The sequence below is a fragment of the Flavobacterium sp. C3NV genome, assembly GCF_046825355.2.
Classification (GTDB): Bacteria; Bacteroidota; Bacteroidia; order Flavobacteriales; family Flavobacteriaceae; genus Flavobacterium.
Genome location: NZ_JBKQBJ020000003.1, coordinates 1 through 115,343 on the forward strand (window position 1 = coordinate 1; position 115,343 = coordinate 115,343).

General features: G+C 32.6%; 110 protein-coding genes and 1 tRNA gene (1 of these 111 running past the window's edge). 51 read left to right on the plus strand and 60 right to left on the minus strand.

Annotation, left to right across the window (positions count from 1 at the left end; translation table 11 throughout):
* Positions 1 to 7: 7 nt before the first annotated feature.
* Positions 8 to 93: transfer RNA gene (locus ACIDC4_RS05095), tRNA-Leu, on the plus strand.
* Positions 94 to 395: 302 nt separating this feature from the next.
* Entirely contained in the window at positions 396 to 830 is a 435-nt protein-coding gene (locus ACIDC4_RS05100; protein ID WP_412042024.1) for a Cif family virulence factor, read from the plus strand.
* A 4-nt stretch (positions 831 to 834) separates the two neighbouring features.
* Here ACIDC4_RS05100 and ACIDC4_RS05105 read toward each other — a convergent pair whose 3' ends face one another.
* Both ACIDC4_RS05105 and ACIDC4_RS05110 read right to left on the minus strand, forming a co-directional pair.
* On the minus strand, positions 835 to 1,479 hold the full coding sequence (locus ACIDC4_RS05105; RefSeq protein WP_412042025.1) for an endonuclease III domain-containing protein: 645 nt from the start codon (positions 1,477 to 1,479) through the stop codon (positions 835 to 837).
* 38 nt (positions 1,480 to 1,517) lie between these two features.
* Positions 1,518 to 2,384: an alpha/beta fold hydrolase gene (locus ACIDC4_RS05110; protein ID WP_412042026.1), complete on the minus strand. Its 867-nt coding sequence runs from the start codon at positions 2,382 to 2,384 to the stop codon at positions 1,518 to 1,520.
* A gap of 125 nt (positions 2,385 to 2,509) precedes the next feature.
* On the opposite strand from ACIDC4_RS05110, the gene ACIDC4_RS05115 reads away from it, so the two are divergent.
* The 6 genes from ACIDC4_RS05115 to ACIDC4_RS05140 all read left to right on the plus strand — a co-directional run bounded on the left by ACIDC4_RS05115 (position 2,510) and on the right by ACIDC4_RS05140 (position 12,181).
* A complete protein-coding gene (locus ACIDC4_RS05115) occupies positions 2,510 to 3,937 on the plus strand; it encodes a glycogen synthase (protein WP_412042027.1) in 1,428 nt (475 codons plus the stop codon).
* Complete coding sequence (locus ACIDC4_RS05120) at positions 3,927 to 5,207, plus strand: glucose-1-phosphate adenylyltransferase (RefSeq protein WP_412042028.1); 1,281 nt, start codon at positions 3,927 to 3,929, stop codon at positions 5,205 to 5,207. Before ACIDC4_RS05115 ends, ACIDC4_RS05120 begins: the two co-directional genes overlap by 11 nt.
* Before the next feature lie 77 nt (positions 5,208 to 5,284).
* Positions 5,285 to 7,189: a 1,4-alpha-glucan branching protein GlgB gene (glgB, locus tag ACIDC4_RS05125; RefSeq protein ID WP_412042029.1), complete on the plus strand. Its 1,905-nt coding sequence runs from the start codon at positions 5,285 to 5,287 to the stop codon at positions 7,187 to 7,189.
* Between the two features lie 203 nt (positions 7,190 to 7,392).
* Complete coding sequence (locus ACIDC4_RS05130) at positions 7,393 to 9,792, plus strand: glycoside hydrolase family 31 protein (protein WP_412042030.1); 2,400 nt, start codon at positions 7,393 to 7,395, stop codon at positions 9,790 to 9,792.
* 86 nt (positions 9,793 to 9,878) lie between these two features.
* Positions 9,879 to 10,691: a M48 family metallopeptidase gene (locus ACIDC4_RS05135; protein ID WP_412042031.1), complete on the plus strand. Its 813-nt coding sequence runs from the start codon at positions 9,879 to 9,881 to the stop codon at positions 10,689 to 10,691.
* Positions 10,692 to 10,861: 170 nt separating this feature from the next.
* Positions 10,862 to 12,181: an MFS transporter gene (locus ACIDC4_RS05140; RefSeq protein WP_412042032.1), complete on the plus strand. Its 1,320-nt coding sequence runs from the start codon at positions 10,862 to 10,864 to the stop codon at positions 12,179 to 12,181.
* A 91-nt stretch (positions 12,182 to 12,272) separates the two neighbouring features.
* Here the strand turns inward: ACIDC4_RS05140 and ACIDC4_RS05145 are convergent, their stop codons facing one another.
* The 4 genes from ACIDC4_RS05145 to ACIDC4_RS05160 all read right to left on the minus strand — a co-directional run bounded on the left by ACIDC4_RS05145 (position 12,273) and on the right by ACIDC4_RS05160 (position 15,270).
* The gene (locus tag ACIDC4_RS05145; RefSeq protein ID WP_412042033.1) at positions 12,273 to 13,007 is read right to left on the minus strand and encodes a head GIN domain-containing protein; all 735 of its coding nucleotides are present in this window, start codon (positions 13,005 to 13,007) and stop codon (positions 12,273 to 12,275) included.
* A 45-nt stretch (positions 13,008 to 13,052) separates the two neighbouring features.
* Complete coding sequence (locus ACIDC4_RS05150; protein ID WP_412042034.1) at positions 13,053 to 14,111, minus strand: DUF4097 family beta strand repeat-containing protein; 1,059 nt, start codon at positions 14,109 to 14,111, stop codon at positions 13,053 to 13,055.
* Positions 14,095 to 14,631 (minus strand): anti-sigma factor, encoded by a 537-nt coding sequence (locus ACIDC4_RS05155; protein WP_412042035.1) that lies wholly within the window; start codon positions 14,629 to 14,631, stop codon positions 14,095 to 14,097. Before ACIDC4_RS05155 ends, ACIDC4_RS05150 begins: the two co-directional genes overlap by 17 nt.
* Positions 14,632 to 14,715: 84 nt before the next feature.
* Positions 14,716 to 15,270, minus strand: coding sequence for an RNA polymerase sigma factor (locus ACIDC4_RS05160; protein WP_412042036.1), 555 nt, complete (start codon positions 15,268 to 15,270; stop codon positions 14,716 to 14,718).
* A gap of 197 nt (positions 15,271 to 15,467) precedes the next feature.
* Between ACIDC4_RS05160 and ACIDC4_RS05165 the strand changes: the two genes are divergently transcribed.
* The 7 genes from ACIDC4_RS05165 (at position 15,468) to ACIDC4_RS05195 (ending at position 24,262) form a co-directional block, all read left to right on the plus strand.
* Positions 15,468 to 16,475 (plus strand): DUF6252 domain-containing protein, encoded by a 1,008-nt coding sequence (locus ACIDC4_RS05165; RefSeq protein WP_412042037.1) that lies wholly within the window; start codon positions 15,468 to 15,470, stop codon positions 16,473 to 16,475.
* Positions 16,476 to 16,723: 248 nt separating this feature from the next.
* Positions 16,724 to 19,177 carry an endopeptidase La gene (lon, locus tag ACIDC4_RS05170; RefSeq protein WP_412042038.1) on the plus strand — a complete coding sequence of 818 codons (2,454 nt, stop codon included), beginning with the start codon at positions 16,724 to 16,726 and terminating at the stop codon, positions 19,175 to 19,177.
* Positions 19,178 to 19,446: 269 nt separating this feature from the next.
* A complete protein-coding gene (gene porQ / locus ACIDC4_RS05175) occupies positions 19,447 to 20,466 on the plus strand; it encodes a type IX secretion system protein PorQ (RefSeq protein WP_412042039.1) in 1,020 nt (339 codons plus the stop codon).
* Between the two features lie 4 nt (positions 20,467 to 20,470).
* On the plus strand, positions 20,471 to 21,070 hold the full coding sequence (locus tag ACIDC4_RS05180; protein WP_412042040.1) for a murein L,D-transpeptidase catalytic domain-containing protein: 600 nt from the start codon (positions 20,471 to 20,473) through the stop codon (positions 21,068 to 21,070).
* A 264-nt stretch (positions 21,071 to 21,334) separates the two neighbouring features.
* Positions 21,335 to 22,027: a (d)CMP kinase gene (gene cmk / locus ACIDC4_RS05185; protein ID WP_412042041.1), complete on the plus strand. Its 693-nt coding sequence runs from the start codon at positions 21,335 to 21,337 to the stop codon at positions 22,025 to 22,027.
* A gap of 70 nt (positions 22,028 to 22,097) precedes the next feature.
* The gene (locus ACIDC4_RS05190; protein WP_412042042.1) at positions 22,098 to 23,474 is read left to right on the plus strand and encodes a nucleoside permease; all 1,377 of its coding nucleotides are present in this window, start codon (positions 22,098 to 22,100) and stop codon (positions 23,472 to 23,474) included.
* Between the two features lie 350 nt (positions 23,475 to 23,824).
* Entirely contained in the window at positions 23,825 to 24,262 is a 438-nt protein-coding gene (locus ACIDC4_RS05195; RefSeq protein ID WP_412042043.1) for a hypothetical protein, read from the plus strand.
* 43 nt (positions 24,263 to 24,305) lie between these two features.
* On the opposite strand, the gene ACIDC4_RS05200 is transcribed toward ACIDC4_RS05195, so the two are convergent.
* Positions 24,306 to 24,815, minus strand: coding sequence for a hypothetical protein (locus ACIDC4_RS05200; RefSeq protein ID WP_488381130.1), 510 nt, complete (start codon positions 24,813 to 24,815; stop codon positions 24,306 to 24,308).
* A gap of 159 nt (positions 24,816 to 24,974) precedes the next feature.
* Here ACIDC4_RS05200 and ACIDC4_RS05205 point away from each other — a divergent pair, with 159 nt between their 5' ends.
* Both ACIDC4_RS05205 and rpsA read left to right on the plus strand, forming a co-directional pair.
* Positions 24,975 to 25,811 (plus strand): hypothetical protein, encoded by an 837-nt coding sequence (locus ACIDC4_RS05205; protein ID WP_412042045.1) that lies wholly within the window; start codon positions 24,975 to 24,977, stop codon positions 25,809 to 25,811.
* Positions 25,812 to 26,293: 482 nt separating this feature from the next.
* Positions 26,294 to 28,072: a 30S ribosomal protein S1 gene (rpsA, locus tag ACIDC4_RS05210; protein WP_056253708.1), complete on the plus strand. Its 1,779-nt coding sequence runs from the start codon at positions 26,294 to 26,296 to the stop codon at positions 28,070 to 28,072.
* 272 nt (positions 28,073 to 28,344) lie between these two features.
* Here rpsA and ACIDC4_RS05215 read toward each other — a convergent pair whose 3' ends face one another.
* From ACIDC4_RS05215 to ACIDC4_RS05225, 3 genes are read right to left on the minus strand one after another with little or no spacing between them, the layout of a single operon-like run.
* On the minus strand, positions 28,345 to 28,875 hold the full coding sequence (locus ACIDC4_RS05215) for an ExbD/TolR family protein (protein WP_412042046.1): 531 nt from the start codon (positions 28,873 to 28,875) through the stop codon (positions 28,345 to 28,347).
* A gap of 12 nt (positions 28,876 to 28,887) precedes the next feature.
* The gene (locus tag ACIDC4_RS05220; RefSeq protein WP_412042047.1) at positions 28,888 to 29,412 is read right to left on the minus strand and encodes an ExbD/TolR family protein; all 525 of its coding nucleotides are present in this window, start codon (positions 29,410 to 29,412) and stop codon (positions 28,888 to 28,890) included.
* 32 nt (positions 29,413 to 29,444) lie between these two features.
* Positions 29,445 to 29,984: an ExbD/TolR family protein gene (locus ACIDC4_RS05225; RefSeq protein WP_412042048.1), complete on the minus strand. Its 540-nt coding sequence runs from the start codon at positions 29,982 to 29,984 to the stop codon at positions 29,445 to 29,447.
* A 211-nt stretch (positions 29,985 to 30,195) separates the two neighbouring features.
* Between ACIDC4_RS05225 and ACIDC4_RS05230 the strand changes: the two genes are divergently transcribed.
* A complete protein-coding gene (locus ACIDC4_RS05230) occupies positions 30,196 to 30,750 on the plus strand; it encodes a fasciclin domain-containing protein (RefSeq protein ID WP_412042049.1) in 555 nt (184 codons plus the stop codon).
* Between the two features lie 91 nt (positions 30,751 to 30,841).
* Here the strand turns inward: ACIDC4_RS05230 and ACIDC4_RS05235 are convergent, their stop codons facing one another.
* From ACIDC4_RS05235 to ACIDC4_RS05275, 9 genes are all read right to left on the minus strand, one after another.
* Positions 30,842 to 31,687: an EamA family transporter gene (locus ACIDC4_RS05235; RefSeq protein ID WP_412042050.1), complete on the minus strand. Its 846-nt coding sequence runs from the start codon at positions 31,685 to 31,687 to the stop codon at positions 30,842 to 30,844.
* 117 nt (positions 31,688 to 31,804) lie between these two features.
* Positions 31,805 to 31,945, minus strand: coding sequence for an SsrA-binding protein (locus ACIDC4_RS05240; RefSeq protein WP_412042051.1), 141 nt, complete (start codon positions 31,943 to 31,945; stop codon positions 31,805 to 31,807).
* An 84-nt stretch (positions 31,946 to 32,029) separates the two neighbouring features.
* Positions 32,030 to 33,478: a serine hydrolase gene (locus tag ACIDC4_RS05245; RefSeq protein ID WP_412042052.1), complete on the minus strand. Its 1,449-nt coding sequence runs from the start codon at positions 33,476 to 33,478 to the stop codon at positions 32,030 to 32,032.
* Positions 33,479 to 33,501: 23 nt separating this feature from the next.
* Complete coding sequence (locus ACIDC4_RS05250) at positions 33,502 to 35,331, minus strand: M56 family metallopeptidase (protein ID WP_412042053.1); 1,830 nt, start codon at positions 35,329 to 35,331, stop codon at positions 33,502 to 33,504.
* A gap of 5 nt (positions 35,332 to 35,336) precedes the next feature.
* Positions 35,337 to 35,705: a BlaI/MecI/CopY family transcriptional regulator gene (locus ACIDC4_RS05255; protein WP_194618171.1), complete on the minus strand. Its 369-nt coding sequence runs from the start codon at positions 35,703 to 35,705 to the stop codon at positions 35,337 to 35,339.
* Positions 35,706 to 35,733: 28 nt separating this feature from the next.
* A complete protein-coding gene (locus ACIDC4_RS05260; RefSeq protein WP_412042054.1) occupies positions 35,734 to 37,323 on the minus strand; it encodes a M56 family metallopeptidase in 1,590 nt (529 codons plus the stop codon).
* A gap of 50 nt (positions 37,324 to 37,373) precedes the next feature.
* Complete coding sequence (locus tag ACIDC4_RS05265) at positions 37,374 to 39,383, minus strand: TonB-dependent receptor plug domain-containing protein (protein WP_412042055.1); 2,010 nt, start codon at positions 39,381 to 39,383, stop codon at positions 37,374 to 37,376.
* A gap of 5 nt (positions 39,384 to 39,388) precedes the next feature.
* A complete protein-coding gene (locus ACIDC4_RS05270) occupies positions 39,389 to 39,757 on the minus strand; it encodes a BlaI/MecI/CopY family transcriptional regulator (protein ID WP_412042056.1) in 369 nt (122 codons plus the stop codon).
* Between the two features lie 330 nt (positions 39,758 to 40,087).
* A complete protein-coding gene (locus tag ACIDC4_RS05275; protein WP_412042057.1) occupies positions 40,088 to 41,302 on the minus strand; it encodes an MDR family MFS transporter in 1,215 nt (404 codons plus the stop codon).
* A 97-nt stretch (positions 41,303 to 41,399) separates the two neighbouring features.
* Between ACIDC4_RS05275 and ACIDC4_RS05280 the strand changes: the two genes are divergently transcribed.
* The 7 genes from ACIDC4_RS05280 to ACIDC4_RS05310 all read left to right on the plus strand — a co-directional run bounded on the left by ACIDC4_RS05280 (position 41,400) and on the right by ACIDC4_RS05310 (position 46,384).
* The gene (locus tag ACIDC4_RS05280) at positions 41,400 to 41,999 is read left to right on the plus strand and encodes a DUF1684 domain-containing protein (RefSeq protein ID WP_412042058.1); all 600 of its coding nucleotides are present in this window, start codon (positions 41,400 to 41,402) and stop codon (positions 41,997 to 41,999) included.
* Positions 41,999 to 42,661: a TatD family hydrolase gene (locus ACIDC4_RS05285; RefSeq protein WP_412042059.1), complete on the plus strand. Its 663-nt coding sequence runs from the start codon at positions 41,999 to 42,001 to the stop codon at positions 42,659 to 42,661. Before ACIDC4_RS05280 ends, ACIDC4_RS05285 begins: the two co-directional genes overlap by 1 nt.
* 34 nt (positions 42,662 to 42,695) lie before the next feature.
* Positions 42,696 to 43,412 carry a tRNA threonylcarbamoyladenosine dehydratase gene (locus ACIDC4_RS05290; RefSeq protein ID WP_412042060.1) on the plus strand — a complete coding sequence of 239 codons (717 nt, stop codon included), beginning with the start codon at positions 42,696 to 42,698 and terminating at the stop codon, positions 43,410 to 43,412.
* Between the two features lie 118 nt (positions 43,413 to 43,530).
* Entirely contained in the window at positions 43,531 to 44,193 is a 663-nt protein-coding gene (locus ACIDC4_RS05295) for an HAD family hydrolase (RefSeq protein WP_412042061.1), read from the plus strand.
* A 71-nt stretch (positions 44,194 to 44,264) separates the two neighbouring features.
* Positions 44,265 to 45,107 (plus strand): DUF2911 domain-containing protein, encoded by an 843-nt coding sequence (locus ACIDC4_RS05300; RefSeq protein ID WP_412042062.1) that lies wholly within the window; start codon positions 44,265 to 44,267, stop codon positions 45,105 to 45,107.
* Positions 45,108 to 45,442: 335 nt separating this feature from the next.
* Complete coding sequence (locus ACIDC4_RS05305) at positions 45,443 to 45,967, plus strand: TetR/AcrR family transcriptional regulator (protein ID WP_412042063.1); 525 nt, start codon at positions 45,443 to 45,445, stop codon at positions 45,965 to 45,967.
* A 3-nt stretch (positions 45,968 to 45,970) separates the two neighbouring features.
* Positions 45,971 to 46,384, plus strand: a complete 414-nt coding sequence (locus tag ACIDC4_RS05310) for a DUF1348 family protein (RefSeq protein ID WP_412042064.1) — start codon at positions 45,971 to 45,973, stop codon at positions 46,382 to 46,384.
* Between the two features lie 6 nt (positions 46,385 to 46,390).
* Here ACIDC4_RS05310 and ACIDC4_RS05315 read toward each other — a convergent pair whose 3' ends face one another.
* The 16 genes from ACIDC4_RS05315 to ACIDC4_RS05390 all read right to left on the minus strand — a co-directional run bounded on the left by ACIDC4_RS05315 (position 46,391) and on the right by ACIDC4_RS05390 (position 62,342).
* Positions 46,391 to 47,020: an MCP four helix bundle domain-containing protein gene (locus ACIDC4_RS05315; RefSeq protein WP_412042065.1), complete on the minus strand. Its 630-nt coding sequence runs from the start codon at positions 47,018 to 47,020 to the stop codon at positions 46,391 to 46,393.
* Between the two features lie 356 nt (positions 47,021 to 47,376).
* Positions 47,377 to 47,865, minus strand: a complete 489-nt coding sequence (locus tag ACIDC4_RS05320; protein WP_412042066.1) for a hypothetical protein — start codon at positions 47,863 to 47,865, stop codon at positions 47,377 to 47,379.
* A 17-nt stretch (positions 47,866 to 47,882) separates the two neighbouring features.
* Entirely contained in the window at positions 47,883 to 48,569 is a 687-nt protein-coding gene (locus ACIDC4_RS05325) for an SH3 domain-containing protein (RefSeq protein WP_412042067.1), read from the minus strand.
* 60 nt (positions 48,570 to 48,629) lie between these two features.
* Entirely contained in the window at positions 48,630 to 48,941 is a 312-nt protein-coding gene (locus ACIDC4_RS05330) for a hypothetical protein (RefSeq protein ID WP_412042068.1), read from the minus strand.
* 229 nt (positions 48,942 to 49,170) lie between these two features.
* Positions 49,171 to 49,428, minus strand: coding sequence for a hypothetical protein (locus ACIDC4_RS05335; RefSeq protein WP_412042069.1), 258 nt, complete (start codon positions 49,426 to 49,428; stop codon positions 49,171 to 49,173).
* A gap of 32 nt (positions 49,429 to 49,460) precedes the next feature.
* Positions 49,461 to 49,799 carry a DUF805 domain-containing protein gene (locus ACIDC4_RS05340; RefSeq protein ID WP_412042070.1) on the minus strand — a complete coding sequence of 113 codons (339 nt, stop codon included), beginning with the start codon at positions 49,797 to 49,799 and terminating at the stop codon, positions 49,461 to 49,463.
* 22 nt (positions 49,800 to 49,821) lie between these two features.
* The gene (locus ACIDC4_RS05345; protein ID WP_412042071.1) at positions 49,822 to 51,558 is read right to left on the minus strand and encodes a sodium:solute symporter family protein; all 1,737 of its coding nucleotides are present in this window, start codon (positions 51,556 to 51,558) and stop codon (positions 49,822 to 49,824) included.
* 122 nt (positions 51,559 to 51,680) lie between these two features.
* Positions 51,681 to 54,212: a PIG-L family deacetylase gene (locus ACIDC4_RS05350; RefSeq protein WP_412042072.1), complete on the minus strand. Its 2,532-nt coding sequence runs from the start codon at positions 54,210 to 54,212 to the stop codon at positions 51,681 to 51,683.
* A gap of 177 nt (positions 54,213 to 54,389) precedes the next feature.
* Positions 54,390 to 54,920 (minus strand): hypothetical protein, encoded by a 531-nt coding sequence (locus ACIDC4_RS05355; protein WP_230038872.1) that lies wholly within the window; start codon positions 54,918 to 54,920, stop codon positions 54,390 to 54,392.
* 198 nt (positions 54,921 to 55,118) lie between these two features.
* Entirely contained in the window at positions 55,119 to 56,948 is a 1,830-nt protein-coding gene (locus tag ACIDC4_RS05360) for a BamA/TamA family outer membrane protein (RefSeq protein ID WP_412042073.1), read from the minus strand.
* Between the two features lie 84 nt (positions 56,949 to 57,032).
* The gene (locus tag ACIDC4_RS05365) at positions 57,033 to 58,133 is read right to left on the minus strand and encodes an AI-2E family transporter (protein WP_412042074.1); all 1,101 of its coding nucleotides are present in this window, start codon (positions 58,131 to 58,133) and stop codon (positions 57,033 to 57,035) included.
* Between the two features lie 650 nt (positions 58,134 to 58,783).
* Positions 58,784 to 59,314 carry a mechanosensitive ion channel family protein gene (locus ACIDC4_RS05370; protein ID WP_194618195.1) on the minus strand — a complete coding sequence of 177 codons (531 nt, stop codon included), beginning with the start codon at positions 59,312 to 59,314 and terminating at the stop codon, positions 58,784 to 58,786.
* An 11-nt stretch (positions 59,315 to 59,325) separates the two neighbouring features.
* A complete protein-coding gene (locus ACIDC4_RS05375; RefSeq protein WP_412042075.1) occupies positions 59,326 to 59,910 on the minus strand; it encodes a Maf-like protein in 585 nt (194 codons plus the stop codon).
* Positions 59,903 to 60,829, minus strand: a complete 927-nt coding sequence (locus ACIDC4_RS05380; RefSeq protein ID WP_412042076.1) for a geranylgeranylglycerol-phosphate geranylgeranyltransferase — start codon at positions 60,827 to 60,829, stop codon at positions 59,903 to 59,905. The genes ACIDC4_RS05375 and ACIDC4_RS05380 overlap by 8 nt, the downstream gene beginning before the upstream one ends.
* 240 nt (positions 60,830 to 61,069) lie before the next feature.
* On the minus strand, positions 61,070 to 61,597 hold the full coding sequence (locus ACIDC4_RS05385; RefSeq protein WP_412042371.1) for a KdsC family phosphatase: 528 nt from the start codon (positions 61,595 to 61,597) through the stop codon (positions 61,070 to 61,072).
* On the minus strand, positions 61,581 to 62,342 hold the full coding sequence (locus tag ACIDC4_RS05390; protein ID WP_412042077.1) for a Rossmann-like and DUF2520 domain-containing protein: 762 nt from the start codon (positions 62,340 to 62,342) through the stop codon (positions 61,581 to 61,583). The genes ACIDC4_RS05385 and ACIDC4_RS05390 overlap by 17 nt, the downstream gene beginning before the upstream one ends.
* A 129-nt stretch (positions 62,343 to 62,471) precedes the next feature.
* On the opposite strand from ACIDC4_RS05390, the gene ACIDC4_RS05395 reads away from it, so the two are divergent.
* The 6 genes from ACIDC4_RS05395 to ACIDC4_RS05420 all read left to right on the plus strand — a co-directional run bounded on the left by ACIDC4_RS05395 (position 62,472) and on the right by ACIDC4_RS05420 (position 70,603).
* A complete protein-coding gene (locus tag ACIDC4_RS05395) occupies positions 62,472 to 63,134 on the plus strand; it encodes a hypothetical protein (protein ID WP_412042078.1) in 663 nt (220 codons plus the stop codon).
* Positions 63,134 to 64,072: a hypothetical protein gene (locus tag ACIDC4_RS05400; protein WP_412042079.1), complete on the plus strand. Its 939-nt coding sequence runs from the start codon at positions 63,134 to 63,136 to the stop codon at positions 64,070 to 64,072. Before ACIDC4_RS05395 ends, ACIDC4_RS05400 begins: the two co-directional genes overlap by 1 nt.
* Positions 64,073 to 64,123: 51 nt before the next feature.
* Positions 64,124 to 65,023, plus strand: coding sequence for a hypothetical protein (locus ACIDC4_RS05405; RefSeq protein ID WP_412042080.1), 900 nt, complete (start codon positions 64,124 to 64,126; stop codon positions 65,021 to 65,023).
* A gap of 4 nt (positions 65,024 to 65,027) precedes the next feature.
* Complete coding sequence (locus ACIDC4_RS05410; RefSeq protein WP_412042081.1) at positions 65,028 to 66,059, plus strand: hypothetical protein; 1,032 nt, start codon at positions 65,028 to 65,030, stop codon at positions 66,057 to 66,059.
* The gene (locus ACIDC4_RS05415) at positions 66,059 to 67,009 is read left to right on the plus strand and encodes a hypothetical protein (RefSeq protein WP_412042082.1); all 951 of its coding nucleotides are present in this window, start codon (positions 66,059 to 66,061) and stop codon (positions 67,007 to 67,009) included. The genes ACIDC4_RS05410 and ACIDC4_RS05415 overlap by 1 nt, the downstream gene beginning before the upstream one ends.
* Positions 67,010 to 67,390: 381 nt before the next feature.
* Complete coding sequence (locus tag ACIDC4_RS05420) at positions 67,391 to 70,603, plus strand: cytochrome c biogenesis protein CcsA (RefSeq protein ID WP_412042083.1); 3,213 nt, start codon at positions 67,391 to 67,393, stop codon at positions 70,601 to 70,603.
* A gap of 583 nt (positions 70,604 to 71,186) precedes the next feature.
* On the opposite strand, the gene arsB is transcribed toward ACIDC4_RS05420, so the two are convergent.
* The 9 genes from arsB to ACIDC4_RS05465 all read right to left on the minus strand — a co-directional run bounded on the left by arsB (position 71,187) and on the right by ACIDC4_RS05465 (position 77,453).
* Positions 71,187 to 72,245, minus strand: a complete 1,059-nt coding sequence (gene arsB / locus ACIDC4_RS05425) for an ACR3 family arsenite efflux transporter (protein ID WP_412042084.1) — start codon at positions 72,243 to 72,245, stop codon at positions 71,187 to 71,189.
* Between the two features lies 1 nt (position 72,246).
* Positions 72,247 to 72,876, minus strand: a complete 630-nt coding sequence (locus ACIDC4_RS05430) for an arsenate-mycothiol transferase ArsC (protein ID WP_412042085.1) — start codon at positions 72,874 to 72,876, stop codon at positions 72,247 to 72,249.
* A 17-nt stretch (positions 72,877 to 72,893) separates the two neighbouring features.
* Positions 72,894 to 73,367, minus strand: a complete 474-nt coding sequence (locus ACIDC4_RS05435; RefSeq protein WP_412042086.1) for a DUF6428 family protein — start codon at positions 73,365 to 73,367, stop codon at positions 72,894 to 72,896.
* 19 nt (positions 73,368 to 73,386) lie between these two features.
* The gene (locus tag ACIDC4_RS05440) at positions 73,387 to 73,719 is read right to left on the minus strand and encodes an ArsR/SmtB family transcription factor (protein WP_412042087.1); all 333 of its coding nucleotides are present in this window, start codon (positions 73,717 to 73,719) and stop codon (positions 73,387 to 73,389) included.
* An 87-nt stretch (positions 73,720 to 73,806) separates the two neighbouring features.
* Complete coding sequence (locus ACIDC4_RS05445; RefSeq protein WP_412042088.1) at positions 73,807 to 74,532, minus strand: DUF3667 domain-containing protein; 726 nt, start codon at positions 74,530 to 74,532, stop codon at positions 73,807 to 73,809.
* Between the two features lie 20 nt (positions 74,533 to 74,552).
* Positions 74,553 to 75,617, minus strand: coding sequence for a hypothetical protein (locus ACIDC4_RS05450; protein WP_412042089.1), 1,065 nt, complete (start codon positions 75,615 to 75,617; stop codon positions 74,553 to 74,555).
* Between the two features lie 32 nt (positions 75,618 to 75,649).
* Positions 75,650 to 76,027 (minus strand): DoxX family protein, encoded by a 378-nt coding sequence (locus ACIDC4_RS05455; RefSeq protein ID WP_412042090.1) that lies wholly within the window; start codon positions 76,025 to 76,027, stop codon positions 75,650 to 75,652.
* 107 nt (positions 76,028 to 76,134) lie between these two features.
* A complete protein-coding gene (locus ACIDC4_RS05460) occupies positions 76,135 to 76,923 on the minus strand; it encodes an anti-sigma factor (protein ID WP_412042091.1) in 789 nt (262 codons plus the stop codon).
* On the minus strand, positions 76,923 to 77,453 hold the full coding sequence (locus ACIDC4_RS05465) for an RNA polymerase sigma factor (protein ID WP_078007051.1): 531 nt from the start codon (positions 77,451 to 77,453) through the stop codon (positions 76,923 to 76,925). Before ACIDC4_RS05465 ends, ACIDC4_RS05460 begins: the two co-directional genes overlap by 1 nt.
* An 882-nt stretch (positions 77,454 to 78,335) precedes the next feature.
* Between ACIDC4_RS05465 and ACIDC4_RS05470 the strand changes: the two genes are divergently transcribed.
* Positions 78,336 to 78,923 carry a glutathione peroxidase gene (locus ACIDC4_RS05470; protein ID WP_412042092.1) on the plus strand — a complete coding sequence of 196 codons (588 nt, stop codon included), beginning with the start codon at positions 78,336 to 78,338 and terminating at the stop codon, positions 78,921 to 78,923.
* A gap of 281 nt (positions 78,924 to 79,204) precedes the next feature.
* On the opposite strand, the gene ACIDC4_RS05475 is transcribed toward ACIDC4_RS05470, so the two are convergent.
* Both ACIDC4_RS05475 and ACIDC4_RS05480 read right to left on the minus strand, forming a co-directional pair.
* The gene (locus ACIDC4_RS05475) at positions 79,205 to 79,702 is read right to left on the minus strand and encodes a GNAT family N-acetyltransferase (RefSeq protein ID WP_412042093.1); all 498 of its coding nucleotides are present in this window, start codon (positions 79,700 to 79,702) and stop codon (positions 79,205 to 79,207) included.
* A 156-nt stretch (positions 79,703 to 79,858) separates the two neighbouring features.
* Complete coding sequence (locus tag ACIDC4_RS05480) at positions 79,859 to 81,037, minus strand: thioredoxin family protein (RefSeq protein WP_412042094.1); 1,179 nt, start codon at positions 81,035 to 81,037, stop codon at positions 79,859 to 79,861.
* A gap of 174 nt (positions 81,038 to 81,211) precedes the next feature.
* On the opposite strand from ACIDC4_RS05480, the gene menD reads away from it, so the two are divergent.
* Positions 81,212 to 82,879, plus strand: a complete 1,668-nt coding sequence (gene menD / locus ACIDC4_RS05485; protein WP_412042095.1) for a 2-succinyl-5-enolpyruvyl-6-hydroxy-3-cyclohexene-1-carboxylic-acid synthase — start codon at positions 81,212 to 81,214, stop codon at positions 82,877 to 82,879.
* A 93-nt stretch (positions 82,880 to 82,972) separates the two neighbouring features.
* The gene (locus tag ACIDC4_RS05490; RefSeq protein WP_412042096.1) at positions 82,973 to 83,314 is read left to right on the plus strand and encodes a DUF2853 family protein; all 342 of its coding nucleotides are present in this window, start codon (positions 82,973 to 82,975) and stop codon (positions 83,312 to 83,314) included.
* A 55-nt stretch (positions 83,315 to 83,369) separates the two neighbouring features.
* On the opposite strand, the gene ACIDC4_RS05495 is transcribed toward ACIDC4_RS05490, so the two are convergent.
* Entirely contained in the window at positions 83,370 to 84,719 is a 1,350-nt protein-coding gene (locus ACIDC4_RS05495; protein ID WP_412042097.1) for a M20/M25/M40 family metallo-hydrolase, read from the minus strand.
* 167 nt (positions 84,720 to 84,886) lie between these two features.
* On the opposite strand from ACIDC4_RS05495, the gene ACIDC4_RS05500 reads away from it, so the two are divergent.
* The 9 genes from ACIDC4_RS05500 (at position 84,887) to ACIDC4_RS05540 (ending at position 94,913) form a co-directional block, all read left to right on the plus strand.
* Positions 84,887 to 85,741, plus strand: coding sequence for a CvfB family protein (locus ACIDC4_RS05500; protein WP_230038825.1), 855 nt, complete (start codon positions 84,887 to 84,889; stop codon positions 85,739 to 85,741).
* Positions 85,742 to 86,149: 408 nt separating this feature from the next.
* Positions 86,150 to 86,923 (plus strand): hypothetical protein, encoded by a 774-nt coding sequence (locus ACIDC4_RS05505; protein WP_412042098.1) that lies wholly within the window; start codon positions 86,150 to 86,152, stop codon positions 86,921 to 86,923.
* Positions 86,924 to 87,619: 696 nt separating this feature from the next.
* Positions 87,620 to 88,453, plus strand: a complete 834-nt coding sequence (locus ACIDC4_RS05510) for a 1,4-dihydroxy-2-naphthoyl-CoA synthase (RefSeq protein WP_035681238.1) — start codon at positions 87,620 to 87,622, stop codon at positions 88,451 to 88,453.
* Between the two features lie 93 nt (positions 88,454 to 88,546).
* A complete protein-coding gene (gene menA / locus ACIDC4_RS05515; protein WP_412042099.1) occupies positions 88,547 to 89,509 on the plus strand; it encodes a 1,4-dihydroxy-2-naphthoate octaprenyltransferase in 963 nt (320 codons plus the stop codon).
* Positions 89,510 to 89,539: 30 nt separating this feature from the next.
* On the plus strand, positions 89,540 to 90,217 hold the full coding sequence (locus ACIDC4_RS05520; RefSeq protein WP_412042100.1) for a metal-dependent hydrolase: 678 nt from the start codon (positions 89,540 to 89,542) through the stop codon (positions 90,215 to 90,217).
* A 269-nt stretch (positions 90,218 to 90,486) separates the two neighbouring features.
* Positions 90,487 to 90,996 (plus strand): DUF2199 domain-containing protein, encoded by a 510-nt coding sequence (locus ACIDC4_RS05525; protein ID WP_412042101.1) that lies wholly within the window; start codon positions 90,487 to 90,489, stop codon positions 90,994 to 90,996.
* A 42-nt stretch (positions 90,997 to 91,038) separates the two neighbouring features.
* Positions 91,039 to 92,490 carry a S41 family peptidase gene (locus ACIDC4_RS05530; RefSeq protein WP_412042102.1) on the plus strand — a complete coding sequence of 484 codons (1,452 nt, stop codon included), beginning with the start codon at positions 91,039 to 91,041 and terminating at the stop codon, positions 92,488 to 92,490.
* Positions 92,491 to 92,515: 25 nt separating this feature from the next.
* Positions 92,516 to 93,718: a tetratricopeptide repeat protein gene (locus ACIDC4_RS05535; protein WP_412042103.1), complete on the plus strand. Its 1,203-nt coding sequence runs from the start codon at positions 92,516 to 92,518 to the stop codon at positions 93,716 to 93,718.
* Between the two features lie 160 nt (positions 93,719 to 93,878).
* Positions 93,879 to 94,913, plus strand: a complete 1,035-nt coding sequence (locus ACIDC4_RS05540) for an o-succinylbenzoate synthase (protein WP_412042104.1) — start codon at positions 93,879 to 93,881, stop codon at positions 94,911 to 94,913.
* A gap of 143 nt (positions 94,914 to 95,056) precedes the next feature.
* On the opposite strand, the gene ACIDC4_RS05545 is transcribed toward ACIDC4_RS05540, so the two are convergent.
* Both ACIDC4_RS05545 and ACIDC4_RS05550 read right to left on the minus strand, forming a co-directional pair.
* Positions 95,057 to 95,608, minus strand: coding sequence for a hypothetical protein (locus tag ACIDC4_RS05545; protein ID WP_412042105.1), 552 nt, complete (start codon positions 95,606 to 95,608; stop codon positions 95,057 to 95,059).
* A 20-nt stretch (positions 95,609 to 95,628) separates the two neighbouring features.
* Entirely contained in the window at positions 95,629 to 96,540 is a 912-nt protein-coding gene (locus tag ACIDC4_RS05550; protein ID WP_412042106.1) for an OmpA family protein, read from the minus strand.
* Positions 96,541 to 96,739: 199 nt separating this feature from the next.
* Here ACIDC4_RS05550 and ACIDC4_RS05555 point away from each other — a divergent pair, with 199 nt between their 5' ends.
* Entirely contained in the window at positions 96,740 to 97,216 is a 477-nt protein-coding gene (locus ACIDC4_RS05555; RefSeq protein WP_412042107.1) for a CYTH domain-containing protein, read from the plus strand.
* A 4-nt stretch (positions 97,217 to 97,220) separates the two neighbouring features.
* On the plus strand, positions 97,221 to 98,189 hold the full coding sequence (locus ACIDC4_RS05560) for a YpdA family putative bacillithiol disulfide reductase (protein ID WP_412042108.1): 969 nt from the start codon (positions 97,221 to 97,223) through the stop codon (positions 98,187 to 98,189).
* A gap of 87 nt (positions 98,190 to 98,276) precedes the next feature.
* On the opposite strand, the gene ACIDC4_RS05565 is transcribed toward ACIDC4_RS05560, so the two are convergent.
* The 4 genes from ACIDC4_RS05565 to msrA form a co-directional block, all read right to left on the minus strand.
* Complete coding sequence (locus ACIDC4_RS05565) at positions 98,277 to 98,876, minus strand: hypothetical protein (protein WP_412042109.1); 600 nt, start codon at positions 98,874 to 98,876, stop codon at positions 98,277 to 98,279.
* A 15-nt stretch (positions 98,877 to 98,891) separates the two neighbouring features.
* A complete protein-coding gene (locus ACIDC4_RS05570) occupies positions 98,892 to 99,794 on the minus strand; it encodes an OmpA family protein (protein ID WP_412042110.1) in 903 nt (300 codons plus the stop codon).
* A gap of 124 nt (positions 99,795 to 99,918) precedes the next feature.
* Positions 99,919 to 101,487, minus strand: coding sequence for a protein adenylyltransferase SelO (locus ACIDC4_RS05575; RefSeq protein ID WP_412042111.1), 1,569 nt, complete (start codon positions 101,485 to 101,487; stop codon positions 99,919 to 99,921).
* Between the two features lie 111 nt (positions 101,488 to 101,598).
* The gene (msrA, locus tag ACIDC4_RS05580; RefSeq protein ID WP_412042112.1) at positions 101,599 to 102,132 is read right to left on the minus strand and encodes a peptide-methionine (S)-S-oxide reductase MsrA; all 534 of its coding nucleotides are present in this window, start codon (positions 102,130 to 102,132) and stop codon (positions 101,599 to 101,601) included.
* Between the two features lie 179 nt (positions 102,133 to 102,311).
* Between msrA and ACIDC4_RS05585 the strand changes: the two genes are divergently transcribed.
* Positions 102,312 to 103,799 (plus strand): aminotransferase class V-fold PLP-dependent enzyme, encoded by a 1,488-nt coding sequence (locus ACIDC4_RS05585; protein ID WP_412042113.1) that lies wholly within the window; start codon positions 102,312 to 102,314, stop codon positions 103,797 to 103,799.
* Positions 103,800 to 104,428: 629 nt separating this feature from the next.
* Here the strand turns inward: ACIDC4_RS05585 and ACIDC4_RS05590 are convergent.
* The 5 genes from ACIDC4_RS05590 to ACIDC4_RS05610 are packed head-to-tail and all read right to left on the minus strand — an operon-like array spanning position 104,429 to position 107,324.
* Entirely contained in the window at positions 104,429 to 104,899 is a 471-nt protein-coding gene (locus ACIDC4_RS05590) for a nuclear transport factor 2 family protein (RefSeq protein WP_412042114.1), read from the minus strand.
* A 52-nt stretch (positions 104,900 to 104,951) separates the two neighbouring features.
* Complete coding sequence (locus ACIDC4_RS05595) at positions 104,952 to 105,476, minus strand: hypothetical protein (RefSeq protein WP_412042115.1); 525 nt, start codon at positions 105,474 to 105,476, stop codon at positions 104,952 to 104,954.
* Between the two features lie 9 nt (positions 105,477 to 105,485).
* Entirely contained in the window at positions 105,486 to 105,962 is a 477-nt protein-coding gene (locus ACIDC4_RS05600; protein ID WP_412042116.1) for a hypothetical protein, read from the minus strand.
* 6 nt (positions 105,963 to 105,968) lie between these two features.
* A complete protein-coding gene (locus ACIDC4_RS05605) occupies positions 105,969 to 106,646 on the minus strand; it encodes a peptidoglycan DD-metalloendopeptidase family protein (protein WP_412042117.1) in 678 nt (225 codons plus the stop codon).
* A 12-nt stretch (positions 106,647 to 106,658) separates the two neighbouring features.
* A complete protein-coding gene (locus tag ACIDC4_RS05610) occupies positions 106,659 to 107,324 on the minus strand; it encodes a spermidine synthase (RefSeq protein WP_230038783.1) in 666 nt (221 codons plus the stop codon).
* A gap of 65 nt (positions 107,325 to 107,389) precedes the next feature.
* Here ACIDC4_RS05610 and ACIDC4_RS05615 point away from each other — a divergent pair, with 65 nt between their 5' ends.
* Positions 107,390 to 107,941 carry a 1-acyl-sn-glycerol-3-phosphate acyltransferase gene (locus tag ACIDC4_RS05615; protein WP_412042118.1) on the plus strand — a complete coding sequence of 184 codons (552 nt, stop codon included), beginning with the start codon at positions 107,390 to 107,392 and terminating at the stop codon, positions 107,939 to 107,941.
* An 83-nt stretch (positions 107,942 to 108,024) separates the two neighbouring features.
* Here the strand turns inward: ACIDC4_RS05615 and ACIDC4_RS05620 are convergent, their stop codons facing one another.
* Positions 108,025 to 108,477 (minus strand): helix-turn-helix transcriptional regulator, encoded by a 453-nt coding sequence (locus ACIDC4_RS05620; RefSeq protein ID WP_412042119.1) that lies wholly within the window; start codon positions 108,475 to 108,477, stop codon positions 108,025 to 108,027.
* 312 nt (positions 108,478 to 108,789) lie between these two features.
* On the opposite strand from ACIDC4_RS05620, the gene ACIDC4_RS05625 reads away from it, so the two are divergent.
* From ACIDC4_RS05625 to ACIDC4_RS05640, 4 genes are all read left to right on the plus strand, one after another.
* A complete protein-coding gene (locus ACIDC4_RS05625; protein ID WP_412042120.1) occupies positions 108,790 to 109,944 on the plus strand; it encodes a M14 family metallopeptidase in 1,155 nt (384 codons plus the stop codon).
* A gap of 77 nt (positions 109,945 to 110,021) precedes the next feature.
* Complete coding sequence (locus tag ACIDC4_RS05630; RefSeq protein ID WP_008468989.1) at positions 110,022 to 110,501, plus strand: Lrp/AsnC family transcriptional regulator; 480 nt, start codon at positions 110,022 to 110,024, stop codon at positions 110,499 to 110,501.
* 87 nt (positions 110,502 to 110,588) lie between these two features.
* On the plus strand, positions 110,589 to 113,174 hold the full coding sequence (locus ACIDC4_RS05635) for a phosphoenolpyruvate carboxylase (RefSeq protein ID WP_412042121.1): 2,586 nt from the start codon (positions 110,589 to 110,591) through the stop codon (positions 113,172 to 113,174).
* Positions 113,175 to 113,205: 31 nt separating this feature from the next.
* The gene (locus tag ACIDC4_RS05640; protein ID WP_412042122.1) at positions 113,206 to 113,721 is read left to right on the plus strand and encodes a DinB family protein; all 516 of its coding nucleotides are present in this window, start codon (positions 113,206 to 113,208) and stop codon (positions 113,719 to 113,721) included.
* 238 nt (positions 113,722 to 113,959) lie between these two features.
* Here ACIDC4_RS05640 and recQ read toward each other — a convergent pair whose 3' ends face one another.
* Positions 113,960 to 115,343: the 3' portion of a DNA helicase RecQ gene (gene recQ / locus ACIDC4_RS05645; RefSeq protein ID WP_412042123.1), read on the minus strand. 725 nt of this gene lie beyond the right edge of the window; only the last 1,384 of its 2,109 coding nucleotides appear in the window; its start codon lies beyond the right edge, outside the window — the gene reads right to left on this strand; it ends in the stop codon at positions 113,960 to 113,962.

Genomic DNA, 115,343 nt, shown 5'->3' on the forward strand with positions numbered 1-115,343 from the left:
ACATCATGCTCGGATGGTGAAATTGGTAGACACGCTGGACTTAAAATCCAGTGAACAGCAATGTTCGTGCGGGTTCAAGTCCCGCTCTGAGTACTAAAACTTCAATTGGCTTATGCTAATTGAAGTTTTTTTTTGGAGTAAAATCATTTTTTTTACTGCAAAGTTTTTTATCCAGGATACTTCTAAAAGTGTAAAGTTTGCAAAGCTTGTGAGCTTTGTCTTTTTTATAAAAGTAAAAAAAACACTTAGCATTCAGTGCGATATTTTTTCTCTCTCAAAGGTTTTAGATTGATCCTTTGTACGTCAAAAGGAAAAGCCTATAGATCTCGTATTTGAAAAAAAATATTTTAATTTTGAAATAAAGGCTTATTTTTAAAACTCAAAATATTTTAATCATGAAAAAGGTATTGCTATTTGTCTTTTTATTTTCTGTATCACTTTGTCACGCACAAAAACAAGATGTTCAGAGAGCAATAGAGATTTTTTTTGAAGGATTTCATCAAAAAGATACTGTGAAAATGCAATCTGTTTGTTCTTCTAAAATTATTTTACAGTCAATTAGCGACAGTACAGTTAAGGGAAATAAATTATCTGATGAAACTGCTAAAGAATTGTATAGATCGATTGCCTCAATTCCGTCAACAATGAAGTTTCGTGAAAAAATAATAAACTATGATATTCAGATTGATGGAACAATGGCTCACGTATGGGCTCCATATGAGTTTTTTGTCAATGACAAATTAAGTCATAGTGGGGTGAACACTTTTACTTTGTTTAAAGAAAAGGATATTTGGAAAATTATTTACTTAATAGATACCAGAATAAAATAATTTTTTAGATTACTTCTGTTAGATAATAATAACAAATATCGGCTAATAAACATTCTTCGCATTTTGGTTTTGGCCTGCAAATTTCTCTTCCTAAAAAAGAAATTGCCATTCCTATTTCTGACCAGATTGATTTCGGTAATACTTGCATAAGGTCTTTTTCCACTTTATTTCCGTCCTTACTTTCTTTTATGATGCCAATTCTTGGCGCTACTCGTATTACGTGCAAATCTGCAATAATGCCTTCTGCGGGTTTACCGGTTTCTCTTAAAATAACGTTTGCAGATTTTCTGCCAATTCCTTTTAATGCTGTTAATCCTTGCATCGTAGTCGGAATGTCTTCGTCATTTTTAATTGTTTGAGCAATATCTAACAGCCAGCCTGCTTTTGTGGGATAATTTCGAACTTTATTGATGTAAGGTATAAAAGTTTCAGTATCAGTTTTTGATAAACTTTTAAGTGTTGGGAATTTTTCAAATAAAGCTGGTGCAATTTTGTTGATATTAGCATCGGAATCCTGAGCAGATAAAACTACCATGACTAATAATTGGTAGGTGTTTTGATACTCTAGTGGATGCCTTTTTCCTTTATATTTTTTTAAAATAGGTTTTAGTTTAGTTTCCCAATTTGATGTTTCTCCAAATAAATCCATTTCCGTTTCTTTTAAATTAAAATATAACTATCACAAAATTAAGTAGTTTTGATGAAATCTATGATTTTTTTTATAACATTTTGATTTCCAAGTATTTTTCTGTGACCTAAACCTTCGGTAAGAAATAAAGTGCCATTTTGTAAATATTCATGAATATGAATTCCTGCTTGTGCCGGAACTTCAGGATCATCTTTATCATGTATTACCAAAACGGGAATTTGAATTTTTTGTGCTGCTCTGTAAGCTGAAAAATCATCCATCTTTACCTGATACCGCTCTTCAAAATGATCACGTAATCTATTACTGATTTCGGTTTTTAAACCCAATTTAGAAACAAATTCTTCCAGAATATCATGTACAATATCTCCACTACCAATAACAACAGCTTTTTTTACCTGTAAACCATCTTTAATTGCGTTTAAAACCGACATTCCTCCTAATGAATGCCCGATTGCAATTTCAAAAGGACCGTATTGTTTTTCGATCTCTAAAATCGAAGCGATAAACTCAGACATTATTGTTGTTTTTCCTTCAGATTTTCCATGTGCCGGAGCATCAAAACTTATGGTTGAATATCCATTTTGTAAAAGTTCGTCGGCTATTTTGAATAGTTGCGTTCCACGACCTGACCAGCCATGAACTAATAATACTTTATGTTCACTTTTTCCGTATTCGTAAGTGGTGATATTTTTATGAAGTGCAGGAACAAAAAAAGTATTCTTAGTGCTTTTTTGATCCATTTCAAGCTCGCGTTTTGGAACCTTATGTTTTACTGGTGTTGTAAAAAGCTTTGCCGCAAATTTGGTTACCAATTTAGGAGATATAAAAGCGAGTAATTTGCCGGATAGTATGATAACCTGCGGAATTTTTAAAGATTGAGTAGGATTTGTCGCCTTTTTTGCCATTTCAATAAATTTTTTCTGAAGCCTTAATTTTACTTATTTTTTCCTAAATTTAGGAAACATAAAAGTAGCATTTTAATAAATGCTTATTCAAAAAAATAATTGACAATTAGTTTATAAATTTTTACATGGAAATATTTCATATCAGTGCTGAGTGCTATCCTATGGCAAAAGTAGGCGGTTTGGCTGATGTTGTTGGTGCGTTACCAAAATATCAAATGAATGCCGGTCATGAGGTTCGCGTTGTTGTTCCTTGTTACGATACGAAGTTCAAAAATGAAAATAATTTTGAATGTGTTCATTGGGGAACCCTAAAATTGGGAAGTTTAGATTTCCCATTTAGCGTTTTAAAAGAAACAACGAATAAGCTTGGTTACGAATTATATCTCATAGAAATTAAGGAATTATTTGACCGGCCAAATATTTATGGATATGAGGATGATATAGAACGTTTTTTTTCTTTTCAGATTGCAACTCTGGATTGGATTGCTGCCCGTAAAAATGTTCCGGATATTATTAATTGTCATGACCATCATACGGGACTTATTCCGTTTTTGGTGAAATATGGTTATAAATATCAAAGTTTAAGGACTGTAAAAACAGTGATTACGATTCATAATGGCTTGTACCAAGGTTGGTTTGGCTTTGATCAATTGCATTATTTACCGGAGTTTGATTTAATTCATGTTGGATTTTTAGAATGGAATAATTCTCTTAATTCTTTGGCGGTAGGAGTAAAGTGTGCACATGCAGTTACGACTGTTTCACCAAGTTATCTGGATGAAATTAATGTCTCAGCAAATGGTCTGGAATCCTTATTTAATTCGGTTAGGGATAAATCAAAAGGTATTTTGAACGGAATTGATTTTGAAGTCTGGAATCCGGCAAAAGACCAAATGATTGCAGAAAATTATTCGATTGAAGCTCTGGAAACCGGTAAACAAAAAAATAAGGAAAAGTTATGTGAGCAATTTGATCTCGATCCTACGAAACCTTTATTTAGTTTTATTGGTCGTTTATTCGAAGAAAAAGGCGGGGATTTATTACCTCAGGCGTCGGCTTTGGCTTTATCTGAAAATTTTGAAAATATCAATATACTGATTTTAGGATCAGGAAATGCACAAATAGAAGAACAATTACTTCAGTTAAGAAATGATTACAATGGCAATTACAATGTTTTTATTGGTTATAATGAAGAATTAGCCCACTTAATTTATGCAGGCTCTGATTATATTTTAATGCCATCAAGAGTTGAGCCTTGTGGATTAAACCAAATGTATGCCTTGCGTTACGGAACTGTGCCCATTGTAAGAAGAACAGGCGGACTGCGTGATACTGTAATTGATTTTGGTGATAACGGAAACGGGATTTGTCACGATCAGGCTTCGGTTGGGGATATTTGCTATTCTATAAATCGTGCGGTGAAATTGTACGATGATAAATTAAATTTTAACACAATAAGAAAAAAAGGAATGACGATTGACCATTCGTGGGAAAGAGTTTGCCAAGAATATATTGAAATATACAACCTAATAATTGAGAAAAATGAAGTTTAAAAAGAAAAATGTAGTTGCTATTATTTTAGGAGGAGGACAAGGATCACGTTTGTTTCCGTTAACAGAAACCAGATCAAAACCAGCAGTTCCAATTGGTGGAAAATACCGATTAGTTGATATTCCTATTTCAAATTGTATCAATTCGGATATTTTTAAAATATTTGTTTTGACACAGTTTAACTCAGCATCTCTAAATGCACATATTAAGAACACTTTCAATTTTAGTATTTTCAGTCAGTCATTTGTAGATATTTTAGCAGCAGAGCAAACTCCGGATAATCCAACATGGTTTCAGGGAACTGCAGATGCTGTTCGCCAATGTATGTCACATTTTTTGAAACACGATTTTGATCATGCTTTGATTCTTTCAGGAGATCAGTTGTATCAAATGGATTTTAATGAAATGCTGGAAGCTCACATTGCAGCAGATGCTGAAATTTCTATTGCTACTTTACCGGTAAATGCCAAAGACGCACCTGAATTTGGGATTTTAAAAACATGTCATGAAAGTTATGTGGAGGCTTTTATTGAGAAACCTGATGCGTCACTTTTACCTGAATGGGAATCTGAAGTAAGTGATCACATGAAGGAAAAGGGTAAAAAGTACCTGGCTTCGATGGGAATCTATATTTTTAACCGTCAGTTATTAGAAGATTTAATGGCCGATCCTGAAACAAAGGACTTTGGTAAAGAAATTATTCCGCAAGCTGTTGGTAAACATAAAATTTTGAGTTACCAATACGAAGGATATTGGACAGATATTGGAAATATTGAATCGTTTTTTGAAGCCAATATTGGTTTAACGGCAGATATTCCTGAGTTTAATTTATTTGACAACGATAATAAAATTTTTACCAGACCAAGATTATTACCGCCATCAAAATTTAGAAATTCGGTTATCAATCAATCTTTAATTTCTGAAGGCTGTATTATTAATGCCAAAGAGATTAAAAGTTCTGTAATTGGTATTCGATCCAGAATTGGTGTTGGAACTGTGCTTGAAAATTGCTATGTAATGGGGAACGATTTTTATCAGGATCTCGACGAGATGAATCACGAAAGCAGTATCAATAAAATTCACGTAGGGATAGGAGAAAATTGTTTTATAAAAAATGTTTTGGTAGATAAAAACGTTCGTATAGGAAACAACGTTCATATTAACGGAGGCAAACATTTGGATAATTTTACAAACGAATTGTACAGTATAAAAGATGGTATTGTAGTGATAAAAAAAGGAGTTGTACTGTCGGATAATTTTAGAATTGAATAACAATTTTACAAAATAAATTTCAATACAAAAGTTTCAAATTCCAATAAAAATCAGCATTCCAATTATAAAAAACAAATATGAATAAAGTTATCACGCATTCTCTGTTTACTGATTTTGATATTGATTTATTCAAAGCGGGGAAACACTTCAAATTATATGAAAAATTAGGAGCACATTTAGTTGAAGTTAACGGAGTAAAAGGCGTTTACTTTGCAGTTTGGGCGCCAACGGCTCAATCTGTTTCGGTTGTTGGTGATTTTAATTACTGGACACAAGGAGAGCATTTATTGCAGGTACGTTGGGATTCTTCGGGAATTTGGGAAGGTTTTATTCCGGGTATCGAGAAAGGTACGCTTTATAAATATAAAATTCAATCCAACATAAATGGAGTTGTAACAGAAAAAGCCGATCCTTTTTCTTTATACTGCGAAAAACCGCCTCATACAGCCTCGGTTGTCTGGGATTTAGATTACAATTGGAAAGATGAAAACTGGATGCAATCCCGTAAGGAAAACAATGCTTTAGATAAACCTTATTCTGTTTATGAAGTACATTTAGGTTCTTGGAAACGTGGCGAAAACAATCGTTTTCTAACCTATTTAGAACTTGCAGATGATTTGGTAAATTATGTAAAGGAAACAGGTTTTACTCACGTAGAATTTATGCCAATAATGGAATATCCTTATGATCCGTCTTGGGGATATCAACTGACAGGGTATTTTGCGCCAACTTCAAGATTCGGGAAACCTCAGGATTTTATGGTTTTGGTTGATAAATTACATCAGGCTGGTATTGGAGTAATTTTAGACTGGGTTCCATCACATTTTCCTGATGATGCGCATGGTTTGGGCTTTTTTGATGGTTCGCATTTATACGAACATCCCGATCGCAGAAAAGGCTATCATCCGGATTGGAAAAGTTTGGTTTTTAATTACGGCCGCAATGAAGTCCGTGCTTTTTTAATTAGTAATGCCGTTTTTTGGCTGCAGCATTATCATGCTGATGGTTTGCGCGTTGATGCTGTTGCCTCGATGTTGTATCTTGATTATTCAAGAAATGACGGCGAGTGGGAACCTAATATTTATGGTGGAAGGGAAAATCTGGACACGATTAGTTTTCTTAAAGAGTTTAATGAGGTCATCTACGCTAATTTTGATGGAGTTCAAACTATTGCCGAAGAAAGTACTTCTTTCCCAATGGTATCGAGACCAACTTTTACAGGTGGTTTAGGATTTGGTATGAAATGGATGATGGGCTGGATGCATGATACTTTAAAATACTTCCAGAAAGAAACAGTTTATAGAAAATACCATCAGAATGATTTGACATTTTCGATGACGTATGCTTTTACCGAAAATTTTATGCTTCCGTTTTCGCACGATGAAGTAGTGTACGGAAAAAAATCTATTGCCAATAAAATGCCTGGCGATGAATGGCAGAAATTTGCCAATTTAAGGTTGTTGTACGGTTATATGTTTACACATCCCGGAACCAAATTACTTTTTATGGGTTCGGAATTTGGACAAAGTGATGAATGGAATTTTGAAAAAAGCCTCGATTGGCATTTACTTCAGTACGATTATCATTCCGGCATTAAAAAAGTGATTACAGATTTGAATAATTTGTACAAAACACAACCTGCTTTATATGAAAAGCAATTTACAGGAGAAGGTTTTGAATGGATTAATTATTCGGATCATCAAAATGCGGTGTTATCTTATATTCGAAAAGGAAATAATCCTGATGAAAATTTAATTGTGGTTTGTAATTTCACGCAAGTGGTTCGGGAAAATTATAGAATCGGGATTCCGAAAAAAGGCAAATTAGAAGAAATTTTCAATAGTGATGCTGCTATTTATGGCGGAAGCGGATTGGGTAATACAAATACTTTAAAAATTGAAAAAATCGCTTATGATGGAAGAGATTTTTCTGTTGAATTACTTTTACCTCCGCTAAGCGTTACCGTTTATTCTTTAGTATAAAAAACAGCTATGATTTTTCATAGTATCAATTTATCAATTTAACGTTTTAAAATTAGCGAATCGTTTGTTTTTTGGTGTCTAATTTAACACTCATTCAGAAAAAACGTTTTCGTGAATAAACCTTATATTGATATACGTTTATGTGCTTTTTTTGTATGTTTGAAAGAGAGATAAGCGTTATTATAATTAATTCATTTAGCGATATGATTACAAATACATCATTAGAATATAAAGGCGATTTATATCCGTCAAAAATCGTTTCATTTGAACATGAAGGCGATTCGATTTTTTTTAATACAGATAACAAAGTAATCTTAAAAGTCACTATTCTTAGAGACAGTTTAATTCGGTTTCGCTTTACAACAAAAGGATATTTCAGTAATGATTTTTCCTATGCAATTGATAAAACCCAGCTGCACGGTTATAATTTTTTAGAACTTACAGAAGAGGATACATATTTCCAGATTAGAACCAGTAAGGTAAAATGTAAAATTCAAAAAGCAGATCTTCGTTTGTCTATTTATGATTTAAACGATCTTTTGATTCTTGAGGATGAACTTGGTTTTCATTGGGAAGAAAGTTATGAATATGGTGGAAATATCGTAAAAATGAGTAAATCATCGAAAGATGGGGAATGTTTTTACGGACTAGGAGACAAAGCGACTCAAATGAATTTAAAAGGCAAAAGATTAGAAAATTTTGCTACAGATCAATATGCTTACCAGAAAGATCAGGAACCTTTATATAAAGTAGTTCCGTTTTATATAGGTTTACACAACAAACAATCTTACGGTATTTTCTTTGATAATACTTTTAGAACCTTCTTTGATTTTTGTCAGGAAAGAAGAAACGTTTCCAGCTTTTGGGCAGAAGGCGGTGAAATGAATTACTACTTTATATATGGACCACAAATGCAGGATGTAGTTACGACTTATACTGATTTGACTGGTAAGCCGGAATTACCGCCACTTTGGGTTTTAGGATATCATCAATGTAAATGGAGTTATTATCCGGAAAGTAAAGTAAAAGAAATTACATCTAAATTCAGAGAGCTTAAAATTCCTTGCGATGCCATTTATCTGGATATTGACTATATGGAAGGATTTCGATGTTTTACCTGGAATAAAAATTATTTTCCAGATCCAAAACGTATGGTTGCAGAACTGGCAGAAGATGGTTTTAAAACGATCGTCATAATTGATCCGGGAATTAAAATAGATAAAGATTACTGGGTTTATCAGGAAGCTTTAGAAAAAGATTATTTCTGCAAAAGAGCCGATGGACCGTATATGAAAGGTAAGGTCTGGCCAGGCGAATGTAATTTTCCTGACTATACAAATCCCGTAGTTAGAGAATGGTGGGCGGGATTATTTAAAGAATTAATTTCAGATATAGGTGTAAAAGGTGTTTGGAACGATATGAACGAACCCGCTGTTATGGAGGTTCCGAATAAAACATTCCCAATGGATGTTCGTCACGTTTATGACGGAAATCCTTGCAGTCATAGAAAAGCGCATAATATTTACGGCACACAAATGGCCAGAGCAACTTATCATGGTGTAAAACGATTTACATATCCTAAACGTCCATTTGTAATTACCAGATCAGCGTATTCAGGAGCACAACGTTATACTTCATCCTGGACAGGTGATAATGTAGCAACGTGGGAACATTTATGGCTCGCCAATATTCAGGTACAAAGAATGAGTATTTCCGGAATGGGATTTACCGGTTCTGATATTGGAGGTTTTGCAGAACAACCTACAGGAGAACTTTACGCACGTTGGATACAATTAGGTGTTTTTCACCCGTTTTGCAGAACGCATTCATCCGGAGATCATGGTAATCAGGAACCTTGGGCTTTTGATGAAGAAGTGATTAATATTACTAGAAAATTTGTGAGTTTGCGTTATCAGTTATTGCCGTACTTGTACACCATGTTTTGGCAATATATTGAAGAAGGAATTCCGATGCTAAAACCATTGGTTTATTACGATCAGGAAGATACGCAGACACATTATAGAAACGATGAATTCATCTTTGGAAATCAAATATTAGTATGTCCAATACTTGAACCTAATGCTGTAGGTAGACGCATGTATATACCAAGAGGTGAGTGGTATAACTATTGGACAAATGAGTTCTCAACAGGTGGAAGAGAAGTCTGGATTGATACTAAATTTGATGAAATTCCTGTTTTTATAAAAGCGGGTGCTATCATCCCAAAATATCCGGTTCAGCAATATGTGGGTGAACTTGAATTTGATGAATTAACACTTGATCTTTACTTTAAAAACGGAAAAGAAAAATCAGTAGTTTATGAAGATGCTCAGGACGGCTATGATTATAAAAAAGGCCGCTATAGCTTTTTATCTTTTAGAACAATAGGTAAAGAAAAAGAATTAATAGTTCAGCTTCATAAAGAAGGAAAATACGATACACCTTATTCAAAATATAAAATTAACTTAATTGGATTGCCATTTAAAGTAACAGAAATAGAAATTGATAATGAAATAATCGCTTTCGACAAAATTGCATTCGAAGAAAATCATTTCTTAATTGTTGATAAAGAGTTCAGTGAACTTCATATTAGTGGTGAATAAGTAAATTCTGATAAAAATTTACGTAATTATATAAAATAACAAATAATTATAATTGTATTTTTGTGTGTGTTAAAAATTTAAATATCATGAAAAAACATTTATTATCAGGAATTTTTGCAGCTGTTTTAGTTGTAGGATGTGCAACCAATCCTGTTACAGGAAAGAAAAATTTAAATTTCGTTTCGAACAGTGAATTATTTCCTTCTTCATTTCAGCAGTATAGCCAGTTCATATCTGAAAACAAGGTAATAACTGGAACAGCAGATGCTAAATTAGTAGAAGCTGTTGGGCTTAAAATAAAAAAAGCGGCAGAAAAATATTTAACTTATTTGGGACAAGCTCAATATTTAACTGACTATCGTTGGGAATACAAACTTGTAGACAATAAAGAAGTTAATGCCTGGTGTATGCCAGGAGGTAAAATTGTAGTTTATTCGGGAATTTTGCCGGTAACACAAAACGAATCTGGTCTTGCTACCGTTATGGGACATGAAGTTTCTCACGCATTAGCGAATCACGGTGCACAAAGAATGAGTGCGGCACAATTACAGCAAATTGGTGGTGCAGCCTTAGGGGCAGCAACAAGTGGAAAATCGGAAACAACTCAGCAAATTTTTGCTCAGGCTTATGGCCTGGGTTCTGAAGTAGGAGTTATGCTTCCGTTTAGCAGAAGCAATGAAACTGAAGCTGATAAAATAGGTTTAACGCTTATGGCCATTGCAGGTTATAATCCGGATGATGCAATTGCATTCTGGACCAGAATGTCTGCAAAATCAGGAGCATCAGGAACTCCGGAATTTATGAGTACTCACCCTGCTGATGCTACCAGAATTGCGAACTTGAAATCATTGATTCCAGAAGCAAGAGCTACGGCATTAAAAGTTGGTGTCATTAGATAACAAAACAGTTTACATAAGATAATTCAAAAGCTATTCTTTTCAGGGTGGCTTTTTTTATGTAAAAGATTAGTTTAAATTGTTTATAATTTATTAATACACGATTTATCAAATTTCTATTTGATTATAATAAAAAAAAGATAAATTCGTAGCCTGTTAACAAAACCATTTTTATGAAAGATTTACAAAAAGGAGATAAAAAATTATTAAACGCATGGGCTTTTTATGATTGGGCAAATTCTGTCTATACGCTTACAATCGCATCAGCAGTATTTCCTATTTTTTATGAAGCTTTATTTGCAGAACGTGACCATTATATTGATGTTTTTGGTATGCACTTAAAAAATTCAGCTTTAATTAGTTTTATTACAGCTACGGCATTTTTAGTAGTTTCTTTTATATCGCCTTTATTGTCCGGAATTGCGGATTATGTAGGGAATAAAAAAGCATTCATGAAATTTTTCTGTTATCTGGGAGCTTTATCCTGTATGGGTTTGTATTGGTTTGATTTAGATAATATTTATATTGGATTAGGTTTTTATTTTTTAGGACTGCTGGGATATTGGGGAAGTTTAGTTTTCTATAATTCATATTTGCCGGATATCGCGTTTGAAGAACAACAGGATAAAATTAGTGCCAAAGGATATTCGTTAGGATATATTGGTAGCGTTATTTTGTTGATTATCAATTTAGCAATGGTTATGAAACCAAAGCTTTTTGGAATCTCCGGTACAGATGGTGAAGCAGCTATGAAGGCAATGCGATATTCATTTATAATGGTTGGTGTATGGTGGATTTTATTCAGTCAATATACCTATTATTATTTACCAAAAGGAAGAAAAGAAAATGGACAAAAACTAACAAAATCTGTAGTGTTTAACGGATTTAAGGAATTGAAGAAGGTTTGGAGTTTACTACAGCAAAATATTCCTTTAAAACGTTATTTAGGAGGTTTTTTTGTTTCAAGTATGGCTGTACAGACCGTTATGCTTGTAGCAACTTATTTTGGGGCTCAGGAAATTCTGTGGTCATCTAAAGAAGAGGGAACTATTGGATTGATTATTTGTATTTTAATAATACAATTAGTGGCAGTTATTGGAGCTATTTTAACTTCAAAAGCTTCTGCAAAATTTGGAAATATCCCTACGCTTATCGGTATTAATTGTATTTGGGCTGCCTGTTGTGTTTTGGCATTTGTAGTTACTTTACCAATACATTTTTACGTGATGGCAACAGTTGCAGGATTTGTGATGGGAGGAATTCAGGCTTTATCGCGTTCAACTTATTCGAAATTATTGCCGGAAACAGAAGATACAGCATCATTCTTTAGCTTTTATGACGTTGCAGAAAAAATAGGAATTGTAATCGGAATGTGTCTGTATGGTATTATTGACCAAATAACAGGAAGTCCGCGTATAGCTTTCGAGATTTTAGGCGTTTTCTTTGTAATAGCAATTTTCTTATTGAGAAGAGTACCAAAAAAGGCACTTTAAATTAATAAAGTGCCTTTCGGGGGATTTAATTTGTCATAAATTAAGACAAATTGATTTGATTGATGATTGTAATTCTTATAACGTTTTACAATTAAGCTTTTGTTATACTTCCAGAACCAGAAACTTTTACATCTCGTTTTTCAGGATTTCCTGTGTATTTAATATCACCCGAACCTGCGATTCTTGCTGTTAAGTTTTCTGCACAGTTAACTCGGCTGTTACCAGATCCTGAAACATTTGCATCAACATTTTTAGCTTTCAAATTTGTAGCTTCAATATTTCCTGATCCTGCAAGTTTGGTGGTTAAACTATCTGAGCTTCCTTTTAAATTGATATTTCCGGAACCACTTAAATTTAATTCTAAATTAGTTGAGTTTACTTCAAGGTTAAAGTTTCCTGAACCCGCTAATTTTGCTGTAAATTTATCGCTTTTAATAGCATTTTTAGACTGAATATTTCCTGAACCTGCCAGACTTACTTCTGATATTTTTTCGAAAGGAACAGTAACTTCAATTTTTTTACCCATGCTTGGTCTGATATTAATGCCTTTTTCAACGTAAATTTTTAAGACATTATCTTCGACTTCCACTTTTATAGCCGAAACTAGATTTTCCTCTCCTTTAATAATAATTTTACCTTCTTTTCCAGCTACCAAATCTACATCAAATGAACCGGCTACTTTTATTGCATCATAATCTGATGTTGTTCTTGTTTCAGAAACAACTTTTCCGTTTCCTTTGATTTTATTATTTGATGACCACTGTGCATTTCCAATAGAGCTTATTAATAATGCGCTAAATACGAATAGTTTAAAAGTTTTTTTCATTGTTTCGATTGTTTAATTGTTGTTTTTGATTGATTTATGATTCGATTATCTTTTAGTTAGAATTATGTTTCCGTAACTAGAATTAATGATGACTTTATTTTGTCCTTTTTTCTTATTATATCCACTTATTCTTTTTGTATTGCTTTTAATTTCGCTAACCAAAACCTCCAAAGAGCTGTCATTTTTGATGCTTCCGTATCGTGTATTAATATCAAAGTCAAAAGAATAGTTGGCATCGTAGCCCAGAGCAATATTGGTATATCCTGTATTAATATTTACATTCTTTGACTTTTCGCTCATTGATTCTACATTTATCTTAGAGTAGGTAGCATCGATATTCAGGTTGTTTAAAACTTCTGCAATAGATATTGTCACATAATTACTGCTGCCCACAAGTGAATTTATTTTTTGAAACTTAAAACTCCCGTAATTTCCTTTACATTTAATGTTCTGACCTTCCAGTAATGATACGTCGGTATAATTTGCATCAACATTCAAATTTCCTGACTCATTTATTTTTATTCCTGAATAACGCGCTTCAATATTTCCGTTTTTAATGTAATCGATACTTGAGTTCTGACTGTATCCAATTTCGATTCTATTGCTGTCACCATTAAGTTTTCCTAATATAATTTTACCATATTTGCACGCAATATCAGTAGTAGATTCTAAATTGAGAGTCGTAATATTCCCGTATTTATTATTGAGTTTTACAGTTCCGTTTTTTGGAATTTTTATCACATAGTTAATTTCAAAACTATTACTGCTTCCTCTGCTTTTTAGTGAAGAATTTCCAATGTTGGTGATAGCTGTAACCATAGATTTCAGCGCATTAATATTGACATCGATACTGCTTAATCTCTCGTTTACCCAATTTTCATTTCCGCCAGAAACTTTGATAGTAATATCCAGGTCAATTTTGTTTTCATCCCAGGTGCTTACAGTGATGTTACCGTATTTGTTCTCAATATCAATTCCTGCATTTGAATTAACAATAAAGGTTTTTTTGATGTTTTTTTCTTTAGAAATAAAAGTATCATCATTTGAGAATCCTAAAAAAGGAATCAAAATGAATAGAATAAGTATGTTATAATGTTTTTTCATCAGTTGTATTTTTAAATTTTTCGTTTTCTTCAATTCTCTGTAAAACCGTTTGTAAAAAAGAGATTCGGGTTTGCAGATTGCTGATCATAGCGTAAATGATTTGTTTGTTTTCACCATTTTTTTGCACTTCCTTTATGATCTTTGAATAATCTGCATCAAAAACTTTCATTTGTTTTAAGGCATCATTAATGATTTGCTCGTTTTCCGGCGAACTTTTTTCTTTTAATTTAACTAGCTCATTATCAATTAAAATACTAAAAATCGAATCTGTTCGCTGGGTTTCTCTGGAGGCAAATTTGAACTCTTTAGGCTTTTCGTTGTTATTAAAGAATAGAGATACTCCTAACAATACTACAATTGATGCAGCGATTGCCCAGACAGCGTAATTCTTTTTCTTAGGTTGTTTTTTATTTAATTTGTTTAAGAAGTCAACCTGATGGTCAGCGTTCATTCTTTTTACATCCCACTGATTTTCAAATTTTTCAAATAATTGATCTAAATCGTCATTTTCCTTTTTCATATATCTAATATTTATTTTTTAGTGGTGAGTCTGTTATCGCTTTTTTCATAATTTGTGCGCACAAATTTTTTGTTATAGGCAATCTCATATCTCCTCTAATTTTTTTCGTAAACTCTCTTTTGCTCTGCTTAAAGTTGTTCTGCAATTGGCATAACTTATATTTAAAATTTCGCAAATTTCTTCCTGATCATAACCTTCAATATAAAAAAGTGTCAAAACCATGCGGTAGTTGTCTTTTAAACTTAAGATGGTATCTAAAACTTGTTTCACTTTAAGTGAATTCAAATCTATATTTTCAGAAAAAAAGCTGTCGTTCTCTTCTATTTTATATAATGTCTTGCTCAAATCTTCGACCTGAAAAGCATTATTCTTTTTATAAAAGTCAATACTGTAATTGACAATTATTTTCTTTAACCATGCCCCAAAAGCCACTTCTTGTTTATAGTCATTTATTTTTGTAAAAGCTTTAAGGAAACCTTCTTGCATGACGTCTTGTGCAAAATGTTCATCTTTTACAATACGGTAGGCCACATTGTACATGGCTTTACTGTAGCGATTGTAAACTTCGAATTGTGCTTTTTGATTGTTTTCTTTACAAAGCGCGATTAATTCTTCGATATTTTGGTTAGTTATACTCAAGTAATGATTGCTAGTTTTTAATAAGGACAGTATCTTTTTTGGTTTGTTACAGTTTTGCTAAAAATAATTTTATTTTTTTTTGAAATTAACTGTAATAATCTAATTATATCAAAAATTATAGTTGAAAGTAATGCTTTGTGTAAGATTTTTTATTTAGTTTTAGCAAAAATTAAATTTTTGTATTAAATTAAGAATTCATGAAAAAAAATTACGTTTTATTTCTTTTGCTTTTTGCTTTAGGGATATCTTTTACATCTTGTACTAAAGACTTTGAGGATGGGCTAAATTATAATAATGGCAATCAGGAGGCTGGTAACGGAAACGGAAATAATCCGGCCGGAACAGGAGTTTTTAAAGCAACTGTAGGAGGAAATGCTTTTGTTGCTAATAGTTCAAGCGCCATTGTAACAGATAATTTTGTACTTATAGCAGGAATTAGAACATCGAATAAAGATGTAATTCAAATAACTTTGCCAAGTAATAAAGTAGGAACTTATACATGGGCAAATAGTGAAGATGATGGCGAAAAATTTGTGTTGTCTTATGGTTTAGCGACTGATGAAAATCCATTTATAAGTGCATCAAACGAAGTTGCGGAATTTTTTGGAGTAAAAAATTACACTGATACGGCAATTGTTACCATTACAGCAGTAGATAAAACTAAAAAAACAATTTCGGGAACATTTCAATTTACAGGTTTTAGAGATATAGGTGATGATAAAACCGAAACCAAGATCATTACAAATGGTTCTTTTACAAATATACTTTATACAGAAGCTTTACCTGTAGAAGAGTCTGACGGTTTTTTAAATGCAAAAATAGATGGCGTTGACTTTGAAGAGAGCAATATTGATGTAGCGAGTGTAAGCTCAAGTGGTGTTCATCCTTATTTTAGTATAGTAGGAGTAAAGAACGGAGGCACTGATGACAGTGTCCTTATAAGTATTAGTCAATCATACGGTGTTGGTACTTATCAGGCTTCGAGTGTTACATTGAATGGAGGTGGAGAGGAACTTGTAAATGTTGCGAATGCATCTTGTATTTTAGATGACCTTTTGTATACTACCGAATCAGGTTCGCTAACCATTACTTCAAAAACAGCAACAAAAATAGAAGGTACTTTTAATTTCGTTGTTAGTAATTTTACTACCGGTAAGAAAAAAACAATCACAGGTTCTTTTGGTATAAATACTGACGATCTGTAATAATAAAAATAGTAAAGACATTAAATCCACCTTTGTGTGGATTTTTTTTTGGTAGTACAGTTTGATTTTACTAGATTGGCTACTTAAAATAGATCAATCATAGCTCATTTTGGCATAGTGATTGTCTATTTTAACGATCTATCTTGTAAATGAAGCGCTTAGAATATTTTTATTACAAATTAATGAATCTAACACTACATTTGCAGTTAGTATTAAAATTTTAATGACAAAACGACTTATATACTATTATGTCAAACCATAAAATACTCACAATTGACAATCTGTCACTTCAAGAATTTGATTCAGAAGCAGAATTGATTCCATTATTAACTCCAGAAGACGAAGAGGAAATGAACAATGAGGAGCTTCCTCTTTCATTACCTATTTTACCTTTACGTAATACTGTTTTATTTCCGGGAGTTGTTATTCCTATTTCTGCAGGAAGAGACAAATCGATTAAATTAATAAACGATGCGAATGCCGGCGGAAAAATCATTGGAGTAGTTTCTCAAATTAATGAAGAAGACGAAGATCCATCCAAAGATGATATTCATAAAATAGGAACTGTAGCCAGAATTCTGCGCGTTTTAAAAATGCCTGACGGAAATGTTACTGTTATTCTACAAGGAAAAAAACGTTTTGAAATTGATGAAGTTGTTTCAGAAGATCCTTATATTACTGCAACAATCAAAGAAGTTTCGGAAGAACGTCCTGAAGAAAACGATACTGAGTTTACAGCTATTTTAGATTCTGTTAAAGAATTGGCTATTCAAATTATAAAAGAAAGTCCAAACATTCCTTCAGAAGCTACTTTTGCGATTAAAAACATTGAAAGCCAATCGTTTTTGATCAATTTCGTTTCTTCGAATATGAATTTGTCGGTAAAAGAAAAACAAGGCTTATTATCGATAAACGGATTAAAAGACAGAGCGCTTGAAACTTTACGTTATATGAACGTTGAGCTGCAAAAGTTAGAATTGAAGAATGACATTCAGTCAAAAGTTCGTTTTGATTTAGACCAGCAGCAACGTGAATATTTCCTTCATCAGCAAATGAAAACCATTCAGGAAGAATTGGGAGGCGTTTCGCAAGAGGAGGAAATGGACGAAATGGGACTGAAAGCGAAAACCAAAAAATGGGACGAAAAAACGCAGAAACATTTCGAAAAAGAATTGTCTAAAATGCGTCGTATGAACCCACAATCTCCAGATTTTGGAATTCAGCGTAATTACTTAGAGTTGTTTTTAGAATTGCCTTGGGGCGAATATTCTAAAGATAAATTCGACTTGAAACATGCTCAAAAAATATTAGATAAAGATCATTTTGGACTTGAAGAAGTTAAGAAAAGAATGATCGAACATTTGGCTGTATTGAAACTTCGTAACGATATGAAATCGCCAATTATATGTTTAACAGGGCCTCCGGGAGTTGGTAAAACATCTATTGGTCGCTCAGTTGCAGAAGCTTTAGGTCGTGAATACGTGCGTATTTCGTTAGGAGGTTTACGTGACGAAGCAGAGATTCGCGGACATAGAAAAACGTATATCGGTGCAATGCCGGGAAGAATTATTCAAAGTTTAAAGAAAGCCGGAACATCAAATCCAGTTTTTATTTTAGATGAAATTGATAAACTTTCGAGCGGAAACAGCGGAGATCCGTCTTCAGCTTTATTAGAAGTTTTAGATCCGGAACAAAACAATGCTTTTTATGATAATTTCCTTGAAATGGGTTATGATTTATCTAAAGTAATGTTTATCGCGACATCTAACAATATGGCGACTATTCAGCCCGCTTTGCGTGACAGAATGGAAGTAATTAAGATGTCAGGTTATACAATTGAAGAAAAAGTAGAAATTGCAAAAAGACACCTTTTTCCTAAACAACTGGAAGCACACGGATTAACAGCGAAAGATTTAACGATTGGTAAAAAACAATTAGAAAAAATCGTAGAAGGTTATACACGTGAATCGGGCGTTCGTAACTTAGAAACTAAAATTGCTCAGGTGATTCGTAATGCAGCAAAATCTGTTGCAATGGAAGAGGAGTATAATAAAAAAGTAACTGACGAAGATATCGTAAAAGTTTTGGGTGTACCAAGATTAGAACGTGATAAATACGAAAACAATGATATTGCAGGAGTTGTGACAGGATTAGCCTGGACAAGTGTTGGTGGAGATATTTTGTTTATAGAATCCTTAATTTCTGAAGGTAAAGGTTCATTGACCATTACAGGAAATTTAGGTACCGTAATGAAAGAATCTGCCACAATTGCTTTAGAATATATTAAAGCAAATGCTAAGAAATTAGGATTGGATGTTGCGTTGTTTCAAAAATACAACATTCACTTACACGTTCCTGAAGGTGCTACACCAAAAGACGGACCAAGTGCTGGTATTGCAATGTTGACTTCTTTGGTTTCTTTATTGACTCAAAAGAAAGTAAAGAAAAGCTTGGCTATGACAGGTGAAATCACACTTCGTGGAAAAGTTTTACCAGTTGGCGGAATCAAAGAAAAAATCTTAGCAGCAAAAAGAGCCAATATTAAAGAAATCATTTTATGTCACGAAAACAAAAGCGACATTGATGAAATCAAAGCAGAATATTTAGAAGGTCTGACTTTTCATTATGTAAAAGAAATGAGCGAAGTATTAGCTTTGGCTTTGACAGATCAAAGTGTGAAAAACGCAAAACAATTGAAATAAATTTCAATATAAAATTCCAATAAAAAAATCCAATTTTCAATATTTTAAATTCCAAATTCCAATCTGAGAACTTCAGCATTTGGAATTTGGAATTTTTTTATAGTCTTTATGTAATTGGAATTTATATTTAATTAGAATTTGGCATTTAAAATATTGAATTTCTACTTCATTTTGGAATTTGGATTTTTTTTATTGGAATTTTATTTTAATCGTTATATAATTTTATCTTCGCAGTTGCGTTATTCCCATATAGGATTCGCCCCAAAAGCATGTTGAAACGATTCGTTTTACTTTTATTTATGTTAATTTCTTCCGTTTCGTTCGGACAAATTGGAGGGCGTTACACTTATCAGTTTCTTAATTTAACGACGTCACCAAGGCAGGCAGCGTTAGGCGGAAAAAATATAACGATTTATGATGAAGATGTCAATCAGGCGATGTCTAATCCAGCAGCTTTAAACGAAGATATGGACAACCACCTTGCAATGAATTATGGTAATTACTACGGAGAAGCTTCTTACGGAACAGCTTCTTACGCTTACACTTACGATCGGCATGTGCAAACATTTTACGCCGGAATAAGTTATGTAAACTATGGTTCGTTTGAAGGTTATGACGAAAATGGTCAGGCAACATCAGATTTTACAGGGAGTGAAGGCGCTCTTTCCCTGGGTTACGCTTATAATATTCCTTTTACAGACTTGCATATTGGAGCTAATGCTAAGTTAATAACTTCGACCTTAGAAAGTTATAATTCGATTGGCGGTGCAATTGATGTGGGAATTATGTATGAAATTCAAAAAAATAATGTAAATTTGGCCCTAGTATTTCGAAATATAGGAACACAGTTTACTACTTATTCAGGAATACAAGAGAATTTGCCCTTTGAAATCATTGCTGGTGTTTCGCAAGAATTAGAACATGTACCTATTCGTTGGCATCTTACTTTAGAGAATTTGCAACAATGGAACATCTCTTTTTCGAATCCCGTTCGTGGCGAAACCAATATTGATGGATCAACTAGTAACGAGAAAGTTTCGTTTGTAAATAATGCTTTGCGACATGTTGTTTTTGGATTGGAACTTTTCCCCAAGAAAGCATTTAATTTGCGTTTAGGATATAATTTTAGAAGAGGAGAAGAATTAAGAATTGATGAACAACGTAATTTTTCAGGAATCTCATTAGGGTTTGGTTTAAAAATGAATAAGTTAAAGTTTAATTATTCGTATTCAAGATATACATTGGCAGCTAATACAAGTCTTTTTGGTCTAATTTTAAATTTTCAATAGTTATATGAAAATATTCAGTTTGTTTTTGTTCATGACTGTAGGGTTTTTTACGGGTACAAAGCACTACTATAAAAAGGAAGTTATGTCTACTCTTGAAGTAGAGAGAATGAATACCAGAATAGGTGAGATAAAAAACATGATTAGTATTGATCCTAAATACAATACTAAAATTGCTTTTTTTGTAGACATGAGAATACCATCAGGTAAAAATCGCTTTTTTGTTTATGATCTTGTAAACAATAAAATTATAGATCAGGGTTTGGTAGCTCATGGTTCAGGATCTGAAACCGGAGTAAAAGGAAGTTTAAGATTTAGCAATACACCAAATTCAAACTGCACTGCATTAGGTAGATATTCTATCGAAAACTGTTATAAAGGCGGATTCGGAAAATCTTATAAATTAAACGGTCTTGACGAAACAAATAATAATGCATTAAAAAGAGCTATCGTTTTGCATTATTACTCAGCAGTTCCTTATGAAGAGCAGGATTATTATATCAGCAATAGTCATGGATGCCCAATGGTTAACGAACAATTTTTTAAAAGAATTGAAAAGATAATCGATACTTCAAAATCTAAAATTATTTTGGATGTTTACTATTAAAAACGGATTTAACCACTAATAAAAAACAAACTTTACATTGAATAATATTATTATCAGTAAATATTTTTTTACTGATAATTTTTTTTGCGCTTGTTTTAAATCTTCTCTCATTAAAATTTCATGAAATACTATATTTTATTTTTACTTCTACTCAATAGTGTTTTATATTCGCAGAATGTTTTAGAAGGTACAATGAAATGGTAGGCTGAGAAGGATTGAATTTGTACAGCAAAAGCACAAAATGAATTAAATTAAAAAATAAAAATGAAAAAAATTACCATTGCTATTGATGGATTCTCATCAACAGGAAAAAGCACTTTGGCAAAACAATTAGCAAAAGAGCTTGAATATGTTTATGTAGATACCGGAGCGATGTACCGTGCAGTTGCCTACTTTGCAATGCAAAATAAGTTTATTGGAGCTGATTTTTTTGATAAAAATGCTTTAAAAGAAGCGTTGCCTAAAATTCAGTTAGAATTTAAGTTTAATGCTGATTTAGGTTTTGGAGAAATGTTCCTGAATGGTGAGAACGTCGAAAAACAGATTAGAACTATTGAAGTTTCTAATTTTGTAAGTAAAGTAGCAGAAGTTTCTGAGGTACGTTCTAAATTAGTAGAACAACAACAGGAAATGGGAAAAAATGCAGCAATTGTAATGGACGGAAGAGATATAGGAACAGTTGTTTTCCCGAATGCCGAACTTAAAATATTCATGACTGCAAGTGCTGAAACCCGCGCTCAAAGACGTTTTGATGAATTACAGCAAAAAGGGGATAACGTATCTTATGAAGATGTTTTGAAAAACGTAGTCGAAAGAGATCATATCGATACACATCGTGAAGATTCTCCTTTGGTGATTGCAGATGACGCTATAGAAATAGATAATTCTTACTTAAGCAGAGAAGAACAGTTCGCTGCTGTTTTAGAATTAGTAAATGATGTTGTAAAAACGAATTAAATTTTTGTAGATATTTATTTTAATGGTAGTTTTACCGCTTCATTTATTATTTTAAAGACAATTTCATCATATGGGAATTAAAAACAGGTTGATTATAATGAGCTTTCTTCAATTTTTTGTTTGGGGAGCCTGGCTTATAACAATTGGAAATTATTGGTTTGGAACTAAAAATTGGGAAGGAACCCAGTTTGGTCTTGTTTTCGGAACCATGGGAATTGCTTCTTTATTCATGCCCACACTTACCGGAATCATTGCCGACAGGTGGGTAAATGCTGAAAAGTTATATGGTTTTTTGCATATAATTTACGCTTTAGTTTTATTTGGTATTGCACAGGTAACCACACCGGATAATTTTATATATGTAATGTTTGCTGCAATGTGTTGTTATATGCCAACAATTGCCTTGAGTAATTCTATTTCATACACTTCGCTTAAGTTAAATAATAAAAACATCGTAAAAGATTTCCCGCCTATTCGTGTTTGGGGAACTATTGGTTTTATCGCTGCAATGTGGATCACTAATTTAAGTGGAAGTAAAGCAACTGAATATCAATTTTATATTGCTGGGGTTGGAGCCTTAATTCTTGGGATTTATGCGTTTACATTGCCTAAATGTAAGCCACAGCGCCTTACTAAAGAAGATGCTACATTAACGGAAACTTTAGGTTTAGAAGCTTTTAAACTTTTCGGAAATTATAAAATGGCTTTGTTTTTTGTGTTTTCTATGTTTTTAGGAGGTGCATTACAATTAACAAATGCTTACGGAGATGTATTTTTGGATGAATTCAAACATTTTCCTAAATACGCCGATTCTTTCGTAATTAAATATTCGACTATCATTATGTCGATCTCTCAGGTATCGGAAACTTTATTTATTTTGGCGATTCCGTTTTTCTTAAGACGTTTTGGAATCAAACAGGTAATGTTGATTAGTATGTTGGCTTGGGTATTACGTTTCGGATTATTTGCTTTTGGAGATCCTGTAGGCGGTTTATGGATGATCATTATGTCTTGTATTGTTTACGGAATGGCATTTGATTTCTTTAATATTTCTGGTTCATTATTCGTAGAAAGTAATACCGATTCTAAAATACGTTCATCAGCTCAAGGATTGTTTATGATGATGACCAATGGAGTAGGAGCTGTTTTAGGAAGTTTGACTTCAGGCTGGGCGATTGATCGTTTCTTTACAAAATCATTCAGTAACACAAGTGAATTAGCCGGATTTTTACAAACTGATGCAACAAATTCTAAAATGTTAGATTTTGTAAAAAGTCAAGGGAATTCAGTTTCAACAGATGGAATTTTTACCAATCCAATTTTGATGAAAGACTGGCATACGATCTGGTTGTCGTTTGCGGCTTATGCATTGGTTATCGCGATTGCTTTTGCTGTTTTATTCAAACATAAACACGATCCAAAAGAAATTGAGAATTTGAGTCATTAATGATTCTTTATATAATTTAAAAGCCCGCTTTCTATTTGTAGAAAGCGGGTTTTTCTTTTCAGTTTATATGTATATTTGATTATTCATCTTTAGATTAAAATATGCTAAGTCAACAAAAGTCTATTCCGCCTTTTATAGCCGTCAGTTCAAAACCAATACTGTTGCTGAATTTTATTTTTGGTTTATTTTGGGTGTGTTTTGTTCTTTTTTTCGTTGCAGGAATTGTCTTTTTACTTTTTAGCTCCCAAGAAGAAATCGGTTTAGATGTAATATCTTCTGTTTTTTTGTTTTTAATCTTTTTTATCGGTTTAGGTGGCATAGCACTATTACTGATTTATTCCAGAAAAAAAATGTCTACCACTATTATAATCGACGAGAAAGGAATTCATTATTTGAATAAATTTAATAACAGAGTGGTTAAAGATTTACCTTGGAGTAGTTTTACCAAAAGAGAAAAACTTGCACATGTATTTGAAGCTCCTAAGTATGATGTTACATCGATAAGACCAATGAAATCATTTTATGATCAGTTTTATTGGCCTGTTTTGATTGATAGTACGGTAACCGTACATAATGATGCTTTTTTAGGAAAACATTTTTTGGCTATGTTTTATGCAAATCGATTAGAATTGATAAGAGCGTTTTTATTAGGAGTTGCTCATTATCGACCTGACATTACTGTAGATCCGATTATTTTCTCAAATCATTATATAGATCCTGAAAACTATAATATTGATTATAGGCAACAGCAACGTATCAGGATTTTGTCTGCTGTATTTTGCATTTGATTTTAGGGCTTATTTATTACTTTGTAGATTAATAAAAGTAAAGTTATTTTAAAGTGGCGATCAAATCCTCGACTTGCTTTTTTTGATCTGCATACTTTTGTTGAAGTTCAGAACCTTCTCCCATGCGGTTGTAATATTCAAGTCCTTTGTTGGCAAAGAATTTTTTATAAAAGTTTGATATTTTAGGAATTTGAGGAAACTGAGTATGAAAATTCATTTCGTAATAAGCCTGCCATTCTCTTTCATTTTTATCTAAAATATAAGGTTTTTGAGCTTTTTGATTGACGTGTACCATTTCATGTGCAATTAAAACAAGCATTAATTCTAATGGAAATTCGAAAGTGTTTTCAGGAATTCGTATGATTTGCAGATGTCCGAAATCGCCTTCGGTTGTCATTAAGATAAAATCAGGCTTTGCCTTTTCTCTGAATTCGAATCTTTTTAGGTTTTTGTTCTTAAGATTGTACTTTTTCAAAAGCCAGTAAACAGCATTAATAACTTGTCCGTTTTGATGGAAAGTGTTTATTTTTAGTTTTATTTCGTCGAGTGTCATGGTCATAATATAAAAATAAGAAATTAAGTTATTTCAATAAGTATAAGATGTAAGCAAATTTAATTTCAGATAAATCTACATTTATATTTACAAATCTATATTTTTTATAGGTTTTTATTTACAGATTAAACATTGTACATTTGTTTCTAAAATTACAATATGCTATCCCTTAATAAGAATTATCTTCCTCCGTTTCGTGCTGTTCGTTCGATTTCTAATACATTTTGGGATTTTACAACTGGTGTTTTGATTATAGCACTTGCATTAGGAGGAGCTGGCCTGATTATTTATTTAATAGCAGAATTATTCAAAGAACCTTTTATGTCCGGAAAAGAGATTTTAGGTTTAATTGTTTTGGCATTATCAATTGCCGTTGCGATTGGCTTTTTTATATATAAGGTAGTTTATGAAAGAAGTAAACGATACACCACTACTATAATTGATGAAAAAGGAGTTCGTTATTTTAATAGGTTCACTAATACAATTGTTAATGAGTTACTCTGGAATCAATTTACGGAAAGAGATTTAGGGAAAAAAAAAGGCATTTACGCAGCAAAATTTGATATTGATTGTTTGTCTTACAACTCCAGAGGGGCAAGATCAGAAGGAGGCAGCATAACAAAGCTTTTTTGGAGAGTTAAAGTAGATGAAAAAGAGATTATACATAGCGAATATTTTACTTCCAGCCATCTTTTTGGCGGTTACTATGTTAATCGAAAAGATTTGATTCGGACATTTTTATTGGGTTTAGCTCATTACAGGCCAGACCTTACTATTAACCCCTGGATTTTTATTGCAAACTCAATCAATATCGAGGATTATACTTTTTATCGGAAGTCGTTATTTATTAATGTACTTATGGTGCTGTTCTTTATATTATTAATGTTGTTTATTCTGTTTTTATTGTATGAAGGTTCAACTCCTTTAGAGCAGGAAAACGTTCAGAGAATGATTCATGATTTGTTTGTAAAGCTTAAAAGCGGAATAGAATTTTAAAGATTATAATTTTCTTTTTACTGATCAAATTTTTGTCAAATTTTTAAACTTAAACAAAAGGTAGTTGTGCATCGTAAGCTTTAGAGCTTTCCTTTAAATTATTGTTTGCTGATCGAATTTAATGGTTTGTTTAGCAATAAAGAGCTTCGACTTCGCTCAGCCTGACAAATAGTTTTTGAAAATCTAAAAACCTCTAATATAGCCCCGATAGAGTGGATATCCTTTTATGGTGGGGTTCACCATAAAAGATAGGAGTGAAAGCGGGACTTGAGGTCTTGAAAACCCTTAAATTTGCTGCTCCTGAACAATACACTGATAATCATATAGAATTGTTTTGCTATTACAAATAAATGTATTAATTTTGCAAACCTTTTGGCAGAGAAGAGTTTCCATTAGGTATCAACTATTTATGTAAAACAACTTCTGTTTTTTCTATCGCTTTATGAAACTCAAGAAAAGCAGAATACAAATTTTTTATCAGCATGTCTGAACAATTAAAATCACAAGAAGAGTTTTTAGCAAATTTTAACTGGCATAACTTCGAAGAAGGTATCGATGCAGTAGATGAGAAAAACTTACAAGAATTCGAAGACTTAGTATCAAAAACTTTCATCGCTACAGATCAAGAAGAAGTAGTTGAAGGTGTAGTTGTTAGAATTACAGATAGAGACGTTATCGTTGATATCAATGCAAAATCGGAAGGTGTTATTTCTTTAAACGAATTCCGTTACAACCCAAACTTAAAAGTTGGTGACAAAGTAGAAGTATTAATCGACATCCGTGAGGATAAAACAGGTCAATTAGTATTATCTCACAGAAAAGCACGTACTATTAAATCATGGGATAGAGTTATTTCTGCAAATGAAACAGGAGAAATCGTTAATGGTTTTGTAAAATGCAGAACTAAAGGTGGTATGATCGTTGACGTTTTCGGAATTGAAGCTTTCTTACCTGGTTCTCAAATTGATGTTAAGCCAATTAGAGACTACGATGTATATGTAAACAAAATGATGGAATTCAAAGTGGTAAAAATTAATCACGAATTCAAAAACGTTGTTGTATCTCATAAAGCGCTTATCGAAGCTGATATCGAAGTACAGAAAAAAGAAATCATCGGTCAATTACAAAAAGGACAAGTATTAGAAGGTGTTGTTAAAAACATTACTTCTTATGGTGTGTTTATTGACTTAGGTGGTGTTGATGGATTAATTCACATTACTGACCTTTCTTGGAGCAGAATCAACCACCCAAGTGAAGTTCTTGAATTAGACCAAAAATTAAACGTTGTAATCCTTGATTTCGATGATGAGAAAACAAGAATTCAATTAGGATTGAAACAATTAAACGCTCACCCATGGGATGCTTTAGATGCTAATTTAACTATTGGTGATAAAGTAAAAGGTAAAGTAGTTGTAATCGCTGATTACGGTGCATTTATCGAAGTTGCTGAAGGTGTTGAAGGTTTAATCCACGTTTCTGAAATGTCATGGTCTACTCATTTACGTTCTGCACAGGATTTCGTAAAAGTTGGAGATGTTGTTGAGGCTGTTATCTTAACTTTAGATAGAGATGACCGTAAAATGTCATTAGGTATCAAACAATTGACTCAAGATCCATGGACTGACATTACTTCTAAGTACCCAGTAGGTTCTAAACATACAGGTATCGTTAGAAACTTTACAAACTTTGGTATTTTCGTAGAATTAGAAGAAGGAATTGATGGATTAATTTACATCTCTGACTTATCTTGGACTAAGAAAATCAAACACCCATCTGAATTTGTAAATGTTGGTGAAAAACTTGATGTAGTTGTATTAGAATTAGATGTTGAAGGACGTAAATTATCTTTAGGTCACAAACAAACTACTGCTAATCCTTGGGATCAATACGAAGATTCTTTCGCTGTAGGAACTATCCACAATGGTGAAATTTCTGAAATCGTTGACAAAGGAGCTACTGTAGAATTCGGAGATGATATCGTTGCTTTCATTCCTACTCGTCACCTTGAAAAAGAAGACGGAAAGAAATTGAAAAAAGGTGATACTGCTGATTTCAAAGTAATCGAATTTAACAAAGAATTCAAAAGAGTAGTTGCTTCTCACACTGCTATCTTCCGTGAAGAAGAAGAGAAAAATGTGAAAGCTGCAACTGAAAATACTTCATCTAACTCTTCTACAAATGCACCAGCTGCAACTTTAGGAGATAACAATGATGTATTAGCTGCATTGAAAGCTAAAATGGAAAAAACTGAGAAAAAATAATTCTTAAGTTTTTCTAAATATAGAAAGTCCCACAGCAATGTGGGACTTTTTTTTTAAAGCAATTTTTTGTTTCAAGTTTTCTTTGTTTCAAGTTGTCACGCTGAGCGAAGTCGAAGCGCGTTTCTATTGAAATTTGGAATTTAATAATTTAAAGTTCTTCTTTAGGAGCTATTTCCAGCTATCATTCCAATCTTTTATGTCCGTCGCGGCGGACACAAAAGGATTTTCCCTTCTATCTGGGCTAAGGCATTAATTTTCAAAAGAAGTTTGGATTATTTTTCAGCTAATAATTTTGTTTCTTCAGGAGTATAATAATCAACAACTGCATAAGATTTTATCCCTGTTATTTTCATTTCATCAAGAATCTCTACCAAGTTACCATAATTAGATTTTTTACTTGGTTTAATAATTACAGTTATACCTCTTCCTCGTTTGCCTCTTTCTGCTGAATATTCGTAAACTTTTTTGCTTCTTTCTAACAATTTCTGACGAATTCCATTTTTACCATATTTTACTTCTTTGGGTGCGTCAATTGGATATGATAACAAACCGCAATATGTAATCATTTTATTATTACCATCAAGGAGTATTGTCATTGATCGATTTTCATCAGGCATGTTACAACCATATCTCTCACCGCAATCATCACAATCAGGTGTTCCGTATTCTAAAACTTTAGGTTTTGATAATTCAATCGTAACCATAAAAAATATAATTAACAAGAACGAAACGCTAACCATTGCAGTTAAATCAACTTGTGTACTTAACTTTTTACTTCTTATTTTTTCAGGCAGATTTTGCATGTTTGAAATGTTTTAATTTGAAGCTAATAATTTTGATTCTTCCGGTGTAAATTCAGGTACTATTGCATAAGTACTAATATTTGCAATTTTCATTTCATCTAAAATATCAACAAGATTTCCATAATTCGATTTTTTGCTTGGCTTGATAATTACTGTTATGCTTTCTAGTTTTGTACCTTTAGAAGCATATCGGAGCAAACTATTTTTTCTTTTTAGCAGTTCTTTTCGAATTCCGTCTTTACCATAATTAATTTCTTTTGGAGCAATCATTGGAGATTCTAAAATACCCATATAATATATCAATTTATTATTTTCACCTAACATTACAGTTATTGATCTATTTTCTCCTTCACGTGTTATTGGACCACAAACAATCGTTCTATTATCAGGTAAACTTAAATCAACTGCTTTAGGTTTAGCCAACTCAATGGTAACCATAAAAAAGATAATCAACAAGAAAGAAACACTTACCATTGCGGTTAAATCGACTCTCGTACTTAATTTTTTACTTCTTACTTTTTTTGGTAGATTTTGCATGGCAGATGAAATTAATTGGATTAACTAGAACTTTATTTTGCTGCTAATAAGTTTGATTCTTCTGGCGTAAAATCATTTACAATTGCATAAGTATCAATTTTAGCAATTGCCATTTCGTCCAGAATATCAACCAGATTTTTAAAGTTTGATTTTTTACCCGGTTTTATAATTACAATTGCTCCCCGATTCGCTCTTCCAAATTTGGCAGAATACTCCAAAATAGTTTTATTTTTTTTAAATAATTCCTGACGTATACCTTTTTTGCCATATTTTATTTCCTTTGGATTTTCTGATTCTACTCCCAAAAGCCCATCATAAAGGATTATTTTATCATTTTCATCTAATAAAACTGTTATAATACGATCACTCATTCCAACTCCACAAGTTATAACTCCATTCCAGTCCTCATCAGAATATTTTTGAGGCAAACTTAAATCAACAACTTTTGGCTTAGCCAACTCAATGGTGACCATAAAAAAGATAATCAACAAGAAAGAAACACTCACCATTGCAGTTAGGTCAACTCTTGTATTTAACTTTTTACTTCTAATTTTTTTAGGTAGATTTTCCATAAAAGCTGAATTTATTTACTAAAGTTAACAATAAAATTAACATATTGATCACGTCGAATTTAAAAATAATAAAAAATATTTTTAGGTATTAAAAGCTTGTTTTACAGCCTTTTTTAAGGATGTTTCAATGTTTTTTAAACTTTTTTGAAGATTTAATAAAACCAAAACAATTATTACCGCGTAAATGAGCTTATAACTTAAAATATTAATTATGAAAACTAGAAAAATTTTAGCCGTAGCAATCTTAGCATTAGGATTTGGATTTACATCATTTGCGCAAAAAACTGTAATGGTTGGTGGAGCCGCAATGTACCCAAATAAAAATATTATTGAAAATGCAGTAAACTCAAAAGATCACACTACACTTGTAGCTGCTGTAAAAGCTGCTGATTTAGTAGAAACATTACAAAGTAAAGGACCATTCACCGTTTTTGCCCCAACAAATGCCGCGTTTGACAAGTTGCCAGCAGGAACCGTAACAACATTATTGAAACCTGAAAACAAAAAAATGTTGCAAACGATCTTGACCTATCATGTTGTTGCAGGAAAAATGAATTCTTCTGACATTGCTAAAGCTATAAAAGCAGGAAAAGGAAAAGCAACTCTTAAAACGGTTAGCGGTGGAACTCTTACTGCATGGATGAAAGGTAAAGATTTATACATCACGGACGAAAGCGGAAACGATTCTAAAGTTACTATTGCAGATGTGAATCAATCTAATGGTGTAATTCATGTGGTAGATACAGTTTTATTACCTAAAAAATAATAACTGCTTTATTAAAACCCAAAAATTAAAAATTCCAAATCCCAACTTTTAAATTGGAATTTGGAATTTTAATTATTAGAAGTTTAATAACTTATCTTTTAGCGGTTAATGTAGATCCGGCAGAAGCAATGACAACGCAAAACACAGCCACAATTTCATAAATATTAAGTTTTTCCTGCAAGAATATAAAAGCACAGATGGAAGCTGCAGCAGGCTCTAAGCTCATTAAGATACTAAAAGTTCGGGGAGGAAGCTGTCCTAAAGCTTTCATCTCAAGTGTAAACGGAATTGCGCTAGACAAAAGGGCCAACGCAACACCCATACTCAAAAGTTTTGGAGTAAGATGCGATAATCCGTTTTCGTAAAAACCAAAAGGCAGGATCAAAATTGCCGCAAATAACATTCCGGTTGAAACCGCCTGACCACCATTCATGATTTGAGAAATCTTTCCGCCTAAAACAATATAGGTTGCCCACAAAGCACCGGCCAACAGCGCAAAGAAAACTCCTAAAAGGTCTATACCTTCATTTGTCCACGGAGCGATCAAAGCGATTCCAATCGCTGCTAATATCACCCAGCAATAATCAACTAATCTTTTTGACCCAATTATAGCTACTAATAAAGGCCCAATAAATTCGAGCGTAACGGCTAGTCCTATAGAGATTCTTTCTATTGCTAAATAAAAAATTAAATTCATTGCACCCAAACACAATCCATAAGGTACAACTATTTTCCATTGTTTTGGTGTAATTGCTTTTAGATTTGGCCTGTAAGCCAATAGTAAAATTATAGCCGACACGCCAATTCTGATAGAAGCTGTTCCGGCTGCTCCAATTGCGGGAAATAAACTTTTGGCAATTGCTGCTCCGCATTGTACACTTACGATAGCTAATAGAACGGCGTAAATAGGAGGGATATTAAAATCTTTGTTTTTCATTAGAAATAATTGATGAAATAAGAAGTATTTACGATGTAAATATTTCTATCTCAAGAGGCATTGTTGAAATTAAGTTCAACTCTTTAATACAAGGATGATAGTGAAGGGATATTTTGATTATTCTACAGCACGTTTTGTAACAAAAGCGCGATAACCAATAATAGCCATTTGCCATTTTTTTGCTTTCGAAATGTCTAAACCTTGTTTGGTAAAACTAGGTAAAAGGACTTTATTGATTTTGGCTAAAAGTTTATACATGGCATTTTAATTTTTGCAAAGATATAAAAAAAGACCTTGCGGTTGGGCAAAGTCTTTTTTGAGTGATTTCTGTTATTATAAGGTTTATGATTTCTTTTCCAGAAGCTTATCGATTTTCGCAAGCATTTCTTTTGCGTTAGCATTATCAGATTGTAGTTCGAGTGACTTTTTATAATTTTCTTTTGAAATTTCGAACTGATTATTTCTAAAATAGCCATCAGCCAAACTATCAAATGCATTTCCGGATTTTGGATTTTCTATTGTGTTTAATTCTAAAACTTTGATGCCGTCATTTATTCTTCCGTGATCTATTAATGTATAACCAATAATGTTTAATCGGTACTCAAAATCCCAATCAGGATGACTTTTCTTTGTATCTAGATAATTTTGCTTTGCTTCTTCGATATTTAATTTTAAAAAGTTCTGATTGATTTTTTCACCGGCGAGATAATATTCATCGGTTAAGGATTTATCTACAATTGATGCCACATGATTGATTACCTGACTTTGAACATATAAATTAGAATATTTATGCCCGTTTGCTAAAAATATAATCGTCAATTTATTATCAGGAAATTTTCTAAATGCCGTTTCGTTTCCTCCTGTAAAACCATACGAAAGAATTTTATTTACCGGAACGATTTCCCAGCCGTAAGCAAAACGATCTGTATTGTTCGCAAATGTAAAAGGCTTCCACATCGAATATTTAGTTTCTTTATTAAGATAAACATCTTTATCGAGGTTTTCGTTCCATCGTAGAAAGTTTTGTAAAGTAATGTTTAAACCATTGGCAGAATGGGCATCATATCCAAAGTTTGAAGTGCTTCTTACATATTTCTTAGTTTCGATATTATAATTATATCTGGGAACACTATTAGGTCTGTTTTCTCCAAAATCCGAAGAAAAATAAATACCCGATTGTATTGCCGGAAACTGATTTTGCAAAATGTAATCCTCAAAAGTTAAACCGGTAATTTTCTCCATGATTTTGGTTAGAAATAAATAATTGGTTTGGTTATAACTGTATTCATTTCCAGTAACGAATTCCATTGGTTTTTTAGCTAAAATCGACATTTTTTCATCAAAAGGCATCGTAATCTTTATGTCTTCGAACCTAATAATATTAGGCAAACCAGAAGAATGTGACAAAAGGTTTTTGACTTGTATCTTTTGCCATTGATTAGGAAGATTGTCAATGTATTTAGAAATAGGATCTTCTAATGATAATTTCCCTTTTTCAATAAGTTGAAAAACACCAATATTAGTAATAAGCTTAGTGGTTGAGAAGAGTTTAAAAGCAGTGTTTTTATCCACTGCTTTATTTTCTTCCAGAACGGCTTTCCCAAAATATTTCTCATAAATAACTTTGCCGTCTTTTACAACGCCCAATGCAACTCCGGGAATTTCATTGATTGCTATTACTTCTTTAATATAATTGTCAATTTTTTGTTCGGTTAATTGATCTTCACTTTTTTGACTAAACGTTAAATTAAAAACGAGTAGGAGTGACAGAATAAAAAATGAGTTTTTCATGTATATTTTTTGGGCTTGATGAATTAAGATCTTTTATTCTCTTTTTCTATTCTTTTTAGTTCTCTTTCATGAAGCTTCATATCTTTCTCTTGCAGTTTCATGTCTCTTTCCTGCAGTTTTATATCTCTCTCCTTTTGTTTAATGTCTTTTTCGCGTTGTCTCATGTCAATTTCATGTTGTTTCATGTTAATTTCAAATTGTTCCATGTTCGCTTCGTATGTTTTAGAATCTTTTCCATACTTCTTTTCAATGTCGAGATTAAATTTATCCATAGCAAGTTCATATTTAGCCATTTCTTTCTCGTAAATAGCTTCTCTTTGCGACATCAATTTTTCTACTTGCTTTTCGTACTCTGCCATTTGTGGCTCAATAACGGCCATTTTTTTCTCAAATTCAGCCATTTCTTTTTCAAACTTGGCCATTGCAGCTTTATCTTTATAATTTGCCGGAGCTACAGGAGCTTTGGGCATTTTAAAATTAGCGTTAGGCGCTTGCGGCATTGGTCCGGCAGGAAACGCAGGAGGAGATGGAGGCGTAGGAGGGGTTACAGCTCCCGCAGAAACATTTGAGTTATTCTTTTCATTTACTTCTGCAACGTGATTTCCGGCAACCATTGGTTTTTCAATAGAATCACCGGAAACAATACCTATTTTTTTAGAGCCATTGTTTTCTGTTGTAATTGCTATTCCACTGTCATGTATAGGTTCATCACCGTCGATTTCTAAAGTTTGCACATTTTCTGTACCTTTTGCAATCTCAACTTTAATGGCGATTAACTCATTTTTAGTGTTTCTTTTTACATTAGAAACTACAACATCAATATTGTGTTGTTGTTTAAAGTCCTCAGCCATTTCTTTTAATTGCTGATCAGTTGTATTTTTTTGAATTTTAAAAACATAAGACGGGTCTTGTTTCTCAGTAACTTTCTTAACTTCTTTTCGTTCTTTTTCCTGTGCGATTGTATTAATTTGAAATAAAAGCACAAAAGCCACAAGTGCCGGAATTATAGCGTAATACTTCCAGTAATTTCTCTTTTTTGATTGATTTTTGTTTAACATGACAATTCGTTTTTTGATTAATGATTGATAAAAATGATTGGTAATGGCAACACAACTTTCATGTGTTGTAATTTTTAAAAGCGTGTATTGGTACGCTTTTTTGTCGGATATTTTTTTGGCCGCTTCGCTATCTGCAATGAATTCAAGATTTTGCAGAATTGCTTTTTTATACAGCCAGATTATTGGATTGAACCAAAAGAGTACACAAAAAACTCTCGATATAAGGACATCTACAGTATGATTTTGATCGCTGTGTACTTTTTCGTGTTCAATTATATTTTCTAATTCTGATGGCGTAAACATTGATGAGTTGTAAACGATATAATCAAAATAAGAAAACGGAGCAATGTCTTCGTTAATATCTACAAATTTAAAATCAGCTTGTTGTTGTACTTTCTTACCCTTTAAAACAGTATTTAAACTATAAAAGTCAATGGCGAACTTTATTACTAAAGCTATAAAACCAATGATGTAAATAGCCAGCAGTATATAATTCCAATTAAGATCAAAAGATTCATTTTCAATATGATGAGAAATTGGAAATTGAGAATACTTTAAATCCGAAACAGCGCTAAAATTTTCATTTGCTACCGAAACTTCAACAGGAGCAGGCTCGATCCAGACAACTTTAGTGTAGACCAAAAAAGGTAAAGCTACTGAAGTGATTAGTCCAGCCAATAAAAACCATCTGCTGCTGGTAAAAAAGGTTTCTTTGCGCAATAAAAAATAATAAGCGCAATAAAATAGTATTAGTAACCCGCTGGATTTTGCGATAAAGGTGAAAAGTACTTCCATAACGATTATTTTACTTCTTGTGGAGTTTCGATCATAGCTAAGATCTCGCGTAATTCTGCAGCCGAAATTTTTTCTTCTTTAGCAAAAAATGAAACCATGTTTTTATACGAACTATTAAAATAGTTGTCAATTGCCGTATTCATATACTTTTTGCTATAAGCTTCGAGCGTAATTACAGGATGATATTGATGTGTGTTTCCAAAAGCATTGTGACCTACAAAACCTTTTTCTTCAAGATTGCGAACAATTGTCGAAAGCGTGTTATAATGTGGCTGGTCTTCAGTAATCTCTGCTTGTATTTCTTTTACGAATGCTTTTTTAAGCTTCCATAAAATATGCATGATTTCTTCTTCTTTATTGGTTAACTTTTGCATGATTTTTAGTTTTTTACGCAATTAGAAACTATTCTTTTTTAGTTTCTATTACAATTACTCCGTTTTTACCTTCTTCACCATATTTTTTTGAAGCCTCAGGACCTTTAAAAACATTCATTGACTGGATATTAAGTTTCTGAAGATCTTCTGTACTTTTATTTGAGGTAATTACAATACCATCGACAATTATTAATGGTTCTGATTTTTGTGCATTTTCTGAAGACACTGTTATGACAGTTCCGTTTTTAACGTCACTATTTATAGTGTAGTTATAAGAATTAGCTGCATCAGCGCTTAGAATATTTGTACTAGTACCTGAACTAGTATTTTTATCATTAATATGATTAGTTTTAGCATTTTTGTCAGTATTAGTATTGCTGTTGGTATTTTGATTTATTGTAATTGATTTACTGGTTCTTTGCTCTTTATTTGTTTCGTCTCCAGTTTGAAAACCTACTTTTTTCTTTCCATCTTTGTCTGTTGTAACAATTATTCCGAAATCTTTGATAGGTTTAGTTCCTCCCGTTTGAATAGATTTTGATTGTTGATCACCACTTTTGACATCAATTATAATTGAAGTCAGATCACTCTGGGCATTTCTTTTTATATCAGAGACTTCAAAGTCAATATTGTGTATTGATTTTAATTTCTCTTTTATATCCTTTAATTCTGCATCTGTACTATTCTTTTTAATTTTATATACATCTACAGAATTGATTTCTCCCGAAAGATCTTTTATAACCTGTTGTTTTTCTTTTGCAATTACTTCAACCTGAAATAAAAGTACAAAAGCTGCAAGTGCCGGAAGTATCACATAGAACTTCCAGGAATTTCTCTTTTTTGATTGTTTTTTGTTTAACATAATGATTCGTTTTTTGATTAATGATTGATAAAAATGATTGGTAATGGCAACACAATTTTCATGTGTTGTTATTTTTAAAAGTGTGTATTGATACACTTTTTTGTCGGATATTTTTTGCGCAGCTTCGTTATCTGCAATAAATTCAAGATTTTGCAAAATGGCTTTTTTGTACAGCCAAATAACAGGGTTGAACCAAAATAAAACACAAAATACTCTTGATACTAAAACATCTATTGTATGATTTTGCTCGCTGTGTACTTTTTCATGTTCCAGGATACTTTCTAACTCTGATTCGCTGTACAGTGATGAGTTGTACACGATATAATCAAAGTAGGAGAAAGGAGCAATATTTTCGTTGATGTCTACAAATTTAAAATCAGCTTGTTGCTTTACTTTTTTGCCTTTTAGTACCGTATTTAAACTATAAAAATCAAAGGCAAATTTTATTACTAAGGCCAGAAAACCAAGGACATAAACAGCTAGTAAAGTCAAATTCCAATCGACTGTGAAAGATGTGGCTTCGTTAATTTGTGGTGCATTAATTTGAAAATTATCAGCCAAAAGTGGACTAGGATTAACCCAAACTGTTTTTGTATAAACTATAAAAGGCAAGACAATAGAAGTAACTAATCCAGCCAATAAAAACCATCTGTTGCTGCTAAAAAAAGTTTCTTTGCGCAGTAAAAAATAATAAGCACAATAAAACAATACTATCAATCCGCTTGATTTTGCGATAAATGTGAAAAGTGTTTCCATAATATTTATTTATCTTTTTTTGGAGTTTCAGTAACGGACCAGGGTTTTAATTATTTTCTCGTGGTAATAACAATAACGCCATTTTTTCCTTTTTCTCCATATTTTGCAATTGCTTCAGCGCCTTTATAGATTTCCATTTTTTTGATGTCTAATGAATCTAAATCACTCATACTTTTGTCGGTCACGATTACTCCGTCAACAATTATTAATTGTTTCGCCTTACCATCTGATTTTATAGTGGTTGATATTTCGCTAGTACTTTTGATAGTTGGATGTCCTCTGTAAACTCTTTTTTCGTTTCCATCTTTGTCTGTTGGAGTTTTGGTAGTGATTTCTATCACGCCGTTTTTTCCGTCCGACCCATATTTTTCCGTTGCTTTTTGTCCTTTCAAAACATTCATACTGCTTATTTTGTTAGGATCAATATCATTCATATCAAAATCAGGACTGGTAAGTTTACCGTTAATATAAACAATAGGCTTTTCCTGTTGGCCTGAAATTGTTACAACGTTTGTTGTTGTTTTAGAGTCATTACTATTGGTTACCGTTTTTGTCGTAATTTCAACTGTATTTCCTTTGGTATTTACATCAACACTCTCAATTGTGTTTTGATCCAGATCTGATACTTCTTTTTGGTTTGATTTTACACCGTTAATATAAACTTCTTTGTCACTAATTTTAATTGGTTTCGTAAGATGTTTAGTAATGATTTTGATGGTTGTTTTGCCTGATTTTTTCGAAACATCCATACTCTCGATTTCTTTAGAATCTAAATTATTTAGTTCCGCCTCAGTCGCTTTTTCGCCATTAATAAAGATCTCTTTTTCTCCGGTTAATGCCGAATTGTTTAAAGCTTTTATATTGTTATTGGTAATGGCAGTTTCATCAGTTTTAAAATCAACTGTTAGTTTTCCGTTTTCAAGTGTAGAGATAACGATAGCAAAAGCTTTGATGGCATTATTTCCTTCTACCTCCATTTGCCTGGCAATTTCATTTCCTTTTTTTAATTCTACTTTTATAGCGATTAGTTCGTTTTTTGAATTTCTTTCTAAATCTGAAAAAGAAGCTGTAATGTCAAAATTTTCCTTCAGCGTTTTTACTTTTTGATTGAATTCCTCGTCTGTAGTTGTTTTCGTGATTTTAAAAACATCAATTCCTTCTGTATTGCTTTTTACAGTTACCAACTGAGGTTTTTCATGCGCAACAGTCTCAATTTGAAATAAAAGAACAAACGCAACAAGTGCCGGAACTACAACACAAAACTTCCAGGAATTTCGTTTTTTTGATTGATTTTTGTTTAACATAACGATTCGTTTTTTGATTAATGATTGATAAAAATGATTGGTGATGGCAACACAATTTTCATGTGTTGTTATTTTTAAAAGGGTGTATTGATATGATCTTCTATCAGTTATTCTTTGTGCAGCAACTTTATCTGCAATAAATTCAAGATTTTGGGTAATTGCTTTTTTGTAAAGCCACACAAACGGATTGAACCAGAAAAGAATACAGAATACTCTTGAAATAAGTACATCGAAAGTATGATTTTGCTCGCTATGCACTTTTTCGTGCTCAATGATATTCTCTAATTCTACAGTAGTATACATTGATGAATTGTAAACGATATAATCGAAATAAGAGAATGGCGCAATATTTTCTGTAGTATCAATGAATTTAAAGTCAGCTTGTTGTGATAATTTTTTTCCTTTTAAAACGGAATTTAAGCTTCTAAAATCCATTAAAAATTTGAATACAAAAATCATGAAACCTATACTGTATAGAACAAGGAATACATAGTTCCAATTTATTTGAAAAGATTCCTCTATAGGCTGAGTGACATTGATTTGGGAAAGATTCAAATTTATCATTGGAGTAGGGTCAACCCATACCTCTTTGGTGTAAACCAAAAATGGCAATACAATAGAAGTAATTAGCCCAGCCAATAAAAACCATCTGTTACTAGTAAAAAAAGTCTCTTTGCGCAGTAAAAAATAATACGCACAATAAAACAAAACTAATAGTCCACAGGATTTTGCGATAAATATGAAAAATGCCTCCATAATAATTATTTTTCTTCTTTTGGATTTTCGATCATAGCTAAGATTTCACGTAATTCTGCTGCCGAAATTTTTTCTTCTTTGGCAAAAAACGAAACCATATTTTTATACGAACTATTAAAATAGTTGTCGATTGCAGTCTTCATATACTTTTTGCTATAAGCTTCTAAAGTAACTATTGGATAATATTGATGCGTATTTCCAAATGCATTATGGCCCACAAAACCTTTTTCTTCAAGATTGCGCACAATCGTAGAAAGCGTGTTGTAATGTGGTTGATCTTCAGTAATCTCTGCTTGTATTTCTTTTACGAATGCTTTTTTAAGTTTCCATAAAATTTGCATGATTTCCTCTTCCTTGTTGGTTAACTTTTGCATGTTTTTTAATTTTAATTCAAACCTACAACTATTTTTCTAGTTACACAACTATAAAAATAGTTATTTAACTAAAAAAGAAGTTTAATTGTTTTTAAATAATATAAGCGTATCCATAATTGTATGATTTTTAGATTAAAATGGAGGATGAAAATTTTACCGCAAAGAGCGCAAAGTTTTTTATATCTAAAGTGTGATTTTATTAAATAAAAAAGTTCGCAAAGCTTTGTGTTGAAAAAGCTTTGCGAACTTTATGTTTATAAAAATATCACCTTAAAATAACTTAGCGAACTTTGCGTAAATCTTAGCGCCCTTTGCGGTAAAATTATTGAATCAGACTTTCTCGTCGATTAAAGCATTCCTAATCCAGAAACAACAAAGCGTTGCAAAAACTCCTATACAAGCCATAAAAAGCCAGTTGATTTGATAGCCTAATCTGGAAATAATTTCAAAACCAACTTTTGAGCTAATAATATGTGCCAAACTAAAACTCATGGTATATAATGCCATATAGCGGCCTTCCTGACCTTTTGGAGCTCTGCTTAAAGCAAAAGCATTCGAAAACGGAAACGTTAGAATTTCGCCAATCGAAATACAAATCATGCTGATAACGAGAATTCCGGCCCAGACATTTATTAATAATAAAAAGAAACTGAGTGACATTATAAAAGATCCAAGAATGATAATCCTGATTTTGGGAAACCCTTTTCTCTCCATAAAACCAACTGTTGGCATTTCCAGCGCAAAGATTAAAAGTCCGTTTAAGGTCATTAATAATCCGGTTTGAAACTCGCTTAAGCCAAATTTTTCATTATGATATAAAGGCAAAGTGGTAAAAAGCTGAAAGAAAATCATAGCCGTAACAAAGCTTACAAACAAGAAAACCCAAAAGATTTTATCATGAAAAACCGATTTTATTGCTGCTGCACTTTCAGCTTTGTCTTCATGAATCACTTTTTTCTTTTCTTTAACCAATAAAGCAAAAATCGAAATTGATATAATACACGAAGCTCCATCAATCCAGAACAAACCTGAATATCCAATTCCCATAATAATCAAACCTCCTAACGCAGGACCGGCAGCAAAACCAAGATTTACTGCTAAACGAACTAAAGTCAAGGCTCTTGTTCTGTTTTCTGGTTTGGCATAAGCGCCCAACGAAACAAACATTGCCGGACGAAACATATCTGCAATGGTCATTAAAACAAACATGGCAATGCATAAAGTCCAAAATGTGGTGATATATTGTATAAAGAAAAGTGAGACTCCGCTCGTAAATAAACTAAAAATCATGATTTTGTAAAAACCAATTTTATCTGATAATTTTCCGCCCAGCCAGGATCCTAACATCGATCCTAAACCAAATGCCACCATAATCCATCCCACTTGATTGTAAGTAAACTGAAGATCTTCTTTTAAATATTTTGATAAAAAAGGAAGCACCATCGTTCCCGCACGATTGATAAAAGTGACAATTGTAAGTATCCAAATTTCTCTTGAAAATCCTTTAAAATTATTGATGTAGTGACTAAAAGCGGTCTTGAGCATTATAAATAAGTTATTTGCAACAAAGTTACGAAACTTTGTAGGGATCACAGGTTGCTGCTTTGTTACTTTTAAACTATTTTTGCTCAAAATTTCAAAGATGAAAAACGGTATTGCTTTTTTAATATTACTGATTGTGAATTTCTGTTTTGGCCAAAATAAATTTGATCAAAAAGAAGCTGAAAAATTTCATAAGACGATTAATGGCGAATACGCTGATCCTAAAACTAGTCCGTTGATGGCAGAAGATTTAAAGACTTTTAAAACTTTAGATTTTTATCCTATAAACAGTAAGTATTTTGTGAATGCGAAATTCGAAAAAGCACAAAACGAAAAAGTTTTCGAAATGAAAACCACAGGAACAAGAACGCCAAAATACATTAAATACGGAACTTTATATTTTACTATAGACGGAGTTGCGCTTAAACTAAATGTTTATAGAAATATAGAACTTTCGAAAACCAAAGAATACAAAGATCATTTGTTTCTGCCTTTTTCAGATTTGACTTCCGGAAAAGAAAGTTATATAGGAGGAAGATATATCGATTTGAAAATTCCGAAAGGAAATACAATCGCGGTCGATTTTAATCAGGCTTATAATCCGTATTGTGCTTATAATCATAAATATTCTTGTCCGCTTGTTCCTTTAGAAAATGATTTGAATGTCGAAATAAAAGCGGGAGTTAAAACATTTCATTAATGGAATTCTTTAATTTTCATACCCATCAATTTACGAATCAATCGAATGTATTGGAGTTGGTCAATCAGTATCCGAATGAATTTGATGACTCGATCCCGTTTTATTCCATCGGGATTCATCCGTGGTATATTAAGGAAGATCAAATTGAGGAATATTTGAAAATTATCGAAGAAAAATTACAGACTCAAAATTGCCTGGCGATTGGTGAATGTGGTTTAGACAAACGCATTGAAATTCCGTTTGAGCAGCAAATTATAGTTTTTGAAAAACAATTGGCTTTGGCCGAAAAATATAAAAAACCGGTTGTGATACATTGCGTAGCTGCTTTTCAGGAAGTAATTGCGATTAAAAAGAAAATGAAAATATCGGTTCCGATGATTATTCATGGTTTTTCGAAAAATAACCAAATCGCCACTCAGTTGATTGCAGCAGGATTTTATCTTTCATTTGGAAAATATCTATTGAGAAATCCAGATTTAAAGACTGTTTTTGAAAAGATTCCGAATGATCGCTTTTTTCTGGAAACAGATACAATCGAAGAAGGAATTCAGCAGGTTTATAATGTAGCATCAGAATATAAAAACATAACAATCAAAGAATTGCAAGGGATTATCTCAAGTAATTTTTATAATGTTTTTCAGGACAAGAACCTGAAAACATAAAACAATTTAAACTAAAAAAACAATAATTTAAGATATGGCAGAGTGGACAGAAAGAGCCGAGCTTTTATTTACAAAAGAAGGATTACAAAATTTACAAAACTCAAATGTTTTGGTAGTGGGTTTAGGTGGAGTAGGATCATTTGCAGCTGAGTTTTTGGCGAGAGCAGGAGTGGGGAATATGACAATTGTAGACGGAGATGTAGTAGATATTACAAACATCAACAGACAATTACCAGCTTTGCATTCTACTGTTGGACAACCTAAAATTACAATCGTAGGAGATCGTTTAATGGATATTAATCCGGAATTGAAACTTACGCGTGTGCAGGAATTTTTATCTCCTGAAAGAGCTTTTGAGATCGTTTCTCCAGAGTTTGATTATGTTTTGGATTGTATCGACAGCATTACGCCAAAATTGAACCTAATTATTGCAGCCAAACGCAAAAGAGTAAAAATCATTAGTAGTATGGGCGCTGGAGGAAAAATGCTGGCTGCTAAAGTAAAAGTGACAGATATTTCTAAAACCATTAACTGCTACTTTTCTAAAACGATCAGAAAACGCCTGAAAGCAGAAAAAATAAACAAACTAAAAGTAGTTTTCTCCTCTGAAATTCAAGACGAAAAAAGCTTAAAATTAACCGACGGAAAAAACTTTAAAAAGTCATTTTACGGAACCAACAGTTATATGCCGGGTTTATTCGGTTTATACGTAGCTGAAACCGTGATCAGACATTTGCTTAAGAAAGAGTAACGAAGATACTAAGAGACTAAGGTTCTAAGTTGCTAAGTTTTAAAATCAAAAAAAACTTAGAGCCTTAGTATCTCAGAACCTTAGTACCTTAAAAAAAAACCTTAGTAACTTTAAAAGAATGATAAAAACAGTAATTTTCGATATGGATGGTGTAATTGTAGACACAGAACCCGTTCATCGTTATGCCTACTACAAGCAATTTTCAGAATTAGATATTACAGTAACCGAAGAAATGTATACTTCGTTTACCGGATTTTCGACTAGAAATACGTTTCAGACTCTAAAAGGATTTTTTCCAACAATAGAGCATGAAGTCGAAGATTTAATACAAAGAAAAAGAAGTATCTTTAATGATGCTTTTGATACCAAAGAAGATTTGTATCTTTTAGAAGGTGTAGAGGATCTTATTAAAGATTTATATGCCAGCGGAATACAATTGATTTTGGCTTCATCGGCTTCAAAAGTTACGATTGATCGCGTTTTTACCAGATTCAGTCTGCACCAGTATTTTACGGATATTGTTAGCGGAGAAGATTTTCCGCAATCAAAACCAAATCCAGCTATTTTTATTCATGCGGCTTCGTTATCGAAAGCCCCAAAAGAAGAATGTATTATTATCGAAGACAGTACAAATGGTGTAAAGGCAGCAAAAGCGGCCGGAATATATTGTGTAGGATATAACAGTCATCATTCTAAATTACAGGATTTGTCAGATGCTGATATCATTATCAACCATTTTAATGAATTAAACGCTCAAAAAATATCACAGTTAAAGGGCTGAATTATAGAAAATTTAACATTTGTTCGGTAATTGAATTTGTAAATTTGAACAAAACAAAATAAACTCAAACAATGAAAAAACTACTTATTGCATTGGCCATAGTTTTGGCTCCTTTTGCTACAGAGGCACAAATAAAAACTCCGCAAGCGAGTCCTAAAGGATATATCAAACAAACAGTTGGATTAACTGATGTTGAAGTTACTTATTCAAGACCAGGTGCCAGAGGCAGAGCGGTTTTTGGAAATTTAGTTCCGTTTGGTAAATTATGGAGAACCGGTGCAAACGAAAATACGATCATTAATTTTAGTGATGATGTAGTAATTGATGGTAAAACATTAAAAAAAGGAAAATATGCAATATATACCATTCCTAAAATCGAAAGCTGGGAAGTGATTTTTTACCTTTCTACAGACAACTGGGGATTGCCAGAAAACTGGAACGATGCTTATGTTGCTTTAAGAACTACTGTAAAAGAAGACGCTTTACCAACTTCGCTTGAGACGTTTACAATTGGAATCAATGGTCTTGATCCTAATTTTGGATACCTTGATATGGCTTGGGAAAACTCTCATGTAGCGTTAAAATTTGAAGTTCCTACAGCTAAAATTGCTACAGCAAGTATCGAAAAAACTTTAGGCGGACCAAGTGCAAATGATTATTTTGCTGCTGCAACTTATTTATTCCAATCAAACGGAAACATAGAAACAGCACGAACTTATATCGATAAGTCATTAGATATGAGTAACGAAAAACCATATTTTATCTTAAGATTAAAATCACAAATCCAGGCTAAACAAGGAGATAAAAAAGGAGCGGTAGAAACTGCAAAAGCTTCTCTTGCTGCTGCTGAAGCTGCTAACAATCAGGATTACGTAAAATTAAACAAAGATAGTATCGCAGAGTGGAGCAGATAATACTTTAAATTCCAAGATCTTAAAAAATTCAAATTCCAAAGCTTTTATAAGTTTTAGAATTTGGATTTTTTTTTGAGTTTAATTATTGCAGATCTTGAAACTTTGGCAAAGATAAAAACGCAACATACTCCGCAAAGAAACCCCAATCTTGTGAATTTCGACGAAGGAGAAATCTTCGCAAGAAACTCTACAAAGATTAGTTGTTTAGTATCCAGAAATTCTTCTTCGTAAAGAGGGCAAAATTGTAGTAATAAATAGAAATAATAATTAAATAGACAGACTTGTCTGTTTGTAAAAATAATTATTTACATTTGCATATCTTAAATGATTATCAAATGCTGCCAAAAGAACGAATTTTAGATACCGTTTCAGTTTTATTCCATAAACAGGGATACAATGCCACGGGTATCAATCAGATTATTGAAGAAGCAAAAGTGGCGAAAGCGAGTTTTTACCAGCACTTTAAGTCAAAAGAAGATTTATGTGTGGCTTTTTTGAATGAAAGGCATTCTTTTTGGTTCAATGCCTTAGAAAACTTCACTTTAGCAGAAAAAGAAATGAAGTCAAAAGTTTTGGCTTCGTTCGATTTTTTAATTGATATGAATCAGAAAGAGCATTTTAGAGGTTGTAGTTTTCTGAATATACTTTCAGAAATCCCTTCAGATAATGTAAAAATTCTCAGTGTAATTCAAAGCCATAAATTCGATCTCCGGAATTATTTTAAAAGTATGATCAATGACGAGATTCTCGCAGATCATATTTATTTACTTTTTGAAAGCTGTATTATCGAAAGTCAGTTATTCAAATCCAATCAATTGATCGAGCAATCAAAAAAAATCATTCAAACCTTAATTGCATAAAAAATGGAACAAAAATTACCGTTGCCACCTTTCACATATGAAACAGCAATACAAAAAATTCAGTTAGCAGAAGATGCCTGGAACAGTCAGGATTCCGAAAGAGTTTCAAAAGCGTATACGCTAGACAGCGAATGGAGAAACAGAGATCAGTTTGTAAACGGAAGGGAAGAAATAGTACGTTTTCTAACTCAAAAATGGCAAAAAGAACAAAACTATAAACTTAAAAAAGAATATTGGGCGCATACCGAAAACCGAATAGCCGTTCGATTTGAATATGAATATCAAAATCTTCAGGGAGAATGGTTTAGAGCTTACGGAAATGAAAATTGGGAATTTGATGCAAATGGTCTTATGCAAAAAAGATTTGCGAGTATAAACGATCTCGCGATTAACGAAGAAGACAGAAAGCTGAAATAAAATGAGTTAGTTCATACTTGGCGGTTCAGGAATTTTGATGCTTCGCTTGATTTTCTTTACAATTAAAAGATAAAAAGTGATGCCGCCCAAAATAATAAGTAAAGCAATCTGCAGCTGCCCAAGGCTATTATTTTTGCTATACATAGCATTTGCGCTCGCCAATTTAGCTTTTCCTTCCTGAATCTGGATATTCGATAATGATTCTAAAGTCAATAAGGCGTCATGGCTTAAACTGGCAATTTTACTCCAATTTTTGCTTGCAACCTGTTTGTTTATTTCCTTGCATGAAATCAAAAAAGTATCAAAATACTGTTTTTCTTTATTCGTTAAAACGGTTTTAGCATACAAATCATCAATATTATGAATCACATCTAACGTGTGAATGATTTCATCTTTTTTAGTAGTATCGCTTAAGTCGAGTTTTTCAGCCTCGGCTTTTATAAAGTGAAGTTCTTTAGAATATTGAAAAATATAATGCGCCACCACCAATCGATCCTTATAAATCGCATTAATGTTTTCGTTTACATTTTTGGAATTTTGAAGTGTATTAAAATTCCCTAACAAAATGATCAGCATCACAATAAGTAAAATAAAAGCAGCTTTTGTTTTATTGCTATATTTTTTTAAATCCTTCATGATTGTGAGTTTTGGTTTCTCAAAGATATAGTTTTTGAGGTAGAATCAAAATATTTGAGTTTTTGCTCAAAGTTTGTCATTTCGACGAAGGAGAAATCTCCGCCAGTAACTCCGTAACGAAAATCCAATCTTCGTCGAGCTTCTTACGAAGATTTCTCCTTCGTCGAAATGACAAAAATACGTATACTGGGATTATAATTAGGCTGTTATAAATATATTCCGAGCAGAATATTCACTTTAATTAGAATTTTCAGGAGCTATTTCCAGCTATCCGCTTGTATCTTTTCCTTGCTAAAGGAGCAAGAAAAAGGATACCGCTTCTATCTGGGCTAGGGAATTCGGTTTTACAAGAAAAATTATCTAAGAGAGTTTTGTTTTATCAATTGCATTGTTTGTGCATTTACAATATCAGCACTTCGTCTTAAAAATTCAGGACTAGTACATTCAGCATAACTAATGTAAACAATATGATGATCATCTTCAAGATTTTTATTTTTTTCCTGTGCTGTTAAGAAACTATCCATGCCGGAAATTAAATATACAGGATTTCCTTCCTGAAAAAGCTGTGTTGCAATTCCTTGCAATCTTTGTTCAGCAACAAGTTTTATTTCCTCATCTTTGTAAGATAATAGCATCATACAATACGCAAGAGAACAGGGTTTCGTTTCTTTAAAAGCAGGATACTTTTCTAAAATTTCAGCTCCTTGATTCAAATTTTCAAAACACTTTGTGTAAAGCTGAGCAGAAATTGAATGATCTTCAGTTTCTATACTCTCGTCAACGTTTTGACTTTTAGCATTCAAACTTAAAAGTAGCATTATGAGAGATAGAATTTTTTGAACCATAGTTTTAAAAGTTAATTTTAGAAAGGAGTAGCTTCAACCCTTTTTTTATACTTATTGCCTTCGATAATCCATAATATTACATATCCTCCGGCGCCATCACTATTTAATGCCTGAATGTATAAAATATTATTTGCTTCATCGTAATTCGCTTCTGATAGCTCCAGATTGGGCTCAAATAAGTTTTTTAGTGCACTCGCAGGAATTTCTATTTTCTCGTTTTTTATTTGTACTTCAATAGCTTTATATTCTCTCTTCGGGATGCCGCCATCAGTTCCAAATGCATCCAGATTGTCAACTTTAATAATAATATCTGAATTTTGATCAAGGAACTTAAATTTATGATTTGCTTTGATAAATTTGGTTTCGGTAAATTCAATTTTAATATTTTTATCTGCCAGAATTGCTTTTCCGTTACTATTGGATTTTAAAGGAATCTTTTTGAAATTGCTTATTTCTTTTATCTTATCCTTGTAGATATAACCATGTAAATATTTTCCATTTTTTTGATAATCTACATTGGCCCAATTTCCTTGAGGCTCATAATAATAGACCACAAAACCATTATCAAGTTTATCTGTAATATTATTGGCTATTTTGGCTGAACTTCGAACATTTACATATCCGTCTTTATCATTTACTAGTGCAAATTGAGAGAAGCAAAAGTTGCAATTTAATATTAAAAATAAGTAGAAAGCTTTTTTCATTTTTTGTCTCTATATTGAATTCATCAGGTAATATTTATATAGCAAAACATCATAATTTTACTACTTATTCTGATTTCTTTTCCGAATGAAAAAAAGCATCAGGGTAAAAAATAAAGCAACCAGAAAAACATAAAACCTAAGATTGATACTCGTTGTTCCGCCTTCATTATCCCAGGGCGCACCTAATGTAATTGTAGTTAGAATTGCTTCAACAAAACCAATAAGTATTCTGCCAAAAATTCCACTTATTCCTTCTCCACAATCTTTACAAATAGAGAATCCATAAATAAATCCGGTTACTGGAAACGAAAGCAAAACACCTATAATAGCAGAAGTAAATAAATTTCTTTTATCTGTTATCTTCTTTTCCATGAATTGAATTTTGCTTTAATTTTTGTAAAATAAATAATTGAAGTAAATTGCTTTTTTTTAAGCCAAAATTTTTCGCCCTCTTTATAACCTATTGGGAATGTAGGACCTTTAATACCAAAAGGGCCGCCTAATTGATTATCATTATAATAAAACTCTTCTTCATTATCACTATATCTTCCAGCGCAAAGAAGATTAAAAGTTGTACTTTTTTTACTTGATTTAAGGACACTTATATCGATCCAACGGGAATTTTATTCTTTCGATAGAGTAGATCAACAACCTCATTATCAGTTAAATTTAGTTTTATAATTCCTTCATCTTCAGGATAAAAATCAAACTGATCAGCATTTCCGTAAATATTGGGTGGAGTAAAAATAACATTGTATTTGAAATCAGAAGTTAATTTATCCTTGACATAACGCTCTGCAAATTTTAGGGAAACCAAAGTGGCTCCTTGTAAACGAGATAGAAATTCTTGTTTTGTCATATGTAGATTTATACTTTAATTATTTGCCTAAATCATTTTGAAACTATTGCTTTTTTTACCAGTAATAAGAAAATTATAAAAGCTATATTAAGTACAGGAATGAAATTAAAAATAACAAAAGAGGGATTTGCATTTAAATCTCTCAATCTTCGTGTGGTAACTGCCTGCATGGGAACAAATGTAATTAGGATAATAAGACAGCTATAAAAAATGTTAAGAATTTTTCCATTATCTAGATTTACGTTCCGGTATAAATCTAATGCTAAAAGAGATAATAAAATATTCGCTAAGCAATAAACTCCATATTCAACTCTTCCTGATTTGGTTGTAAAGGATGAATAAAAAAATAGAATATTTCTTAAATTTTTCAAAGATTATCTCGTTTAATTTAAATTACTCCAAAACCACTTCATCAGATTCTTTTTCTCCTCTAAAAAAAGCAATCTGCATAAACAGCGCTAATATTATAGTCAAAATAGCTCCAATAAAATTCAGCCATAAATAGCCTAATTTTTCCTGACCGCTTGGGTGTATTGCAATCATAAAATAGTAGATCACAAAAATGGTAATCTGACTAATAATGGCACTAATAAACATCGCTTTTGCTTTTACACGACGCAGATAAAATCCAACTAAAAAGATTCCTAAAACAGTTCCGTAGAAAATAGAACCAATAATGTTAACCAGCTGAATTAAATTTTCGAACAAGGTTCCTACACAGGCAAATAATATCGCAACAACTCCCCAGAATAAAGTAAAAAATTTGGTCGCATTTAGATAATGTTTTTCAGATTTTACGGTTCTTAAATTTCGTTTATAAATATCAATTGCCGTTGTAGAAGCCAGAGCATTTAGTCCCGAAGCTGTTGATGACATTGCAGCGGAAAGAATTACAGCCAATAATAAACCAATAAGTCCTTTAGGCAAATAATTGAGGATAAAGTGGAAAAACACATAATCCTTATCGTTGGTTTCACTGGCAGGATCGGCTCTTGAAATGATTTCTTTGGCCCGATCACGCAAATCTTTTTCTTTGTTGGATAAAGTTACCAGTTCTTTTCGTAAAATTGGATTATCAAAATCCTGATTCAACTGGTCGATATACAATAAATTAATTACTTTTTTATCTTCTGAAAGTGTGACTAATTTTTTTTCTAAAGCATGATATTCTTCTTTATAAGCCGATTTTTCAATAACAATTTTATTATTCGGATTAAAATTTAACGGAACAGGATTGAATTGAAAAAATACAAAAACCATAACTCCCGTCAGCAGAATAAAAAACTGCATTGGCACTTTAAGAAGCCCGTTCATGATTAATCCCATTTGGCTTTCGCGAACTGATTTTCCGGATAAATAACGTCCAACCTGAGACTGGTCAGTTCCAAAATAGGCGAGGGCCAGAAAAAAACCACCGGTGATTCCGCTCCAGAAAGTATATTTTTCTTCAGGGTTAAAAGAGAAATCAACAATATTCATTTTATCATTGGCACCCGCAATATGCAGTGCGCTTGTAAAAGTCATATCGTTTGGCAAGTAATGCAAAATAAGGAAAAACGTAATAAACATTCCCGACATAATCACGAACATTTGCTGTTTCTGTGTTACGTTTACCGCTTTTGTTCCGCCTGAGAATGTATAAATGATTACGAGAACACCAATAATAATATTCATTAAAGTCAAATTCCAACCCAAAAGTGCAGACAGAATAATAGCAGGAGCATAAATCGTTAATCCGGTTCCTAAACCTCTCTGAACCAGAAATAATATAGCAGCAAGTGAACGTGTTTTAAGGTCAAATCGTTTTTCTAAAAATTCATAAGCCGTAAAGACTTTATTTTTATGGTATAAGGGAATAAAAGTGACACAAATTACGATCATGGCAATTGGCAATCCAAAATAGAATTGCACAAAACCCATTCCGTCATGATACGCTTGCCCCGGAGTGGATAAAAAGGTAATAGCGCTGGCTTGAGTTGCCATAACTGATAATCCAACGGTATACCAGGGAGTTTCGTTGTTGCCCAGAATAAAATCCTCTACGGTTTTACTTCCTCTGGTTTTCCAGGAGCCATAACCAACAATAAATAAAAGCGTTACAATAAGTACGATCCAATCAAATAGTTGCATAGGTTATGAGTATAATTGCATGATTAAGAAAAAAATCACAATGTAAATAGCATTGGCCACCAAAACATAGGTGTAGCTTTTTTTCCATTTTTTAGTTTTTTTAGCTTCCATATTTTGAATGTTTATTTCTTTATTTCTTGTTTAGGAGCTTCTACAGGCTGTTTTAGCGAAATCATGTTCGATAATAATCTATAGGCACCGGCAACACCTTCCGGTAATTCTCTAAAAAAGCTTAGACCGGTGTAAATATAGTATCCTTTTCCATAAGGCGCTACGAGTAAGGCACCGTTTTTAGGAGATTCGCCTTTATCATGCGACGATATAATGGGAGTAAAGGCAGGATCATACTGATCAGGATAATACAAACCTTGTTCTTGTGTCCAGCCTTCAAAATCTTTTGAACTGATTTTGTTAGGTGTATTCAAAATAGGATGATTTGGTGCCAGAAAAGTAACTTTAGCATTTTCTTCGGTCACACGATCATTTGAAATTTTTAGCGGATAAGGTGCAATCTGATCGGTTACGGTTTTGCCATACGTATTGTATTGTACGATCATATTTTTACCGCTTTTTACAAAATTGAAAAGTATATTTTGTTTGTTGGCCAAAGCATTTACAGTATTGTATGCACGAACTCCGGTAATAACGACATTAAACGAATCCAGTTTTTCAGGCGTGATTTCTTCCGGTTTAATAATCGTTACTTTATACCCCATCTGAGCCAGACTTTCAGGAACTTCGTCACCAGCACCCATGATATAAGCAATGGCGTCACCGTTTGTTTTTAAATCAATTCGAATACATTTCGATTCGGCCGGTTTTAAAACCATTTGTTTGGTTATATGGCTGTAATCAATAATAGTAAGATCCTTGTCAAAACGTTTATTATCAACAGTTGCAATACTTTTTGCAACGGCTTCTTCTGGATTTACCGGCGGGGTAACTTCAAAATAAAAAATCTGTTCGTTTCCTTTTTTCTCTAAAGCAAAAGGAATTTCTTTTGGAGAAATATTCCAGCTTTTAGGCAATTCTAATTGCAATTTTCCTTTAATGCCATCTTTTCCTGCACGTACTTTTACAGGAATCATTTTACTTTTTACAGATCCAAAAATTAGAACTTTCTCTAAAACCGAAGTAGTCACTTCCGGAACAATATCAAGAAAATTATACATTTCGCCTTTTACACCATCGTTGTATTTATACACAACGGTACGCTCAAACGGAATTTCGACACCATTTATCTTAACATTAAAAACAATTTTTACTTGTCTGATAATATCCGGAATACCAATGTTTTCCTGATTCGAAACCGTATACATTCCTACAGTTGCTTTTTCTTTTAGCCAGTAAGGTTGTGTATATTCGATATTGTTTGGAACCTGAATTTGTAAATTTATCTTTTGATCGTTATTATTTTTTAATGGAATATTCTGAGCTGTATTTTTATTATCCGGTAATGAAGTTACACTAACCAATTGCATATCAATAGGGGATCTGTTTATGGCTTCAAGACTTAATCTAATGGTACTTCCCGGAGTCGCTTCCTGTTCGCTGGCAACAGCTTCAAGATACAATCCTGAACAAGATGCGATTATGTTTTTGATTGCGGCAGATTTTAAAGATTTCCAGTGATCATCTTCTAAAGCTTCGATCATATTGTAAGCCTTAACTAAATCCGGAATACTGGCAGAAGGATTGCTGAAATCATATTTACTAATAATATTGGTAATCAAATCACCAACTGGTTTTCCGTTTTTAACACGATTCCATGAAGTATCAATTCCATCAAATAAATTGTCACGGTCTTTTGCATTATCACCGTTTATCAATTCTAAATATTCTGTTTCCTGACCACGTGCGCCAGTGCTTCCAAAACCTTGAGATTGGTGTCGGCTTCGGCTCAAAGCGGCAATTTCCTGATTCGATTTCCCGATTCCGTTATAATAAACTCCCGTTTCTAATTTGGTAAATTTTGATTTATTAGCAGCATCAAATTTTTCCTGACTGCCGTAAAACCACCACGACGGATTAAAAAACTGACGTTTTACCTGCCAGGGTTTTACATATTTTAATTGTTCAGGATATATTTTTGGATCGTTTGTAAGTTTAAAACTTTCGACACTTAACATTGCCGATGAAGTATGATGTCCGTGGGTTGTACCAGGAGATCGATGATCAAATCGATTGATGATTACGTCCGGTTGAAATTTTCGAATAGTCCAGACTACATCAGCCAGGACTTTATCTTTGTCCCAGATTTCTAAAGTTTCATCAGGATTTTTTGAGTAACCAAAATCATTGGCACGGGAGAAAAACTGTTCTCCACCGTCTATTTTTCTGGCTTCTATTAATTCCTGAGTTCTTATAACGCCAAGTAATTCGCGCAATTGCGGTCCAATTAAATTCTGACCTCCATCGCCGCGTGTTAATGATAAATAACCGGTTCTGGCATTCATTTCGTTTGCCATATAAGAAATTAAACGGGTATTTTCGTCGTCAGGATGGGCAGCCAAATACAAAACAGAACCTAAAAAATTCAGTTTTTTGATTTGATTGTAAATTTCGACAGAACTTGGTTTTTGTGGTTGTTGTGCAAAAGAAATGGAAATCCCTGTTAAAAAAATAAGAAGAATTTGGATCTGAATTTTTCGCATAGCGTAGTTAAATGGTTTGAAAGAGCTTCAAAAATACTAATTATATTTTTGAACAGTATTTAAATGAAATGTTAATGTTTGGTTATTGATTTCCTTTTTTAAGAAAATTGATCCAAAAAAAAGAGAGTATCATTAGTTTGATACTCTCTTAATATTTAAAATTGACTATTTAGTAAATTATCTTCTTCCGTGACCGCCGCCATGTCCGTGATCATCATCATCTCTGTCGTGTCTATCATGGTGTTTGTCGTGCTTGTCGTGGTTTCTGTTATCGTGACGTCTGTAATCTCTACGATCGTTACGACGATCATTATAACCATAAACCTCTCTTGGTCTGTAAGGTCTTTGTGGAGCACCGTGATATCCTTTATAGTATTTTACTCTGTGACGATCAAAATAAGTGTAAGGAGTTCTTCCGTGATAGTCGGTTAAAACTACTTTATAACCTCCGTATAAATCATAATTTCTGTATTGTCTTGGCAAGTAAGTGGTTCTCATCCATCTTCCTCCTCCAAAATAAATAAACTGCGAAGCTCTTACATCATAATACGCTTCAATATCCGGCAAGTAATAATATTCCATTTCGGCATATCCTGCAGGACCCCATGCAGGAGGCGATCCTATATTAACATTTATTGATACCTGAGCTTGTGTGGCGCTTGCAACCATCAGAAATAAACCTACGATTGCTATTTTTATTGTTTTCATTTTTTTTAGTTTTAATGTTAATGTTATTCCTGTTTAGGGATATTCATATACTGTGCCAAAAATGAAAACAAAATGTATTTGGTCGAATAAAAACAGCATTTTAACGAGTAATATTTCCTTAGTTATTTCGTAACGTTTTGATTTTTAAAATGTTTTATAAAATTTAAAATTTCAAAAAAAATAGCAAGAGAATTTCAATTATCGGTATTCAACAGCTCTTGGTTTGGCAAGCTCAAAGTTTTGCAGGCCATAATCAGTGGTTTCAAAAGTATTTGTTTTAAATACATTATCTCCCTGATAAGGAATAGTGGGGTAGTATGAAATTGAAAGCTGAAACGAACTAAATACTAAATAGTCATTACTGATCAATAATCCCAAAGTAATTTTTTGATATGCTTTATTTCTTCCCATTGCATCATTCGGACTTCCTAATACCGCAATCGAATAATTAAAAAACGGATTCATACGAAATCCCCAAAGCGCATAAGGAGAATAGGTTTGCGTCTGAATAGACAAAACCATTTTGTTTGTTCCGTATATAGCACTATTAAATCCTGCTAAACCATTTTGTTCATTGATATTCAATTGATCGCCAATAATATCTTCACGGTTTGCACCTATAACAAACTTAGGATTAACAAATTGTCTTAGTTTCCAATTGCCAATTTTATAAAGCTTTGTAAAATAATTGCTTTCGATCAAAAATGCCGTTTGATAGGTTTTAGATTGATGAAAGAAGGTTCCGGCTTCAAAATTCATACTCATAAATCCCCATTTGTAATAATTTCCAAACGAAAATTGCCCGCCAACATAAGGTCTCCAAAAGGTATTTTTATATTGATATCCAAAAGTAACTCCGTAAATCCTGCCTATAGGAACATCTTCGACCTGTCCGTTTCTAAAGAGATAGGTTTCTTTTATAAATTTACGTCTGTTAAGTCCAATTCCGGCAAAGATGAATTTTTCATCTGAATAAAAATTAGTCGGGTCATAAAGTAGAGAAGGACTTTCTTTATAGTTTAGATTAAGAAAGCGAGCGGAAGCTACCAAATTTGTTATTCCGTTTTCGTCTTCAAATACTTTAGAAGCATGTCCGACCCATAAATCCTGAAAATTATTCTTAAACGGCTGAAAAGCATACGAACTATCCGGTGCCTGCAATGAATCTCTTCTAAAATTTTGCCCTACATACACACCACCGGCCCATTTGGTAAGCGGAGAATAGAAAAGTCTTTCGATATTGATACTTTTAGTGTAATTATTGTCCAGATCCATGTTATAATGGAGTACTGCACCAATGTAGGTATTCTTGATATTTGGTACGGTATACGTAACATCATTACCGTTACTACCGTCATCAAAACGATTTGTAAAACGGTATTCGAGTTGTTGTCCGGATCCAAAAAAGTCTTTTTCTTTTACCCCGACAGAAACACGACTACTGGATATTGAAAATTTTGGAATTGTACTCCAGGAATCCAGAACACGAATCGTAACATCTACAGAATCAGATGCCACACCCGCTACTTTGTTCGTTACTCTTACCGCAGAAACATATCTTTGAGAACGTATTAAACGTTCCGATTCCTGTACTTTATAAGTGTCGTAAGGAGTATTTCTTTTGAATAATAATAAGTTATAAATCGCTATTTTCTTTGTTTTAAGATGCAATTTGTTACCGGTTCTTTCTCCCCAATTTCTCGGCATTTGAGTGGTATCGGTAATAGACTGCCCAAAAGGATCTAAAGTTACAATATTGATTTTTCTAATAATTTTACCATTAAAATTGGTCGTGTCATTTTGTACCAATATTGGTTCTTTCTTTTTGGTTTTAGCTGACCTGAATAATAATTTATGAAGTGTCTGTGTAAATTTATTTCTCTTAGAATAATTTTTAATTTTAGTATAAACCTCTGTACTGTCCTTTTTGCCGTTTGTATTTTTCTTTGTCTTATCAACCTGACCATAGGCACTTTGTAAACAAAAGCACAAGAGAATAAAAACTATTATTTTAGAGTTTATGGACATTAGATAATTAGACGGGCTTAAAAGTTATTTTTTGATATGAATATACTAAATTAATAAGAGTTTTTTGTAAAAACGAGATACTATTTAATTTTCTGCTTTTACTTTTCGAATTCTCCAGGTGAATTTTCTGGGCATATGATTGCCCATTAAATAACCCCAAGGTTCTAACGAATCGATTCTGTCGAATATAATCTTTAAAATTGCCAAAAGAGGAATCGCTAAAAACATGCCCGATATTCCTGCTGCGGCTCCCCCCACAATGATTCCCATGATCGAAACAAAAGCATTAATTTCGACTTTAGAATTAATAATTAAAGGAACCAATAAGTTATTGTCTATCAGTTGAACAATTATATTGACAATTAAGATTCCTAAGATTATTGAAGTATCTGCAGATCCTGTTAAAGAGGCCAAAACGGTGATAATACCTGCAATTAAGATACCTATATATGGAATAAGATTAAGAATTCCGGTGATCAGTCCCAATAAAATAAAATATTTGATCCCGATGATCCAAAGTCCTAAAGCGGTTAATACTGATACGACTATCATCTCTAAAATCAGGCTCACAATGTAGTTATTAATAGAAACTTTAATTTGCGATAAAATATCTTTTAATCTCGAATGATCTTCTTTATTTACGAGTTTTGCTAAGAACAAAATAAAATGATCTTTATATAATAAGAATAAAAACGTATAAATAGGGATAATGGTGCAATCTACAAGAAGATCAGTTATCGATACTAATGCAGAACCTATAGTTGCTTTTCCGTTTTGTACGGAATCTTTTGCAACAGTATCAATATATTTTTTTTGCTCTCCAATGCTTACATGAAAATTGTCTTTTACAAATTTATGAATGTCAGTTATAAAAGCGTTTGCATTCTTTTTTATCGTGTCAAAATCATTCGCAATATCGCTTACCTGATAAGATATAAAGATCAATATCCCTACAATAAAGGCAGCAAAAATTAAAATACAGCATGCTGCGGCAAGATGCCTTGGAAATTTTAATCTTGTATGCAAAAAGGTAAAAACAGGAACTAATAATACGGAGAATAAAAAGGCCATTAAGACTGGGGTAATAATGTCTTTTCCGGCGCAAAAAATAAAAGCAAAAGATATAAAGCTAACTAATATAAAAGCAAGTTTAGCATAAAACGGTAATTTTATGGTGCGAATCATTGTATTTTGGTGATTTAGTAAAAAACTAGAATTTGGTAAAACAAATATTATATTTTAATTCAAAAATATCGTTTTAGCTTTTCCCTAATAGTTTATAAAATTCCCATTATGAATATTTTTTTACCACCACAAATTGCACGAATTAGTTCTTATTTTCTTTTGCCATTGATTACAATGATTTTAAGGATTTTTGAAAAATTTGATCTAAAAGTTTTTTTGCCACGAATTACACAAATTAGCACAAATTTTCTTTTTTTACTTTCGATAGCAATAGGGATAAAATGATTTGAAGGATAGCTTTGCGGACTTCTCCTGAAATTTTCAGCTCAAATAACTTTGTGAACTTTGTGAAAAAACTTTGCGGGCTCTGCGGTAAAAATTTAGCAAGGATTAAAATGATTTGAAGCATTTTTTAAAATCTGCACTATCTGCTAAATCTGCGAGAACTTTTTTACCACAAATTACACAAATTAGCACAAATTTTATTTTGATTATTCCGACAGCTATTGGAATAAAATGATTTGAAGGATAGCTTTTCGAACTTCATCTAAATTTCAGCTCAAATAACATTGCGAACCTTGCGAAAAAACTTTGCGGACTCTGCGGTAAAATTTTAGCAAATATTTAAAAAGTTATCTGACTAAATCTCTTTAATCAAAAAACTCTTTTTCTTCGTAATGTGCCGGCATGATTGAGATACCTTTTTGAAGTAATAAATTGTTTGGGAAGATAATTTTCTCGCCTTCCTTTGTTTTTAGGTTCACATGAAAAGCGCTAATATCTTCAATTTCAGCTTCTATAGGGAAATCTTTATCGTGAATTTTGATTGTATCTCCAATTCTGAAAGGAAATGAGAAGAATAAAATCATTCCCGAAGTTATATTACTCAAAATCGACCATTGCGCAAACATAGCCACTCCAATTACGGTTGCAATTGAAGAAACAGTTATAAAAATGTCTTTGGTCTCAACTCCCCAAATTACAATCAAGCTAATCGTAACCAATATATTCATCAGAATATGAATGTATTTGATTACCAGATTAGTTCGGTGTTCTAATAGGTGACTTGTACTGGCGTAACGACGAATTAATTTTGCAATAATTACCCTTAACGCTACTAAAGCGAAAAGGATAATTATGGTACTGAAAATTTCCTGACTATATTCTTTAAAAGAAAACATAAATATTTTTTTTACACTAAAGTACTCAAATATTCGTAAACTTTAGCTGTTGGTAAGCCCATAACATTGGTATAAGAACCTTCTACTTTTGCAACTGCCATAAAACCAAACCATTCCTGAATACCATAAGCTCCTGCTTTATCATAAGGTTTGTAGTTTTCGATATAATATAAAATCGCTTCGTCTGACAAATCTTTGAAAGTTACTTTCGTTACGTCATTTATTACAGTAGAAGTAAAGCTGGTTCTAAAACATACCGATGTAAAAACTTCATGAGTGTCGTTTGACATCGATTTGATCATTTCAAAAGCTTCCTGAGCATTTTTTGGTTTCCCTAAAGCTTTATCCTTATGCCAGACAATGGTATCGCTGGTGATCAGGATTTCATTTTCATTTAGTTCTCCATCAAATGCACTTGCTTTTAATGCCGCCAAATAATCTGTGATTTCAACTGCTTTTAATTCAGGAGGATAAATTTCTTCAATTTCTTTTAATCTTATTTCGAAATCAAGATCCAGATCCTTAAAAAACTGTTGTCTGCGTGGTGAGCCTGAAGCCAGGATTAAAGTATATTTTTTTAGTTTTTCTTTAAGCATTGTACTTGATATTTAAGGTAATAATTAGAATGGATAAAATTCCGAAGAATAAAATGAGTTTTAAAACTGTACTCAAATGGTGATAATCTTTCTTAGATTTTGCTGAAACTATTTTTACAATAAAGTATAAAAGCGGCGCCAGAACAAAAGCAAAAGCATAAAATGTCGCGATTAAAAGATTATTCTGAAAAAAATAAATATTGATATAAAGCAAACATAATATAAAAGCTATTACAGCAAAACCAACAGCAATTTTTGCAGCACGACTAATTCCTATTGCAATAGGTAAGGTATTCATTCCTTGATTGTAATCGCCATTTACATCTTCGATATCTTTAACGATTTCCCTAATAAAATTAATCATAAAAGCAAACAAAGCATAATCTGTCAGTATCGAAAAAAAGCTAGCCATTTGCGCCTGATTCTCACCATTAGTTGCTGGAAAAAGATCAAAAACGCCAATGATTAAGACACTTGCCGAAAGCAATAATGCTACAACAAAATTGCCTAAAATCATGATTTGTTTTAAGGTTGTAGCATAGAAGTAAAGCAACGACGCAATTAAAATAAACAGCGAAGCAAAACCAGGTCTCAAAATGATATTTGATAAAATAAAACCAAGAGCAACACCTGTAATATTAAGCGCTACATAAATATTATAGCCAGCGGTTTCTGAGATTCCTTTACCAATAACAACATCCTCAGGTTTATTGATAGTGTCTGTAGCAACATCATATATGTTATTAATCACATAACCAGCTGCAGCCAATAAAACGGTACTCAAAACCAATAATCCGTATTGCCAATCATTCAGGGCTAATGGAATATCCTGCTGTTTTAAAAAAGCATAACGGAATAACACCTGCATAAAAGCAAGCAGCAGTAGGTTCTTATATCGAATGAGTTTGAGGAATTTCATTTTTTTTAAGGTTCTGAGTGGCTAAGGTTCTAAGGGACTAAGTTTTTTTTTAAAAGTTGCAAAGGTTCAAAGGGGCAGAGGGGCAAAGGTTTTTTTAGGTTTTCTTTGTTTCAGGTTAATTACGATGCTTTTCGTCATTTCAAACCTGAAACCTGAAACAATTGTTACTGAGACTGTGACTGAGACTGTTACTGAGACTGTTACTGAGACTGTGACTGAGACTGTGACTGAGACTGAAAACTAATCATGTTGCCCATTAAAATATTCCATCCATTTTCCCTGCACTTTCATTACCTGTTCGATAACATCTCTTGCAGCGCCTTTTCCGCCTTTTACGTGCGACACATAACGGCAAATATTCTTGATTTCAGGACTTGCATCCTGAGGACAGGTTGGCAAACCTACTAATTTCATAACATGAAAATCAGGAATATCGTCACCCATGTACAATACTTGTTCAGGTTTAATGTTATAGGTTTCAGTATATTCTTTAAAAGTGGCTACTTTATCAGGAGCTCCTAAATGAATGTCTTTGATGCCAAGATTACGTAAACGAACACGAACGCCTTCATTGCTTCCGCCAGAAATAATACAAACGTTATAACCACTTTCTACAGCTGCTTTCATAGCATAACCGTCACGAATATTCATCGTGCGGAGTATTTCTCCTTCATTGGTTACAAAAACCGAACTGTCTGTAAGTACGCCATCAACATCAAAAACAAAAGTAGTGATGTCGTTCATTATTTCTTTAAAGTGCTTGTCTATCATCTTGAATAGATTGTGTTATAAGTTTATAGATGTTTTTTTGATTTTCACTGGTTAAATACGCCAAATGCGCATCAATTGTAACCAAATCATTTCGTTTTGCCGGTCCTGTTTGCGCGTCGCCAGGATTTAGAGTATTAATTTTTTCTGCAGTTTCCTGTATCAATGGTTTTAAAATTTCGAAAGGAACCTGATGTTCCTCACAAATTTCCTGCCCCATATGATATAAATGATTCGTGAAATTATTGACAAAAACAGCCGCAACATGCAATGCTTTTCTTTGGTCTGAATTAATGGCAAAAACAGCATTCGAAATACTTTTGGCAACGGTTTCTAAAACACGAAAGTCGAAAGTATTTTCAGCTTCTAGACAAAGCGGAATGATAGAAAAATCAATCTCTTTGTTTTTAGAAAATGTCTGAAGCGGGTAGAAAACACCTTTTCTGTTTTTTGTATCCAGAACATCAAGAGAAGCCGCACCGGAAGTATGAACAACGATTCGGTTTTGAAAAGGCAATTGTTTAGAAACATCAGCAATAGCCTTGTCTGAAACGGCAATAATATACAAATCGCTTTCCTGCAATTCTTCGAAATCGCTGGTAATTTTATCAAATTCAATAAGCGAACTTAAGGCTTCCTTTTTTCTTGCATATACCTGTACAATTTCTACAAGTTCACTTTTGGTGAAAGCTTTTATCAAATGTTGAGCAACATTTCCTGAACCAATTATTGTTATTCGAATCATAGCGCAAAATTAGCATTATTTTTTTTAAACATACTTTATTTCATTTTTTTGATAAAAGAAATGCCAGTCTTATTTTAAGACCAAATATTATATTAATTTTAACCCGAAATAAACTATATTTAAGATCATATGAAACGAAATTTTTTATTACTAGGACTGTTACTTGCAATGTGTGTACCAATAAATGCTCAAAATTTATTTCCAACAAATGGTAATGTTGGTATTGGTACAGCTACACCATCGGCATTTTTAGAAATCTATTCTCCTACTATTACAATTGGTAGAAATGACACCCAGAAATGGTCATCCAGAAATCCTGAATATTATCTTAAATTGCAAACTATCTGGAATGAAAACGGAATCAATCAAGAATTTATTCAAAGGTTTAACGGGATTGATTACACATCATTATCTTTTTTTTATGGTAACGTAGGAATTGGTACTTCGACTCCCGATTCAAAACTTGCAGTAAATGGCACAATTCATTCAAAAGAAGTAAAAGTTGATATGAATGGCTGGCCAGATTATGTATTCAATAAAGAATATAATTTACCAACACTTGCTGAAGTTGAAAAACATATTAATGAGAAAGGACATTTAGAAAACATACCAAGGGAAGAAGAAGTTCTAAAAAATGGTATTAATCTTGGTGAAATGAACGCTAAACTTTTACAAAAAATAGAGGAAATGACTCTTTATATGATTGAGATGAAAAACGAGAATATTGAAATAAAGAATAAACAATCTGAATTAGAAAATGAAATTAACCAACTTAAAAGTAAATTAAAATAATGAAAAAAAGTATCATAATTATTGCTGTATTTTTAATTGCAACGATTTCGTTTTCTCAACAAATCAATGATGGATTCGCGCCAATTATTAATGATTTTACTATCCCTCTAAAATCGGGAATATACAATGGTCTAAATGCAAACGGACAGTCTCCAGATACGAGTGAATGGCAGCATTTGCTAGTAATGAGGCACCCTAATCAAAACACTAATCATCAATTGCAAATTAGCTCTTCATTTTCAGTAAATGATCGTTTGTTTTTCCGAAAAATGGCAGGAGGACTAGCTGTATTAAATCCTTCATGGATAGAACTTGCAACTCGTGGTGCGAATAGTTTTAGTGGAAATCAAACTATTGATGGAGATGTAGTTATAGGCGCAAATAATAATGTAGCAAAGTTAACTATTCAAGCCAGCCCTGATGGCTTTCCGACACCATTAAAAGCTATAAGTATCAATGGTCCAAATTCACCAGAAAACGCTAATTCTGCTAGGGATATAAGCTGGGATTTTGCTGCGGCAGGCTCAGCTGCCATAAGAAGTTATAGAGGAAATAATTATGATACTTATTTACAATTTCTAACCAATCCAAATTCAACAAGTGGAAATGTACCACAAATTCGTTTGCATATAAATGGTGATGGTAATGTTGGTATTGGTAAAATAGACCCAACCAATAAACTAGACGTAAACGGCACAATCCATTCAAAAGAAGTAAAAGTTGATATGCTTGGATGGTCAGATTTTGTTTTCAAAAAAGAGTATAATTTACCAACACTTGCAGATGTTGAAAAACATATCAATGAAAAAGGACATTTAGAAAACATTCCAAGCGAAGAAGAAGTTTTGAAAAACGGTATTAATTTAGGAGAAATGAATGCTAAACTTTTGCAGAAAATAGAGGAAATGACTCTTTACATGATTGAGATGAAAAAATAAACAATCTAAACTTGAAAATGAACTTTACCAACTTAAAACAAAATTAAAGCAATGAAAAAAATAACTATTATACTTACGATTTTATTCGTTACAACAGTATCATTCTCTCAACAAATTGGAGACGGTTTAGCACCTGGTATTGATAATTTTAGCACTCCTCTAAATTCCGGGTTATATAGTGGAATAAATGCTATAGGTGGAATTCCTGATACAAGTCATATTTGGAGTCACCTGTTTGTGATTAGACACGGAAATCCCAATAATCATTTTCAATTACAAATTGCTTCATCATATGTAGAAAATGAAAGATTGTTTTTTAGAAAATTGGCTGGGACTTCCAATTCAGCTTGGGTAGAATTAGCAACGAGAGGAACTAATAGTTTTACTGGAAATCAAATTATTGGCGGAAACGTAGGAATCGGCACCTTAGATATAACTTCTCAACTTTCCGTTGGTTATAATCACGGAATTTTATTATCAATAGGTAATTTAACTTGGGCTAAAAAATCTGTTATTGAAACTGGGTGGCATTCAGAAGCGGGAGACTTTACGGATTTAAAAGTTGCAGGTTACGGAAATAATGATGCCTATCTTAGAATTGTTAGGGGGGGAAATATTGGTATTGGGACAATAAACCCAAAGAATAAACTAGACGTAAACGGCACAATCCATTCAAAAGAAGTTAAAGTTGACATGCTTGGATGGTCAGATTTTGTTTTCAAAAAAGAGTATAATCTACCAACACTGGCAGACGTTGAAAAGCATATCAACGAAAAAGGACATTTGGAAAATATTCCAAGTGAAAGAGAGGTATTAAAAAACGGAATTAATTTAGGAGAAATGAATGCCAAGTTATTACAAAAAATAGAAGAACTTACCTTATACATGATTGAGATTAAAAAGGAGAATGTTGAAATGAAAAACAGATTATTAAAACTTGAAAAAAAATAAAGTAATGAAAAAACACACAATATTATTTATTACGTTGTTCTTAACAACAATAGGGTCAGCTCAACAAATTGGAGATGGTTTAGCAGCACCTTATCTTTCTGATTTTTCAGATTTATTGAAATCAGGAGTTTATGGAGGGTATGGGACAACTTTAAGTAAAGTGCCAGATAATAGCGCTGATTGGAATCACTTATTTGTTATAAGACACGCTAACACTGCTAATAATCATCAATTACAAATTGCATCTTCATTTGCAGAAAATGATAGACTTTTTTTCAGGAAAATTGCCGGAAATCTATCACGTATAGATCCTTCGTGGATAGAGCTTGCTACAAGAGGAGCAAATAGCTTTGTTGGAGATCAAACTATTGGTGGAAACTTGGGAATTGGCACCATCAAACCAAATTCAAGATTAGATTTAGGATCTGGTTATGGAGTTAATGGAGCTAAATTGCTAATTTACAATGATGATACAACATCCGAATTGTCAGGTACAAAATGTGGGTTTTATATGGATAATTTTGCATCAAATAATTTAAATTTAGTTTTTCCTGAGGCTACATCTTATCCAGGATTATTTACAATTTCAGCAAAAAATACCTCGGAGACAATTTTAAAACCATATTTCTCAATTGCTGGTTTAACAGGTAATATTGGGATCGGAGTCACACACCCAAATAATAAACTAGACGTCAACGGCACAATCCATTCAAAAGAAGTTAAAGTAGATATGATTGGTTGGTCTGATTTTGTTTTCAAGAAAACATATAGTTTACCAACACTTGCAGATGTTGAAAAACATATTAATGAAAAAGGGCATTTAGAAAATATACCAAGCGAAGAGGAAGTTTTGAAAAACGGAATTAATCTTGGTGAAATGAACGTTAAACTTTTACAAAAAATAGAGGAATTGACGCTTTACATGATAGAGATGAAAAAGGAAAATGTAGAAATGAAAAAGGAGAATACTGAAATAAAAAATAAACAAATACAATTAGAAAACACAGTTAAAGAACTTAAAAATAAATTAAAATAATGAAAAAGATAGCTATAATAATTTTAAACCTATTTACAATATCAAACTCATTTTCACAACAAATTGGTGATGGTTATGCGCCTGGTATTAGTGATTACACAATACCTCTTACATCAGGAGTCTATGGCGGTTTAAATGCTATAGGCGGCATTCCTGATACTAACTATAGTTGGAATCATATATTTGTAATTAGACATGGAAATCAAAATAATAATCACCAATTACAAATAGCTTCTTCGTTTGTAGAAAACGATAGATTATTCTTTAGAAAAATAGCTGGTGATTTAAATCCTAAAAATCCTGCATGGACAGAAATCGCAACGAGAGGTACTAATACTTTTAATGGAGATCAAATTGTAAATGCCAAAATTGGTATTGGTATCCAGCCAACAGCCTATTTAGAAATTTATACACCTATACTTGCAAAAGGAATTTATGATTCACAAAAATGGAATTCGGGTAATTCCAACTACAATCTTAAATTACAAACAATTTGGAGTGATAATGGAATTTGGCATGAGTTTATTCAGAAGTACAATAATATAGATTATAAGTCACTTGTTTTTTATGGAGGAAATGTAGGCATCGACACTTCAACCCCTGATTCTAAATTAACTGTAAATGGCACAATTCATTCTAAAGAAGTAAAAGTTGACATGCTTGGTTGGCCAGATTTTGTTTTCAAAAAAGAGTATAATCTACCAACACTTGCAGAGGTTGAAAAGCATATTAATGAAAAAGGACATTTAGAAAATATACCAACCGAAGAGGAAGTTTTAAAGAACGGTATTAATTTAGGAGAGATGAATACTAAACTTTTACAAAAAATAGAGGAGCTTACATTATATTCAATAGAACAAGCAAAAGAAATAAAGGTACTAAAAGAAGAAAACAAATCATTTAAAAACCTGTCAGAAAGACTTTCTGTAATTGAACAAAAGATTAATTAGCATTATTTTTTTTAAAGAAAATAGCCAAAACAGAGTTTAGCCACAGATTGCACTTATTAAAATGATTTTAATAGTGCATTATTTTGTTAACGATATGCAAACGTTAGTATATAAAGGGATATTTTATCAATTTGAGTTTTTTAAAACCATAAAAAACAGTTTCGTTACGATGAAAATAGTTTAACCCTTTTGGGTTGCGGGCTAGTAGTCACTTTTACAATAAATGCAGCTCTATTAGATTTGTAAAGTTAAGCGTACATTTTTGTGAATTTGACGTAAATAGCTATCTTATTTTTGGTTTTTATTAACAAACTTCAAATATTGGAACTCAACATTTTTAAGTACTTTTGTGCCACTTTTATACAATGTAATTCCTCAAAAATGGATAAAAAAATATTCTCTTTTTTGTTTTCTACACGATTAATGTCTGTTCTTTTTTTAACATTTGCTATTGCAATGGGTGTTGGTACTTTTATCGAAAGTAAATACAATACAGACACAGCCCGAATTCTAATTTATAATACATGGTGGTTTGAAGCAATAATGGTCTTCTTTTTGATCAACTTCTTCGGAAATATCAAACGTTACCAATTGCATAAAAAAGAAAAATGGGCAACGCTTATACTTCATCTTGCTTTTATTTTTATTCTTATAGGAGCTTTTATTACACGTTATATTAGTTACGAAGGTATGATGCCCATTCGTGAAGGCGCTGCCGAAAACCAAATCTATTCAGACAAAACATTCTTAACTGTTTTTGCAGACGGAGAATACAAAGGCGAAATGAAACGCAGAGTTTTTGATAAAGCTTTATTGTTCTCGCCTGTAACGAATAACAATTTTACACTTTCTGGTAAATTCGACGAAACTCCTTTTGAAGTGACTTACGTGAACTATATCATGGGAGCAAAAGAAACGATAAAACCTTCAACCAGCGGAACTTTGTACCTTAAATTAGTCGAAGCAGGAGCAGGTGGGCGTGAAGAACATTTCCTGAAAGAAGGAGAAGTTCAAAACATTCATAATGTATTATTTGCATTGAATAAACCTACCGAAGGCGCAATCAACATCAATACCCAAGGTGAAAAATATACCATTCAAACTCCTTTTGAAGGAGAGTTTATGCGAATGGCAGATAAATTAAAAGGAGCTGTAACCAAAGATAATGTTCAGCCACTTATGATGCGTTCCTTATATAGTATTGGCGATATCCGAATCGTTTTTCCGGATCCTGCTGTACGAGGAGTTGTTGATTACGAATCGGATAATGATTTTAAAGCAAAATCCCATCATGATGCCTTGATTGTAAAAGTAAAAGCCGATGGTCAGGAAAAAGAAGTTCGTCTTTTAGGTTCTAAAGGTAGCATAGGAGAGCCTCAAACTGTAAAAATTGGTAAAATCGAATACAGTTTATTCTACGGAAGTAAAGCCTATGTATTACCATTTAAAATAAAATTAAACGATTTTATCGCCACAAAATATCCTGGAACAGAGAAAAGTTATTCGGCTTTCGAAAGTAAAGTAACCGTTCAGGATTCTACAGAAACATTTGATGCCAGAATTTTTATGAATAATGTTTTAGACCACAAAGGATATAGATTTTTTCAATCTTCATTCGATCCGGACGAAAAAGGAACTGTATTATCTGTAAACCACGATTTCTGGGGAACCTCTATTACTTATTTTGGATATTTTATGTTATACTTTGGTCTAATGGCTATTATGTTTACTAAACATTCTCGTTTTGCTGATCTAAAACGTAAACTAGACAATGTAAAAAAGAAAAAATTAATTACCATTTTGGTTTTAATGCTAAGTTTCGCTGGTTTTGCTCAGGCACCACATGTTCATACGCCTGGCGACGGTCACGAACACAATCATAATCATGCACCCGCAGATCCTAACGATCATGCCAATCACGTAACTGCAGCACCAAGCCAGAAACAAATAGATTCGTTACTGACGATTTATAAAGCTCCGGTAGCACACGCCGCTAAATTCGGACGTTTGATTATTCAGGATGCCGGTGGTAGAATGAAACCTATTAATACTTTCTCATCTGAATTGTTGAGAAAAGTAAGTCAGAGTGACACTTATAACGGAATGAATTCGGATCAGGTATTCTTGTCAATGACACAATACGCTCAGGTTTGGATCCAGGTTCCGCTTATTTATCTTAATACAAAAGATGATAGTATTCGTAAAATCATTGGTGTAGACAGAAAAGCAAAACTAGCCCCATTTGTAAAATTCTTTGACGAAAACGGAAATTATAAATTATCTCCTTATTTAGATGCGGCATACAAAGCAGCAAATCCAAATAGTTTTGAAAAAGATTTTATTGAAACAGATAAAAAAGTAAATTTAATGGAATCTGCCTTAAGCGGAAGTATCCTGAAAATTTTCCCAATCCCGAATGATCCAAACAACAAATGGATTTCGTATTTAGAAATTCAGAATGCAGGATTAAAAGGAATGGATTCTACGTATGTAAAACAAATTTTACCTTTATATTTTAGCGCTTTAAACAACGGATCGATTTCTAAAAACTTTGATACAGCAGATCATTTGGTCGAAAGTATAGATGGTTTTCAAAAGAAATTTGGAAGTAAAGTACGTCCAAGCGATAAAAAAATAGATCTTGAAATAGCGTATAACGAGTACAATATTTTACCAAAAATGTTCTATTGGTATTCGCTTGCCGGAATCTTCATGTTGATTTTTACACTTTTCAGTATATTTTTCGATAAAAAGTTTTTACGAATCACTGTAAACGGTTTTCATATATTAATAGGAGTCATATTTGCATTTCATACCGTCGCATTAATCGCCCGTTGGTACATTTCAGGTCACGCACCGTGGAGTAACGCTTACGAAGCAATTGTATATGTCGCGTGGGCAACCATGTTCTTCGGACTTGCTTTCGACCGAAAATCAAAACTTACCGTTGCATCAGCAGCCTTCGTAACATCGATGATTTTTATGGCTGCAAATGCCAACTGGATCGATCCTGAAATTGCAAACCTTCAGCCAGTACTTAACTCATATTGGTTAATGATTCACGTAGCAGTAATCGTTGCAAGTTATGGTCCGTTTGCCTTAGGGATGATTCTTGGTTTTGTTGGATTAATTCTAATTTTCTTTACCAACGAAAAGAACAAGGCAAAAATGGATTTAAACATCAAAGAAATTACTTATATCAACGAAATGGCCTTAACCATTGGTCTGATCATGCTATCAATTGGTAACTTCCTTGGAGGGCAATGGGCCAACGAAAGCTGGGGACGCTACTGGGGATGGGATCCAAAAGAAACTTGGGCTTTAATCTCGATTATGGTTTATGCCTTCGTAATTCACGCTCGATTTGTTCCTTCATTAAGAGGACAATGGTTCTTTAATTTAATGAGTATGTTTGCTTTCATTTCAATTTTGTTTACCTATTACGGAGTAAACTTTCACTTAGTAGGTCTACACTCATACGCAAGCGGAGAAGCACATTCATTAAGCTGGATCTGGTATTCATTAGGAACAATTTCCCTTATCGGAATTCTGACATATCCAAAATACCGCAAGTATTATAAAAAGAAAAAATAATAAATAAGGTATTTTATTAATTCACAAAAAAGGTTCAACCATTAAAAGTTGAACCTTTTTTTATGTTATATCAAAAGATATATTTCGAAATTTCAATCTAATATTCTTAGATAAGTTGAAGGTTTAGGAGCTATTTCCTGCTATACGTTTCAATCTTTTGTGGCGAACCCCGCCACAAAAGGATTTCCACTTCTATCAGGGCTAGGAACTTCGGTTTCATAATACTTGCATTCAAAAACAAAGAAGAAATGCAAAAACTATAAAATTGTAAATCAAGCCATGAATCAGCTCAATCACAAATATAAATACCAGCTTTTAAACATAGCCAGCGGTTTCAACCGTTGGTACGCAATATATGATACGCAATTAAATCTACATAATAAAGGATGTATAATATATACGATACATTGTAACGATCAAACCCAAGGTTTCAACCTTGAGCTATAAACAAAGAATAAAACTCAAAAAACTTAGCATCTTAGTATCTCAGCAACTTAGCAACTCAGACCCTCAGACCCTTAGTATCTCAGCACCTTAGCATCTTAGTAAGCACCTTAGCAACTCAGACCCTCAGACCCTTAGATCAAAACACTTTCTTCTTAAACCAGAAAGCCACATTCACCAAAGCAATCAAAGCAGGAACTTCAACCAAAGGACCTATAACGCCGGCAAAAGCCTGTCCGCTATTAATGCCAAAAACACCAATAGCAACCGCAATCGCCAATTCGAAATTATTGCCTGTAGCCGTAAAAGCAATCGAAGTACTTTTAGAATAATCGGCACCAAAATATTTTCCCGTAAAAAAGCTAATGACAAACATTAATCCAAAATAAATCGTTAAGGGAACTGCGATTCGAACAACATCCATCGGAATCTGAACAATCAATTCCCCTTTAAGACTAAACATAAGAACAATAGTAAACAATAAAGCAATCAAAGTAACAGGAGAAATAAACGGAATGTATTTATGCATAAACCATTCTTGGCCTTTGAGTTTTATCAAACCAAACCGAGTAATAATTCCCAAAGCAAACGGAATCCCTAAATAAATCCCAACACTTTCGGCAATTTCAATTACACTAATATTAACGTTAAAGCCTGTATATCCAAAATAAGGAGGTAAAACCGTTATAAAAATATACGCATAAACACTATAAAGCAAAACCTGAAAAATACTGTTTAAAGCAATTAATCCGGCGGCATATTCGCGGTTTCCATCGGCAAGATCATTCCAAACGACAACCATAGCAATGCAGCGCGCCAACCCAATTAGGATTAATCCAATCATGTATTCAGGAAAATCTTTTAAGAATAACAATGCTAAAACGAACATCAAAACAGGACCAACAATCCAATTTAAGAATAGGGAAGCGCCAAGAACTTTTGTGTTTTTAAAAACTTCTCCTATTTTAGTATAATTGACTTTAGCAAGTGGAGGATACATCATCAAAATCAAACCAATAGCCAACGGAATATTAGTACTTCCGTTAGAAAACGAATTGATGACATTTCCGCTTGACGGAAAAAAATATCCAACAGCAATACCAACAGCCATAGCCAGAAAAATCCAAAGCGTTAAAAACCGATCCAGAAAACTTAGCTTTTTTCTTCCCGCAACGGGATGACAATGATCTGTAGACATTTTATTTTTTTATTTGAGAGAAAACATAAAACATTTCAGTCGCGATTTGCACACTTCTTTCATTGTATTTCTCTGATTGTTGCTCCGTATTATCAAAAGCTTTTGGATCATCATAAGTTACGGCAATTCTTTTCTCGGCTCCTGCAATAAAAGGACAACCGCCATCTGCCTGTGAGCAAGTCATGATGGCTGCAAATTCATTTTCAGGATTAAAATCATCATCATAAGTTTTAGAAAAACCTATAATTGGAGCTTGATTTCCTGCAAATTTTATAGTATAAACAGGATTGTTATTTTCTGATAACTTCCTGATTTTAAAACCTGATTGTACTAATGTTTCGGCAACTTTAGGATATAAAGCAGTTGCCTCAGTTCCACCGGAATAGCAAAAAACATTTTGAATTCCGTAATAATAGGCAGCCGTTTGCGCCCAAACCTGAGCCAAATGGCTTCGTCTGGAATTATGCGTGCAAATTAGATTCAATCTTATTTCCTGATGATGATCAGACTTTTGCTGAACAAAATCAATAAGAGGCTGCAGGATTTCTTTACGATCTTTAGAAAGTGAAGCAAAATCAAAAGAATGAACTAAAGATTGAATTTCGGGGAATAATATATTATGATTTGACATTTTTCAAGCTTTTAGATTTAACAACAACTTCCACCAGGCGTACAAGAATTGCCTTCATCTGTACTTAATTGGGTCAGTTTAAGTTTTGGTTTTTCTGACGGAATCCCACATTGATCCTGAGCTAAACAAGCTGTAGTTTTATTTAACAGTAAAAAATCTTTTCCATTAAAATCTAAATCATATTTGCCAATAGTAGTATTTTGATATTCAACTTCGATTTCAAAATCTCCAATTCCTAAAACTTTTTCTGAAAGTTCTATGATATGAATCAATTTTTGAGGTTTTAAACGATGCTCATAATCATTGGCATCCCAAAGCTGAAAATTCACGACAGTTTCTTGACGAACCACTCCGCCGCAATCAATAAAGTTTTTGGTAATCAAACCTACTTCGGTTACGTGAAAATATTCCGGAACAAATTTTCCGTCAGGCAATTCAAAATTCACAGCTTCGACAGTAGTAAGTATTTTTTTAATTTCTGAAAGTTTCATAATAATTTGATTTAATAGTTTAACAACATTCGTTTTTTCTTTTTTCTAAATGAAGGTTTATCTGATTGAAGAAAACTTTTATTTTCTCGAAACCCACTTCGTTAATACAATAACAAATGGCATTTCCTTCGATGTTTCCTTTTATCAATCCGGCGTTTTTTAATTCTTTCAAATGCTGAGAAACCGTTGGTTGAGAAAGAGGCAATTCATTTACGATATCACCGCAAATGCATTTATTGACCTTCATTAAGTATTGAATAATAGCTATTCGTGCAGGATGACCTAAAGCTTTTGTTAAAATAGCCAATTCGTTTTGTTCATCTGTAAAATGATCTGTTTTAGTAGCTCCCATCGTTATATTTTTATATTGCAATATTACGATATAGATTGAAATAAAAAAAGAAAATTGTTTATTATTTTCTTTTTTAGGGATTTATGATTAAAGTCTTCCTGTCATCACAAGCACAATAGCTGTTACGATTAAAAAACAAACCAGAAAAATAACATGACTTACTATAGACAACAAGAATGCTTTTGTTTTTGATATTTTATTAAAGAACTGGATATTGGTCCAGAAAATTAATATAACACCTATTATATACATTAAATTCAAAATCTGTTGCATATAAGGCGTTCCGTTGAAATACAGTAACAATGGAAATATTAAAATTTGAGCAAATAGCCTTTGTGAAGCTTTGAATGTATTGAGGACAAAAAGTTCGAAAAAATTATAGCCTTGTTTTCTAAAAACAATATAGGTTCCAATGGTATACAAGGGTATAGTAGCAATGGTTGTCCAGGCAAAGTGCGTAGCATTCCATTCATTAAAATCATTTAGATTTAAATCAGCTTCGTTAACCTTAAACAAATTGAGGTGATAATAGTGGTATAAAAAACCGTAAAATGCAGCCAAAACAGTCACCAAAGACAAGGGTTTGAAATGTCTGACGCGTTTTCCTTCGATAAATTCACGAATAGAATGTCCGGGCCTTGTAAATAGTTGTTTTATAGAATAAGGAATTCCCGCATCAAAATGAAACAAACTGTGCTGGATATCATGCCATAAATAATGCGCGTTTATTTTATGTGTATCCGCTGGCTGACCGCAATTATTGCAGTAATTTCCAGTATAATGTTGCTGACAGTTTTTACAGGTTATTTCCATTGCATTTGGTATTTTAATCTTTATTTGTAATATTCATATTCGTATTTATAAACGCGTTGAAATTGTTGGTAACGAAATATTATTTCAGTGATTAAATTTTTGCTATTGTATTTATAATTAGAAAAATAGACATTTCCATCTTCTAAATTTCGATATATACTTTCTGATAAAAGATTATTGTCGTAATGGTATGTTGTTGTATTCAAAAGTGTATCATTTTTAAATTCACTTTTTTCGATACAATGCTGGTCTTTATATTTATACTTTAAAATTTTACCTCCTTCTTTTTCGCTAATAATATTTTTATGTTCATCAAAAGTTTTAATGATTTCTCCCATTCCAATCATGTCAGTTTTGTACTTATTTATTATTTTACCAGGTAAGTAGGAAAAAGTATGTACTGAAGTCATATTATTTCTGGAGCCAAAAAATTTTTCATTCAAAGGACGAAGCTTACTATCGTATTCAATCGAAAAATCCAGATATTTTGGTTGGTTAATTAATTTTTTTAAACTTTGAGCATTAAGCAATGCGGTTGTATCTTTAATTCCTTCAATTTCGTTTTTGTATTTATAGTATTCCTCGTCGGATGTCACTACCGAATAGGCATCGTCAATGCTAATAGTATCTTGGCCAACAATAGTATATTCTATTCCTTTTGATTTATTTTCCAGATATTTATCATTTTCTAATTGACGTTGTTTTTCGTCTTCAGTTAAATACGAAAAAAGTTGTGTTAATTTATCTGAATATTTTATTTCTTCGCAACTAAAGCCCTGAATAGCGTATGCATTTATTTTTTTTATAAGTCTGTTTTTTTTGTCGTACTTAAAGTAGCCAACGTGATTTAGTCTATTTTTTAAGAAAAAATAAATAAGTCCCTTGTTATTAAAATAATGTTGTTCCTGAATTGTATCATTTTCTTTGACCGTTATTTTTTTTACTCCTTTGGTATTTTTATTTAAATAATCATAATCATTTATATAACTGTGTGGTTCCTGTGCAAAAGCAAATGTCGAGATAAGAAGAAAAAACAGTAAGATAACTTGATTGAAAGAAATATAACGATTGTCAGTAGGCATCATAGGTTATTTTTATAGTTAATAATCAATTCAATTTATACTTTCTTATATCCATCAGGATACATAATGGCTAATAAAACTATAATGAGTAAAAAGTTATATTCGACACCATTTCGTCCGCCGCCAACAACAAACCAACCCTCCTGAAAATGAACGAGAATAATTCCCATGATGAGAACAAAAATTGTTACAAAACCTGCCAGTTTTATATATTTATTCAATACTAAAAGTACAGCGGCAATTATATGAGATAATTTAATAGACCAGGCGATAAAAACTCCAAAAGGAGCAAACCCAATTTGGTTTAAATACAAATTTCCAAAATCATTAATTCCGTTGTCGAAGATTCCAAAAACAGAATGGGTGAGGAGAATAACAGCAACTGCAATTCGCAAAAGTAAAGTTCCGTTCATGGTTTTAGCAGTTTGTTTTATAGTGAGTTATCCGAATTAAAAATAATAAAAAAAACGCACATTAAAATAAATTAATATGCGTTCTGAGTTTTATGCTAAGTTTATTTTTAAACTTTTCCTAAAGTATACAATTGCGTCATTGTAGGCGTTAAACTTCCGCCGGCAGGCTCAAGCGTAATTCCAAATGCTTCTGCAGAATCTGTTTGGCTTACAGCAAAGATTTTTTGATTGTTTCCTTCAAAATTATCCAGTAAACCTATACTTGTTGGCGTAAGTACCGGACTTAATTTTAGGGACCAAACCTGATAAACCATTCCTTTTGGAGGAGTTGGTAAACCGGCAGCATCAATATAAGTTGTTTTTGTTTGCTTGTTCCAATACACTTTTGCAAATGAATTAGGAGACACCGCCTGACCACCAAGTGTAACACCAGTGTTTTTGATATCCCTTACGATAGTTAAGTTTTTCTCTGTCTCTTTATTTTGCTGATCTAAGAAAGCATATTCTCTTTGTATTTTATCTTTCTCAGTTCCAACAGTAGAAATTGCTTCTTTTGTTTTGGTAAGTTCAAGAGTTTGATATCCAAGACCTAATAGTAATAATACTGCTGCAGCCCATCCCACATATTGAGACCAGGTCGATGCCGGTTTCATGTCGACTACTTTGCCGTGTTTCAGTTCTAAACGGGCCTTTATTTTTTCAAAATTAGCTACCGAATGAAAAGGAGAGAAGCTTGATGATAAAGCCACAATAGCTTTTTCTATCGCAATAATTTCCTGATCCATTTCGGGATTCTTCTTAGCCATTTCGGCTATTTCCAGATTTTCAGTTTCGGTCAATAAACCGTAAACATATAATTCGAGAATTCCTGAGTCTATATATTCTTGTGCTTCCATTATATTTTTAAATAATTACGTAGGTCGTTAATACAATTTCTGTTTTGCGTTTTGATAGTTCCCAGTGGCAATGCCAATTCTTCTGAAGCTTCTTGTTGGGTATATCCTTTAAAAAATAATAAATCTATAATCTCAATACATTTAGGTTTTAGTTTTTTTACAAATTCCTGAATTCCAATTGTATCAATTCTATTAGTAAGTTTATTACTGTCGTCTAACAGATTTACGAAATTATCTGAGGAAAGGTTTTTTTGGCTGTTATTAAAATTTTTAGATCTTAGTTTGTCAATCGATGTATTCCTTGCAATATTAAGGATCCAGGTATAAAATCGCCCTTTGCTCTCGTTGTAAGTATCGATATTTTTCCAGATTTTGACAAAAACTTCCTGCAAAACATCTTCGGCTTCTTCACGATTTTTTATCAGAACATTGATAACCGAAAACAGACTTTTCGAATACATATCGTACAAATGGGTAAAAGCTCTTTCGTCTTTTTTGTAAATTAAAACTAGCAATTCATCTTGACTCATAGATTTAGGTTTTTAAGCTTAAACAAAATTTTAGTATACGTTTTTATAGATTGAGATAAAGATAATTTATTTTTTTGTGAAATTTTATTTTTTTTTAATAGTCCCAAACCTAGGAAAATAAGGGGTTTCAAAAAAATATTACTTTTTTTTCATTTTTTTAAAACCAAAAGCAAACCTATTACGTAAATGCTATTATAACATCAAACAATAATGCTGAACAATAGCAGAAGAAAGAAAAGAGCTTCAAATGAAGTATATAAAAGTTCTTTTTATGAGAGATGATAAGTTGAAAATTAACAGTTGTTAAAGATTTAAAGTGTAAAGTAAATCTCAATAATAAAAAATGCCATGAAAAAGATAGACAATTTAAAAATTTTAATTGTGGGTTTAACAACGGTTTTGGCATTATTGAGTTTTAGTAAACGTGATTTTAAAATTAACTGTAAAAGATCAGACGTTAATTGTCAAATAAAAATTTAAGAGAAAGATAAAATCTGATTCAGATTTAAATATAGCATTGCATAGTTGATGTCTTCGGACTTCCAAACCGAAAATTAGAATAGAAAACTAAATGCCAATTTTACGCTCATAAACGATAAATTAAGATATAAACGCCAGAAATAAGATAATATTTAAAATATAAGGTTATATGATTCTAAATATAATTTTCAATATAACCGAAGCATCAACTATAATTTTAACTAACATAATAAGAATAGATTACAATTAAATTCATGGTTTGATTTGTTTGTATGGGGGGAAGCCTAGCGTCTGATTAACGCTAGGCTTCAATTTTTTATTTAACTTATGTTTAATAAAAATAAAGCAGTCAAAAGAGTATCCGAAAACAGTTTTTAACTAATTTTATAAAAAAATTAATCAATGAAAAAAATAGCATTTATAACTTGTAGCGTAATCTTATTGTTGACTTCACAAGTTCAGGCTCAGACAAGTAAAAACAAAATATCTAAAACAGATAAAGCCATGGCAAAAGAAAACATTTATCAATTTAAAGTTCAGGATTTATCTGGAGATACTTTTGATTTTGCATCTCTTAAAGGAAAAAAAGTAATGATCGTAAATACCGCTTCAAAATGCGGATTAACACCACAGTACAAAGATCTTGAAGCCATCTACAAAGAGTATAAAGACAAAGGTTTTGTAATTGTAGGTTTCCCGGCTAATAATTTTGCTTCGCAGGAACCTGGAACAAATAAAGAAATCGAAACGTTTTGCCAACAAAATTACGGAGTAACTTTCCCAATGATGGATAAAGTTTCTGTAAAAGGAGATGATATGTGCGAGGTATACAAATTCCTGACACAAAAATCTAAAAACGGTTTACAGGATTCTGAAGTAGAATGGAATTTCCAGAAATACTTAATCAACGAAAAAGGCGAATTAGTAAAGGTCATCAAACCAAGAACATTGCCAACAGATCCTGAAGTAATCAACTGGATAAAAAGTTAATCAATAACTATCTCAACCAAAAAATCCACAAATTTGAATTTTCAAGTTTGTGGATTTTTTTTGTCTTTACCAGGAAAGAAGCAATCTCAGTTGCTAAATAAAACGCCTTATTTTGTACGCGGATGAAGCCGATTCGTAAGCGAAACCAAGGATTAAGCGGATTTTTTCTTGTCATAAAAGAGCAAAACAAATTCACAAAGCTTTGCGCTCTCAAAAAAAAGCTTTAAACAAAAACCTTCGCGAACTTTGCGTAAATCTTAGCGTTCTTAGCGGTTAAAAAACTACTTCAATATCAACTGCATGAAAACCAAATCAAGCCAATGATCAAATTTATAACCCACCTCACGAATAGTTCCTGTTGCAACAAAACCAAATCGTTCATGAAAAGCAATACTTCCCGCATTATCGGCATCGATCGCACCAATCATAACATGATAACCTTGTTCTTTGGCCAAACGAATTAGTTCAAGTAATAATTTAGATCCAATGCCTTTACCTATAATATTATCAACTACATAAACTGAATGTTCAACTGTATATTGATACCCGATTTTCTCACGGAATTGCCCGTAACTTCCAAAACCAACAACTTCGCCATCTAACTCAGCAACGACAATAGGCAGGTTTTTAGCTGTTTTATCTTCAAACCATTTCGTCTGAATATCGATAGTCTGAATATCATAATTATAATTTGCAGTAGTATGCAAAATCGAGTGGTTTACAATCTCAAGAATTTTCTCTAAATCGTTGGTTGTCGCTGGTCTAAGTATTACGTCCATTTTGTTTTTGGTAGTTTTTTGTCCCGAATTCATAAATTCGAGGCTATTTTAATTGTTATTTTGTTGTAAGTTTTAATTCTATCCAAATTATTTTGTTGCTTTTATAACGGTATTAGATTGGAATTTGGAATTTAAATATTGTTATTTTACTTCAATTTATTTCTTATTGAGTTCAGCCAATAAATCATCTGCATCTTTAGTTCCCCAGCCCATTTCGGTGCCAATTTCCCTGGCATCTTTAGCATATTTCAAAGCCAATTTTTTGTCTTTTATTTTATTATAAAGTCGGGCAATAAGTAAATTTCCGTCATATGAATCATTCAATTCAAGAGAATGTTTTACCCAGGTAATAGATTTTTTCAAACTTTCGGTGTCAGAAATATGTTTCAAATACGTCTGACCAATCTCTTTAAGGAAACTAGCGTCATTCCAGGCTATTTTTTGAGTATCCTCAAGCGTTACTTTTTTATATTGTTGCCATTTTTCAGTTCTTTCTGCCAGCGTTAAATCAAATTTAAAAATAATCGAATCTGTTTTTTGTAACCGGATAGATTTGGCTATTTCCCTTTGTTTATAATAGTTTATAGTATCCAAACCATCAACATAAGGACGAAGTAATTCATTGACAATGCTTTCTATTTTACGATCAACGCGGTTTTGAGAAGCTACGGCAGCAAAATCCTTTTGATGATTTAAAACATACTGAAATTCTCTCGATTTAATATCTGTTACTCCATTCGCAATAACACGCCAGTTCAATTCACTAACCAATTGTGCATCAGATTGTGTATTCAGATAAATATGTGTAGGAACCGATAAATCAGTTCTGTCTTTTCCTTTTTTCAGCGTATTCAAATAAGCAAAAAACTTAGTAGAATTACTCGGGTCATCCAGAAATTGTTTCTCTAAATAAGGCAATTGCATTCTGGGATTCAAAGCATAATTGGCTTCTGTCAAAAAATCTGCTTTTTTCGATTCTCCTTTCAAAACGTATAAAAGAACTTCATTGCTTGGATCTATAAATAAAAAAGTAGGCAATGATTTGGTATTGTATTTATCTTTTAGAGCAATTCCTTCTTCTTTTTCAACGTTTTTCCAAACGCACACGTAGTTTTTCTTTAAAAAATCCATTACGGCAGGATCGCTAAAAACTTCCTTTTTCATTTGATTACAATGCGGACACCAATCTGCATACAACATCACAAAAAGAGGTTTTCCCTGAGTTTTGGCATTTTCTAAAGCTGTTTTATACGGTGTATCATCCGGAACAGACTGATTTTGAGAATGTAAGACTTGTAACGATAAGCAGAGAAAGAAAATAGAGAAGAAACGCATAGAAAGTTTATTTTTATTAAAAAATCTGATTTACAAATATATCTCCTTTTTCTAAAAACAGCCCTTAATATCTTCCTATTTATAAGTTAAATCCAACACGAAGTTTGTAACTTTGTGATATCAAAAAGAAATCTTAGACTTTTAGATTTTCTTTACAAAATAATACACATAATAATGATTTACCCCAAAATAGCGCTTGCTCAAAGCATTATCGAAATTTGTTTAGCAAAAGGAATCACCAATATTATAATTTCACCGGGATCAAGAAACGCACCTTTAACGATAGGGTTTGCACAAAATCCTAATTTTAAATGTTACAGCATTGCTGACGAACGCTGCGCTGCTTTTTTCGCTTTAGGAATTGCACAGCAAACCAAACAGCCAACCGCAATTGTTTGTACTTCAGGATCGGCTTTATTAAATTATTATCCGGCTGTGGCCGAAGCATTTTACAGTCAGATTCCGTTAATCGTGATCTCAGCAGATCGTCCGCAAAGCAAGATCGATATTGGCGATGGACAAACCATTCGTCAGGAAAATGTTTTTCAGAATCACTCGGTTTTCAATGCTAATTTAACCGAAGACGCTTCTGTAGAAAATGATTTAAAAATCAATAAAGCAATCGAAACTGCGATTCTTCAAAAAGGACCGGTTCATATCAATGCACCATTCGAAGAACCTTTATACGAAACGGTTTCAGAACTTTCTGTTGAACCAAAAATTACCCATTCAGAGGAAATTCTCGGAACAAAAATTATCGAAAATATTGATGATGTAGCTTCTGTTTGGAATACTTCAAAAAGAAAATTAATTCTTATTGGAGGAATAAACGAAGCCAATTCTGTTAGTAAAGAAATTCTCGAAAACTTCGCCAAAGATCCCTCAATTGTAGTACTTACGGAGACTACATCAAATTTGCATGAACCAAGTTTTATTAATAGTATAGACAGCTTAATTACACCTTTTGACGATTGTGATTTTAAAGAATTAGAACCGGAAGTTTTAATCACTTTTGGCGGTATGATTGTTTCAAAACGTATTAAGGCTTTTTTACGAAAATATAAACCTGCACATCACTGGCACATAGATACTTTACGTGCTTACGATACATTTAATGCTTTAAGTAAACATTTTGTAATGGAGCCAGAAGATTTTTTCAAAGAACTGCTTCCAAAAACAGTATTTGTTTCAAGTAAATATTTCTCAAAAATTGATAAAATTTACGATTTAAGAAAAATCAGAAAACAAGAATATTTGCGTAAAATTAGATTTTCAGATTTTAAAGTATTCGAAAAAGTAATAGAATCACTTCCTAAAAACAGTCAGCTTCAAATAAGCAATAGTTCAGCGATCCGTTATGCGCAGTTAATCGAAATTGATCCTTCAATCGAAGTTTATTGCAACCGCGGAACAAGTGGTATTGACGGAAGTACATCAACAGCGATAGGAGCGGCGGTAGGAAGAAACGATATACAAACCGTATTTATTACAGGAGATATTGGTTTTTTATACGACAGCAATGCTTTATGGAATTCTTACATCCCTAAAAACTTCAAGATTATTTTAATTAATAATGGAGGAGGAGGAATCTTTAGAATTTTACCCGGGCATGAAGAAAAACCTGTATTTAATACTTATTTCGAGACTTCGCATAGTCTTACCGCAGAACATTTAGCAAAGATGTATAAACTTAATTATTTTACTGCCAATGATGTAACATCTCTTGAAGAGGCAATAAAAAACCTTTACAGTAATAATGATGCTGCCGGAATTCTGGAGGTATTTACGCCAACATTGGAAAACGATGTTGTTTTAAAACAATACTTTAAAGAATTGATTTAATATTGTAAATAAAATAAAGTTAAAATAGTTTTTAATGTAAGATAAATCTTTAAATTTGATTTTTATAAATCTAATCAATTTTAAATTTTTATTATGAGCGCAAGAGAAGAATTAATTAAAAAGTACGCAGAAGATCTAAAAGAAAAATGTGGCGTAACACCAAATATGGATTTGCTTACTAAAGTAACTATAGGTTGCGGACCATCTATTTATAACGCAGATGCCTCTACAGTTGCCGGAACTCAACAATCTGAGTTAGATACTGTAAAAAAGAATTTCCTGATAAAAAAATTAGGATTAGCTGATAGCCCGGCTTTAGACAAAGCCATAGCTGATGTTATGGAGAAATATGGTAAGTCTAATAAACACAAGTACAGAGCAGTGGTGTATTATTTACTGACATTGCATTTTAAAAAAGAAAGTGTTTATAAATAATTTCATTCGATTGAAAAACAAAAAGCGCCTAATGGCGCTTTTTACATTATTATTCTTAACGAATAGGAACCGGAAAAACTGGTAAACTGGCATGACCTAATTCATCTATAGTTTGTACTGCAAAAAAGTAATTATCTTTAGAATAGGGGATTTCTGCTTTTGTGTTTTTTACAAAAAAAGTTTTTTCCCAATGAGAAGAAGCTGTTTCTCTCATTAATATCTGATAACCGTATGGTGTTTTTCCTTCCGGAGCATTCCATGAGAAAGTAGATGAATTAGAAAGGTTTTTAACTTCGATACCCACATTGGTTGGTGCTTTTGGCGACCAGGCTAAATTGGCCAAAGTAGCTAAATTAGAGCAAGTGTTTTTTCTTAAATAATCAAAATCCATAAATTCGACAAGATCACCATATTTAATACCGTTTTCAGTTCTTAAATCCTGATGTTGGTGATCAAAATTCTCATTCATTTCGCAAAAACGAACTGCAGTAAATCCGTTTTGACTAAAGGGAGTATGATCGCCGCCACGTAAAAAACGATCGTTTCGATACACAAGTTTCACCGTTAATTGATCTACGTATTGTTCAGTAACCGTTTTTATATAACGCGCCAACAATCTCGACGGACTGTCATTATCGCGATTGGTAGCTTTTCGCATTTTTGCTTCATCTTCTGTTTCAAGAAACGGAATTGTTTCGCTAAAAACCCTGATTTGTGTATTGTCTCTTAAATTAGTTCCGCTTGATAAACTGTTACCAATCATATCATTATTTAGCATTGCCATAACATTCCAGTTGGATTCTTTTGCCTTTTCAGCAAGATAACGAGCACCAATAAGTCCTTGTTCTTCACCCACTACAGCCACAAAAATAATGGTTGCCGGAAAAGATCTTTTACTCATTACTTTAGCCAATTCCATTACAGCTGCAACTCCTGAGGCATCATCATTTGCACCAGGCGCATCAGATTTTATATTCATCACATCAGAAACTCTCGAATCCAGATGTCCGCTTATAATAAGTACACGATTGTCATTTGGGTCGGTTCCTTTTAAAGTTGCCATCACATTACCAAGCTGACTGTCTTTATTGATGCGTTTTCCATCTGCTTTTACAGTAAAATAATCAATTTCAGAAGTCAATCTTCCGTTCGATTCCAAAGCATATTTATCAAACTCAGATTTTACCCATTGCTGCGCGGCGCCAATTCCTTTGGTCTTACTTTTAGTATCACTTAGAGTATGTCGTGTGCCAAAAGAAACTAACTTTCGAACAGTAGCTTCAAGGTTTTCGGCTTTAATTTCGGTAATCATTTTTTTTATTTCCGGATCTTCAGCAACTTGAGAAAAGGTAATTTGTGTAAAAAACAGAAAAGTAAAAACAGAATAAAAAAGAGTCTTTTTCATTGATTTGGGATTAATTTAGATCCTCAAATTTAATTAAAAAAAAGAGAAACTTTAAAAAGATGTTTTACCGGATTTTTATCTAAAACATTTTTCGTTGTACCATTTTCAAACTTCGTACATTTGCACTTTAAAAACTTAGCTGCTTTTTAGCTTAGAATCTCAAGAATATGATTGAAATAGGAAAATACAATACCCTTACTATATTACGTGATACCAAAGTTGGTTTATTTTTAGGTAATCCTCAAGAAGATCCCGAAGGAATTCACGATATATTATTACCCAATAAATACGTTCCAAACGAATTTGAAATAGGCGAAGAGCTTATCGTGTTTGTTTATTTAGACCACGAACAACGCCCGGTTGCCACCACGCTTGAACCTTATATATTATTGAATGAATTTGCACTTTTAAGAGTAAATTACATCAATCAGGTAGGTGCTTTTATGGATTGGGGAATGGAAAAAGATATTCTTGTTCCGTTTAAAGAACAAGCCCGCCCAATGGAAAAAGGAAAACGTTACTTAGTTTACCTTTATATGGATGAAAAAACCAATCGTTTGGTCGCTTCAAGTAAATTGAACCAATTTTTAAGCAATGAAAACCTAACAGTTGAAAAAGGCGAAGAAGTTGATTTGATCGTTTCGCATATTACCGAGTTAGGAATAAACGTTATCATCAATGAGCAACATAAAGGATTGTTGTACAAAGATGAAGTTTACGATGACGCCATTAGAACCGGAGACAGAATGATAGGATTTATTAAAAACATTCGTCCTGATAATAAAATTGATGTCGCGCTGCAAGTACAAGGTTATCAAAGTATTGAACCAAATGCAGAAAAAATATTAGATGAATTAAGAGCCAATCGTGGTTTTTTACGTCTAAACGATGCTTCGCATCCTGAGGATATCAAAACAGTATTAAAAATGAGTAAAAAGACTTTCAAAAAAGCAATTGGAGCTTTATATAAAGACAAATTGATAGAAATAAAAGAAGACGGGATTTATCTTGTAAAAGAATAATTTCTTTTAAATTTCAAAATTTTTTAAATTCCAAATTCCAATATGAATCGTATATATTGGAATTTGGAATTTATTTTTTGGAATTTGCCCTAATCATAGCCAAAGGTTTCAACTAAGAGTGTAAGGAACTTTTGTGAAAGCCTAATTTAATTCCTATCTTCAAACATAGCCCGTGGTTTCAACCACGGAAACACAATACGAGGCCTGATAATATTGTACCCCGTGGTTGAAACCACGGGCAATGTTTGACAATTCTACAAGTAAAAAAATCTTTGTCAAAGTTTAAGAACAAGTTCTTTAAACTATTAATTTTCAATCTAGCGAATTTAAAATACCAATCCCAAGATTACCAGATTTCGGTTGGAATTTGGAATTTTTTTATTGAAATTTAAAAAATATTTAGAGTTTATGAAAAAAATGATCTTTTTAAGCCTTTCGTGCTTCGTTCTTTTTTCGTGTCAGAAAAACAAGCAAGATTTAAAACTTGAATTACTAACAAATGAGATTGTTTGTGTTGAAGATGTTTATATGGATGATTTCCGGGAAGTTTTTTATAAACCAAATGCAGAATATGACAGTCTTTCAAAAAACATTCTTTATTATAAAATAACCAATATTTCAGATAAAAAATATTTTATAATGCTCAACGAGGATAATCTGGGAACCGTAGAACGAGATCTTTATAGAGAAGCTTTAGGAAGAAAAGATTATGCTTATAATTCGATTGGCTTTAGCATGTATAAAAAAGATTCTATTTTAGATGGAAGTTCCACAAGGGCCGAAAATATGTGCGGCAACGGTTTCGAACTAATGAAAATTGAAGAATTAGATACTATAGTCTCTAAGTTTTTAAGAAAAAACCGAATTTTTAGGAAATACCAGCTAGAATATGTCAATGATATCGATGAATCATTACAAGGTTATTTTCTTCAGCCTGGAGAAACAAAATATTTTACTTCAGTAATTAATTTGCCTTATAGAAATAGTCAAATGTGGTTTTCAAATATTGACAAGAAGAAACCAAATTTAGGTTCACTTTCTTTAAAGAATGATTCTGTTTTTACGAATAAAAGATTAAGTCAGGATCGGAAAAAAGAGATAAAAGAAAACGGATATGTTTTATTTGACGGCATTATTTACTCTAATAAAGTTCCGGTAAAACTAATAAAGATTACAAATTAAAACAGGAAAGGCTGCTCATTACAAGCAGCCTTTCCCTTTTTATTCTAGTTTTAAAAAAAATTGTAATTAAAAAAAAACAGAAATAAAATAATTTGAATCCTTCAAGAAATAAAAGCTTCAAAAATTTTAGAAATTACTTCTTGAAACGGTATGTCTTTAAATAACTTATACATTCATATTAAAAGCGAAACGTCAATTTCACGGCTAATCCATTGGTTTGATAAAATAACGTATAGAAAGTTTTAGTTAGCATTTTTTCCTCTTTTCGTAATCAATTTTATACTAATTACTAAACAATTCTAGCATTTAACCTTAGGTGTTACTATCTCCTTTTCGAAGTTTCAATAAATGAGTAAATCATTTGCTCATTATTTAAGGGTTTACTATTTAAAACCGTAAAAAAATGAGCGACAAATTTTTTAAATTTTCTCAAAAAAATCATTTTTTAGGTTAATAAATCAGTGAAAGAAAATCAATCCCAAATCAATAAAATAAAATGTATCTCATTGATTTCTAGGGTGTAAAATTACTTATTATTTTTCGAAACTAATGTTAAAAAATGTTATTTTTTATACAAGACTATCAATTGTTAACATTGAAAGTAATTTTCGTACAGACTTAACGCAAATAGAGTAGGTAAAAATGTAAAAATGGTTTATTTTTACGCTATAATTATTAAAAATAAAACAAATAGAAATGGATTGGATAACTGCCAGAGAATTTGAAGATATAACTTATAAAAAATGTAACGGAGTTGCTAGAATCGCTTTTAACAGACCCAATGTTAGAAATGCTTTTCGTCCTAAAACAACTTCAGAATTATACCAGGCTTTTTACGACGCACAAGAAGATACTTCGATAGGAGTAGTTTTACTTTCTGCAGAAGGACCATCGACCAAAGATGGTGTATATTCTTTTTGCAGCGGAGGAGATCAAAACGCCCGCGGACATCAGGGTTACGTAGGCGAAGATGGTCAGCATCGTTTGAATATTCTTGAAGTTCAGCGTTTAATTCGCTTTATGCCAAAGGTAGTTATTGCAGTTGTTCCGGGTTGGGCAGTTGGTGGCGGACACAGTTTACACGTAGTTTGCGACATGACTCTGGCGAGTAAAGAACACGCTATTTTTAAACAAACAGATGCTGATGTAACTAGTTTCGACGGTGGTTACGGATCTGCTTACCTGGCTAAAATGGTAGGTCAGAAAAAAGCACGTGAAATTTTCTTTTTAGGAAGAAACTATTCAGCTCAGGAAGCGATGGATATGGGAATGGTAAATGCCGTAATCCCTCACGATGAATTAGAAGACACAGCGTACGAATGGGCTCAGGAAATACTTCAAAAATCTCCAACTTCTATCAAAATGCTAAAATTTGCCATGAACCTTACAGACGACGGAATGGTTGGTCAGCAAGTTTTTGCCGGCGAAGCCACTCGTTTAGCCTACATGACCGAAGAAGCGAAGGAAGGAAGAAATGCATTCTTAGAAAAAAGAAAACCAAACTTTGGCGAAAATAAATGGCTGCCATAAAAAGTAATTAGTTTCCAGTCTCAGTCACAGTCTGAAAACTGAAACTGTGACTGAAAACTTTTTCAAGAACTCTAAAATCTAAAATTAAAATAAATGAAACATTGGATTGAAGCCGCACGATTGCGCACATTGCCTTTATCAGTTTCCGGAATTATAGTTGGAAGTATCTACGCGCTTTCAAACCCAACCTCGACAATCGATACCCCAACAGAAGTATTCAGTTGGAAAATTTTTGGTTTTGCACTCTTAACGACATTAGGTTTACAGGTTTTATCCAATTTTGCAAATGATTACGGAGACGGTGTAAAAGGTACAGATAATGAAGACAGAGTAGGGCCAAAACGCGCTATTCAGAGTGGTATTATTACGCCTCAGGCCATGAAAAAAGCAATCATAATAACTTCGTTATTGACGTTATTATCTGCTATAACCTTGATTTATTTTGCTTTTGGCGAAACCAACTTTGTCTATTCGATCTTCTTCCTATTGCTTGGTGTTGCTGCTATTATTTCAGCAATTCGTTATACAGTGGGTAATTCTGCTTATGGGTATAAAGGATTTGGAGACGTATTTGTTTTTATTTTCTTTGGTTTGGTAAGTACTTTAGGCGTTAACTTTTTGTATTCAAAAGAAATCGATCCGCTTTTAATTCTTCCTGCAATCGCAATTGGTTTATTAAGCGTAGGAGTTTTAAACCTAAATAATATGCGTGACGAAGAATCTGATCGAAAATCAGGAAAAAATACCATCGTAGTTCAGATAGGAGGAAAACAAGCTAAAATTTATCATTTTACATTGATCATCACAGCAATGCTTTCTGTGGTTGTTTTTGCTATTTTAAGCAATTACAACTTCGATCAATATTTGTTTTTACTGGCTTATATACCTTTAACTAAACATTTAATTACTGTTTATAAAAACCAAAATCCTAAGTTGTTAGATCCTGAATTAAAAAAACTGGCACTTAGCACATTTTTACTTTCAATATTACTAACAGTATGTATGATATCATTGATTTCAGACATCATTGTGAACCTTTTCTTAGGCGGAAGATAAAACAAAGTTCAACTTTAAAATTTAAACAAAATGAAAATCACATATTACGGACACGCTTCATTAGGTATTGAAGTTGGCGGAAAACACATTCTTGTTGATCCTTTTATCACCGGAAATCCAAAAGCCGCGGGTATAGATATCAACACATTACAAGCAGATTATATCTTGCTAACGCACGCACATGGCGATCACGTTCTTGACGTCGAAGCGATTGCAAAGCGCACCAATGCTACGATCGTTTCAAATGCAGAAATCACAAGTTATTACGCTCAAAGAGAGTTTAAAGCGCATCCAATGAATCATGGCGGAAGCTGGCAATTCGATTTCGGAAAAGTAAGATACGTAAACGCAATACACTCAAGTTCTTTTCCTGACGGAAGTTACGGCGGAAATCCCGGAGGTTTTGTAATCGAAAGCGAGCACAAAAACATCTACATTGCCGGAGATACAGCGCTTACATACGATATGAAACTGATTCCGTTACGTACAAAATTAGATTTGGCCATTCTTCCCATCGGAAACAATTTTACAATGGATGTTGAAGACGCCATTATTGCTTCAGATTTTATCGAATGCGACAAAATCCTTGGTTACCATTTTGATACTTTTGGTTATATCGAAATCAATCATGAAGAATCTATTCGTAAATTTTTCGATAAAGGAAAAGATTTAATGCTTCTCGAAATCGGAGAATCAATCGAATTATAATTCATAGAAAACTAATTTGTAGCTTTTTAAAGTTTATCCGATCTCAAATTTTCAAGTTGAGATTTGGAATGTAAATTTTGAGATTTTTAAAATTTATCCCGTCCCTAAGTTCGGCATCGAATTTGGAATTTGGGATTTAAAATATTGGAATTTATTAAGGAGCTATTTCCCGCTTTCGGCTATATCTTTTTTGAGAAGATGAAAAATCTTCTCAAAAAAGGATACCGCCTCTATCGGGGCTAAGGCTTCAGTTTTCATAAGAAATTTAAATGAACGACACTATTAAATATATTTGCAATTGTTGCGGCAAAGAGCACGAAAGCTGGCCGGCAATAACTTATAATGCACCCAATAGTTATAGTAATCTTTCGTCAAAGGAAAAAGAAGAAATCGCAGTTATCGATCAGGATTTTTGCGTGATTAAATATGCTGACGATCATATTGATCGATTCATTAGAGTAGTATTTATTCAAAAAGTAAATGACCATTGCGAAAATCTTGAATATGGTTTCTGGGTTTCATTAAGCGAAACAAGTTTCAAGGATTATCTCGAAAACTTTGACAACGAAAACCATGAAACACAATATTTTGGATGGCTTTCCAATTATATTCCTCAATATGAATTTTCAAATAGTATTCCAACAACCGTTGTCACTAAAAGCGGAAACGACAGACCGGAAATTTTCCCTCACAATGATTTCGACCACCCTTTTGTAAAAGATTTTTATAACGGAATAACAAAAGAAGAAGCTGAGAAGAGGATTCGCGAAATATTATAACAATCATCATCAAAATCATATCGAACAAATCAAACTTTAAAAATGAATTTTAAAAAACTTGCTGTTTTACTTCTTCTTATCGTTTCATCGAGCACATTTGCCCAAAAATGTTCTTGTCAGGACAATTTTACCTGGTTAAGGAAAACTTTTGAAGAAAATGATGCTGGTTTTCAATTTGTAATTGATAAAAAAGGATTAAAAGAGTATCAAAATCATAACGACATTTTTTCAAAAAAAATCAAAAAGGTAAAAGACCTTAACACTTGTAAGGAAATACTTTTTGATTGGATGTTATTCTTTCGACCGGAGCATTTATCATTGGCTATAAATCAGGATTTTGTCAATAAATCGCTTTCTCAGACCAAAACAACATCTGAAAAAGAATGGGAAAAACTAGAAATAAGTGAGGATCAGTTAAAAAATAGTATATCAAATATTTCACAACCAGGCTTTGAAGGCATTTGGACAACAGGTCCTTATACAATTGGAGTTGCAAAAAGAAACAATGAATACATTGGTTACATTTTAGATGTAAAAAATAGTAATTGGAAGCAATACCAGATTAAATTCAAAATAAAAGAAAACCCCGATAAAACACATAGTGCAATATTCTTTTTAGGAGATTATTCTAGTAAAAATTTCACTGATGTTGAACTTATCGGTAATAATTTTTTAAAGATTGGCTTTGTCTCATTGCAAAGAAAATTTCCTGTAAATCCGGAGAAAAATTCGGAAATAACCGATTATATTGAATCATTAACGGCTGAAAATCCATTTATTAAGGAAATATCAGGTAAAACTATTTTATTGCGAATCCCTTCATTTGATTATTCAAACAAAAAAGCCATTGATAGCGTACTCGGAGCAAACAAAGCATTAATCCTGTCAAAAGAAAATCTAATCATCGACTTAAGAAATAATGGCGGCGGATCTGATGCCAGTTTTCAGGAAATAATTCCATATTTATATACAAATCCAATCAGAACTGTTGGTACAGAATATTTATCTACAGTCCTGAACAATAAAAGAATGCAAGAATTTATCACAGATCCCGATTGGTCTGCCGAAGAGAAAGAATGGGCAAGAAAAGGGTTAGAGAAATTAAACTCTAATATAGGTAAATTTGTTAGTTTAGAAAATGCAAAAGTTCAGGAACGTAAGCAAGATATCATTTATAGTAACCCAAAAAATATCGGAATCATTATAAACGAAAATAACGCAAGTACTACCGAAGAGTTTTTGCTACAAGCAAAGCAAAGTAAGAAAGTAAAACTTTTTGGAACAACTACAGAAGGTGTTTTGGACATTTCGAATATGTATTTTGTTGATTCTCCCTGCAAAGATTTGAAGTTAGGCTATTCATTATCAAAAAGTTTCAGAATTCCGGGCATGCAAATTGATGGTAAAGGAATTCAGCCCGATTATTACCTTGACAAAAGTATTCCTGAATATAATTGGGTTAGATTTACAGAAAAAATATTAAACGCGAATTAAATAAATGATTTTAAAAAATCGTAACATGAATTTAAAGAAAATAGTTTTATTCATTTTAATAACAGTTTCCTATAACACATTCGCTCAAAAAGATGGCTATTGGGATAAGGAACGCGCTACTACAAAAGAAATCATAGTTTCAGCACGAGACCGAATTGTGTTAAAAACAGAAGATTTACCTGTTGGAACAACAGAAATCGTTTATAGAATTACATTATTAGACGAAAATCAGGAAATGACCAATAGTTTGGTTTCGGTACTAAAATCTATTCCCGATCCAACCGGAATATCTCAGGGATCCGCCGGAGCCGTTTTTTTAATGTCTAAAATTTCTGGTGACGATACTTGTTCTTACGCACTTTTTACTTCAAACGAAAATGCAAAAAAATACATTTCTGATGGTAAAACAGATAAAGCCTGTTACGCTCAGGAAGAACCGTTAAGCAAAGATGCCAAACGATTATCGCTTGATAAATCTTCTTGTTTGGGACAAAATATAAGTACACTCTGGTTTGGTTTCCACAGTAAAAACTGGCTTTTAAACCAAAAAATTGTATTAGAAGTTGTGCCATGGGTCGATTCAAAACTAAATCGTGGTTGGAATCAGGACAATAAAAACGAAATTATCAGTCTTTGTAAAACTTCGACAATGGCACAAAAAATGGCCAATTCGGATGATTTTTGCGTTTGTATCCTCGAAAAAATAATGAAACAATATCGTTATACTGAGTTTCAGAAATTATTGCCAATCGAGAAAAACAAAGTGTATAAAGACTTTGGAAACACTTGTTATAAAGATGCCGATATTTCTAAAAACGTTTATAGCGATTTAAGAACACAAGCTTCGACTTTGATAAACCTACAAAAGTACAACGAAGCGATTCAAAAACTGAATACCATTATTAATGACGGAAAAGCAACTGCAATTGATTATGGTTCTATTGGTTATTGCTACATTTTGACCAAACAATATGCAAAAGCGATTAAATTCCTGAAAGAAGGTGAAAAATTAGACGATACAGAGTTATTGGTAAAATTAAATCTGGCTCACGTTTATCTGGTAAGCGACGATTACAGCGAAGCAAAAGCTATTTATAAAAAATACCAGAGTCAAAACGTTACAGACAGTTTAAGCTGGAAAGAAAAAACCAAGCAGGATTTTACAGTTTTCGAAAAAGCAGGATTACCATCAAAAGACTTTGAAAGAGTTTTGAAATTATACAATTAAAAAATATTTTTACCATATAAGTTATATAAGTTCATTTAATTATAGCATCTAAAGTAAAGCCTATTTTGTTTTTTTTATAATTGTAATTATAATAGAATTTTAAAATTTTGCCATTACATTTAAATGAACTTATATAACTTATATGGTTTAAAACGTTACCATGAAAGCAACTTACCAAAAATACATGTTAGAGTTTAAACGTCCTTCCGGAACTTCCAGAGGCGTTATGACCGAAAAAGAAACCTGGTTTATTATCCTTGAAGAAAACGGTAAGAAAGGAATAGGCGAGTGCGGAATTTTACGTGGCTTGAGTGCCGACGACAGTGACGATTACGAAGAAAAACTAAACTGGGCTTGCCAGAATATTCATTTAGGAGAAACTGCTTTATGGGAAGCTTTATTAGAATTTCCGTCGATACAATTCGGGATCGAAATGGCTTTTTTATCTCTTAAAAGCGAAAATCCATATGTTTTATTTCCTTCGGATTTTACCAATAACTCTAAATCAATTGCCATAAATGGATTGGTTTGGATGGGAGAAGCTTCGTACATGAAACAACAAATCGAAGAGAAATTAGCCGATGGTTTCAATTGCATAAAACTCAAAATTGGCGCTATCGATTTTGAGAAAGAGTTAGAATTACTACACTTTATCCGAAGCCATTTTTCGGCGGAGCAAATAGAAATTCGCGTTGATGCGAATGGCGCTTTTGCTTTGAATGAAGCTTTAGATAAACTGCATCAATTAAATCAATTTCAGCTTCATAGCATAGAACAGCCCATTAAAAAAGGAAATACTAAAGCAATGGCAGATTTGTGTGAGACAACTCCGTTTCCTATCGCATTAGACGAGGAACTAATTGGTGTTTTTTCATTACCAGAAAAAGAAAAATTACTACAAGAAATAAAGCCTCAATACATAATCTTGAAACCAAGTTTTATTGGCGGATTCAGAGGAACCAAAGAATGGATTGATTTAGCCCATAAATACAATATTGGTTGGTGGATTACATCAGCATTAGAAAGTAATATTGGACTTAATGCCATTTCGCAATGGACCTTTATTCAAAACTCAAAAATGCCTCAGGGTTTAGGAACCGGCGCACTTTACACCAATAATATCGATTGTCCGCTGGAAGTTTCGCAAGGACAATTGTGGTACAATACAGCTAAAAAATGGGAATCATTTTTTTAGAAGGTTCAAAGGTTTAAAAACAGGAAGTAGAGTAAAGAGTAAAGAGTAAAGAGTAAGAAGTATAAAAATAAAAAGGTACAGAGTAGAAAAGCCTTTGAACCTTTGCAACTCTGTACCTTTGAACCTTTTTCTAAACTTAAAAATTACTCTTTCCCTCCAAGTAATCCTTGTTGCCAGTCTTTTAGTTCCTGCCATTTTCCCTGATAGGCCAATGAAGCCTGTTTTGCCCAGGTACTCGGATTGTGAATGGCGTAATTTTCGCCACCGGCATCCAGAATAGATTGTAATTTTTCAGTTGAAGTTTCTGAGAGTTCTTGCCAGGTTGTTATTCCTGCCGCATTAAACAATGCTTCAATTTTTGGTCCGATTCCCTCTACGATTTTCAAATCATTTTCTTTTATTTTTTTACCGTAAAGTGTAGCTGCTAATGAAGCATCAAATAAAAATGCAGGAGCAGCAGTAGAACTAAATGATTGTGCAGATGAAGATATAGTTGCTTTTGATGCTAAATCGGCTTCTAATGAAGAAATTTTAGCATTCAGATTTCTGGTATTTGCTTTACAGGCATCCAAATCAGCTTGTAATGACAATGCAAGAGAATCGTCTCCTTTTGAATTCATTTTTCCTAGTAAGTAACCCAAGATTCCACAGATTAATCCCACTAGCACCGGTATTAAGATACAAGGTATATTCATAATAGTATATTTTTGATTAATTATTTGATTGTAATTACAGTTCTTCTGTTGTTTGCTTTTCCTTCTGCAGTTGTATTTTCTCCAATAGGCTCATCAGGACCTTTTGAGTCCGTCGTAATACGGCTGCCGTCGATACCTTTTTGAGATAAATAATTTTTAGAAAATTCAGCACGTTTTTGCCCCAGTACAACATTAGAATCACGGTTTCCAACATTATCGCTATGTCCAACAGCCAGAATAACCGCATCTTTAACATGCTCCATATATTTTACCAAATCAGCCACTTTTTGCTTTTCAGCATCAGATAATTGGTTACTGGATCGATTGGTGCTAAAATGTAGAATTAGCGGATCACCATTGATTTTATCTTTCAAAATTACCCATTCGTCAGTAACAGCAGGAGCTGCTTCAGGAGTTTCAAATTTATATTCGGCAGGTCCTAAAAGCGTGTCCTTGCTTGTTTTCCACTTGTCTACTATTTCTCCCTTTGTATCAAACTGAGAAGCTGATAATCCTTTCGAAACAAAATACTTTTTGATATCATTTGCCCTTGCAAGACCAAGATTTTCAAAAGTGGTAGAGTTTGTTTCATCAGAAGTAGCATAACCCGTTATGGTTATTTTTTGCTTTGGATTTGCAATCAAAAATGTTTTAAGATTTTCAATTCCAATTGCTACAGAATCACTAACAGGCAAGATCACTGCAAAACTGTTTTTAAGGAACTTGATATTATCATTACTCTGATAATCAATTCCTGAACCATTTAGAATAAAAGGGACAAATACTGTCTCCTCAGCCACAACTACCGATACTTTTTCAGGATCTGCCGTTGGTGTTTTAATAGTACAATTGCAACAAAAATTCACATACAAAAAAGTACCCAAAATGATTGTTATTGCAATGCCTAATACATAAAGTGCTTTTTTAGACATAAGTGATGAAATTAAGATTCACTCAAATTTAACAAAAAAATAGATACATAATGCATTAATAATCGGTTATTTTCACGTTATGTGTCTAATTTTGAATAGGTTATAAAAATCCATTAAACATTCATATTGATTTAAAACTCAACTTTAAGACTGAATTAAATTGAGTAACTTGCATAAAAATTAAATTGAGACAATAAAAATGGTCGAAATAGAAAGAAAGTTTCTTGTAAAATCAGATGATTTTAAAGAACAGGCTTTTACGCAGAATAACATCGCTCAGGGATATTTGAGTTCAATTCCTGAACGAACTGTTCGTGTTAGAATAAAAGGAAATAAAGGCTTTATTACGATAAAAGGAATTGGTCAACACGGAGGAATGTCTCGTTTTGAGTGGGAAAATGAAATTCCGATTGATGAAGCGCAAGAGTTACTAAAATTATGCGAAAAAGGTAAAATAGAGAAAACCCGATTTGAAGTACAATCCGGAAAGCACATTTTTGAAATAGATGAATTTTACGGAGAAAATGAAGGTTTAGTAATGGCCGAAATCGAGTTAGAATCTGAAACAGAATCATTTGAAAAGCCGGACTGGCTAGGAGAAGAAGTGACAAATGATAAAAGATACTACAACGCTTATTTGAGTAAAAATCCTTTTAAAAGCTGGGAAAAGCAATAAAGTTATGACAGAACAATATGATTTGATCATCGTTGGAGGCGGCCCAATAGGACTTGCTTGTGCGATCGAAGCTCAAAAGAAACAATTACGTTATTTAATTATTGAGAAAGGAGCGATTGTAAATAGTATTTTCAATTATCCGTTGTACATGACTTTTTTCTCAACGGCAGAAAGACTTGAAATTGGCGATATTCCGTTCAATTGTCTGGCTCCAAAACCTGGCCGTCAGGAAGCTTTAGAATATTATCGAAATATTCATCGTTATTTTAATTTTTCAATTCATTTGTTTGAAAGAGTTACTCAGGTTCTGAAATTAGAAAATAAATCTTTTAAGATTACAACCGATAAATCTTTGTATGAAGCTAAAAACGTAGTAATTGCAACTGGTTTTTATGACATTCCGATTGAAATGAACGTAAAAGGCGAAGAATTACCTAAAGTGCGTCATTATTATAAAGAAGCGCACGAATATGCTTTTAGAAATATTCTGGTAGTTGGCGCCAATAATTCCTCTGTTGATGCTGCTTTAGAATGTTGGAGAAAAGGAGCAAATGTCACGATGGTGATTCGTAAAAACGAAATTAATAACCGGGTAAAATATTGGGTAAAACCTGATATCGAAAACCGAATTGCCGAAGGAAGTATCAAAGCATATTTTGAATCGAATATTACTGAAATAAAAGAAAATGAAGTAGAAATAGAAACTCCAAACGGAAAAGTTACGATAGAAAACGATTTTGTTCTGGCATTAACAGGCTACAAACCAGATTTAACTTTTCTTGAAAAAATGGGAATTCAATTATCTGATGATGAATTAAAAACTCCAAACTATAATCCGGAAACAATGGAAACCAATGTCGAAGGTTTATTCTTAGCCGGTGTAGTTTGTGGCGGAATGCAAACGCACAAATGGTTTATAGAAAACTCACGCATTCATGCCAATATGATTGTGGATTATATTACTTCGAAGTAAAAATCATCAGAAGTAAAAAACATTAATTTATATTATAATCTAGAAGAAAAAAGCTGGTTTAAAAAACCAGCTTTTACTTTTTAATCTTTATTCTTTTCCTCCATCAAGAACATCTTGCCAGTCTTTTAGTTCCTGCCATTTGCCCTGATGAGCAAATTCTGCTTGTCGTGCCCAGGTTCCAGGATTATGCATAGTAAAACTTTCTCCTCCTGCATCTAAAATCGATTGTGATTTTTCAATAGAAGTTTGAGATAATTTTAACCAAGTATTAATTCCGGCATTATGATACAATTCTTCAATCTTAGGACCAATTCCTTCGATGATTTTCAAATCATTTTCTTTTATTTTTTTCTCAAAAACGGACGCTGCTAATTCACTATTAAAATAAACTATACGATCTGTGTTTGAAGCGAATGATTTGATATCATCAGTAGATTTTTTTGATAGTTCTGAAATTTTAGTATTTAATTTAAGGCCGTTTGCTCTGCAGAAATCCAGATCATTTTCTAAAGAAGAAATTTTAGCTTTTAATTGTTGTGTATTCGATCTGCAATTGTCCAAATCTGATTGCAAGTTTAGGTATTGAGAATTATCTCCGTCTTTAGAATTCATTTTTCCAATTAAGTAACCTAAAATTCCACAGATTAACCCTACCAGTGCAGGGATTAAGATACAAGGTATATTCATAATATTTATAATTAATTATTTTATTGTAATTACTGTTCGTCTATTTTTTGCTTTTCCTTCAGCCGTTTGGTTTTCAGCAACCGGTTCATCAGGTCCTTTTGACTGTGTTTCGATACGAGAAGCAGATATTCCATTTTTTACTAAATAGTTTTTTGCAAAATCAGCTCTTTTCTTTGCTAATAATATGTTGGTTTCACGCTTACCACTACTGTCCGAATGACCAACAATAAGGACACTTGCCTGTGGAGTTCTCATTATATATTTAGCAATATCACTTATTTTTTGATGTTCTTCTTTGCTTAAATTTTCGTTTGATTTATTAGTATTAAAATACAAAACAAGTGGATTTGCGTTTAACTCATCTTTAATTGTACTTACATCAGCATTATCGCTAGAAATAAGTTCATTAAAGGCGAATTTTACAGGTCCGGAAAGTGTGTCATTCATCATTTGCCATGAAGTAACAATTTCTCCTTTTATATCAAATTGCTCTTTTGGCAATCCTTTGGATATAAAAAAAGTTCTAACATCATTTGCTCGGGATAAACCAAGATTATCAAATTTAGTTGTGTTTTTCTCTTCAGAAGTTGCGTATCCTGTAATCGTAATGATTTGTTTAGGATTGGCAATCAAAAGAGTTTTTAATTGTTCTACACCAACGAGGACGGAGTCGGAAACTGGTGTAATCAGGGTAGAATTATTCGAAATGAAGTTGAAGTTATCATTACATTGATAATTCATTCCGGAACCGTTAAGAAGGAAAGGATTTCGATCTTGTTCTCCGGTTTTAACAGCTATTGCAGTATCGTCGGCTGTTTTTGAGGTCATACAGCAATTGCAGCAAAAGTGGAGATACAAAAGCGTCCCTACAAAAATTGTTGCTGCAATGCCTAGTAAATAAAATAATTTCTTGGACATATTAATATAGTTTAAAATTCTTACAAAAATAAGTTTTAAACTGTATTAATAGTATTAAAAAAAGGTATTTCTTAATAAAAGTTGCTATTAAGAAATTTATTTATTTTGATAATTCTAAATAATTTTAAGAACTACAAGAAAGCATAGAACAACCTACTTTAGATCGTGCCCAATCGGGTCTTTTGGCGAACCATTTCTCGTATTCCGGCTGTTCGTCATATGGTTTTTGTAATAACTGATACAATTCGTCAATCAAAGAATAATCTCCCTGATCTGCGGCATCAATTGCCAATTGCGACATATAATTTCGAAGCACATATTTAGGATTTATCGCGTTCATTTTTTCTGAACGATTTTCATCTGATACTTCTTCGGTATTTAATCTTTCAATATAAACCGCAAACCATTTTGTCCAGGCTTCTAAGATTCCTCCTGAAATTTCTTCAGGCTTGTAGAAAGCGTCTTTTATTTTTTCAATTGCTTTTTCCGGAGAATCTGATTTTAAAATTTGACTTAGATTTCTAAAAAAGATGGTCATATCAGTTTCAGATAATTGTAAAACAGTTTCTAAAGCAGTAATGAATTTGCTATCAGTTTCAGTTGAAGTAAATATTCCTAATTTACTTAAAAACATTGTTTTATATTCTGAATCATACTCATTAATAAACGATTCTAATATTTTTTCTAAAGGTTCCGCTTCATTAATTAATGGATACAGCGCATTTGCCAATTGGTATAAATTCCATTGTGCAATTTGCGGCTGATTGCCAAAACGATATCTCCTATTTTGACTGTCGGTTGTGTTGGGTGTCCAGTTTGGATCGTAATTTTCTAACCAGCCATACGGACCATAATCGATCGTGATTCCGTGAATCGACATATTATCAGTATTCATCACGCCGTGTACAAAACCTACACGCTGCCAATGTAAAATCATTTCACGGGTTTTATCTGCAACTGTTTGAAAGAATTGTAGATATTGCTCTTTTGGTTCTCCTTTAATTTCAGGAAAATAATGTTTGATATTATATTCAACAAATTGTTTTAAGTTCTTGAGTTCGTTTCGCGCTGTCAGCATTTCGAAACTTCCAAAACGAATAAATGATGGCGCTACACGACAAACAATTGCTCCTTTTTCGTAAGCTGGATTTCCATTGTATAAGATATCTCTTAAAACTTCATCTCCGGATAACATCAGCGAAAGCGATCGGGTAGTGGGAACACCTAAATGATACATTGCTTCGGCACACAAATATTCTCTGACAGAAGAACGCAAAACAGCCAAACCGTCTGCAGTTCTTGAGTACGGAGTTTTTCCAGCTCCTTTTAATTGAAGTGTAAAAAACTCATTATTATGTTCTACTTCGGTTAAGTTGATAGCACGGCCATCACCTAATTGTCCAGCCCAATTCCCGAACTGATGTCCCGCGTAACACATAGCATAAGGGCGGGTTTCAGCAAGAACTTCTTTTCCTGAAAAGGCATTCAAAAAGGCTTCAGATTGAATTTCGTCTTCAGTAATACCTACCAATTCAGCTACTTCTTTTGATGCGTGAATAAGTTTAGGATTCGAAGGTTTTGTAGGATTTACATAAGAGAAAACAGCATTAGAAACCTGACGAATTTCATTTGTTTCGCTAGGATCTGCAGGTAGTTCAGCAGTAAATCGATTATTTATTTTTAAATTTTTCATTTGAGTTTTTATTTTTAGCCACAGATTACATAGATTAAAATGATTTTTAAAATGGTAATTAAATTAAAAAAATAATCCTTTTAATCCTTTAATCTGTGGCAAAACTTTTATTTAGTCAACTAATTTATGAGCATACATTTTTTTCAACTTTTGCACTTTCGGGTCAATTACGATTTGGCAATAACGCGCATCCTGATTATTGTTGTAATAATTTTGATGGTCGTCTTCGGCATTGTAAAATACCTCGAAAGGCACTAATTCCGTAACAATTGGATTATTATAGAATTCTTTTGCTTCTTTAAAAACTTCTTCTGCAATTGCTTTTTGTTCTTCATCATGATATAAAACAATAGAACGATATCGAGTCCCAACATCTGCTCCCTGACGATTTAAAGTTGTTGGATCGTGACTCGTCATAAATATAAAGATTAAATCATGATATGAAATTATGTCAGGATCAAATGTTACTTGTATCACTTCGGCGTGTCCGGTTCTTTCGGTACAAACTTCCCGGTAAGGGGGATTCTTGATAAAACCTCCCGAAAATCCTGATTTTAATGATTCTATTCCGTTTAAACGCTGAATTACAGCTTCAATACACCAAAAACATCCGCCACCAAAAGTAGCTAATGATAAATTTTTCATAAACGTATTGTTTAGTTTTACTTGCCCTATTAATCCGATAGAATATTATGATAAATTATTAATAAAACAATGTTTTGATTAAAGATCCTAAACAGTTATGGAATGTTTGAAGTTTACAATTGATAAATTCGCAATTTTATAAAAAAGCGATATATTTGCAATCAAACTCAGGCACACTAATGAATAGCAAAAATAATACCATCACTTTAGAAACCTATTTTCAGGATTTTAGAAAGCATATTGTGGGAATTGATCAGGAATTTACTTCTCCGTATGGCAAAAAAAAGATTATTTATACTGATTGGACTGCCAGCGGAAGGTTATATCGACCAATTGAGGAGAAACTTTTGAATGATTTCGGACCTTTTGTAGCCAATACTCATACAGAAACTACTGTGTCAGGTACTGCCATGACAAAAGCATATCATCATGCCAGAAACATTATCAAGCGTCATACCAATGCCAGCAAAGACGATGTTTTGATTACTGACGGAACGGGAATGACTGGTGTTGTCAATAAATTTCAACGTATTTTGGGACTTAAAGTTCCTGAAAATCTAAAAGATTTTATTACTGTTCCGGCAGAAAAAAGACCTATTGTTTTTATTTCGCATATGGAGCACCATTCGAATCAAACGTCCTGGTTGGAAACTATTGCCGATGTAGAGATTATTCCGTCTTGCGAAAAAGGACTTTTTTGTCTGGATAATTTGGCTTTATTATTAGAAAAGTACGCTGACAGAACAATTAAAATCGCTTCGATAACTTCATGTTCGAATGTTACGGGTTTAAAAACTCCTTTTCATGAAGCTGCAAAATTAATGCACCAACATCACGGTGTTTGTTTTGTCGATTTTGCCTGTTCAGGACCTTATGTCGAAATTGATATGCATCCTGAAGATCCGGAAGCGTATCTTGATGCGATTTTCTTTTCGCCTCATAAATTTTTAGGCGGCCCTGGAACTTCAGGGGTTTTGATTTTTAATAAAAAATTATACAATAATATGATTCCCGATTGTCCGGGTGGGGGAACTGTAAGCTGGACAAATCCTTGGGGTGAACATAAATATATTGACAATATCGAGGATCGCGAAGATGGCGGAACTCCTGGTTTCCTTCAGGTTATTAAAACCGCTTTGGCTATTGAGCTAAAAGAGGAAATGGGGATTGAAAACATTTTGCAACGTGAACACGAAATTGTTGATTTTGTTTTTAATGCATTAGATCCGGTTTCTAATATTAAGATTCTGGCGGGACAACACCAAAATCGTTTGGGGGTAATTTCGTTTTTTATTGAGGATCTTCATTTTAATTTAGGGGTGAAATTACTTAATGATAAATTCGGGATTCAAACCAGGGGAGGTTGCAGCTGTGCCGGAACTTATGGACATTTTTTATTGCACGTCGATCAGGAAACTTCGAATAAACTGGTAAATGAAATTACGATTGGTGATTTGATCAAAAAACCGGGATGGATTAGAATGTCAATTCACCCGACTACAACTGATGAAGAAATTGCTTTTGTATGTGAAAGTATCAAGGATTTAGCAGAGAACCATAAAAAGTGGGCTTTGGATTATTCTTATAATAAAAATACAAATGAATTTATTCATGAAAATGCAAATTCGTTTGAGGATGAATTGGTTGCTGGTTGGTTTAGATCATAATGTTTTTTAAACTTAAAATTTAACCGCAAAGAACGCAAAGATTTACGCGAAGGTCGCAAAGTTTTTATAAAAATCTTAATTTAAAAACTTTGCGTGCTTTGCGGTAAAAGTCAATATGGATTAGTCTAGAATTTTGCTATTGAATCTGAAAATTTAACCGCAAAGGCCGCTAAGGTTTTTCGCAAAGTTCGCAAAGACTAATTGCAGCTTATAAGGTTTATTCAAGAATGCAAAGTTCGCAAAGCTGGTTTAATACAAAGCTTTGCGAACTTTGCATTTTTATAAAACGGTTTTAGTAAAAAAAAACTTTGCGCGCTTTGCGGTAAAAATAAGTCAGATTTGCAAACTATTTTTTTGTTTCTTATAAATGATAAATTTCTAGATTAGCCCCGATAGAGCCGATATCCTTTGAGAGGAACGAACAAAGATAAAGGTGAAAGCGGGACAAAAGGTCTTGAAAAACCTTATTTTTTCTGCTCCTGAAAAATCCAATACATAATCAAGCGAATTCCGTGGAGATCTGAAACACGATACGAAAACTTATTTCGGGATTAAAACATAATTAATCCAAAGTAGTAAGAAGCAAGAAATTTGTAATTGAAGATAAATAGTAAAAACTAAAAATATAATTATTTAGATTCCTGAAACTTTTTGAGAGACAATAAGGCCTGGTCCTGAATTTTTTTCTGAAAAAAACCTGTCCATCCTAATAAATATCCCATTGGTCCAAAAGCTTGTTTCGACCATTTCCAAACGTCAAAATTATCGGTATGTTTGATGATTAAACCGTCCTGAAAAGCAAATTCGGCAGCAATAGTATTGATTACTTTTCTGTTGGTTTTGCTGAAATTATAGGTAGCTTTCCATATTGCTGATCCTGTAAAATCATCGGCTTTTACATCTGAAAATTCTATTTTGATATTGCCTTTGCTTTTTAAAATTAGCATTTCCCACATTTTAGAAACCTGATCTTCTTTTAGTAAGCCAAAAGCAGGATCGATAAAATGAATTTTAGGATGGTAACATTCGCTCATGGTTTTAGCATCGGCGTTGGCAAAAGCAGTATAGAATTTGGTGATTAAAGCCTCGTTTGGATTCATAGGGTAATAAATTAGAGTATAAATATAATATTTATTAGATAAAATAATTTATTTATAAAGCACTAATTGCTGCAGCGGTATCAAATGATTTTTTAGATTTATCGAAGGCTGTAGAAAAATAATCTTTTTTGTTCGAAGCTGTAAAATAGCCGGTTTGATCACCAAAGGCATTTGAATTTCCGGTAACTATAAAGCGAATTCCTTTGATATCATTTTTTTTCAGTTTCAGCATTTCTGCCGGAGTGAAATAATAATAAGATGATGTTGTACCTTCAGCACTTTCGTTTACTTTTTTGTCAACGCATGGAATAACATCTGCGTTTGCTAAATCAACATACAAACCACCGGAAATTCTGGTTTTATCATTAGCTGTTTTAATGGTGATTTTTAAGACGCCTCCTTTTTCTGTCTTTGCAATTTGAACATTTGCTTCGCCTGTGTAAACATATTTTTCGCAAATGAAAGTGTAATTTTCTGTTGCCGGGTAAGGTTTAGCACCTTTTATACTCATCGTTTCCTGAGCGTTTGCAAATGTTGAAATTAACAGTAATAAAAAAAGAGGCAGTTTTAAATTCATAATTGTATTTTATTGTTCAGTTAGTTTCGAATCGAATTTTTCGTCCCAATCCATTGATTTTATGGCAGAAACCAAATTGTCTTCATTTACAAAAACGCGCAATTCTTTATTGGCAACTTTTTTTGTGTATAAGGCATGATAGCGGTAAACTACTTCTTGTTTTGTTTTGTAAACGCCATCTAATTTTAAATCTATAAAGCTTCCGTAATATTGTCTAAATCGCTGACATGTTTTGGTTAAACGCTCTTCGGTTGTGTTTTCTCTAACCGATGCCGTAACTTCTGTGTCATTAAAAGGTTTAAACTTTGATGTATTACAAGTTTCTAAAACCCGTTTTCCTAATTCGTAAGCTTTTTGTTGTTGATTGGCATTGATTTCTGAACCAGAAATTTTCTTAATCTTTAAATCTTCGGTATCTCTGCTAATGGTTTTCGATTTACATCCAATTAACAACAACAAACATATAATCAATCCTGCTTTCTTCATAACTATTTAAGTAATTTTTAATAATAAGTTGGGGTCAGGGCAATTTTCTATATAAAAATTCAAATCATTTGTATTGCAAACTCCGGGATAATCTCCGTTATATTCTTCGATATTTTTTATAATCTGAAAATGTAAATGAGGCGCGTAATCGCCGTTGACACTTGCATTTCCTAGAGTTGCAATTTTTTGACCTTTATTAAAAAATGTCCCAACACTAAGGTTTTCTATACTTTCTAACGATAAATGTCCGTATAAAGTATAAAATTTTTCATTTTCGACGATGTGTTCCAAAATAATGGTCGGGCCGTAATCTCCCAAACCAATATTATTTTTAAAGCTGTGCACCTTTCCGTCAAGTGGTGCCAAAACAGCGGTATCAACTTTTGTCCATAAATCGAGACCAATATGAATATTGCGTTCCGGAATAGAATCGTTTTTGAAAATCGTACTTCGCTGATATAAGTTACGACCTTCTATATAACCTCCGTAAGCAACTTCGGCATTATTTTTTTCTAAACAATTAGATATAAATATTTCAAATTCAGCTGCATTCGCTGGTTTTTGCTCCATCAATTCATGATTCGTTATAGATAAATCTAACGGAATGTATTTTGAAAGATGGATCTCAGAATCAATTACTTTAGTAGGTGGTAAGGCTTTTAATATAGAGGCAAGAGGTTTCATAAAGTTTAAAATTTAAGAGACTTTTTCGATAATTATTAATTCATTATGCACTTCGATGCGGGGCAGCATTTTTGAAGTAAATAATTCAGCGTTTATTTCTGATATATATTTTTTATTGCGAACATTATGGGCTTCATCTAAAATCATGGTATTAAAAAGAACAAAACCATGATTTTTTAAAAGAGAACAAATTCGTCCGCTAAAAAAACTTTCAAACAAAAAGTTCGGCATTTTGATATCTTCAAAAATATCAATAATAATGAGATCATATTTGTTTTTTGTTTTTAATACAAATTCAAAAGCATCATCAATTACAATTTCCAATTGTTTTATTTGATCAAGGTTGAAATACTGATTGGCAATCTGGATAATATCCGAATCAATTTCGACACCGGTAATCTTACCTTTATATTCAATTTCGTCTACCAGTGTTTTGATGACGCTCCCGCCGGCAACGCCCAAGAGTAAAATATGATCCATTTTACGAATCGCGTCATACCCTATATTTCTAAGACCATATCTTAATATCCGTTGTAAACTTCCGTATGAATAATTGGTGTTTTCAGAATCCAGAACCAGTTCACCATTGGCCCATGTAACTTCGATAATTTTACTTCTTTCTGATTTTTTCTTGAATATTTTTATTGGAATGATATAACTGAATAATTTTTGAATCATTTTTAAATGCTTTTACTCAAATTTACCATTTAAATCTTTTATTTTGCAACACAAAATAAATATTAATGAAAAAACAGTTGTATAAATTCATCTTTTTTAAGCTAATGGGCTGGAAAATAGTAGGAATTGAAAATGCGGAAGTGAAAAAATGTGTGATGATGGTGATGCCCCATACAAGTAATCATGATTTTTATTTAGGAATTTTTACCCGTGGAATCTCTGGACTGGAAATGAACTGGGTTGGAAAGAAGGAATTATTCAAATTTCCTTTTGGATATTATTTTAGAAGCGTAGGAGGAGAACCATTGGATCGCACCGGCGGATTAAACAAAGTCGATTCGATTGCGGCTATTTTTGACAGAAAGGAAGTTTTTCGTCTGGCCGTTGCTCCGGAAGGAACCCGTAAAGGAGTGAAAGAAATAAAAACAGGATTCTATTATATTGCGCTTAAAGCAAACGTACCTATTGTTCCTGTTGCTTTTGATTGGGGTAAAAAAGAAGTCAGTTTTGCAAAACCATTTTTACCAACCGGAAATTACGAAGCAGATCTTTTGATTTTGAAAAAACATTATGAAGGAGTTGTGGGTAAAATTCCTCAGGATGGTTTTCAACTCTAAATTTTCGATATTTTTTTAATTACGTGAGAATCCCTTAACCGAAAAATATTTTCATTTTTTTTGAAATATGCGATTTATTCTAATTAAGGATTATAGGCCTTGAAAGTTCCGTTTTTATAAAAAATAACAATTTTCACAATTTCACTTTCTTCAGAACTTAAATTTTGATTTTTAATTTCTGAAGAAATTCTTGTTGCTGGTTTTTCAACCTCTCTGTAATTTATTGCAGAAAATAAATCTCCGCCACTTATATTTTCATCTGAAGAAATAGGAGCAGGAGTTTTTGTCATTTCTACAACTTCATCATTGTTTTTAGGAAAACTTCCTTTTCCGTTCAAAATCCAATACAGGTCAACATCAGGAAAAACTTCCATAATCTTCATGACAAAATCTAAGCTTGGTTTGTTTCTGCCCGAAAGCAGGTGAGACATACTAGAACGCTGCACGCCAATTTTATCAGCAAACGAAGAGGCGTTTAAGGCATAATAGTCCAATATAATTTCAAGACGTTTTACAAAATCATCGATGTTTACCATTGTAAATTATTGTTTTTAAAATCGTTGTTTACAAATGTAACTAAAAGAATCTAATAAAGCAATTTTACAGTTGTAAATTACTAAAAGGAGAGAATATAATATTAATTATCACTTTAATTAATGGCTATTAAGTAGCTAATTATAAGTATTTTGATTTTGTTTAATTAAACTTATAACATTTGTTAACTCCCATATATACTAATCGATTAATAAACCTTAAAATCTTGTTTACAATTATAAATTATCTTTATTTTTAACAGTTTACAATTGTAAAAATAAAGATGTTTACTTTTGTAAACTAATCAAAAGACAATGAATTTAGAAGAATTATTTAGCCAATACAAAGAGAAAACAATAGAAGGACGTTATCTGACATTAGATCATATTAAACCAATATTAGATAAATTAAATACCAATAATCAAGTACAAATAATTGGAAGATCGGTTTTAGACGAACCTATATATAGTTACCAAATTGGGACTGGGGAAACGCGCATTTATCTTTGGTCACAAATGCACGGAAACGAAAGCACGACGACAAAAGCATTGTTTGACTTTATTAATGTATTAAACAGCGGATCTGAGATTGCAGAGAAAATGCTTAAAACGTTTACTTTTTATAGTATTCCTATTTTAAATCCGGATGGTGCAAGACTTTATACAAGAGAAAATGCCAATAAAATTGACTTAAACAGAGATTCTCAAAACCTAACTCAGCCAGAGAGCAAGGTGTTAAGGGAAGTTTTTGAATCTTTTAAACCTCATTACTGCTTTAATCTGCATGATCAGCGTACTATATTTGGTGCAGGAAACACAGGAAAACCTGCAACTGTTTCATTTTTAGCACCTTCTTATAATGAAGAAAGGGAAGTGAATGAAAACCGTTTGAAAGCTATTAATGTCATTGCCGGAATCAACGATGTATTGCAAAAATATATCCCTGGTCAGGTGGGCCGCTTTGATGATTCATTTAATATTAATTGTATAGGAGATACTTTTCAGTTTTTAGGAGTGCCGACCATTTTGTTCGAAGCTGGTCACTTTCCTGATGATTATGACCGCGAAATCACTCGAAAGCTCTTATTTTTCTCACTTTTTTCAAGCTTTCAACTCATTAGCGAAAACGATTTAGTTGATAATAGAATTAATGATTATTTGAATATTTCACAAAATAAAGTGGTTTTTTATGATTTTATGTATAAAAATATCAAAATAAATTATGATGGTATCGAAATTATTACGAATTTTGTCGCACAATACAAAGAAGAATTGATTGAAAATAAGATTCATTTTAACGCTTACATAGTTGAAGCGGGCGAATTGGAAAATTATTTTGGACATTACGAATACGATGCAAAAGGAGCAATTTATTCTGATGACTTTAGTGGTTTTCCGAAATCGAATCAAAAAGCAGATTTTTATTTAAATAAAAATGTTAAATTTGTTAACGGATTGATAAAAAGTTAATTTTTATGTGAATTTGTTGTTTTTTATATATATTTTTATACTTTGTAATAGCAATTAGTAATATTAATTAAAGAATTATGAGTAAATTTCGTTTAGATGAAGTAGATCACCAGATTTTAGATATGTTAATAGACAATACGAGAGTTCCGTTTACTGACATTGCAAAAAAACTATTGATATCTGCTGGTACAGTGCATGTTAGGGTTAAGAAAATGGAAGACGCAGGAATAATAATGGGTTCTTCATTGGCTTTGGATTACGATAAATTAGGGTATTCATTTATTGCATATGTGGGTGTGTTCCTTAATAATACGTCTCAAACTAAATTTGTATTAGAGCGAATCAATCAAATTCCGTTCGTAACAGTAGCTTCTGTAACGACAGGAAAATTCAATATTTTTTGCAAAATTAGAGCAAAAGATACTAAGCACGCAAAAGAGGTTATCTTTATGATAGATGATATCGATGGTGTTTACAGAACAGAAACTATGATTTCATTAGAAGAAAGTATCAACGATAAGAAGCGTTTGATGCATACTATTTTTAAAAATATGTAATTTTTTCTTGAATGCTATATTAAAATATAACCTCAAGTTTATTCTTGGGGTTTTTTTATGACTAATTAACCACAACTACAATAGATTATGTACACGTTACCAAAAATAGAACGTTTTAATCAAGATGTTCTCTCAAAATACCACATTTATAATAGTGTATTTATAACATTGCCTTTTGACTCGATAGATAATACCGGGGCTTTACTTCCTTTATTTACAGAGACATGCGAAACAGGATTTAAAAAACAAGAAACACCAAAAGAAATATTCGATTTTTTCTCTAATCGATATTTAAACAACGCCACAGAAAAGGATAAAATCGATTTAATGTTTCGTTTTATTCAATATACAGAGCGTCAAATTGTATTATTTGATGCTATTGAAGATGCAGCTTTCCCGGAAGTTAACAACATGGAAGGCCGCGGATCTTTGCGTGACATCAAGGAGAAATCTGATGCTAAGGAGAAAGATCATGAATTGATCGAATTCTTAGAAAATTTCAATGTCAGAACAGTTCTAACAGCGCATCCAACGCAATTTTACCCTGGACCAGTTTTAGGAATTATAAATGATTTAACCGAAGCTATTCGTTTGAATGATTTATTAAAAATAAAAGAATTGTTGGCACAATTAGGAAAAACACCTTTTATTCAGAACGAAAAACCAAATCCTTACGATGAAGCGGTTAGTTTGATCTGGTATTTAGAGAATGTTTTCTATGCTACTTCAGGTGAAATTGTTCATTATTTACAAAAAAACATCCTTCACGGAGAAGCTATTCAGAATCAATTAATAAAATTAGGATTCTGGCCGGGAGGAGATCGTGACGGAAATCCTTTTGTTACTACAGAGATTACTTTGAAAGTTGCGGAACGTTTACGTACTTCAATTTTAAAGTGTTATTATATCGAAATGAGAAATTTAAAACGTAAGTTAACTTTCTCAGGAGTAGACACTTTAGTAGCTGAACTTGAACATAAACTTTATCGTTCTGTTTTTTATTCTAAAGGTGAAATCTATATCACTCTAGATGAATTACTGACACAATTAAATCTTATTCGTGATATTATTATCGAAAAACACCAATCTCTTTATTTAGATGATCTGGAAGCCTTTTTGGTAAAAATTAATCTTTTTGGTTTCCATTTTGCTACTTTAGATATTCGTCAGAATAGTAAAATTCATGATGCCGTATTTAAGGATGTGGTGAATTATTATTTGAATTCTGGTTCTCCAATATTTCCTTCAAATTACTTTGAATTATCTGAAGATGAAAAATTAGTTGTTTTATCTAAAGTTAAAGGAGAATTAAATCCGGCTGATTTTGAAAATGAAATCACAAGATCGACTTTAGAGTCTGTTCAGGCTATTAAAACCATTCAGAATGCTAATGGTGAATTTGGTGCCAATCGTTATATTATTAGTAATAACGAAAGCGCATTGAATGTAATGGAGACTTTTGCAATGATCAGATTGAACAATTGGGAACATCCAACTGTAGATATTATTCCGCTTTTTGAATCTGTTGATGATTTACAAAATGCGCACCATATTATGGAGCAATTGTATACGAATCCAGAATATTCAAAACATTTACAGGAAAGAGGCAATAAGCAAACTATTATGTTAGGTTTCTCTGACGGAACTAAAGACGGTGGTTACTTAATGGCAAACTGGAGTATTTATCAGGCTAAAATCGCTTTAACTGAAATTTCCAGAAAATACGGCATTAAAGCCATTTTCTTTGACGGACGTGGTGGACCTCCGGCTCGTGGTGGTGGAAAAACGCATAAGTTTTATGCTTCTTTAGGACCAAAGATCGAAAATAACGAAATTCAGATTACAGTTCAGGGACAAACGATTAGTTCTAATTTTGGAACTTTGGATTCTTGCCGTTATAATATAGAGAATTTATTGACTGCCGGTGTAACCAATCAGGTATTCAGTAAAGAGAAAAACGAATTAAGTGCAGATGAAACTCAGATTTTAACTCATTTGGCTGATTTAGGTTATGAAAAATACCTAAGCTTTAAGAATCATCCAAAATTCATTCCGTATTTAGAGAAAATGAGTACGTTAAAATATTACTCGAAAACTAATATCGGAAGCCGCCCTTCTAAAAGAAGTAAATCTGAATCATTAGATTTTGCTGATCTAAGAGCGATTCCTTTTGTAGGTTCATGGAGTCAATTGAAACAAAATGTACCAGGATTTTTTGGAGTAGGATCAGCATTAAAACATTTTGAAGAATCAGGACAATGGGACAAAGTACACGATTTGTATCACAATTCTTTATTCTTTAAAACATTGCTTGAAAACAGTATGATGTCATTGGCTAAATCATTTTTGCCGCTAACAGCTTACATGAGAAATGACCCTGAATTTGGTGAATTCTGGCAAATTATTTACGATGAATTTCAGGAAACAAAACGTTTATTACTTAAAATAGCAGGACATAAAACACTTATGGAAAACTATCCTGATGGTATAGCATCGATTCAGGTAAGAGAACGTATTGTATTGCCGTTGTTGACAATACAACAATATGCTTTATTAAGAATTAACGAACTGAATAAAGAAAATGAGGTTGATGAAGAGTTGGTAAAAGTATACGAAAAAATTGTGACCAGATCACTTTTCGGAAATACTAATGCAAGTAGAAACTCAGCATAAATTTGATTTAAAGAATTAGAAATTAATACATATGAATTCAAATCAGTTATTGGAAACAGAATATTCAGGTCCTTTTGCGAATTATGTTCGCGAAGCCGGAGAAATTAATTTAATCGAGGAATTAGAAATTTCTCTTCATGATTTTATTCGATTTGTTCAAAATATTCCCCTGGATAAATTTGATTATCGCTATGCCGAAGGCAAATGGACTATCAAAGATATTATTCAACATTTGATCGATTGCGAGCGTATTTTTGTTTATCGCGCTTTGCGTTTTTCAAGAAACGATAAAACTGCTTTACCGGGATTTGAAGAAAATGATTATGTTGACAATACTGCCGCAAACAAAAGAAGTATTCAGGAATTATTAACTGAACTTTCTGCTTTAAGGCATTCGACTTTATTGTTTTACAAAAGTTTATGTGAAGAGCAACTTAAAAGAGTTGGAACTGCTTCGACACATCAAATTTCGGCAGGCGCTTTAGGTTTTGTAATTATCGGACATCAAAAACACCATCAAAAAGTTTTCGAAGAAAGGTATTTGTAAGTTTACTTTTTTAATATAAAAAAATCCTGTGAAGAATGTTTTTCCACAGGATTTTCTTTTACATCTTTTTTGAGTTTGTCATCCTGACGAAGGAAGGATCACACTAGGAATTCGACAAAGATTGGAGACTTCACTTGCGTAGATTCTGGTGAGATCCTTCGACTTCGCTCAGGATGACAAAAATGAGCATAACTTTTGTCGAATCCCTATTGAGATTGCTTCGTTCCTTGCAATGACATTACTTATTCCTCTCTACAATAGCAAGCCCAAACCTGATTTTATCATAAGACATTTTTTCTTCAAAATATTCATAATAAGGCCTTAAGGCAGTTGGATATTCTAATTCAACTTGTGCTTTATGAAGTAATTTTACTTCATCATCAGTTACAAAGGGGCTTAAATCGATATCATTACCGTCAACATATAATTTTGCTAAATGAGAAACAATCGTAGTTTGTCCGAGGTTTCTTTTTCCTGCAATTTCTTCAACTGTATCACCTCTTTTGAACATTTCTAAGGTTGTTTTATAAGTGTTGCCTTCTTTTTTAGCTTTTGCAATTGTCTTTTTTGCATTTTCATAATACACAATCGCATCTATAAATTCCCGACCATATTTTTCCAGTTTTACCTTACCAACACCATCAATTGCCAGAAATTCTTCGTCGCTCATAGGACGAAAAGTTTCCATATGCCTTAACGCGGCATCACTAAAAATGACATAAGCCGGAACTTCTTCATCTTTAGCAATTTCATAACGTAATTTTCGAAGTATTTCAAAAAGAGAACTTTTCGCCGCTTTGGTTTTTGTTTCTTTTACTTCGTTTTTATCAATTACTTTTTTAACAACAGTATTCAGTTTTACTTTTTCACCTTCAAATAAAACTTTTTTCGCAAAAGGGGTAAGTAAGATTTTATTATGTTGATGAAAAGCAATTTCGCAATATCCTAAATTTATTAGTTGAATTAAATATTGATTCCAATCGTACCATGAAACATCAGCGCCAATTCCGTACGTTTTTAAGTCTTGATAATTTTTTTCGTAGATATACGCGTTTTTCGAGCCACGCAAAAAATCTACAATTACGGCCAAAGGCTCAGATTCCTGCAAACGGCTAATGGCCGACAATGCTTTTTGCGCGAGAATCGTACCATCGAAAAAAGTTGGAGGATTTTTGCAAATATCGCAGTTTCCGCAATTCTCTTTTACGAGCTCACCAAAGTAGGAGAGAAGAATTTTTCTTCTACAGCTCAAAGCATCGGCATATTGTTTCATTCTTTCCAGCTTTGCCAGCTGAACATCTGAATTCAATCCTTCGGATGCAAATTTCTGGAGCTGAATTACATCAGCATAACTTTCGAACAAAACAGTTTCTGCAGGCAATCCGTCACGACCGGCACGACCAATTTCCTGATAATAACCTTCGATATTTTTAGGTAAATTATAATGAATTACCCAACGAACATTCGATTTGTCTATTCCCATCCCAAAAGCAATGGTAGCACAAACCACCTGGCAATCGTCGTTTATAAATTCGTCTTGCGTTTTTGCACGAAGTTTATTTTCTAAACCGGCATGATATGCTTTTGCTTTCACGCCATTTTTTTGAAGTTTCAATGCCAGT

Excerpts from the sequence above, each read along its gene's own strand:
- ACIDC4_RS05100 (WP_412042024.1), top strand. The coding sequence starts at position 396 with ATGAAAAAGGTATTGCTATTTGTCTTTTTATTTTCTGTATCACTTTGT.
- ACIDC4_RS05105 (WP_412042025.1), bottom strand. The coding sequence starts at position 1,479 with ATGGATTTATTTGGAGAAACATCAAATTGGGAAACTAAACTAAAACCT.
- ACIDC4_RS05110 (WP_412042026.1), bottom strand. The coding sequence starts at position 2,384 with ATGGCAAAAAAGGCGACAAATCCTACTCAATCTTTAAAAATTCCGCAG.
- ACIDC4_RS05115 (WP_412042027.1), top strand. The coding sequence starts at position 2,510 with ATGGAAATATTTCATATCAGTGCTGAGTGCTATCCTATGGCAAAAGTA.
- ACIDC4_RS05120 (WP_412042028.1), top strand. The coding sequence starts at position 3,927 with ATGAAGTTTAAAAAGAAAAATGTAGTTGCTATTATTTTAGGAGGAGGA.
- glgB (WP_412042029.1), top strand. The coding sequence starts at position 5,285 with ATGAATAAAGTTATCACGCATTCTCTGTTTACTGATTTTGATATTGAT.
- ACIDC4_RS05130 (WP_412042030.1), top strand. The coding sequence starts at position 7,393 with ATGATTACAAATACATCATTAGAATATAAAGGCGATTTATATCCGTCA.
- ACIDC4_RS05135 (WP_412042031.1), top strand. The coding sequence starts at position 9,879 with ATGAAAAAACATTTATTATCAGGAATTTTTGCAGCTGTTTTAGTTGTA.
- ACIDC4_RS05140 (WP_412042032.1), top strand. The coding sequence starts at position 10,862 with ATGAAAGATTTACAAAAAGGAGATAAAAAATTATTAAACGCATGGGCT.
- ACIDC4_RS05145 (WP_412042033.1), bottom strand. The coding sequence starts at position 13,007 with ATGAAAAAAACTTTTAAACTATTCGTATTTAGCGCATTATTAATAAGC.
- ACIDC4_RS05150 (WP_412042034.1), bottom strand. The coding sequence starts at position 14,111 with ATGAAAAAACATTATAACATACTTATTCTATTCATTTTGATTCCTTTT.
- ACIDC4_RS05155 (WP_412042035.1), bottom strand. The coding sequence starts at position 14,631 with ATGAAAAAGGAAAATGACGATTTAGATCAATTATTTGAAAAATTTGAA.
- ACIDC4_RS05165 (WP_412042037.1), top strand. The coding sequence starts at position 15,468 with ATGAAAAAAAATTACGTTTTATTTCTTTTGCTTTTTGCTTTAGGGATA.
- lon (WP_412042038.1), top strand. The coding sequence starts at position 16,724 with ATGTCAAACCATAAAATACTCACAATTGACAATCTGTCACTTCAAGAA.
- porQ (WP_412042039.1), top strand. The coding sequence starts at position 19,447 with ATGTTGAAACGATTCGTTTTACTTTTATTTATGTTAATTTCTTCCGTT.
- ACIDC4_RS05180 (WP_412042040.1), top strand. The coding sequence starts at position 20,471 with ATGAAAATATTCAGTTTGTTTTTGTTCATGACTGTAGGGTTTTTTACG.
- cmk (WP_412042041.1), top strand. The coding sequence starts at position 21,335 with ATGAAAAAAATTACCATTGCTATTGATGGATTCTCATCAACAGGAAAA.
- ACIDC4_RS05190 (WP_412042042.1), top strand. The coding sequence starts at position 22,098 with ATGGGAATTAAAAACAGGTTGATTATAATGAGCTTTCTTCAATTTTTT.
- ACIDC4_RS05195 (WP_412042043.1), top strand. The coding sequence starts at position 23,825 with ATGTCTACCACTATTATAATCGACGAGAAAGGAATTCATTATTTGAAT.
- ACIDC4_RS05200 (WP_488381130.1), bottom strand. The coding sequence starts at position 24,815 with ATGACACTCGACGAAATAAAACTAAAAATAAACACTTTCCATCAAAAC.
- ACIDC4_RS05205 (WP_412042045.1), top strand. The coding sequence starts at position 24,975 with ATGCTATCCCTTAATAAGAATTATCTTCCTCCGTTTCGTGCTGTTCGT.
- rpsA (WP_056253708.1), top strand. The coding sequence starts at position 26,294 with ATGTCTGAACAATTAAAATCACAAGAAGAGTTTTTAGCAAATTTTAAC.
- ACIDC4_RS05215 (WP_412042046.1), bottom strand. The coding sequence starts at position 28,875 with ATGCAAAATCTGCCTGAAAAAATAAGAAGTAAAAAGTTAAGTACACAA.
- ACIDC4_RS05220 (WP_412042047.1), bottom strand. The coding sequence starts at position 29,412 with ATGCAAAATCTACCAAAAAAAGTAAGAAGTAAAAAATTAAGTACGAGA.
- ACIDC4_RS05225 (WP_412042048.1), bottom strand. The coding sequence starts at position 29,984 with ATGGAAAATCTACCTAAAAAAATTAGAAGTAAAAAGTTAAATACAAGA.
- ACIDC4_RS05230 (WP_412042049.1), top strand. The coding sequence starts at position 30,196 with ATGAAAACTAGAAAAATTTTAGCCGTAGCAATCTTAGCATTAGGATTT.
- ACIDC4_RS05235 (WP_412042050.1), bottom strand. The coding sequence starts at position 31,687 with ATGAAAAACAAAGATTTTAATATCCCTCCTATTTACGCCGTTCTATTA.
- ACIDC4_RS05240 (WP_412042051.1), bottom strand. The coding sequence starts at position 31,945 with ATGTATAAACTTTTAGCCAAAATCAATAAAGTCCTTTTACCTAGTTTT.
- ACIDC4_RS05245 (WP_412042052.1), bottom strand. The coding sequence starts at position 33,478 with ATGAAAAACTCATTTTTTATTCTGTCACTCCTACTCGTTTTTAATTTA.
- ACIDC4_RS05250 (WP_412042053.1), bottom strand. The coding sequence starts at position 35,331 with ATGGAAGTACTTTTCACCTTTATCGCAAAATCCAGCGGGTTACTAATA.
- ACIDC4_RS05255 (WP_194618171.1), bottom strand. The coding sequence starts at position 35,705 with ATGCAAAAGTTAACCAATAAAGAAGAAGAAATCATGCATATTTTATGG.
- ACIDC4_RS05260 (WP_412042054.1), bottom strand. The coding sequence starts at position 37,323 with ATGGAAACACTTTTCACATTTATCGCAAAATCAAGCGGATTGATAGTA.
- ACIDC4_RS05265 (WP_412042055.1), bottom strand. The coding sequence starts at position 39,383 with ATGGAGGCATTTTTCATATTTATCGCAAAATCCTGTGGACTATTAGTT.
- ACIDC4_RS05270 (WP_412042056.1), bottom strand. The coding sequence starts at position 39,757 with ATGCAAAAGTTAACCAACAAGGAAGAGGAAATCATGCAAATTTTATGG.
- ACIDC4_RS05275 (WP_412042057.1), bottom strand. The coding sequence starts at position 41,302 with ATGCTCAAGACCGCTTTTAGTCACTACATCAATAATTTTAAAGGATTT.
- ACIDC4_RS05280 (WP_412042058.1), top strand. The coding sequence starts at position 41,400 with ATGAAAAACGGTATTGCTTTTTTAATATTACTGATTGTGAATTTCTGT.
- ACIDC4_RS05285 (WP_412042059.1), top strand. The coding sequence starts at position 41,999 with ATGGAATTCTTTAATTTTCATACCCATCAATTTACGAATCAATCGAAT.
- ACIDC4_RS05290 (WP_412042060.1), top strand. The coding sequence starts at position 42,696 with ATGGCAGAGTGGACAGAAAGAGCCGAGCTTTTATTTACAAAAGAAGGA.
- ACIDC4_RS05295 (WP_412042061.1), top strand. The coding sequence starts at position 43,531 with ATGATAAAAACAGTAATTTTCGATATGGATGGTGTAATTGTAGACACA.
- ACIDC4_RS05300 (WP_412042062.1), top strand. The coding sequence starts at position 44,265 with ATGAAAAAACTACTTATTGCATTGGCCATAGTTTTGGCTCCTTTTGCT.
- ACIDC4_RS05305 (WP_412042063.1), top strand. The coding sequence starts at position 45,443 with ATGCTGCCAAAAGAACGAATTTTAGATACCGTTTCAGTTTTATTCCAT.
- ACIDC4_RS05310 (WP_412042064.1), top strand. The coding sequence starts at position 45,971 with ATGGAACAAAAATTACCGTTGCCACCTTTCACATATGAAACAGCAATA.
- ACIDC4_RS05315 (WP_412042065.1), bottom strand. The coding sequence starts at position 47,020 with ATGAAGGATTTAAAAAAATATAGCAATAAAACAAAAGCTGCTTTTATT.
- ACIDC4_RS05320 (WP_412042066.1), bottom strand. The coding sequence starts at position 47,865 with ATGGTTCAAAAAATTCTATCTCTCATAATGCTACTTTTAAGTTTGAAT.
- ACIDC4_RS05325 (WP_412042067.1), bottom strand. The coding sequence starts at position 48,569 with ATGAAAAAAGCTTTCTACTTATTTTTAATATTAAATTGCAACTTTTGC.
- ACIDC4_RS05330 (WP_412042068.1), bottom strand. The coding sequence starts at position 48,941 with ATGGAAAAGAAGATAACAGATAAAAGAAATTTATTTACTTCTGCTATT.
- ACIDC4_RS05335 (WP_412042069.1), bottom strand. The coding sequence starts at position 49,428 with ATGACAAAACAAGAATTTCTATCTCGTTTACAAGGAGCCACTTTGGTT.
- ACIDC4_RS05345 (WP_412042071.1), bottom strand. The coding sequence starts at position 51,558 with ATGCAACTATTTGATTGGATCGTACTTATTGTAACGCTTTTATTTATT.
- ACIDC4_RS05350 (WP_412042072.1), bottom strand. The coding sequence starts at position 54,212 with ATGCGAAAAATTCAGATCCAAATTCTTCTTATTTTTTTAACAGGGATT.
- ACIDC4_RS05355 (WP_230038872.1), bottom strand. The coding sequence starts at position 54,920 with ATGAAAACAATAAAAATAGCAATCGTAGGTTTATTTCTGATGGTTGCA.
- ACIDC4_RS05360 (WP_412042073.1), bottom strand. The coding sequence starts at position 56,948 with ATGTCCATAAACTCTAAAATAATAGTTTTTATTCTCTTGTGCTTTTGT.
- ACIDC4_RS05365 (WP_412042074.1), bottom strand. The coding sequence starts at position 58,133 with ATGATTCGCACCATAAAATTACCGTTTTATGCTAAACTTGCTTTTATA.
- ACIDC4_RS05370 (WP_194618195.1), bottom strand. The coding sequence starts at position 59,314 with ATGTTTTCTTTTAAAGAATATAGTCAGGAAATTTTCAGTACCATAATT.
- ACIDC4_RS05375 (WP_412042075.1), bottom strand. The coding sequence starts at position 59,910 with ATGCTTAAAGAAAAACTAAAAAAATATACTTTAATCCTGGCTTCAGGC.
- ACIDC4_RS05380 (WP_412042076.1), bottom strand. The coding sequence starts at position 60,829 with ATGAAATTCCTCAAACTCATTCGATATAAGAACCTACTGCTGCTTGCT.
- ACIDC4_RS05390 (WP_412042077.1), bottom strand. The coding sequence starts at position 62,342 with ATGATTCGAATAACAATAATTGGTTCAGGAAATGTTGCTCAACATTTG.
- ACIDC4_RS05395 (WP_412042078.1), top strand. The coding sequence starts at position 62,472 with ATGAAACGAAATTTTTTATTACTAGGACTGTTACTTGCAATGTGTGTA.
- ACIDC4_RS05400 (WP_412042079.1), top strand. The coding sequence starts at position 63,134 with ATGAAAAAAAGTATCATAATTATTGCTGTATTTTTAATTGCAACGATT.
- ACIDC4_RS05405 (WP_412042080.1), top strand. The coding sequence starts at position 64,124 with ATGAAAAAAATAACTATTATACTTACGATTTTATTCGTTACAACAGTA.
- ACIDC4_RS05410 (WP_412042081.1), top strand. The coding sequence starts at position 65,028 with ATGAAAAAACACACAATATTATTTATTACGTTGTTCTTAACAACAATA.
- ACIDC4_RS05415 (WP_412042082.1), top strand. The coding sequence starts at position 66,059 with ATGAAAAAGATAGCTATAATAATTTTAAACCTATTTACAATATCAAAC.
- ACIDC4_RS05420 (WP_412042083.1), top strand. The coding sequence starts at position 67,391 with ATGGATAAAAAAATATTCTCTTTTTTGTTTTCTACACGATTAATGTCT.
- arsB (WP_412042084.1), bottom strand. The coding sequence starts at position 72,245 with ATGTCTACAGATCATTGTCATCCCGTTGCGGGAAGAAAAAAGCTAAGT.
- ACIDC4_RS05430 (WP_412042085.1), bottom strand. The coding sequence starts at position 72,876 with ATGTCAAATCATAATATATTATTCCCCGAAATTCAATCTTTAGTTCAT.
- ACIDC4_RS05435 (WP_412042086.1), bottom strand. The coding sequence starts at position 73,367 with ATGAAACTTTCAGAAATTAAAAAAATACTTACTACTGTCGAAGCTGTG.
- ACIDC4_RS05440 (WP_412042087.1), bottom strand. The coding sequence starts at position 73,719 with ATGGGAGCTACTAAAACAGATCATTTTACAGATGAACAAAACGAATTG.
- ACIDC4_RS05445 (WP_412042088.1), bottom strand. The coding sequence starts at position 74,532 with ATGGAAATAACCTGTAAAAACTGTCAGCAACATTATACTGGAAATTAC.
- ACIDC4_RS05450 (WP_412042089.1), bottom strand. The coding sequence starts at position 75,617 with ATGATGCCTACTGACAATCGTTATATTTCTTTCAATCAAGTTATCTTA.
- ACIDC4_RS05455 (WP_412042090.1), bottom strand. The coding sequence starts at position 76,027 with ATGAACGGAACTTTACTTTTGCGAATTGCAGTTGCTGTTATTCTCCTC.
- ACIDC4_RS05460 (WP_412042091.1), bottom strand. The coding sequence starts at position 76,923 with ATGGAAGCACAAGAATATATAGACTCAGGAATTCTCGAATTATATGTT.
- ACIDC4_RS05465 (WP_078007051.1), bottom strand. The coding sequence starts at position 77,453 with ATGAGTCAAGATGAATTGCTAGTTTTAATTTACAAAAAAGACGAAAGA.
- ACIDC4_RS05470 (WP_412042092.1), top strand. The coding sequence starts at position 78,336 with ATGAAAAAAATAGCATTTATAACTTGTAGCGTAATCTTATTGTTGACT.
- ACIDC4_RS05475 (WP_412042093.1), bottom strand. The coding sequence starts at position 79,702 with ATGGACGTAATACTTAGACCAGCGACAACCAACGATTTAGAGAAAATT.
- ACIDC4_RS05480 (WP_412042094.1), bottom strand. The coding sequence starts at position 81,037 with ATGCGTTTCTTCTCTATTTTCTTTCTCTGCTTATCGTTACAAGTCTTA.
- menD (WP_412042095.1), top strand. The coding sequence starts at position 81,212 with ATGATTTACCCCAAAATAGCGCTTGCTCAAAGCATTATCGAAATTTGT.
- ACIDC4_RS05490 (WP_412042096.1), top strand. The coding sequence starts at position 82,973 with ATGAGCGCAAGAGAAGAATTAATTAAAAAGTACGCAGAAGATCTAAAA.
- ACIDC4_RS05495 (WP_412042097.1), bottom strand. The coding sequence starts at position 84,719 with ATGAAAAAGACTCTTTTTTATTCTGTTTTTACTTTTCTGTTTTTTACA.
- ACIDC4_RS05500 (WP_230038825.1), top strand. The coding sequence starts at position 84,887 with ATGATTGAAATAGGAAAATACAATACCCTTACTATATTACGTGATACC.
- ACIDC4_RS05505 (WP_412042098.1), top strand. The coding sequence starts at position 86,150 with ATGAAAAAAATGATCTTTTTAAGCCTTTCGTGCTTCGTTCTTTTTTCG.
- ACIDC4_RS05510 (WP_035681238.1), top strand. The coding sequence starts at position 87,620 with ATGGATTGGATAACTGCCAGAGAATTTGAAGATATAACTTATAAAAAA.
- menA (WP_412042099.1), top strand. The coding sequence starts at position 88,547 with ATGAAACATTGGATTGAAGCCGCACGATTGCGCACATTGCCTTTATCA.
- ACIDC4_RS05520 (WP_412042100.1), top strand. The coding sequence starts at position 89,540 with ATGAAAATCACATATTACGGACACGCTTCATTAGGTATTGAAGTTGGC.
- ACIDC4_RS05525 (WP_412042101.1), top strand. The coding sequence starts at position 90,487 with ATGAACGACACTATTAAATATATTTGCAATTGTTGCGGCAAAGAGCAC.
- ACIDC4_RS05530 (WP_412042102.1), top strand. The coding sequence starts at position 91,039 with ATGAATTTTAAAAAACTTGCTGTTTTACTTCTTCTTATCGTTTCATCG.
- ACIDC4_RS05535 (WP_412042103.1), top strand. The coding sequence starts at position 92,516 with ATGAATTTAAAGAAAATAGTTTTATTCATTTTAATAACAGTTTCCTAT.
- ACIDC4_RS05540 (WP_412042104.1), top strand. The coding sequence starts at position 93,879 with ATGAAAGCAACTTACCAAAAATACATGTTAGAGTTTAAACGTCCTTCC.
- ACIDC4_RS05545 (WP_412042105.1), bottom strand. The coding sequence starts at position 95,608 with ATGAATATACCTTGTATCTTAATACCGGTGCTAGTGGGATTAATCTGT.
- ACIDC4_RS05550 (WP_412042106.1), bottom strand. The coding sequence starts at position 96,540 with ATGTCTAAAAAAGCACTTTATGTATTAGGCATTGCAATAACAATCATT.
- ACIDC4_RS05555 (WP_412042107.1), top strand. The coding sequence starts at position 96,740 with ATGGTCGAAATAGAAAGAAAGTTTCTTGTAAAATCAGATGATTTTAAA.
- ACIDC4_RS05560 (WP_412042108.1), top strand. The coding sequence starts at position 97,221 with ATGACAGAACAATATGATTTGATCATCGTTGGAGGCGGCCCAATAGGA.
- ACIDC4_RS05565 (WP_412042109.1), bottom strand. The coding sequence starts at position 98,876 with ATGAATATACCTTGTATCTTAATCCCTGCACTGGTAGGGTTAATCTGT.
- ACIDC4_RS05570 (WP_412042110.1), bottom strand. The coding sequence starts at position 99,794 with ATGTCCAAGAAATTATTTTATTTACTAGGCATTGCAGCAACAATTTTT.
- ACIDC4_RS05575 (WP_412042111.1), bottom strand. The coding sequence starts at position 101,487 with ATGAAAAATTTAAAAATAAATAATCGATTTACTGCTGAACTACCTGCA.
- msrA (WP_412042112.1), bottom strand. The coding sequence starts at position 102,132 with ATGAAAAATTTATCATTAGCTACTTTTGGTGGCGGATGTTTTTGGTGT.
- ACIDC4_RS05585 (WP_412042113.1), top strand. The coding sequence starts at position 102,312 with ATGAATAGCAAAAATAATACCATCACTTTAGAAACCTATTTTCAGGAT.
- ACIDC4_RS05590 (WP_412042114.1), bottom strand. The coding sequence starts at position 104,899 with ATGAATCCAAACGAGGCTTTAATCACCAAATTCTATACTGCTTTTGCC.
- ACIDC4_RS05595 (WP_412042115.1), bottom strand. The coding sequence starts at position 105,476 with ATGAATTTAAAACTGCCTCTTTTTTTATTACTGTTAATTTCAACATTT.
- ACIDC4_RS05600 (WP_412042116.1), bottom strand. The coding sequence starts at position 105,962 with ATGAAGAAAGCAGGATTGATTATATGTTTGTTGTTGTTAATTGGATGT.
- ACIDC4_RS05605 (WP_412042117.1), bottom strand. The coding sequence starts at position 106,646 with ATGAAACCTCTTGCCTCTATATTAAAAGCCTTACCACCTACTAAAGTA.
- ACIDC4_RS05610 (WP_230038783.1), bottom strand. The coding sequence starts at position 107,324 with ATGATTCAAAAATTATTCAGTTATATCATTCCAATAAAAATATTCAAG.
- ACIDC4_RS05615 (WP_412042118.1), top strand. The coding sequence starts at position 107,390 with ATGAAAAAACAGTTGTATAAATTCATCTTTTTTAAGCTAATGGGCTGG.
- ACIDC4_RS05620 (WP_412042119.1), bottom strand. The coding sequence starts at position 108,477 with ATGGTAAACATCGATGATTTTGTAAAACGTCTTGAAATTATATTGGAC.
- ACIDC4_RS05625 (WP_412042120.1), top strand. The coding sequence starts at position 108,790 with ATGAATTTAGAAGAATTATTTAGCCAATACAAAGAGAAAACAATAGAA.
- ACIDC4_RS05630 (WP_008468989.1), top strand. The coding sequence starts at position 110,022 with ATGAGTAAATTTCGTTTAGATGAAGTAGATCACCAGATTTTAGATATG.
- ACIDC4_RS05635 (WP_412042121.1), top strand. The coding sequence starts at position 110,589 with ATGTACACGTTACCAAAAATAGAACGTTTTAATCAAGATGTTCTCTCA.
- ACIDC4_RS05640 (WP_412042122.1), top strand. The coding sequence starts at position 113,206 with ATGAATTCAAATCAGTTATTGGAAACAGAATATTCAGGTCCTTTTGCG.